Source organism: Paenibacillus solanacearum, from assembly GCF_910593845.1.
Taxonomy (GTDB): Bacteria; Bacillota; Bacilli; order Paenibacillales; family NBRC-103111; genus Paenibacillus_G; species Paenibacillus_G solanacearum.
On the sequence record NZ_CAJVAS010000022.1, the window covers coordinates 1 to 100,140 of the forward strand.

The 100,140-nt window shown below is 53.8% G+C and carries 94 protein-coding genes, 2 pseudogenes and 1 other annotated feature; of the genes and pseudogenes, 19 read left to right on the top strand and 77 right to left on the bottom strand.

Annotated features, from left to right (window positions below):
* Positions 1-95: 95 nt before the first annotated feature.
* Complete coding sequence (locus KXG62_RS20840) at positions 96-308, bottom strand: hypothetical protein (protein WP_218093945.1); 213 nt, start codon at positions 306-308, stop codon at positions 96-98.
* A 162-nt stretch (positions 309-470) separates the two neighbouring features.
* On the opposite strand from KXG62_RS20840, the gene KXG62_RS20845 reads away from it, so the two are divergent.
* On the top strand, positions 471-1,379 hold the full coding sequence (locus tag KXG62_RS20845) for a helix-turn-helix domain-containing protein (protein ID WP_218093946.1): 909 nt from the start codon (positions 471-473) through the stop codon (positions 1,377-1,379).
* A 229-nt stretch (positions 1,380-1,608) separates the two neighbouring features.
* On the opposite strand, the gene KXG62_RS20850 is transcribed toward KXG62_RS20845, so the two are convergent.
* Together KXG62_RS20850 and KXG62_RS20855 are read right to left on the bottom strand one after the other, a co-directional pair.
* Positions 1,609-3,321, bottom strand: coding sequence for an arylsulfatase (locus KXG62_RS20850; RefSeq protein WP_218093947.1), 1,713 nt, complete (start codon positions 3,319-3,321; stop codon positions 1,609-1,611).
* 184 nt (positions 3,322-3,505) lie between these two features.
* The gene (locus KXG62_RS20855) at positions 3,506-4,510 is read right to left on the bottom strand and encodes a ComEC/Rec2 family competence protein (protein WP_218093948.1); all 1,005 of its coding nucleotides are present in this window, start codon (positions 4,508-4,510) and stop codon (positions 3,506-3,508) included.
* Positions 4,511-4,755: 245 nt separating this feature from the next.
* Between KXG62_RS20855 and KXG62_RS20860 the strand changes: the two genes are divergently transcribed.
* A complete protein-coding gene (locus tag KXG62_RS20860; RefSeq protein WP_218093949.1) occupies positions 4,756-5,574 on the top strand; it encodes an alpha/beta hydrolase in 819 nt (272 codons plus the stop codon).
* Between the two features lie 139 nt (positions 5,575-5,713).
* Here KXG62_RS20860 and KXG62_RS20865 read toward each other — a convergent pair whose 3' ends face one another.
* The 11 genes from KXG62_RS20865 to KXG62_RS20915 form a co-directional block, all read right to left on the bottom strand.
* Entirely contained in the window at positions 5,714-6,463 is a 750-nt protein-coding gene (locus tag KXG62_RS20865) for an alpha/beta hydrolase (protein WP_218093950.1), read from the bottom strand.
* A gap of 15 nt (positions 6,464-6,478) precedes the next feature.
* A complete protein-coding gene (locus KXG62_RS20870) occupies positions 6,479-6,670 on the bottom strand; it encodes an iron chelate uptake ABC transporter family permease subunit (RefSeq protein WP_218094034.1) in 192 nt (63 codons plus the stop codon).
* 139 nt (positions 6,671-6,809) lie between these two features.
* Positions 6,810-7,055, bottom strand: a complete 246-nt coding sequence (locus KXG62_RS20875; RefSeq protein WP_218093951.1) for a hypothetical protein — start codon at positions 7,053-7,055, stop codon at positions 6,810-6,812.
* Between the two features lie 212 nt (positions 7,056-7,267).
* Positions 7,268-10,381, bottom strand: a complete 3,114-nt coding sequence (locus tag KXG62_RS20880) for an FIMAH domain-containing protein (protein ID WP_218093952.1) — start codon at positions 10,379-10,381, stop codon at positions 7,268-7,270.
* Positions 10,382-10,542: 161 nt separating this feature from the next.
* Positions 10,543-11,730 (bottom strand): Gfo/Idh/MocA family protein, encoded by a 1,188-nt coding sequence (locus KXG62_RS20885; protein ID WP_218093953.1) that lies wholly within the window; start codon positions 11,728-11,730, stop codon positions 10,543-10,545.
* A 16-nt stretch (positions 11,731-11,746) separates the two neighbouring features.
* Positions 11,747-12,565: a sugar phosphate isomerase/epimerase family protein gene (locus KXG62_RS20890; protein ID WP_218093954.1), complete on the bottom strand. Its 819-nt coding sequence runs from the start codon at positions 12,563-12,565 to the stop codon at positions 11,747-11,749.
* Positions 12,566-12,851: 286 nt separating this feature from the next.
* Positions 12,852-13,727 carry an AraC family transcriptional regulator gene (locus KXG62_RS20895; protein ID WP_246627557.1) on the bottom strand — a complete coding sequence of 292 codons (876 nt, stop codon included), beginning with the start codon at positions 13,725-13,727 and terminating at the stop codon, positions 12,852-12,854.
* Positions 13,728-13,808: 81 nt separating this feature from the next.
* Entirely contained in the window at positions 13,809-14,177 is a 369-nt protein-coding gene (locus KXG62_RS20900) for a YrdB family protein (RefSeq protein ID WP_218093955.1), read from the bottom strand.
* Positions 14,178-14,368: 191 nt separating this feature from the next.
* Complete coding sequence (locus KXG62_RS20905) at positions 14,369-16,108, bottom strand: hypothetical protein (protein ID WP_218093956.1); 1,740 nt, start codon at positions 16,106-16,108, stop codon at positions 14,369-14,371.
* 207 nt (positions 16,109-16,315) lie between these two features.
* Positions 16,316-17,149, bottom strand: coding sequence for a sugar phosphate isomerase/epimerase family protein (locus tag KXG62_RS20910; protein ID WP_218093957.1), 834 nt, complete (start codon positions 17,147-17,149; stop codon positions 16,316-16,318).
* A gap of 18 nt (positions 17,150-17,167) precedes the next feature.
* Positions 17,168-18,157, bottom strand: coding sequence for a Gfo/Idh/MocA family protein (locus KXG62_RS20915; protein WP_218093958.1), 990 nt, complete (start codon positions 18,155-18,157; stop codon positions 17,168-17,170).
* Between the two features lie 253 nt (positions 18,158-18,410).
* Between KXG62_RS20915 and KXG62_RS20920 the strand changes: the two genes are divergently transcribed.
* From KXG62_RS20920 to KXG62_RS20930, 3 genes are all read left to right on the top strand, one after another.
* Positions 18,411-19,316, top strand: a complete 906-nt coding sequence (locus KXG62_RS20920) for a helix-turn-helix transcriptional regulator (protein ID WP_218093959.1) — start codon at positions 18,411-18,413, stop codon at positions 19,314-19,316.
* Positions 19,317-19,404: 88 nt separating this feature from the next.
* Positions 19,405-20,286 carry a phytanoyl-CoA dioxygenase family protein gene (locus tag KXG62_RS20925; protein ID WP_218093960.1) on the top strand — a complete coding sequence of 294 codons (882 nt, stop codon included), beginning with the start codon at positions 19,405-19,407 and terminating at the stop codon, positions 20,284-20,286.
* Between the two features lie 62 nt (positions 20,287-20,348).
* Positions 20,349-21,668 (top strand): ABC transporter substrate-binding protein, encoded by a 1,320-nt coding sequence (locus tag KXG62_RS20930; RefSeq protein WP_218093961.1) that lies wholly within the window; start codon positions 20,349-20,351, stop codon positions 21,666-21,668.
* A 102-nt stretch (positions 21,669-21,770) separates the two neighbouring features.
* Here KXG62_RS20930 and KXG62_RS20935 read toward each other — a convergent pair whose 3' ends face one another.
* Positions 21,771-23,933 carry a putative bifunctional diguanylate cyclase/phosphodiesterase gene (locus KXG62_RS20935; RefSeq protein ID WP_218093962.1) on the bottom strand — a complete coding sequence of 721 codons (2,163 nt, stop codon included), beginning with the start codon at positions 23,931-23,933 and terminating at the stop codon, positions 21,771-21,773.
* 473 nt (positions 23,934-24,406) lie between these two features.
* Here KXG62_RS20935 and KXG62_RS20940 point away from each other — a divergent pair, with 473 nt between their 5' ends.
* The gene (locus KXG62_RS20940; RefSeq protein WP_218093963.1) at positions 24,407-26,098 is read left to right on the top strand and encodes a methyl-accepting chemotaxis protein; all 1,692 of its coding nucleotides are present in this window, start codon (positions 24,407-24,409) and stop codon (positions 26,096-26,098) included.
* 180 nt (positions 26,099-26,278) lie between these two features.
* On the opposite strand, the gene asd is transcribed toward KXG62_RS20940, so the two are convergent.
* From asd to KXG62_RS21045, 21 genes are all read right to left on the bottom strand, one after another.
* On the bottom strand, positions 26,279-27,364 hold the full coding sequence (asd, locus tag KXG62_RS20945; protein ID WP_218093964.1) for an aspartate-semialdehyde dehydrogenase: 1,086 nt from the start codon (positions 27,362-27,364) through the stop codon (positions 26,279-26,281).
* A gap of 108 nt (positions 27,365-27,472) precedes the next feature.
* Positions 27,473-27,738 (bottom strand) — a binding site (T-box leader).
* A 101-nt stretch (positions 27,739-27,839) separates the two neighbouring features.
* Positions 27,840-28,391 carry a hemerythrin domain-containing protein gene (locus tag KXG62_RS20950; RefSeq protein WP_218093965.1) on the bottom strand — a complete coding sequence of 184 codons (552 nt, stop codon included), beginning with the start codon at positions 28,389-28,391 and terminating at the stop codon, positions 27,840-27,842.
* A gap of 101 nt (positions 28,392-28,492) precedes the next feature.
* Positions 28,493-29,356 (bottom strand): FixH family protein, encoded by an 864-nt coding sequence (locus KXG62_RS20955; protein ID WP_218093966.1) that lies wholly within the window; start codon positions 29,354-29,356, stop codon positions 28,493-28,495.
* Positions 29,347-30,024, bottom strand: coding sequence for an ABC transporter ATP-binding protein (locus tag KXG62_RS20960; RefSeq protein WP_218093967.1), 678 nt, complete (start codon positions 30,022-30,024; stop codon positions 29,347-29,349). The genes KXG62_RS20955 and KXG62_RS20960 overlap by 10 nt, the downstream gene beginning before the upstream one ends.
* Entirely contained in the window at positions 30,017-30,823 is an 807-nt protein-coding gene (locus tag KXG62_RS20965; protein WP_218093968.1) for an ABC transporter permease, read from the bottom strand. Before KXG62_RS20965 ends, KXG62_RS20960 begins: the two co-directional genes overlap by 8 nt.
* Positions 30,820-32,163 carry a nitrous oxide reductase family maturation protein NosD gene (gene nosD, locus KXG62_RS20970; protein ID WP_218093969.1) on the bottom strand — a complete coding sequence of 448 codons (1,344 nt, stop codon included), beginning with the start codon at positions 32,161-32,163 and terminating at the stop codon, positions 30,820-30,822. Before nosD ends, KXG62_RS20965 begins: the two co-directional genes overlap by 4 nt.
* Complete coding sequence (locus KXG62_RS20975; protein ID WP_218093970.1) at positions 32,160-32,741, bottom strand: hypothetical protein; 582 nt, start codon at positions 32,739-32,741, stop codon at positions 32,160-32,162. Before KXG62_RS20975 ends, nosD begins: the two co-directional genes overlap by 4 nt.
* Positions 32,742-32,816: 75 nt before the next feature.
* The gene (gene nosZ, locus KXG62_RS20980; RefSeq protein ID WP_218093971.1) at positions 32,817-34,688 is read right to left on the bottom strand and encodes a Sec-dependent nitrous-oxide reductase; all 1,872 of its coding nucleotides are present in this window, start codon (positions 34,686-34,688) and stop codon (positions 32,817-32,819) included.
* A gap of 13 nt (positions 34,689-34,701) precedes the next feature.
* On the bottom strand, positions 34,702-35,154 hold the full coding sequence (locus tag KXG62_RS20985; RefSeq protein WP_218093972.1) for a c-type cytochrome: 453 nt from the start codon (positions 35,152-35,154) through the stop codon (positions 34,702-34,704).
* Positions 35,155-35,402: 248 nt separating this feature from the next.
* Positions 35,403-36,860, bottom strand: coding sequence for a protoporphyrinogen oxidase (gene hemY, locus KXG62_RS20990; RefSeq protein ID WP_218093973.1), 1,458 nt, complete (start codon positions 36,858-36,860; stop codon positions 35,403-35,405).
* 45 nt (positions 36,861-36,905) lie between these two features.
* Entirely contained in the window at positions 36,906-38,174 is a 1,269-nt protein-coding gene (locus tag KXG62_RS20995; RefSeq protein ID WP_218093974.1) for a hypothetical protein, read from the bottom strand.
* Between the two features lie 61 nt (positions 38,175-38,235).
* Complete coding sequence (locus KXG62_RS21000) at positions 38,236-39,351, bottom strand: TIGR04053 family radical SAM/SPASM domain-containing protein (RefSeq protein WP_218093975.1); 1,116 nt, start codon at positions 39,349-39,351, stop codon at positions 38,236-38,238.
* Between the two features lie 241 nt (positions 39,352-39,592).
* Positions 39,593-39,880 carry a hypothetical protein gene (locus KXG62_RS21005; protein WP_218093976.1) on the bottom strand — a complete coding sequence of 96 codons (288 nt, stop codon included), beginning with the start codon at positions 39,878-39,880 and terminating at the stop codon, positions 39,593-39,595.
* On the bottom strand, positions 39,849-40,205 hold the full coding sequence (locus KXG62_RS21010) for a hypothetical protein (RefSeq protein ID WP_218093977.1): 357 nt from the start codon (positions 40,203-40,205) through the stop codon (positions 39,849-39,851). Before KXG62_RS21010 ends, KXG62_RS21005 begins: the two co-directional genes overlap by 32 nt.
* Positions 40,198-41,721, bottom strand: a complete 1,524-nt coding sequence (locus KXG62_RS21015) for a nitrate/nitrite transporter (RefSeq protein WP_218093978.1) — start codon at positions 41,719-41,721, stop codon at positions 40,198-40,200. The genes KXG62_RS21010 and KXG62_RS21015 overlap by 8 nt, the downstream gene beginning before the upstream one ends.
* Positions 41,718-41,906 (bottom strand): hypothetical protein, encoded by a 189-nt coding sequence (locus KXG62_RS21020; RefSeq protein WP_218093979.1) that lies wholly within the window; start codon positions 41,904-41,906, stop codon positions 41,718-41,720. The genes KXG62_RS21015 and KXG62_RS21020 overlap by 4 nt, the downstream gene beginning before the upstream one ends.
* Positions 41,896-42,432, bottom strand: coding sequence for a Rieske (2Fe-2S) protein (locus KXG62_RS21025; RefSeq protein WP_218093980.1), 537 nt, complete (start codon positions 42,430-42,432; stop codon positions 41,896-41,898). Before KXG62_RS21025 ends, KXG62_RS21020 begins: the two co-directional genes overlap by 11 nt.
* 28 nt (positions 42,433-42,460) lie before the next feature.
* Positions 42,461-43,024 (bottom strand): 4Fe-4S dicluster domain-containing protein, encoded by a 564-nt coding sequence (locus KXG62_RS21030; RefSeq protein WP_218093981.1) that lies wholly within the window; start codon positions 43,022-43,024, stop codon positions 42,461-42,463.
* Between the two features lie 19 nt (positions 43,025-43,043).
* Positions 43,044-45,218 (bottom strand): molybdopterin oxidoreductase family protein, encoded by a 2,175-nt coding sequence (locus tag KXG62_RS21035; RefSeq protein ID WP_218093982.1) that lies wholly within the window; start codon positions 45,216-45,218, stop codon positions 43,044-43,046.
* Positions 45,205-46,245: a hypothetical protein gene (locus KXG62_RS21040; protein WP_218093983.1), complete on the bottom strand. Its 1,041-nt coding sequence runs from the start codon at positions 46,243-46,245 to the stop codon at positions 45,205-45,207. Before KXG62_RS21040 ends, KXG62_RS21035 begins: the two co-directional genes overlap by 14 nt.
* A 447-nt stretch (positions 46,246-46,692) precedes the next feature.
* Entirely contained in the window at positions 46,693-46,917 is a 225-nt protein-coding gene (locus KXG62_RS21045; RefSeq protein WP_218093984.1) for a hypothetical protein, read from the bottom strand.
* Between the two features lie 208 nt (positions 46,918-47,125).
* On the opposite strand from KXG62_RS21045, the gene KXG62_RS21050 reads away from it, so the two are divergent.
* Complete coding sequence (locus tag KXG62_RS21050) at positions 47,126-47,815, top strand: Crp/Fnr family transcriptional regulator (protein WP_218093985.1); 690 nt, start codon at positions 47,126-47,128, stop codon at positions 47,813-47,815.
* 53 nt (positions 47,816-47,868) lie between these two features.
* Here KXG62_RS21050 and KXG62_RS21055 read toward each other — a convergent pair whose 3' ends face one another.
* Complete coding sequence (locus KXG62_RS21055; RefSeq protein WP_246627558.1) at positions 47,869-48,423, bottom strand: hemerythrin domain-containing protein; 555 nt, start codon at positions 48,421-48,423, stop codon at positions 47,869-47,871.
* 13 nt (positions 48,424-48,436) lie between these two features.
* Positions 48,437-49,150: an iron-sulfur cluster repair di-iron protein gene (gene ric / locus KXG62_RS21060; RefSeq protein ID WP_218093986.1), complete on the bottom strand. Its 714-nt coding sequence runs from the start codon at positions 49,148-49,150 to the stop codon at positions 48,437-48,439.
* Between the two features lie 215 nt (positions 49,151-49,365).
* Between ric and KXG62_RS21065 the strand changes: the two genes are divergently transcribed.
* The 5 genes from KXG62_RS21065 to KXG62_RS21085 are packed head-to-tail and all read left to right on the top strand — an operon-like array spanning position 49,366 to position 52,107.
* The gene (locus KXG62_RS21065) at positions 49,366-49,599 is read left to right on the top strand and encodes a DUF2249 domain-containing protein (RefSeq protein WP_218093987.1); all 234 of its coding nucleotides are present in this window, start codon (positions 49,366-49,368) and stop codon (positions 49,597-49,599) included.
* Between the two features lie 18 nt (positions 49,600-49,617).
* Positions 49,618-49,953 carry a hypothetical protein gene (locus KXG62_RS21070; RefSeq protein WP_218093988.1) on the top strand — a complete coding sequence of 112 codons (336 nt, stop codon included), beginning with the start codon at positions 49,618-49,620 and terminating at the stop codon, positions 49,951-49,953.
* 28 nt (positions 49,954-49,981) lie between these two features.
* Positions 49,982-50,533 carry a DUF2249 domain-containing protein gene (locus tag KXG62_RS21075; protein WP_218093989.1) on the top strand — a complete coding sequence of 184 codons (552 nt, stop codon included), beginning with the start codon at positions 49,982-49,984 and terminating at the stop codon, positions 50,531-50,533.
* A gap of 13 nt (positions 50,534-50,546) precedes the next feature.
* Positions 50,547-51,779: a heme-copper oxidase family protein gene (locus KXG62_RS21080; protein WP_218093990.1), complete on the top strand. Its 1,233-nt coding sequence runs from the start codon at positions 50,547-50,549 to the stop codon at positions 51,777-51,779.
* A 31-nt stretch (positions 51,780-51,810) separates the two neighbouring features.
* On the top strand, positions 51,811-52,107 hold the full coding sequence (locus KXG62_RS21085; RefSeq protein WP_218093991.1) for a metal-sulfur cluster assembly factor: 297 nt from the start codon (positions 51,811-51,813) through the stop codon (positions 52,105-52,107).
* 93 nt (positions 52,108-52,200) lie between these two features.
* Here KXG62_RS21085 and KXG62_RS21090 read toward each other — a convergent pair whose 3' ends face one another.
* Positions 52,201-52,905 carry a Crp/Fnr family transcriptional regulator gene (locus KXG62_RS21090; RefSeq protein WP_218093992.1) on the bottom strand — a complete coding sequence of 235 codons (705 nt, stop codon included), beginning with the start codon at positions 52,903-52,905 and terminating at the stop codon, positions 52,201-52,203.
* 292 nt (positions 52,906-53,197) lie between these two features.
* Between KXG62_RS21090 and KXG62_RS34700 the strand changes: the two genes are divergently transcribed.
* Together KXG62_RS34700 and KXG62_RS34705 are read left to right on the top strand one after the other, a co-directional pair.
* Positions 53,198-53,635, top strand: a complete 438-nt coding sequence (locus tag KXG62_RS34700) for a GAF domain-containing protein (protein WP_218093993.1) — start codon at positions 53,198-53,200, stop codon at positions 53,633-53,635.
* Between the two features lie 30 nt (positions 53,636-53,665).
* Positions 53,666-53,974, top strand: a pseudogene (locus KXG62_RS34705) (response regulator transcription factor); the annotation flags it as partial.
* A gap of 183 nt (positions 53,975-54,157) precedes the next feature.
* On the opposite strand, the gene pflA reads toward KXG62_RS34705, so the two are convergent.
* The 6 genes from pflA to KXG62_RS21130 all read right to left on the bottom strand — a co-directional run bounded on the left by pflA (position 54,158) and on the right by KXG62_RS21130 (position 61,052).
* A complete protein-coding gene (pflA, locus tag KXG62_RS21105; RefSeq protein WP_218093995.1) occupies positions 54,158-54,910 on the bottom strand; it encodes a pyruvate formate-lyase-activating protein in 753 nt (250 codons plus the stop codon).
* 34 nt (positions 54,911-54,944) lie between these two features.
* Positions 54,945-57,215, bottom strand: a complete 2,271-nt coding sequence (pflB, locus tag KXG62_RS21110; RefSeq protein ID WP_218093996.1) for a formate C-acetyltransferase — start codon at positions 57,213-57,215, stop codon at positions 54,945-54,947.
* Between the two features lie 222 nt (positions 57,216-57,437).
* Positions 57,438-58,106: an alpha/beta hydrolase gene (locus tag KXG62_RS21115; protein ID WP_281426931.1), complete on the bottom strand. Its 669-nt coding sequence runs from the start codon at positions 58,104-58,106 to the stop codon at positions 57,438-57,440.
* The gene (locus KXG62_RS21120) at positions 58,103-58,351 is read right to left on the bottom strand and encodes a hypothetical protein (protein WP_218093998.1); all 249 of its coding nucleotides are present in this window, start codon (positions 58,349-58,351) and stop codon (positions 58,103-58,105) included. The genes KXG62_RS21115 and KXG62_RS21120 overlap by 4 nt, the downstream gene beginning before the upstream one ends.
* 184 nt (positions 58,352-58,535) lie before the next feature.
* Positions 58,536-59,369: a nicotianamine synthase family protein gene (locus KXG62_RS21125; protein WP_218093999.1), complete on the bottom strand. Its 834-nt coding sequence runs from the start codon at positions 59,367-59,369 to the stop codon at positions 58,536-58,538.
* 213 nt (positions 59,370-59,582) lie between these two features.
* Positions 59,583-61,052, bottom strand: a complete 1,470-nt coding sequence (locus KXG62_RS21130; protein ID WP_218094000.1) for an arylsulfatase — start codon at positions 61,050-61,052, stop codon at positions 59,583-59,585.
* A 428-nt stretch (positions 61,053-61,480) separates the two neighbouring features.
* On the opposite strand from KXG62_RS21130, the gene KXG62_RS21135 reads away from it, so the two are divergent.
* The 4 genes from KXG62_RS21135 to KXG62_RS21150 all read left to right on the top strand — a co-directional run bounded on the left by KXG62_RS21135 (position 61,481) and on the right by KXG62_RS21150 (position 64,266).
* Positions 61,481-62,062 (top strand): sigma-70 family RNA polymerase sigma factor, encoded by a 582-nt coding sequence (locus tag KXG62_RS21135; protein WP_218094001.1) that lies wholly within the window; start codon positions 61,481-61,483, stop codon positions 62,060-62,062.
* On the top strand, positions 62,055-62,921 hold the full coding sequence (locus KXG62_RS21140) for a hypothetical protein (protein ID WP_218094002.1): 867 nt from the start codon (positions 62,055-62,057) through the stop codon (positions 62,919-62,921). The genes KXG62_RS21135 and KXG62_RS21140 overlap by 8 nt, the downstream gene beginning before the upstream one ends.
* A gap of 176 nt (positions 62,922-63,097) precedes the next feature.
* Complete coding sequence (locus tag KXG62_RS21145) at positions 63,098-63,775, top strand: Crp/Fnr family transcriptional regulator (RefSeq protein ID WP_218094003.1); 678 nt, start codon at positions 63,098-63,100, stop codon at positions 63,773-63,775.
* Positions 63,776-63,852: 77 nt separating this feature from the next.
* The gene (locus tag KXG62_RS21150) at positions 63,853-64,266 is read left to right on the top strand and encodes a carboxymuconolactone decarboxylase family protein (protein ID WP_218094004.1); all 414 of its coding nucleotides are present in this window, start codon (positions 63,853-63,855) and stop codon (positions 64,264-64,266) included.
* Between the two features lie 131 nt (positions 64,267-64,397).
* Here the strand turns inward: KXG62_RS21150 and KXG62_RS21155 are convergent, their stop codons facing one another.
* From KXG62_RS21155 to KXG62_RS34140, 29 genes and pseudogenes are all read right to left on the bottom strand, one after another.
* Positions 64,398-66,134, bottom strand: a complete 1,737-nt coding sequence (locus KXG62_RS21155; RefSeq protein WP_218094005.1) for an amylo-alpha-1,6-glucosidase — start codon at positions 66,132-66,134, stop codon at positions 64,398-64,400.
* Between the two features lie 161 nt (positions 66,135-66,295).
* Positions 66,296-68,668 (bottom strand): stalk domain-containing protein, encoded by a 2,373-nt coding sequence (locus KXG62_RS21160; RefSeq protein WP_218094006.1) that lies wholly within the window; start codon positions 68,666-68,668, stop codon positions 66,296-66,298.
* 351 nt (positions 68,669-69,019) lie between these two features.
* The gene (locus tag KXG62_RS21165; RefSeq protein WP_218094007.1) at positions 69,020-69,526 is read right to left on the bottom strand and encodes a shikimate kinase; all 507 of its coding nucleotides are present in this window, start codon (positions 69,524-69,526) and stop codon (positions 69,020-69,022) included.
* Positions 69,527-69,713: 187 nt separating this feature from the next.
* On the bottom strand, positions 69,714-71,867 hold the full coding sequence (locus KXG62_RS21170; protein WP_218094008.1) for a peptidase domain-containing ABC transporter: 2,154 nt from the start codon (positions 71,865-71,867) through the stop codon (positions 69,714-69,716).
* Positions 71,860-72,081, bottom strand: a complete 222-nt coding sequence (locus KXG62_RS21175) for a hypothetical protein (RefSeq protein WP_218094009.1) — start codon at positions 72,079-72,081, stop codon at positions 71,860-71,862. Before KXG62_RS21175 ends, KXG62_RS21170 begins: the two co-directional genes overlap by 8 nt.
* Complete coding sequence (locus KXG62_RS21180; RefSeq protein ID WP_218094010.1) at positions 72,068-75,337, bottom strand: lantibiotic dehydratase; 3,270 nt, start codon at positions 75,335-75,337, stop codon at positions 72,068-72,070. Before KXG62_RS21180 ends, KXG62_RS21175 begins: the two co-directional genes overlap by 14 nt.
* Before the next feature lie 105 nt (positions 75,338-75,442).
* Positions 75,443-75,613 (bottom strand): class I lanthipeptide, encoded by a 171-nt coding sequence (locus KXG62_RS21185; protein ID WP_218094011.1) that lies wholly within the window; start codon positions 75,611-75,613, stop codon positions 75,443-75,445.
* A gap of 17 nt (positions 75,614-75,630) precedes the next feature.
* Positions 75,631-76,842, bottom strand: a complete 1,212-nt coding sequence (locus KXG62_RS21190) for a lanthionine synthetase C family protein (protein ID WP_218094012.1) — start codon at positions 76,840-76,842, stop codon at positions 75,631-75,633.
* A 126-nt stretch (positions 76,843-76,968) separates the two neighbouring features.
* Positions 76,969-77,673, bottom strand: coding sequence for an ester cyclase (locus tag KXG62_RS21195; protein WP_218094013.1), 705 nt, complete (start codon positions 77,671-77,673; stop codon positions 76,969-76,971).
* Positions 77,674-78,064: 391 nt separating this feature from the next.
* Positions 78,065-78,910 carry an SDR family oxidoreductase gene (locus KXG62_RS21200; RefSeq protein WP_218094014.1) on the bottom strand — a complete coding sequence of 282 codons (846 nt, stop codon included), beginning with the start codon at positions 78,908-78,910 and terminating at the stop codon, positions 78,065-78,067.
* Positions 78,911-79,016: 106 nt separating this feature from the next.
* Positions 79,017-80,183, bottom strand: coding sequence for a GNAT family N-acetyltransferase (locus tag KXG62_RS21205; RefSeq protein WP_218094015.1), 1,167 nt, complete (start codon positions 80,181-80,183; stop codon positions 79,017-79,019).
* The gene (locus KXG62_RS21210; protein ID WP_246627559.1) at positions 80,152-81,516 is read right to left on the bottom strand and encodes a F390 synthetase-related protein; all 1,365 of its coding nucleotides are present in this window, start codon (positions 81,514-81,516) and stop codon (positions 80,152-80,154) included. Before KXG62_RS21210 ends, KXG62_RS21205 begins: the two co-directional genes overlap by 32 nt.
* Complete coding sequence (locus KXG62_RS21215) at positions 81,513-82,376, bottom strand: MBL fold metallo-hydrolase (RefSeq protein ID WP_218094016.1); 864 nt, start codon at positions 82,374-82,376, stop codon at positions 81,513-81,515. The genes KXG62_RS21210 and KXG62_RS21215 overlap by 4 nt, the downstream gene beginning before the upstream one ends.
* On the bottom strand, positions 82,366-83,364 hold the full coding sequence (locus tag KXG62_RS21220; protein WP_218094017.1) for an NAD-dependent epimerase/dehydratase family protein: 999 nt from the start codon (positions 83,362-83,364) through the stop codon (positions 82,366-82,368). Before KXG62_RS21220 ends, KXG62_RS21215 begins: the two co-directional genes overlap by 11 nt.
* Positions 83,361-84,587, bottom strand: coding sequence for an ATP-grasp domain-containing protein (locus KXG62_RS21225; protein WP_218094018.1), 1,227 nt, complete (start codon positions 84,585-84,587; stop codon positions 83,361-83,363). The genes KXG62_RS21220 and KXG62_RS21225 overlap by 4 nt, the downstream gene beginning before the upstream one ends.
* Positions 84,577-85,569, bottom strand: coding sequence for a beta-ketoacyl-ACP synthase III (locus KXG62_RS21230; RefSeq protein ID WP_218094019.1), 993 nt, complete (start codon positions 85,567-85,569; stop codon positions 84,577-84,579). The genes KXG62_RS21225 and KXG62_RS21230 overlap by 11 nt, the downstream gene beginning before the upstream one ends.
* A gap of 194 nt (positions 85,570-85,763) precedes the next feature.
* Complete coding sequence (locus KXG62_RS21235) at positions 85,764-86,165, bottom strand: Rrf2 family transcriptional regulator (protein WP_218094020.1); 402 nt, start codon at positions 86,163-86,165, stop codon at positions 85,764-85,766.
* A 274-nt stretch (positions 86,166-86,439) separates the two neighbouring features.
* Positions 86,440-86,874, bottom strand: coding sequence for a VOC family protein (locus KXG62_RS21240; protein ID WP_218094021.1), 435 nt, complete (start codon positions 86,872-86,874; stop codon positions 86,440-86,442).
* 197 nt (positions 86,875-87,071) lie between these two features.
* Complete coding sequence (locus KXG62_RS21245; RefSeq protein WP_218094022.1) at positions 87,072-87,989, bottom strand: iron-hydroxamate ABC transporter substrate-binding protein; 918 nt, start codon at positions 87,987-87,989, stop codon at positions 87,072-87,074.
* A gap of 180 nt (positions 87,990-88,169) precedes the next feature.
* Complete coding sequence (locus KXG62_RS21250; protein WP_218094023.1) at positions 88,170-88,352, bottom strand: hypothetical protein; 183 nt, start codon at positions 88,350-88,352, stop codon at positions 88,170-88,172.
* A gap of 222 nt (positions 88,353-88,574) precedes the next feature.
* The gene (locus KXG62_RS21255) at positions 88,575-89,891 is read right to left on the bottom strand and encodes an ABC transporter substrate-binding protein (RefSeq protein ID WP_218094024.1); all 1,317 of its coding nucleotides are present in this window, start codon (positions 89,889-89,891) and stop codon (positions 88,575-88,577) included.
* A gap of 587 nt (positions 89,892-90,478) precedes the next feature.
* Complete coding sequence (locus KXG62_RS21260) at positions 90,479-91,435, bottom strand: D-2-hydroxyacid dehydrogenase family protein (RefSeq protein WP_218094025.1); 957 nt, start codon at positions 91,433-91,435, stop codon at positions 90,479-90,481.
* Positions 91,436-91,703: 268 nt separating this feature from the next.
* On the bottom strand, positions 91,704-92,249 hold the full coding sequence (gene hpf, locus KXG62_RS21265) for a ribosome hibernation-promoting factor, HPF/YfiA family (RefSeq protein ID WP_218094026.1): 546 nt from the start codon (positions 92,247-92,249) through the stop codon (positions 91,704-91,706).
* Between the two features lie 12 nt (positions 92,250-92,261).
* On the bottom strand, positions 92,262-92,804 hold the full coding sequence (locus KXG62_RS21270) for a hemerythrin domain-containing protein (protein WP_218094027.1): 543 nt from the start codon (positions 92,802-92,804) through the stop codon (positions 92,262-92,264).
* A gap of 311 nt (positions 92,805-93,115) precedes the next feature.
* Positions 93,116-93,643 (bottom strand): DoxX family protein, encoded by a 528-nt coding sequence (locus tag KXG62_RS21275; RefSeq protein ID WP_218094028.1) that lies wholly within the window; start codon positions 93,641-93,643, stop codon positions 93,116-93,118.
* A gap of 155 nt (positions 93,644-93,798) precedes the next feature.
* Positions 93,799-94,503: a Crp/Fnr family transcriptional regulator gene (locus KXG62_RS21280; protein ID WP_246627560.1), complete on the bottom strand. Its 705-nt coding sequence runs from the start codon at positions 94,501-94,503 to the stop codon at positions 93,799-93,801.
* Positions 94,504-94,890: 387 nt separating this feature from the next.
* Positions 94,891-95,517 (bottom strand): molybdenum cofactor guanylyltransferase, encoded by a 627-nt coding sequence (mobA, locus tag KXG62_RS21285; protein ID WP_218094029.1) that lies wholly within the window; start codon positions 95,515-95,517, stop codon positions 94,891-94,893.
* A gap of 238 nt (positions 95,518-95,755) precedes the next feature.
* Positions 95,756-96,478 (bottom strand): YebC/PmpR family DNA-binding transcriptional regulator, encoded by a 723-nt coding sequence (locus tag KXG62_RS21290; protein ID WP_218094030.1) that lies wholly within the window; start codon positions 96,476-96,478, stop codon positions 95,756-95,758.
* A gap of 176 nt (positions 96,479-96,654) precedes the next feature.
* A pseudogene (locus tag KXG62_RS34140) lies at positions 96,655-96,815 on the bottom strand (ATP-binding protein); the annotation flags it as partial.
* A 217-nt stretch (positions 96,816-97,032) separates the two neighbouring features.
* Here KXG62_RS34140 and KXG62_RS21295 point away from each other — a divergent pair.
* Positions 97,033-97,371 carry a hypothetical protein gene (locus KXG62_RS21295; protein WP_218094031.1) on the top strand — a complete coding sequence of 113 codons (339 nt, stop codon included), beginning with the start codon at positions 97,033-97,035 and terminating at the stop codon, positions 97,369-97,371.
* A gap of 233 nt (positions 97,372-97,604) precedes the next feature.
* On the opposite strand, the gene KXG62_RS21300 is transcribed toward KXG62_RS21295, so the two are convergent.
* The 3 genes from KXG62_RS21300 to KXG62_RS21310 all read right to left on the bottom strand — a co-directional run bounded on the left by KXG62_RS21300 (position 97,605) and on the right by KXG62_RS21310 (position 99,965).
* On the bottom strand, positions 97,605-98,459 hold the full coding sequence (locus KXG62_RS21300) for an aminoglycoside phosphotransferase family protein (RefSeq protein WP_218094032.1): 855 nt from the start codon (positions 98,457-98,459) through the stop codon (positions 97,605-97,607).
* 30 nt (positions 98,460-98,489) lie between these two features.
* The gene (locus tag KXG62_RS21305) at positions 98,490-99,062 is read right to left on the bottom strand and encodes a TetR/AcrR family transcriptional regulator (protein WP_218094033.1); all 573 of its coding nucleotides are present in this window, start codon (positions 99,060-99,062) and stop codon (positions 98,490-98,492) included.
* Between the two features lie 435 nt (positions 99,063-99,497).
* On the bottom strand, positions 99,498-99,965 hold the full coding sequence (locus tag KXG62_RS21310) for a GyrI-like domain-containing protein (protein ID WP_246627561.1): 468 nt from the start codon (positions 99,963-99,965) through the stop codon (positions 99,498-99,500).
* Positions 99,966-100,140: the final 175 nt, after the last annotated feature.

A 100,140-nucleotide genomic window follows, 5' to 3' on the forward strand; every position in this document is an offset into this window, starting at 1 on the left:
TCTGCATCTGTTTATTCCTTTTTTGTTGTTCGGTAGGACTTACAACAATACAGGATTAGCAGATGTTTTTCCATTTTCAACCTATGAATTTTCTGTCAAGCGCTGATCTCGGCATTGAGCCAAAATTCTTTGGGGAAATACATCTTTAGCGTCACAGGCTTATCGATGACATCCATCTTCCCGGCCGGCTGAACATTCTCGCCCTGCTTACTTTCTGCGCCGTCTTTTTTTCCACCGAAGCTGCATCCCGCCAGTGCCGTTGCAAGAACCACCGCCATCAGCGCAGTCAAATGTTTTCTCTTTTTCAAACTGCTTACCTCCCATTTTTCGATTAAGTGTAAACGCTGCCACACCATTCAAAGAGCGAATGTGCTACAATAAAATAGTAGCATATCGGGATGATGAACAATCGATTAACAATTACGCATTTTCGATTATGTTGAACCCGGGTAAGAAGGAGGATGGCTCGGATGGCCATACTGAGCAGAATCAAATTTGTCGAAGATCTATTTATGCGGATGGCCTGGGTGATCAAAAATGTGGTAAACGCCGAAACGGAGTTCCCTCGGGCGAGTTACGCAAAAACGATCATATGGGTCGTCGTGGAAGGGAAAAGAACGATCGAAGTGAACGGCTTTTTTCATGAAGTGCAGGCCGGGGATCTCGTCGTGATTCCGCCTCAAACGCCCAGAACCGTTCTGCCAAGCAGCGATCCGGCCTCGGGTCCGTTTCATTTCTTTACGATAGGCTGCGATATCAAGATCGGTTCCTTGAACTTTGTGGAGCTGTACAAGGTCCCTTTGCTTACACGGGTCGCGGACGAACCCGGCTTTCAGGAGCTTACGAAGCTGACAGCGGATCTTCTGGCACAGTCCCTGAAAGTGATCAAGGCGCTTCATGCGCTGGATCAGCCCCAGCTGATCATTGCCAGAGTCAATACCGACGAAACGGCTGCGCTGTTCGCTTTAAAAGCCGCGTTTCAAGTCTGGTTCTCCCGCTTCCTCGACATGATGCGAAGTTATTTGCCCGACGAGCCTCAGGAGATCGACCCCCGCATCAGCAAGCTGTGCGCTTATATGCAGATGAACCTGGACCGAAGGCTTGCGCTGCCCGACCTGGCCAAATATTTGTATATCAGCGAAAGCCATCTGCGCCTGCTGTTCCGCAAAACGATGGGGATTTCGCCTTCGGAGTATTTGCGGCAGCTTCGCCTTCAGCGCGCGAAGGATCTGCTCGTCAATACGTCCTACTCGCTGAAGGAAATTGCGGAGCTTTCCGGCTTCGAGACGCTGAATCACTTCAGCCGGGTGTTCAGCACGTACGAGTCCGTTCCGGCCGTCCAATACCGGAAGCGCTATTACGGCAATGCTCAGGGGTAGCCGGGGCCATCGCCGGCCAGTGCCGCACAGCGGAAAGCCCGTTACGCACATGGCATGCGAACGGGCTTGGCATAGCGGAGGAAGCTGAAGCGGGCTTACTGCCGCGTAGTTCTTTATTTCGCATCGGAGGGCGAAATTTGCCCATTTCATAATTGTGATGATCCGGCGCCATATGCCTGCCGTGCCCGGAAAATCGATATCCTGGCATCAGCAGACAGTACGCCCCTCATTAGGCCTTTGGAGCCCCTTTGATTTTCCGCAAATCGATAGGCCCGGTTGGTCCTTCGCCATCGTTTTTGCCCTTCCAATATTTCATGTACTCCTCTTTCTTGAGGACATTCGCCCTCTTCGTCCATTTCTCGTACTCGTCGCTAAGCCGCTTCACGACCTCGGGCTGACTTCCGGCCAAATCATGCATTTCCGTCCCGTCTTTCTCGAGATCGTACAGTTCCCACGGATATTTCTCGAATTTTACCAGCTTCCAGTTGTTGTTCCTGACGCCGCAGTTACCCTCATGCTCCCAAAATAAATATTGCTTGCTCGTCGTGTCGTTCTTGAGAATGGACAGCATACTGGTTCCTTCAGCCGGTATAATCTTATGTCCTTTATATTGCTCCGGATATTTGGAACCGCTTACCTCGAGAACCGTCGCCATCACATCGGTGAGCTGCGCAGGCTTTTTCCTCAGCGCGCCTTTCTCCTTCAAGCCGGCAGGCCAGTGCACGATAAATGGAGACGCGATGCCGCCCTGATGGATGTAATGCTTATGCATGCGGAAGGGAGTATTGGATAAAGTGGCCCATCCGGCACCGTAATGACCGTTGCCCTCGGCGTAACCCGGCCCGCCGGGCAGCTTCGTCGTATCTCGAATATTGAGGAATTCGGAATTGCCCCCATTGTCCGACAGAAATACCAGGAACGTATTGTCGAGCTCACCGGACTTCTCCAGCGTTTGAATAAGCCGCCCGATATTTTGGTCCATGCTGTCGACCATCGCGGCATATACCTCCATCGCCCGGAGCCTCCAGGACTTGGAGTTTTCTTTCTCCCAATCGCCGGCTCCCGAATCGTTCATGGAAGGCAGCTCCCACTTCGGATCGATGATGCCCCTCTCCTTCATGCGGGCAAATTTCTCCTGGCGCAGCGCATCCCAGCCCCGGTCGAACCGGCCTTTATACTTGGCGATATCTTTGTCTCTCGCCTGAAGCGGGAAATGCGGAGCCGTATACGACATGTACAGGAAAAAAGGCTTTTCCGGCGTCGCGCTCATATGATTCTCCAGCAGACCGATCGCTTTATCCGTCATATCGTCCGTTGCATAATAATTTTTGCTGATGGACTTGGGATCGACCTTCACCCCGTTCAGCGAAATGCTCTCTGTGGCGTAATAGTCGACGCCGAGATAATGGTAAGCTTTGTCAAAGCCTCTCTGATGCGGAAAAGCGGGGCCCAAATGCCATTTGCCCGACATATACGTGCTGTAACCGTTCTCCTTCAGCACCTCCGCGATCGTCACGCAGCTATCATTCAGCTTCTGCGTATAAGGACCGAAGTAGCCTTGCAGATGCGCCATTCCTGCCTGGTGAGGGTGCAGCCCGGTCAGGAGCGAAGCTCTTGACGGCGAGCAACGGGCCGTATTCGTAAATTGGGTTAGTCGAATTCCGCCTGCGGCCAGCTTATCCAAATTCGGCGTTTCGATCTGGCCGCCATAGCAGCCGATATCCGAATACCCGAGATCGTCTGCCAAAATAATGACGAAATTCGGCTTCTTGTTCATCGCTGCAGGACGCTGCGGAACGCTCCCTTCTCCCGCAGGCAACGCTCCGCCTCCGGGATTCGACGGACTGCGCAGCAGCCAGCTCGCTGCCGAAGCGGCAAGCACGGTTCCTCCTATCGCTCCGAGACCGATCATAAACTGTCGACGCGATAATTTTTTATTCATTCCCATATTCCTCCACCTACACTCTGTTAGAATCATTACGGCCGTCTTGTGCAACCGGACAGCCTGCCATCGTAGATAGAGTTATTATATCAACAGGCGTTACGCGAGCCTACGTCAGGATCGATTAAGCATTTTGCCGATTCGATTAAACTGGGCGATCTCGGTTGGCTGCCGGATCGCCGGATCATTTGGTAGGAGTTCTGTCCTTCTCGGTGACCACATTCAACTGCTTGCCGTCCGATATGATCAAGATGTTGCCATTCAGCCCCGTAGAATAGACGTCCGAGCCTGTCTTTTCGTATCGCTTAAGAACGTCGAGGCTGGCGAATTTATTGTTGCTCAGCACCGTTACTTTCGGCGTTGCCTTGTTTACGAAATCCGGCGAGGAGGAGGAGGCGCCCCCATGATGCGGCGCATGTACGAAATCAACGTCCAGCTTATCGCCGTACTGTGCAATCAACTCCGCTTCCCTGTCCTTGTAGATGTCGCCGGGGAACAGGAATGTATTGTCCTTATAAGTCATCTTGACCACAAGTGAATAGTAATTCAGCGTACTTGCATCGTAATCTTTAATCGCGGCAGGCAGCACGCCCTTCTTCGGACTGAGCACCTCGAATTTCACGTCGTTCCCGAGCTCGAAGGTATCGCCTTCCTCCAACATTTTCTTAGGTATTTTCTTGCGGTCTAATTGAGCAATCACTTTGTTGTAATTATTGGAGGCGGTGTATTCGAAATGTTCCATATAATATGCTTTGGCGTCCTTCACTCGGAGGATTTCGGCGAATCCTCCGAGATGGTCGCCGTGAGGATGCGTGTTATATACGATATCGAGCGTTTTGACGCCCAGTTGATCCAAATACTTGACGACTTGTCTGCCGACATCGGGAATGCCGCCATCGATCAGCATCGTTTTCCCGTCCGGGCTCGTGATAAGATAGCTGTCCCCCGTTCCTACCTTTGGATCTTTCAGGTGAAAATAACGGATAGTCAGCATCCCCTTATACTTCTCCACATCGAATACTTCCTTCGTCCGCAGCTCCGGCTCGTTCTTCGTCTGCTCCTGCGGCAGCGGCACGGCCGCTTGCTTTGGCTCTGGACTGACTTGTGCACAGGCCGCCGCAATGAGTAAAACGCTTACAGAAAATACCCCTGCAGCTTTCAGTCCGAGCCTCCTGATTGAATCTTTCATATAATCATCCTACCTCTCCGCCGTATAAAATAAAATCGAATAGAAATGACACCGGTGTCATAACTGCTTATAAAGTAGTACGAATCTCTTCGCTTGCGATTAATTAAATCTTATATTACATAAATTGTCAATGGCTATCTATGGATCATGCCCACCTAGGTTTGTGCCAACAGTGGTTGTACACATCCCGGCTCTCTAAGTATAATAGGAACCGGAACATATGGAATAGGTGGGGAGTTCACTTTATGGAAAAGATCACGTTCGAATCCGTCGTTATTCCTCGCTCGCAGAGGAGAGTCATGATGTACCGGGGTCGGGAATATCACATATTCATTAGTACGCCTGTCGAACCCCCGCCTCCATCCGGTTTTCCGGTTATTTATTTGTTAGACGCCAATTCGGTGTTCGGCACGATGACTGAGGCGATCCGTGCGCAGTCGCGGTTTCCCGAACGAACGGGAGTATATCCGGCCATTGTGGTGGGGATCGGCTACGATACCGAGATGCCTTTTCACCCTTCCCGCCATTATGACTTTACCCTCCCTGTCCCAAGGAGCCAGCTGCCACCCAGCCCGGATGGTAAAGAGTGGCCCGAACAAGGCGGTGCGAAAGCATTCTTAACGTTTATCGAGGAAGTGCTCAAACCGACAATTGCCCGCGATTTTCCCGTCGACGCCAGCAAGCAGACGTTGTTCGGACATTCGCTCGGAGGCTTGTTCGTCTTGTTCGCGCTGTTCACGCAGCCGTACGGCTTTCACAATTACATTGCCGGCAGCCCTTCAATCATCTGGAATGAGCAAAAGCTGCTTGAGAAGGAGCGCCTGCTGGCCGGGCTGCTGCAGGACAACAGGCAGATCCGACTTTTGCTCGCAGCCGGGGAGCTGGAACATACGCATGCAAGCTTAGTCAATGCGAAAGCCCAAGCGCTTGCAGAACGTATGTCCGCCATTGGGAACGACGGTCTCGCTGTCGAATACAGGGAGTTTGCGAATGAAAGCCATATTTCCGTACTGCCCGTCTTAATCAGCCATGCGATCCGTTTCGCCTCGAGCACAAACGCCTGATAACGTCCTTCGCGTCATGCATTTGCCGGAGCTATCGAACAATCACCGGAGAGATTCTGAGATGCTGAAAAATCCCCTAAGAGCGTCGCTCCTAGGGGATTTCACTTTCACTCTTCATCCCGTGCTGAATTGTGCCGGATCAGGCTTTCGGACCGGGATAGATGAATCGCATGGCGTTCGGAAAATATTGATTGAAGTAGCTGTGATCGTGCACCCCTTGCAGGTCGGTCTCGAACTTGAGTTTGCCGCTCCCTCCGGGAATTTTCCCCTTCAATATTTCGTACGTCTTCTTGTTGTTCGGGACCATATATTGCTGCAGCGTGGCCCGGCCTACGCCCTCTTGCTCTCCAACGTACATATACATGCGAATTTCGTCTTGAGCGAACGAACGGCTTTCCACAAACTCCACGAACTTCTCGTACCACAGCGAAGCGGACATTAACGCGAAGCGGCCGAAAAATGCAGGCTTCTGAAAGGCAGCATACAAGGAAATCAACGCGCCCAATGATCCGCCTGTGATTCCGGTTTGCGCGGGATCCGAAATGATCCGGTACTTCTCCCTCACAAAAGGAAGGACCTTTTCCGTTACAAAGGCCAAATAAGTATCGCCTTCGCCGTTAAAGAATCCGTCGCTCCGGAGCTCCGGTGCTTTCCACGGCGTGTACTCATGGTTGCGCTCGATCGGCTCAATGCCGACGAATATCACTTCCTGCGTCACGCCGCTTGCAAAGTCTTCCTCCAAGGCAGTCATTGAATCAGCGAACAAATAAGTACCATCCTGCACAATGACCGACGGATACTGTGCGGACGTATTTTCGCTATAGGAAGGCGGCGTATACACGTGAACCGTCCGATTTTCAAAGGAAAGCGTATCAATTGTTCCCTTCATTTGCATCATCTCCTCTTATGCTTTGCCTTTGTACAATAAATAGATGAAATACGGAATGCCGATCACCGCAGCGACCAGGCCGACAGGAATTTCGGCAGGCGCGACATTCTTGGCGATATAATCGGCGGTGAGCACCAGGAACATGCCGATCAATCCGCTGACCGGAAGCACATACCGGTGCTGGATTCGAACCAGCTGCCTTGCAATATATTCATTTTATTGATAATGATTATCAACGTCAACAACTTCATATGCAAAAGAGCGCCTCCTTGATGGCGTTGGGGCTCGGACCCTTGGACACTCCATCCCATCGAGACGCTCTCCTTTGGACAAAGCCGTCTAATCGTTACCGCCGCTCGGATCTTCGCTTGCCCGCAATCGTGAGAATTCCGGCTATCGTCAGCAAACACCCTAATATAAACGGAGGAATAAAGTACGCGAGCGCTTCCGTGTCCTCCCAGTGCAATGTAAAACCGCTGCATCCGTTTGGACTCATGCCGCAAGCAAACGCATTGAGCCAAATCCACAAGAGAGCGGTGGCGATGCAAATCAGAACTCCAATGATTGTGAGGACCATACCGAATCGTCTCAATCCATTCTCTCCTCCGTTCCGATTTTGCGTAAATTGAAAGTCATGATAAGTAACTTATTCATCGATATGCCATATTATCCCTTCTCCGGGCTGAGCTTTCTCTTGCAAAACATTCGATAGTCGGGGACATGGAGCATCGCATGACGGATTGACGAAGCCATACATAAAGAGAGGGCATCCGACTTGGGAGCCCCCTCTTCCTTGCACGCTATTTACGAAAGATACAATGCTTTCAAGGCGGACGCATCGCTGAATAGAACGGACGCTGCCTTGCTCGTTGCTTTGGCTGATGCCGCTTTACCGCCGAGGTGCTTGATGAAATCGTCGAGATGCTTGGCGGCCTTGCCCCGATCTCCCTTGTCGATAAAATGCTGCGCCTGCTTGAGCGAATTCGTCAACTGGGCCGCCAGCGAATGTTCAATCTCGCCGGATCCGATGTAGAACTCAAGCTCGCCTTGCAAGGAAGGAAGCGTGACGCCGACGGTCAAGGTGACGCGATTGGTCGTATACGTCGTTCCGTTTATCGTTACTTCCGCCCATATGTCCGAAGTGCCGGGGCTTAGGGCAGTCGGCTTGCCGTATACGAAATCAATGACCGACGCATTGCTGCTGTGGAATACCGGATTGCGCTGCTCCAGCCCTTCGATCACGCGTCTTTTCTCCAGCAGCCCCTGAATCGTGACGTCGGCCGTCTGACCTCGCAGCAATTCGGTTAGCGAAACGTTCAGCTGTGCACCGACAGGCTTAAGTACGAGTCCCGGGATCGAAAGCTTAAGCAGGTTGGTTTCCTCCGTCAAGTAAAATTGGCCGAAATCGTCCTGCGTCATCCAGTTGCGAAGACCGGCATCGCGAATGACGGTAAGCTGCTTCGTCGCCGCATGAATCGTAAAAAATCGGCTGCCCTGCACTCCGTATACGTTCCCGTCGGTCCCAATGGTGAACTGGGCGTCCCTCCATATGGCGCTCGAATACGATTTCGTGCTGATTTGCTGCGTATGGACGATCTGTCTTGTCACCGGATCGAAAATAAACAGCGTATCTTCATCCGATCCCCATATATTGCCGTCCGGTCCGACGATCAGCTCGGTGATCGCCTTCTTCCCTGCAACCGGCGTGATCTCCAGCACTTTTTGCTTCTGCTCTATATCCCAAACGAACAGCTTCGCTTCCGTCGCGACAGGGTCTTGGCCGAGCCCGCCCCAGATGCCTGAGCCGCCGTAGATGAATCCGTCCTTATACGTTACCGCGGTCACGCTCTGTCCGTCGACGACGTTCGGGTACGCTTCCCGCACCCGGGTGTTCAGGTCGTAAATCACGAGCGCACCGCCAAGCAGGCCGTAATCCGGAACCGTACCGACGACGATTTTATCCCGGTCCCCGATGATCGTCCCCGCGAGCGCGCGGTCCTGCTGCCCGACATCATAGGCCGAGAACAGCAGCTTCGGATTCGGTTGAACCGGATCTTTCACATTCCACGGCTTAGCCGGATCGAATTCGAACACCTTCGCATTCGGATAAGCGGCGAAATACAGCTTGCCCTTATGGCTGTAGATCCGGTCTGTCTGGGTTGCCGGCAGTTTTTGCCCGAGACCGAGCGTTTCGTTGGTGTATTCCGTTTTGACGCCTGTCAACGGATCGTATATCGCATTGCCGCCCGACAAATAACCGCTTGTGCTAATCTTTCCGTAGGTTGTTTTCTCTACGGTTTGAAGCGCTGTAGGCTCACCCTCGACAGGAATGATCGTGTACTTGATATGGCCTGTGCTCAAATTGTATTTGAATATGCGGCCCTCTCTCGTAAAACCGACCAACGAATAGCCCGGAAAATCCGTTTCGCCCAGCTGCGCGAACGTAAATCCGTACGCATCGCCGTCCGTGTACACATTCAGCGACTGGTATGTTCCCGTATCCAGATCATAGTATCCAAGCCGCGAGTTTGCGGTATAGTACACTTTATTGTCGACTGGAGACTTCGGCGAAACGAGGCGCGATGTGACCGTGCCGGACGTTACGTCGAACTGCTGCGTCTCCAGATCCATCGCCACCGTGCCTCCCGGCGAGAACCGCATAAACAGCTTGCCGCCGGATACCGTCATGTCGAAAATAAATTCCGCCGAAGCAAACTTGGCGGGAAGCGGGATCTCGATCTTCTCTCCCGTATCGACGTTATACTTGATCAGATGCGCGTGGGAGCCGATGCCAAAATAGTACGAGCGCCGCTCTTCGTCATAAGCGACCGAGTACGTATACGCCTCATCCGGCATGACGGAGCCGAGATTCGTCAGTTGATTGCTCGCGATGCTGTACTCGAAAGCTTCGCTCTTATTGTAGGTGCCTCCGATCAAGGTGCCGGCCGGACCGTTCTTCATATCGAAGGTTTGCGAGCCGACCGCTTTGCGGATGAATTGTACTTTGTCCGCTCCCGGCACATACTTGAACAAGTAGCTTGGCGTACCCGCCAAATAGACGGTCCCGTCCGGCTGTACGGCCAGTCCGCGGACGTATGTGGAGGCGTATGTCGTATTGCCGACCTTCTCCGATATCGCAATTTGCGCGATCAGCGTTTCCGTTCGGACATCGACGACGAGCAGACTGGCCGGGTTGCCGACCAAGGTGGAGTATGCGAGCAGGTTGCCCGCCGCATCGCGGCCGAATGCGGCCCTGTGCGTATTGATCGTATGGATTTGGGGCCCGACCGTTGTAATTTCATACGGGATCGTCCCTCCGTCCTGCGGTTTCACCGCAAAGGAGAGGTCATCGACGTACGTTTGCCCCACACTTGCCGAAGCGGTATAAACCAAGATTCTGGCTACCGTGGCGGCAGCCGGCGCCTGGGATTCCGTGCTCACATCGGTCCAGGCGGCAGCCGGCTTTAACGTAGCAAGGGATGCCGGCGCAATATAGCCGGTTACGGCATTATCGCTCGCGCTTCTGTAATACCGGACAGCTGCATAGATCGTGCCGCTCGTATCGTTCGTTTGGACGTGGAAGACATACTTGTTCCCCGCCGTCACGTCGATAGGATCGCTGTACACGACGATGGATGCGTTCGTTGCGGTATCGGCAACAAATAGGCTGCTGCTGCCGGAATGACTGCTGCGGTCATTCACTTCCACTGTAATGCCCGGCTTGATCGCGCCCGCACCGCCGTATAGCGACCATCCCGGAATGGAGCCGTCCTCATTCAAGGGAAGCTCAAAGCCGGGATTCGCGATCAGATTCGGCATCGCGGCGTCGGCACGGACTGGCTGAAGCGGAAGCATCCCCGATACGACGGTCAATAGGATGGCAAGCAGTGCAAATATCAATGGTTTCGTACGCCACATGATTCGGTTACACCCTCCACTGAATCGATTCGAATTCGAAACAGCTTGTTCTCCTTCGTGTAACCATCGTAATCGTACGATGAAACGCCTGCTTTGCTGAAAGTAATGCATTGGGGTCCGTATTTGACTGTACGTGCGCGAATTATAGCCCTTATGGTTTATTATGATGTTGAGAAAGATCCGGACATATCCCAATCCGTTTCATTTCTGCCCGCCTTCTTGTACTTCGAGCTTCGGATCAGCTCTTTCAATATGCGCTCATATTCATCCGCATCAAACGGCACATCGACCATCGCTTTTTTAAAGGAAGAAAGCATAATGCCATTGCCGATGGTAAGTCCCTTGATCCCTTCCGTGCCATGCGCGATCAATTCGCCTCCGCCTCTCAGGATCGCTTGAACGAATGCTTCCGTGACAACCTTATGACCGTTCGGCTCGGATTTTCTCACCGGAATTTCCGTATACCAGCTCTCGACGTTATCAAAGCCGCTCTTCGATTCCCGCAGATGCTGCAGCATCGAGATGCGGTTTTTGTAAAGAATGATCTTCCCGTTCTCATAGACCAGCTTCCCGTTCTCTCCGATAATTTCCATCCGGTTCGTTCCCGGTGACTCGGCCGTAGTCACGATAAAATGCCCGATCATGCCATTCTCATGTTCAAAATAGGCGGTGACCTCGTCCTCTACTTCAATATTGTGGTATTTGCCGATATGAGCGTGACCGCTGATCCGTGCCGGAAGACCGAACAGCCATTGATACGTATCCAGATTGTGAGGACATTGATTCGTCAGGATGCCGCCGCCTTCCCCGGCCCAGGTGGCGCGCCAATCGCCGCTGTCGTAATAAGCCTGGGAACGGAACCATGCCGTATTGATCCAGGTGACGCGGGTCAGTCTTCCGAGCTCGCCGCTATCGACGATGTCTTTCAGCTTTTTATAGAACGGCAGCGTACGCTCCTGGAACATGATGCCGAACATCAGATTCGGATGTTCCCGATTCGCTTTCTCGTAAGCAGCTAGCGACTTTTTCGCATCGTTCACGTGGACGGCCAGCGGTTTCTCGCACATGACATGCAGCCCTCGCTCGAAGGCATCAACGGAGATTGTCGTATGATCGTAGTGCGGGACTGCGATGATGACCGCCTCCAGTCCCGAACGATCGAACAGATCGGTATGGCTATAATAGGCGTCCGTGCCGCATTCCACGGCATACTGATCTGCCCGCTCCTTCACGGTATCGCATACGCCAACCAGTTCGACATGATCCATCGCGCTTAAATACCGAATATGCGTACGTCCGATATTGCCCAAACCGACCAACCCGATTTTCACTTTATGCTGAACGCTCATCTCAATCCCTCCCGACTTAATTCCAAGTCATCGACGCTTCTTGCAGCAGCTTCTTCAACGCTTTCACGGCATAGACGAAACGCTCCGCTCCATCCTGCTCCGGCAAATATTTTTGCAAATGCGGCTCAAGGGAAAGATAGCCGGAGAATTGATTCCGTTTCAGATGCTCAATGAAAGCCGCGAATTCGCCGTCCCCTTCGCCGGCCGGAACGAAAATGCGCTTCTCCGAAAGGGCGTCCTTCACATGAACATACGCCAAGTAAGACTCAAGCTTCGGCAGCGCTTCGGAGACGGGCTTGACCCCGTTCATGACGAAATTGCCTGGATCCAGTGCAAGCCGTAGGCGCGGGGAATCGCATGCGGCTAATACATCGAGGCAGCGATCGGCCGTATTGCCGTACACGCCGCTCTCGTTCTCCAGGACCAGCGTCACCTGATATGACTCCGCCAAGCTAACCAGCTGCTTCAAGCGGGAGATGACTTCTTCCCGGTATGTCGCATGCTCCCCCTCGGCGACGAAGTAAGAGAATACGCGAATATAAGGCGCGTTCAAGAAGCCCGCAATTTCGCCCGCCCGCTTCATATGGCTAAGTTCCTGTTGAAAGTCGTCCTGCATCTTGAATTTGCCGATCGGCGAGCCGATGGAGGAAATCCGGAAGCCCCGGGCGTCCAGCAGCTTTTTTACGCGCTCCAATTCGTCATCCGTCAGCTTGAGCACGTTTTTGCCCCAGACGCCGCGAAATTCAATATGGGAGATGCCTTCAGATTCCAATACTTCCATCTGCTGCTCTAGGTCGGCACCTATTTCGTCTGCAAAACCGGTAATCGTGACCATGAAATTACACCTTCCTCTTATCGTATTCGCCCTGCTTCCGTTCGATTGCCCGTACGGTCAACGTCAGTTGAAGCTGTTCTGATCTTAAATCGTTCACATTGCAACTATGGTTCACCGTATATTAAGCGCTTACATAATGGATTTATGCCGATTTCCGTCCTGCTCCCGATATCGATATGCCCGCCAATCCGGTATTCGAATCCGAATGATCCCGATCCCCCTTCGCGCGTTTGGTAGGTTTGACACTTTTTATTGTAGCAAAACGGACGATGTACAACGATGATTGTCATTGACCGGATTCGAAGCCGGAATGAACTGAAATTGACTTTTTAATCCGCTCGCGGAACTGTTCCGGCGTATCCCCTACATACTTCCGGAACACCCGGCTGAAGTGCGTCACATGCTTAAACCCGAGCTCGTAACCGATCTCGGTAACGGTTCTTCGCTTCTCCTCCATCAGGAAAATCATTTTCGCCTGGTTGATTCTGCGCTGGTACAAATAGTTGAAGATCGTCACCCCGGTCACTTCGCGGAAAATTCGCGACAAATAATACTTATTGACGTGCATCGATTTCTCCAGCTGCTCGAGATTAAGATCTTCCGCATAATGCTCTTCAATGAATCGGATCAGCTCCTGCACATGATATTCTTTTTGCGAGGCGAGTTCTTCCTTGTGTCCGATCGGCTTCTTGAAGAAGTGGAACACCATAAACATCAAATCCATGAACGCCACGCGAAACCGGTTCATCGATACCTCGTCGGTCCGGGAATGAAATTGCTGCATCGTTTGCAAGGCGGCTTCAAATTGCTGGCGGTCCTCCCCCTGCAAGTTTATTTTATAATTTTTCAATTCCTCGAACGGCTCCAGCACGTTGACGGTAAATAAATGCTGAACAGCCTTCCGGACATAATCCGGTTCAAAGTTAATAAGGGAACGGACGTACTTGAAGTGCTCATCGACTTTCGCATTCGGGCAGTGCAGCGTCATCCCATGCATAATGAGAAGGTCCCCCGGAGCAAGGACATGGATTTGATCTCCAATCAAGTAGTTGCCTTTTCCCTCATGAAAATAAAAGATTTCAAAATTGGGATGCGATTGAAAAACCGAACGGAATGGCGTCGATTTTCGATATACGAATTCAACCATTTTCAAAGGCTCCATAAGCTGCACCCTTTCCTGCGTTATCGATAAGCAGATCGCTGGAGAAAGAAACATGTGTCGGCTAAACGTAAAAGCTTACTGTCATTTCCTAATAAAAGGCTTAACCATATCCTCAGGTGTCCCGCCGATGAGGAGCAGCAGCAGCCGATTTCCAATATGAAGTGCCGCATAGATCACGGCGGCCACCAGATAGCCCGACCTTATTAAGCCGTAAGCCGCTGCTCCGACGAGCACAAACTCGATGATGACGACTGCAGCTATAGGTAAAGCGATCCTGGCTTTGGGAGAGATGAAAAGTCCCCATACTATGGCAGCTATTAGCGGAAGCCCTGCAGTGAGGACGATACTCGAAACAGTCCCGTCCGCAAGATGATAACCCCCAATGCCCAAGGAGGCGAGGAGGATCAGCTCGAGTACGAACCGGATCACAAGATTGAAGGCGATGAACATGATTGCGCTCCTTTTGCTGCGAAATTTCAGTCATACAACGAATTGGATATTCTACGCACGCATCCGATCTCCTCTATTTCCATAGGATTGCGCATCCGATTGTATCCCGCAAGTAAAAAAGCACACCGGCGTATGTGTGCGTCTCCCCGCCACAAACCGATGTGCTTCGAATGAAATTTTCGATCGAGCCTCTACAATGCAATGCGGTAAAGCACTTCATTCACGGCAAAATAAATTCCGTCTGGGTGCTCCGTGGCGGCCCTGACGATTCCAGGTAGCGCGACCTGCTCCACCTGTCCGTTCTCCGTGTCGATGAGCAGCAGTTTTTTTCCGCAAAAGGCGCCGACCGTCCTGCCTTGACGAGCATACACGAGCCAGCTGCACGGCGCTTCCGTAGCGATCGCCAGCTCTTCCCGGAATTCCAGGCGAGCGGGATCGAATACCCGAATCTCATGGCTAACGCCTACGTATACGTTCCCTGCCGCGGCAAGGATGGCATTGCCCATCTTTTCATGGGACGCCAGCTGTACCGAATGGATCAAGCCCCGATCCGGATGCCAGACACCAAAGTAACCCTGCACTTCGCGGAAAGGGAGGCCGCTGGCGCCGCCATTGGTAGTGAAGTATACGTAACGATCGTCGGCGGCTACCCCCGCGACCTGCTGCTCCGGCACACCATTGTTCCATACTTGGACTTCCCGTGTCTCGGGATCCACTCGGGACAAGGCTCCGCCGTACGTCCCGTACTTCGCCGACCATCCGGTCCACAGTCCGCCGTCCGGTCCGATCACCGTGCGCCCCTCCGGCCTCACGAAATCCGGCTTCACCGGCTTAAGCGATATGGGATTCGCATTGCTCAGTTGATCCCAAGGCTGCTCGGGATCGTAGACAATATGATCGCCACCGACGTAAGCGGACATAAATAGCTTGCCCCCGACAAAACGCATGCCGTATACTTCGCCGCCCGCGTTGCAGACGGAAGACGAATTCCAGTACGTGCCGTCCGCCGGGTTGAACCGAAATATCGTCTGTCCGAATCCGCATGCCCCCCAGATTTGCCCTCCGTCATCGACGGTCAAGGTGTGGATGCGCGTGGCCGGAGCGTCGACGGGAATCCGCTTCAGTACCGGTACCTCATCCAAGGAGTCGATAATGTAGTAATCCTGCCCCCGGACACCGCCCCATCGTCCATTCGCCAACGGGAACGCACGGACCTTGTTTCCGTTCGACAGCACCGCTTCTCTTCGAGGCAGCCTCTCTTCCCATCCGGTGCCTTCCAGCCGTTCAAACGTCGCAGCATCATAAAACTGCCATTCCTGATCTTTCGCCGTAGCAATAAAGTCGGAGTTCGCTTCCCGGGCGATGAAGCCCGGTGTGCCGAAATTTCGGAATGTGCCGGATTCGATATGATACGCTTTCAGGAACGGTTCATCGTATCCGCCTGAGACGAGGATGTATCCGGGTACAGCATGAAAATGACGGCTGTACAGATTTTTGGGATTGTCCGAGACGCGTCCCAGGTTCTCCAGCTTATGCTCCTTCGGATCGTAGCGCAGTAAGGAGCAGCCCGGCCAAGTACCGCCATAGATCAGGTCATCCGATCCGAGGACTATGTCCCACACATATTTCTCGGATGGGTCTCGCAGCGGTTCGGCCCATTCCCGGGTCCGCAAGTCCAGGCTGTGCAAATAAGCATGGTTCGGACATGTGCCCACAATCAGCTTCTCATTATGCCAGTTCACAAGCCCCCAAGCCCCTTCGTCGCCCGGAAGCGCCAGGCTCTCCCCTTGGCCGGTCTCGGTGTCGATGAAGATCAGATTGCCGGTTTGTCCGGCGGCAAAGTTGGACAGTACGATCTTCTCGCGACCGTCGAACGGATCCGTCATTACCGTACTCGCTAAAATATTGAAGTTGCGACAAGGTCTGCTCATTTCCGTTAGACGCATCCCTTCGCGGTCAACAACGTTCATCGTCCTCACCTTTTCCCCGATAAAATAATTACATGTATTATACCTATACCTAAATTATAGAGCCGACCTTGTGTCGTGGCAACAAAAAAAAGAAAAAGGGTTGTTCCGAAGGTCGGTATGACCTGTCATGACAACCCTTGGCCGCAGCTTCGCGCGCGGTATGTGCGGTTATGCCGCCGGTCCGCCCTTAATGATCGCTTCCAGCTGGCGTGCCGTATCGTAGACTTGCTGCAGCGGGTTCGCGGAGTACAGGCCGATCTCGGCGGTAAGCGTGTCTGCGTAGCCGATTTCCTTCAGCGCCGCAACGACCTCCGGCCAGTTGACGTCGCCGGCAAGCAGCGGAACGAACCCGCTTCCGTTGCCGACGGCGGTCTTAAAGTCCTTGACATGGACTTTGACGATCCGGCTGCCGAGAATGCGAATCCATTGCTGCGGAAAGCCGTACAGCAAAATGTTCCCGACGTCGAAATAAACGCCGGCATAAGGCGAATTCAACGTATCGATATACGTCCGCATCTCCAGCGGGGAAAGCAGAAATTTATTCCATACGTTCTCGATCCCCATGCGGACCGCGCGCTGCTCCGCTTCCGGCAAGAGCCTTTGCAGCTCGCTCAAGCTTCGTTCGTAGCAGTCGTCGTAAGAGGTGGCGGCATTGACGACACCGGGCACGACCAGCACGGTGTCCGCTCCCATCCGCTCCGCCAGATCGAGCTGCTTCATCACGACATTGCGGCCTTGCGCCCTTACGTCCGGATCCGCCGACGACAACGGATTTTTCCCCATCAACGAAGTAGAGATGCTGCGCAGCTGTATGCCGTGATCCCGGGCGAGCTTCGCGATCGCATCCGCCTCGCTCGGCGTCGTATCCATCGTCAGTCCTACCCCGCCGGCCGGGTTCACGTTCAACTCGACGGCGTCGAATCCCGCATCGCGGCTCATGGCAAATACGTTATGTAACGGCGTCCCTACGGGAAAGCACCATTGATTCACGCTTTTCAGCATAACGGTTTCCTCCATTCTCTATTGCCGGTCCGCACCGGTCCCGAACGTAAGGGTACGGCCGGTGCTCGCCGATTCATTGGCGGCCAGCGTCACCTCGAGCGTCGCTACGGCTTCGTCGTAGCCGCACAGCACCCGCTCCTGTCGGCCCGTCCGCACCGCTTCGATGAACGCCTTGTCTTGCTCAAGGGTGTAGGCGGCGCCAAGCTTCTCTTCCAGCTCTTGGCTGTTATCGACGATGCGGAGCGTCGCTCCCTTGATCGCTACATAGAAGTCGGAGCCGATCAATTCAACGTCGCCGCGTCCGAACTTCTTGGACATGCATGCGGTGCTGAACGAACCGACCGCTCCGGACTGCAGCGAGAACGAGATGATGCCGACATCCGGAATCGTCGCATCCGGATATTCCTTCCGTATCGCGCGCTGCTCATACCGCGCATGCACCTCCCGGAATTCGCCGGCCAGGTAACGGATCAGATCGACCTGATGCGTAGACTGCTCGACGAGCTGCCCGCCCGATTTGTCCATTTGCCGGAACCAGGGAGTCGGCGGCAAGCTTCCGATTCGGTAAGCGAGAACCATGTCGACCGTTTTGTCTGCGAGGTACGCTTTGGCTTTCTGCACCGATTCCAGATAACGCAGACAATACCCGGACGAATGGATGATGCCCGATTCCTTGATGATTCGGCTTTTGGAGCGGGCGGCCTCCAGATCAAGACCGACCGGCTTCTCCGAGAGCAGGTGAATGCCTCTACGTGCGACGGACTCTTCGATCCCGTCTCTGGCAAATGGCGGCGTGCATATAAACACGGCGTCGACCATCCCTGACTGCAGCAGCTGCTCACTGCTGTCATATACTTGCATCTGGTACTGCTTCCCGATCTGCCGTGCCCGCTCGGAGCTCACGTCATGCACCGCCGCCAGCTTCGCGTGCTCCAGCTTTTGCAGCGTTTTCATATGATGCTCGGCCATGCCGCCTGCTCCGATAAAACCAATTCTCACCTTGTTCATGTGCGAATCCTCCTTGAATCGGATCGTTATATTCGGATCGTTATATAATGAAGCATAGTGGATGTGCCGGGGAAAGTATTTATGCATATCCAACTGGAATTTACGCAAAAAATCAAAAATTTAATAATCTCTTTTATCATCTCATAGGAATGAAACACGATTACACATATACTAATTAGTGAGAAATGGTCTTCGTGCAGCAGCGAAGCCCGCAGTGGCCCGTGAACATACCGTTGGGAGGTCGTGTTTGGTTATGGATGTTCATCTTACTCTATTCAATCAGCCTTATAAAATTGACCATGTCACAACAAATCTCATGAGCGGGAGAAAAGGACGAATTACACGAACGCACCGTCATCCCGTGTTTCACTTCATTTACATTACCGAAGGACGGGGCGAGTTTGAAATCAACGGCAGCGTATCCCAAGCGGAGCCCGGTTACTTATATATTATTCATCCGAACGAATGGCATGCGTTCAGCGGCAGCGAAGAAGAGCCGTTATGCGATCTGGAGAGCACGTTTCTGCTGCTTGACGCTTGCGGTCAACCGGCCGTTCTCAATTATTTTGACGTTATCGAGCAAGGACGGCACGTGGTGCTGCCGCCTGCTTTAAGAGGGGCGCCGCTGGTTGTTCCGCCGGAGTACAGGCCGCTGCTCGTTGAAGGGTTCGAGCGCATCATCGATGCGAAAACATCGTTTTTTTCGAAAGAGTATCTTAGCGTGCTCCTTCTGGAGCTGCTCGCGCGATCGGAAGAAATCATTATGCGCATGAACGGGCCGGAATTGGCCCAGCCTTCCCATTCGCTTGATTCGGTCCACACGACGGCATCCCGGCTCAAGAGCTGTTTGCATAATTGCCTGGACAAGCCGGTCACCTTGCGGGAGCTGGCGGATACGGTGCATTTGACCCCCAATTATTTATGCCGCCTGTTCAAGGAATATCTCGGGGAAACGCCGATGAGCTATTTGCAGCGCATCCGCTTGCAAGAAGCACGAAGGCTTCTAACGCACACGGATCTGCCTATTGCTGCAATCTCCGAGAAGCTTTGCTATGAAGAGCCCTCCTACTTCGCCAGATTGTTCCGCAAACGGTATGGCATCTCGCCTACCGAATACAGGCGAGCCCGATGGTCCTCTAGCGATAACAGGTTAATATAGTATTCAAACGCTGTAATTTTGTACTCCTGAGCAGACGCTATTTTCGACTATACTTGAGTGTATCCGAACCAATAAGGAGTTGAACCGAATGAAGCTTTCCATCGAACAGATCATTGAATTTCAGACCAAAGGGTTTCTGATCGCAGAGGACGTGCTGACAGATCACGATTTGCAGCCGGTGATCGACGAGATCAACCAGATCATTGAAGAACGGGCGAATGCGCTGTACACTCAAGGGAAAATCCGCGATTTGCACACGGAGGCGCCATTCGAAAGACGCTTCTGGCTGCTGCTGCAGCAATGCCCGGACATCGGCAAAGCGTTCGACATCATGCATCTCCGCGGCAAAGCGATGTTCAACTTTTTGAAAAACGACCGGTTGCTCGATGTCGTCGAATGCATCTTGGGCAGCGAAATCATGTGCAACCCGATCCAGCATTTACGTGCCAAGATTCCAATGGCCCCCGGATCGAATCGCATCAGCTCGTTCGAGAACGTGCCTTGGCATCAGGATGCCGCCGTCACACTGGAGGAAGCGGACCCTTCCGAGATCGTTACGTTCTGGATTCCCCTCGTCGATGCGACGGCGGAAACCGGCTGTATGGAGCTGATGCCGGACGTATTCAAAAACGGGCTGATCCAACATCAAGCAGCAGGCGGAACGATGATCGTACCGGAGCTGATGCCGGACGTGCAGCCTACGACTGGCGAATGCCGTAAAGGCGGTATCGTGATCATGAATAAATATACGCCTCATCGCGGTACGACGAATTGTTCCAACATCATCCGCTGGTCTATCGATTTGAGATACCATAAAACAGGCGCAGCATCCGGCAGACCCTTCCATCCGTCCTTCGTCGCACGCAGCCGAACCCATCCGGATCTTGTCCTGAACGATCATGAAGAATGGTGCCGGCTCTGGGAAGATGCGCTGGTCCGTGCGAAGGGGCAAAAAGCGCATCGGGTCTAATCGTATTCACCACAAATTGAAAGCGCATTCTTGAGAGGGGACACTCGAAAGGAGAACTGCGTATGACATGGTTGAAGAGGACGCTGCTTGTTGCGACGGCTTGTGTACCGGCTGTTCTATCTTCGTGCGGCGGCATGAGTACCAACGGGGTTTCTACCAAAGACACGGCTCAAGAAAACCGCGAACCGGCGGAGCTGACGATCTTCTATCCTTACCCTGCCGATTGGCCGCCGGATTTGTTCGAGAAAGTGTTCACGCAGCCGATCCAACAAAAGTTCCCCCACTTGACGATTAAATATATTCCCGCTGTGAAGGGCTCCTCTATTAAGGAGCTCATCACGGCAGGGCAAAAGGTCGATATCATCTATACGTCCAGCGGCGCAACGTTCGGCCAGCTGATCGATAACGGCCTCCAGTACGATATTAGCCCGCTCATCAAAAAGTATAATTACGATTTAAGCAAGCTCGATCCCACCGTCGTGGATATGGCGCGAAAGCTTGCAGGAGATAAAGGGATTTACGGCCTGCCCGTAATTGTACTGCCCAGCACGATGTATTATAACAAAGATATATTCGATAAATTCGGCGTTCCTTATCCGAAAGACGGAATGACGTGGGATCAGCTGTACGAATTGAGCAAGCAGCTTTCCCGGTCCGACGGACAAGTTCAATACGTTGGGCTGGGCGCTTCCTTCGGGCATATGGCGACGTTGAATCAATACTCCCTCCCGCTGGTTGACCCGGCGACCCTGACCACAACCATAAATAAAGATGATCGATGGAAGTCGTTCGTCCAAAATATTATCCGATTTTATCAAATTCCAGGCGTGGCCGGCGTTAGCAAATCGTGGTCGGAGCCGCATGAGCGGAACCGGTTCGTCAAAGACCGGACGGTAGCTATGTTCCTGGCGCAGACCGCGTTATACACGGAAGAGGAGCTGTCCAATATGAACTGGGACTTCGCCTCCTACCCCGTCATGGCGGAAAAGCCGGAAATCGGAGCGCAAGCCTATCCGATCAACTTCTATATCACTTCGCAAAGCGAGCATAAGGAACAGGCGTTCGAAGTGATTTCCTATCTCACTTCCGAGGAATTCCAGTCCATGAATGTGAAGCAGGGCCGATTTCTTACCGCACTGAACGACAAGACGATCCGGGCCTCATTCGGTAAAGAAAATTCCTTATATCAAGGCAAAAATGTAAAAGCGCTTCAACCGCAGCGTTATGCCCCTCCTGCCGTTCCGACGAAGTATAACGGAATGGTTGGCATCAATGCCGGCATTATCGATATGATCAACACGAACAAGGATATCAATACGATGCTCAGAGAAGTGGCGGAGAAGGCCAACAAAAGCATCGCCGACGCCGAAGCGGCCAAGTGATGCATCTAGCGATTCGGCAGCATGAATGGGCAAGCAGCCAGCAGGACATACGACAAAAAAGGTCAAGTTCTTGTCATTCATGCGCGACAAGAACTTGACCGATTACGGGCTTATTGCGCCGGCGACCGGCAGCCCCTTCAAATATTGTTCAAAAGTTGGCCCCGACAACGGCTTGCTGAATAGAAAGCCTTGTCCTTGGCTGCAGCCTTCCTCATTCAAGACGGCCAGTTGCTCCTCGTTCTCGACGCCTTCGGCAATCACATTGAGATGTAACGTTTCGGCTATCGTCAAGATCGCTTTTACAATCGCCTGGCTTTCTTTATTGTGATGAATATCCCGAATGAACGAGGCATCGATCTTCAAGGTGTCTACGGGAAGATGCTTAATATAGCTGAAGGAGCTGTATCCCGTGCCAAAGTCGTCTATGGACGTATGAACGCCCAGCTTGTTAATCTCTTCTATGATCGCGGCCGCAAGATCAATATCGGCGAAGATGCTTTCCGTGACCTCCAGCTCCAGCCATCGCGAATCAAGTCCGGTTTCCTCCAAAATCTGCTTCACCCTATCAACCAGGCCGGCTTGGAAAAATTGGCGGGCGGATAAATTTACGGACAATTTTAATGGCGGATATCCTTGATCTTGCCATTTTTTATTTTGCTCGCAGCCATGACGCAGAACCCATTCCCCCAAAGGCAGGATCAGCCCCGTATCCTCGGCGATAGGAATGAACTTATTGGGCGCTATTCTTCCGAGCTCCGGGTGATCCCAGCGGACGAGCGCTTCCATGCCGATCAGTTGACCGGTCGATAGATGGAGCTTGGGCTGATAATCGATTCGAAACTGCTCGCGCTCAATCGCCTTCTTGAGTTCGTTCTCCAGCAGAATCCGTTCCAAGGAGCGCTCTTCCATCTCGGCATGAAAAAATGAGAACCCATTTCTGCCGTGATTCTTCACATCATACAGTGCCATATCGGCGCGCTTGAGCAGCTCGTTCGGATCTCTTCCGTCCGATGGAAAAAGAGCGATGCCCATGCTGCAAGAAATGGCGCATTGTTGTCTGCCCAGCTCGAAAGGCTCCTGCAGGCTTGCTTGGATGGATCGCGATATGCCTTCTGCCTCCGCGGCATCCGACACGCTCGTTAATAATAAGATGAACTCGTCGCCGCCCAACCGGGCGACCATATCGTTCGAACGAATACAGCCGCGAATCCGGTGGGCAGCTTCTATTAGAATAAGATCGCCGGCCTCATGACCGAGCGAATCGTTGATGTTCTTAAATCGATCCAAATCAAGAAATATAACGGCCAGCTGGGACTGCGAGCGTTTGGCTTGATGGACTTCTTTGCGTAGACGCTCCATAAATAATCTGCGATTCGGCAAATCGGTTAACGTATCGTGATAAGCCAGATGGTGTATACGCTGCTCCGCTCTTTTCCGTTCCGTAATATCCCGCATCACCAGGGACAAGCTGCTGAATTCGCCGGATTGATTAACAATCGGGTTTATTTTCGCTTCCATCCAGTAGTAGGTTCCGTTCATCGCGCGGAGGCGAAACTCCAGGAGCGTCGACGATTTCGTCGCGGCCAGCTGATCGTGAATCGCGCAAGAAACTGCGGCCCGATCTTCCTCGTGCAGCCATTGGGACATCGGTCTGGATTCAAATTCGGACAACGCATATCCGAGTAAGCTTGCATGGGAAGGCGACACATACCTAAATCTTCCCTCCAGATCGATGATGGAGATCAAGTCCGATGAATTTTCAGTGATGACGCGATACTTTTCTTCGCTTTTCCTTAAGTCTTCCTCCATTCGCTTCCTTGCGCTAATATCGTTTCGAATCGATACATACTGATACGGCTTGCCCTGTTCGTTCACAAACGGGACGATGGTCGTATCTACCCAATAAAATGAACCGTCCTTGGCCCGATTCCGTATTTCTCCCCGCCACACGTCCCCGGATGCAATCGTGACCCACATGTGCTTGAAAAACTCGCGGGAATGATACCCGGAATTAAGAATGCGATGGTCTTGTCCAAGCAGTTCATTCCGAGAATATTGGGACATTCGGCAGAACTGTTCGTTCACATAAACCATAATGCCGCGCGGATCCGTGATGGCCACAATGGAGGCTTGGTCCAATGCGTACCTGATATCGGCCAATTCCTTCAGCGCGTGCGTCAATGGGTTGCCCTTATCAAACAAGGCATTTTTCAAAACTGGATAGGTTGAAGAAATAGCTGCTCTATCTGTACTCCGATTTCCCATTTCTCATCACCCGCTTCATAAATTCCCTGCCATTCAAGTGCTTGGTAGAGAACGGTCTATCCTCGCGTCCGATAAAACCCCCGCATCCCCGCCACTTGTACATAGTCTTAAAGACCTAGTTACATAGTATACATGATCTATTGGTGATTTCAATAGCTCTCCAGTTAAAGTTTTCTTGATAAAACCGTTAATGCTGTGAATTTGTCAGCATCGCTTCGCGGATCATATGGAATCATCGAAATCATTTGAATTGCCTATTTGATGATTATAGGTAATTAGTCCTATATTCGTATCGTAGCATAAGTAAAAATATTTTACTGTGATACGTGTCACTGATTCTTTCGGCCTAATCCTATAATTTATTCAGTACAGCCTTGCTTTACAAAACCAGCCGTACCGGAGTGGAGAAGTCCTATGGTCATCCGGCATACCCGATGTACGGTATAAAACGCAACTTGAGAGGGGAACTTCCAATGAATTTATCGATCAGCAAAAAATTGTTCGCGGGCTTCTTGGCTGTTTTAATCATTTTGACTGCAACGGTCGCGATCAGTTATTACCAAATTACGAAGGTGGATCAGCTGTATACCCGCCTAATCGAGGACAAGGCGAAGAAGTTAATTATGATCCAGGAGTTGAACGTAGTGATAAAACGGGAGCAAGTCGCCCTTCGCGGATATTTGCTTGTTGGAGACGACGTGGCCATGCAAAGCTTCACATCAAGCCATACCACCTACCTTCAGCTCAGTAAAGCGTTACAGGAGATCGTCGTTCTTCCGGAAGCGAAGACATTGCTGAGCGAGCTGGACCAAATTGAAAACGAATATTATCAATTTTCAGGCAAGGAATTTCAATTAAAGCAGCAAAATAAAACCGATCAATATGTCGACTTGATCGTCACGCAAGGCCGCGGCATCATCCAAAGGTTCGACGCCAAAATCGATGAATTTACCGCACTTCAACAACAAGTGCTTGACCAGGGAAATAATGATGCGTCCGTTACCGTTCAGCATGTGAAGCTGTGGGTGACACTGCTGGGTGCAATCGCCATATTGCTTGGCATCATCATTGCCCTGTACATCGGCCGGTCCATATCCAAACCGGTAGTGGCGATCGCGGAAGCCGCGGGAAGAATCGCTTCGGGCGATCTGACGGCTGAGGAAATTCGAATCCATAATCGCGACGAAATCGGCGATCTGGCCTCTTCTTTTAACCAAATGACCCGAAATCTCCGCGACCTGATCTATCAAGTCGGCTCCAATGCCGAGCAAGTCGCCGCTTCGGCGGAAGAGCTGACGGCCAGCGCCGAGCAAACGACGAAAGCAACGGAGCAGATTACAGCTACGATGCAGCAGGTGACGACCGATATCGAGAAGCAGTTTCAAAGCATGGAGGAAAATTCCCAGACGGTCAATGAAATGTCCATCGGCATACAGCAAATTGCAAACCGCGCCCAAAGCGTTACAATCCAAGCGATAGAAGCCCATGAGAAAGCTGCGGAAGGCGAGCACGCCATCCAGACGGTTTCCAGGCAAATCCACTCGATCAACGAAACCGTGACCGGCTTGGGAGGCGTCATCCAGAGACTAGGATCACGCTCGCAAGAAATCGGAGCCATTATCGATGTGATTACGGGAATCGCATCTCAGACCAACCTGTTGTCCCTGAACGCTGCCATCGAAGCGGCAAGAGCCGGCGAGCACGGCCGCGGGTTCGCCGTCGTGGCGAGCGAGGTTCGCAAGCTGGCGGAGCAGTCGGCAGGGTCGGCGCATCAAATCTCGGCGCTCATCAATGTTATTCAGGAGGAGACAGACACCGCCGTACGATCCATGGAGACCGCTGCAAAAGAAGTGACCGCAGGGATTGGAATCGTTGCAGCGGCAGGAGCGTCTTTCGCACAGATTCAACATTCTGTAACCGAGGTCAACAATCAAATTCAAGATGTCTCTTCGGCCTCGCAGCAAATGGCAGCAGGTACGGAACAGATGATCCACGCAGCGAAGCTGATTACGGGAATTGCCGAAGCCAATGCTTCCGGCACGCAGGAAGTATCCGCCGCCGCCGAGGAGCAGCTGGCTGCGATGGAGGAGATTTCAGCTTCGGCAGGCTCGCTATCCAAGATGGCGGAAGATTTGCAGCAGCTGATCGAGAGATTTAAAGTATAGCCGTTTGCGAACAACGTATACACTGCTGCGGCTATCAAGCGGTTCACCACAATAGTTAACGTAATATTTATTATGTAAACATATATACTCGACTTGGATAAAAAAACCAGCAAGCGCCCGAACCGATCGGAACGCTTGCTGGTTTGTCTATTGTATTCCTGAAATGGAGCTCCCTGCTTCTTACTTCGCGTTAATATACCCTTCCGCTTTCAGCAGTTCGGCAATCAGCACGGCGCCGCCCGCCGCTCCGCGCAGTGTATTATGCGACAGTCCTACAAATTTGAAATCATAGATCGAATCCTCGCGCAGTCTGCCGACGGAAACTCCCATGCCGCGTTCCAGATCGCGATCCAGCTTCGTCTGCGGCCGGTTCTCTTCTTCGAAATAAGTGATGAATTGCTTCGGCGCGCTCGGCAGCGCAAGCTCTTGCGGACGGCCCTTGTAATTCAGCCAACGATCGAGAATTTCTTCTTTTGAAGGTTTATTCTCGAACGATGCAAACACGGTAGCCAGATGCCCATCCGTTACCGGAACGCGAATACACTGCGTTGTGATCAACGGTGCGCTGGCTTTAACGATTTGGCCGTTCTCTACGCTGCCCCAGATGCGAAGCGGCTCCTGCTCGCTCTTCTCTTCCTCTCCGCCAATGTACGGGATAACATTGTCCAGCATCTCGGGCCAGTCGGTGAAGTTTTTGCCGGCTCCGGAGATCGCCTGATACGTCGATGCAACGACGCGGCTCGGCTTGTAATCCAGCAGCGCATGAAGCGCCGGCACGTAGCTCTGAATCGAGCAGTTGGGCTTGACGGCAACAAAGCCGGTTGCGGTACCAAGCCGTTTTCTTTGGGCAGCAATGACCTCAAGATGCCCCGGGTTAATTTCCGGAATGACCATCGGGATGTCAGGCGTCCAGCGGTGAGCCGAATTGTTGGAGATGACGGGCGTTCCTGTCTTCGCGTAGGCTTCTTCCAGCGCCTGAATTTCTTCTTTCTTCATCTCGACCGCGCAAAAAATAAAGTCGACGCCGCTGGCTACCTCTTCCACTTTCGAAGCATCCTGAACGATAATATGTTTCACTTCGTCCGGAATCGGCGTTTGCAGCTTCCACCGGCCTTGTACAGACTCCTCATACGTTTTACCTGCCGAGCTGCTGCTTGCCGCAATGGCCGTTACCTCAAACCAAGGATGCTGATCGAGCAATTCAATGAATCGCTGTCCAACCATGCCCGTTCCACCGACAATACCTACTTTTAATTTTTGCGCCATAATTTATTTCAATCCTTTCGATGTAGTGTGTTCTTTGAGAACCTGTTCCTGCAACAGGTTCGCGGTGAATGAAAATAAAAAAATCCCACCCCCAAGACTTTAGTCAGTCTTAGGGACGAGATTTGTATACTCGTGGTACCACCCTAAATTCGCCAATATGTCGCCATATTCGCCTCTTCAAGTACGGCATGGCCGAAACAATGCTTATACTCTAGCTCTGTAACAGGAGCTCCTGGCGCACCATCCCCTAGAAGCAAGGTTCCGATACGCTGCTCTGAGCCTTTTTTCAATAATGAATTCTTTACTCCTTTTCAGCGAACCTGGAGCTCTCTGTGAAAGATTTCATTACTTACTCTTCTCTTCATCGCATTTGATATTGCGATTATATTAACAGATAACGCGGATCAGGTAAATATTATTTTGAAAATTTTCATCCGGTTTCGTGTTCGGATTTGCAAAATATTCACCACTCTGACTAAAATCGCCGCCGAATCCCGCGATGGATCGATTCCGGAAGCTCCGCCAGCAGAGGGAAGATCGTTTCCTCCTCCATCTGCAAATGCCCCTTCACCAAGCGGCAAGCTTGAAGCAGCTGCTCCAGACAGTCCCCTTCGCCGTATTTCTCCGGATGGATGCAGCACTGCTCCGCCTCGTTCAGGAAAAGCCGGAAGTACGCGGCCGCCAGCTCATAATCCTTCTCCAGCATCCATAACGATGTCGCCGTATCCGGCCGGTTCGGCTGCTGAAAGTGCGCCGTCAAGAGCGGGAACAACTCGGTATCCTCCCACTCGGAATGATCATTCAGCTCCGCAAGCAGCAAGAGCGTATCCTCCTTCAACTGCTTGAGCACATCCGGACGCGTAATGAGCTCATGCGTTTTTTGGAGCCGGCAGGCCGCCGACTGCAGGTCGTCTATTTTCTCATACAGCGCGCGATGCTCGCTGCCCAGCCGGTCGAACGCAAGTACAAGCTCGGCGGCATGTTGCTCCGCTCCTGAATCTAATGGATAAGAAAGCAGTTCCGTCATGTTCAGTCACTCCTTTGCTCAGTTCCTATTACTATGTTACCTTTTTCACAAATATCTCGCTATGACATTGCTCACACGCAATGAAAGTTAAGGATGACTATTTATTTGTACACGGCTACGCTCAGCGTGCTCATCTGCGAAACGAGCAGCTCCTCGTACGCCTTCGCGGTTTGAAAGCGGATTTCCCCCGCGGCAGCCTGCGGGTGTTCCGCTTGAATTGCGGCCTCGACCTCCGCCTGCACCTGCCGGGCGAGAGAAAGCAGCTCGAGCCGCTCCTGCTGCTTTTGCCGGTACCGGTCGGCTCCGAATGCGGCGATTCGTTCCTGCGTGGCCGCATCGGACGCTTCGGCCTTCCGCGCCCGCTCCGAAAGCGCCTCGACCTCACGGGTGTCGGGCCGGTGGCCCTTCTCCTTGGCGAGCAGCCCTATGGCTTGCAGCCGGATGATTTGCGTCAGCAGCACGCTCCTGCTGCCTGCCTCCGCTGCGCCGGAACCGTTCGCCGCAGCTTCTGCGCTGCCGGCAATCGCATAGAAGTCGAGGTCCTCCTGCGTTATAACGGACCCGTTGACGGTGGCTGCTATCGGGCTTGCAGACTTCCTGGTTTGAAATTCGATCGTCTGCTGCTGCTTCACGCCCTTGCCTTCCATGGTGATCGATGCGACCCAAGATCCATCCATCGGCAAGTTGATCATCGCCTCGTAGACGCCGTTTCCTTTCTCGCGAAAGTCGGCCTTCATGCGGTCATGCGCCATTCTTGCCATTTCCAGCTCGGCCGCTACGGTTAACCCGCTCACCGGCGCGCCTTTCTCGCTGACGGTCAGCCGGATCGGCATGACGGCTCCTTCCGTCATTTCGGGCGGCGCCTCCAGCTTCGCTTCCCAGTGCGGCGAGCCCGAGCAGCCGTTCAGCAGCAGCAGTACGGTGAGAGCCAGCAGCTGCGCAGTAAGCCATCGTTTCAATCGCATGGCGTCGTCCCCCCTTCCGCTTGCCGCAGAAATGGTTCGATCGGCAGCCGGATCGCCTTGCCATCCTTGAGCACCGCCGCATGCGTGCATACGGCGCGGATCTCGTCCAGATGGTGTGAGGCGAACAGGATCGTTTTATCGGTCAGCTCCCGCAGAATCGAGATGATCACCGCCCGGCCTTCGGGGTCCAGACCGCTTGTCGGCTCGTCAAGAATCAGAATGTCAGTGTCGAAGTAAAGCATCAGCCCGAGTCCGAGCCGCTGCAGCATCCCTTTCGAATAACTCCCCGCCTGCTTCTCGCGGTTGTCCCACAGGTTTACCTTGCGCAGGCATTGCTCCATTCGCTCGGCATCTTCTGCTTCGTGCGAAGCGGCGGCTGCGAAGAAGCGCATATTTTCAAGCCCGGTCAAATGCGGATACAGCTGGAATTTTTCCGGCAAGTAGGCAACATGCTTCTTCCAGCCTTCCTGCCGATGGGACAGTCCTCGGAACGTGACCGTTCCCCGCATCACCGGATGCAGCCCCAGCATGGAATGCAGGAGCGTCGATTTGCCCGCCCCGTTATGTCCGACCAGCGCACAACGCTCCCGTTCGCCGATGAACAGATTCACATCGTCAAGCACCGTCTTGCCGTTATAGCCTGCCGTCAAGCCGTTGATGTCAATCATGCCGAATCCTCCTTCTTCCGGCCAGCGCCGCGATACCGTACGCCCCACCGGCCCATATGACCGTATCAAGCAGCAGGAACATGCGCGGCGGCAGCCATACCATTTGCTCCATCAGCCGGGACAAGTGGCCGTGGGGGAGAAAGCCAAGCGATGTTTCCAAATAAAAGTGAAATGTGTGCAGCGGATCAACAAAATAAAACAGCGAGAACGCGAAAATATTGGCATGTGTTACGCCGGGCAGCACGTACAGAAAGGCCAGATCTGATAAAAAAATAAGCGTAAACCATACGAGCAGATTCGCACCGATCAGCTGCATCCGCGTGCCGCAAAGACAGCCGAGCCCGATGCCGATTTGGTTAAACACAAAGAGCAGCGCTGCGATCGCGAGCAAAAAATGAAAGTAGGCCGGAAAATCGAATGCGAAATTCAGCCTTAGCGGCAGCACAAGCATCAAGTACCAGATCATGTATACCGCAGCGGTGACGCATTGCACGGCGGCGCTTTTCCGAAGCAAAAACCGGCCGTACGACTCCTTCTTGGTCAGCAGCATGTGCAGCGTCTTTTGTTCCTTTTCCTGCAAAATCGAGAACGACGCGGTGAACAGGCCGAGCAGCGGGATCAAATACACATTCATTTCGTAGAGCGACAACAAAAATACCCGAAATCCCTGGTCGGAGGGAAGCGTCCGCGATTGCAGCAGCATCAGCACCGACAGCACCGCGACGACGATGAGCGCCATCCAAAGCCCCTTGCTCCGCGACATCTCTTTCCATTCCTTCCACACATAAAAGACCGTCATCTGCGTCGTCTCCTTCCGTAAACACGCCATCCGAGCCACCCGAGCGCGATAGCGGCCGGCAGCAGCCAAGCCATCGGCGGAAGCGGCAGCGTCCCTCTCGCTTCCATGACCGGATTCGGGTCATTCATCATCACATCGTCTTGATTGAGCAGCGTATGAATTTTCTCATACAGGCCGATCGCCGGACTGGACAAGAACAAATACGACAGCTCACTGCTCTGAATCAGCTTGTACAGCGAAGATTTATATACAACAGGATCGTCGCCGATACCGTCCCCGTTCAAATCGAGTAGCGGTTCGCCATCCCATACGTTTCCTTGACCCTGATCGCTCCAACGGTTGGAGCCTTGACCGCCCACCACAATAACGGGCGCCACATTGCGCAAAAACTTGTTTCGCGTAAACACTTGCTGCGAAGCGCTGGACCAGATTTCCACGCCGACCTTGTTGTGGAGGAAGAGATTCTCCGCAATCCGGCTTCTGCTGGCATTATCGATATAGAGCGCCCTCTGGTTTTGGTAAAACCGGTTGCCGCTCATCTGAACCTGCTCCGTCTCCTGCATCAGAATGCCGAAAGCCTGGGTTCCTTGGTGAAACGAAAAATCATTCTCGGTCAGCTCGATCCGCTTGGACAGCATGATCGCCGCGCCGCCGGTATTGCGGCTAAAGCGATTGCCGGTAAACGTATTGTCGTTCGAATTCATGTAATGCAACCCGTAGCGGGTTTCGCTAATCGCGTTGCGTTCCACGCGGTTGCGATCCGCATAATAAAAGTAAATGCCGTCCCGCATCCCGCTGATCACGTTGTCCTTGAGCGTATTGCCGGCGGAATGGATCAACTGAATGCCATTGCCCTGCGAGGCGATTTCCTGCTGTCCCCGCCCCTGGACCGTCACCTGTGAAATTTCGTTGTCGTCTGCGTTCTTGATATAAATTCCATGATACGCATCCTCGATGCGCAGCCTGTTCAGCACATGGTGCGCGCCGCCGGAAACTTTCACCGCGGCGTATTCCTCGCCCGAGCTCATGCTCATGCCGCTGTGCCGGATCGCGATATGCTCCAGCCGGACATGGGAGGACAAGATGGTTACCACATTGCCGCTGCCGTCGCCCTGGATCACCGTGCCGTCCTCGCCGGTAATCGTCATCGGCTTGCCGATCGTCGCGTTGCCGGTATACACAGCACCCTTTAACTGCAGCGTGCCGTATTCGGGTGTGGCGTCGATCAGCTCCTGAAGATTGTATTCCGAATGAGGCGCGGCGTTCCCGCCCGAGACCGGGCTTGCTGTGAAGAGAAGCAGCAGCATGGCTGCGGCTTGGCACAGCGCCGCCCGTCTCATGACGGCCTCCGTCTTGCATGCCGCTCCATCAGGACAAGGGACAGCGCCATCAGCAGGAAAGCGACTCCGATCATGATCGATCCGTAGCTGAAGTAGCTATGCGTTACAAAGTTGGCGATTTGATTGCGGCCGAGAATCGGCGGCACGAACGGCTTGATTTTGATCGGAGCGGTCGGGCTGAGCTCCGTGCCGAAGTTGTACAGCCAGCGGTGAATATCGTACAAGCCCGCAATCCCGCCCGCCGCGAACAACGCGATGATGCCGTACAGCCAGCCTTTTCCGCGAATGATCGCGGCCAGCAGCACCAGTGCGGCCATGCCGCCGATCAAATACGGCAAGTACCGCAATTCCGGGAATGATGCTTCGCTGAACGGCTTCATGCCGATGTAATGATTAAGGCCGTTAATGATATCGATGCGGCCGTCCATTTTATACGGATAAACGATGATCTCGAGCCCCTCCGGGTACTGTGGAGCGACGAAGGTCATGCCCCACCAAGGAAAGAAGATGGATGCGGCCAGCAGGAAAGCGGCCAAGTACAGAGGAATCGTGAACGAAACGGGAACCTTGCGCGTCATCTGGGTTCATCTCCCGCCATGAAATGTACAACATTCGGAAGAGAGCATCCGCATGCCCTCTTCCCGTGCAGATGTTTAATTTGGGGAAACGAGCAGGTAACCGGTCATTTCCTGGTGCAGCGCCGAGCAGAAGTTGGTGCAGTAGATCGGGAACGTCCCCGCTTTGTCGGCGATGAATTCCAGCGTCTTCGTTTCGCCCGGCTGAACCTCCATATTCAGGTTATAATTGTTGATCCCGAAGCCGTGCGTGATGTCTTCATCCAGGTCAATGTTGGTCAGGTGGATGACAACCTTGTCCCCCTGCTTCACTTCGATGACGTCCTTGCGGCTCGCCTTCGCGTCAAAGGTGAATTTCGAACGCATCGCGATTCCGTATACGTCGACGACGTTGCCATGACGCTCGATGCGCGCCTCTTCCTGCTTCCACACCGAATTCGGACGCTTCTCGTCTTTGGGCAGGACGTTAATCGTCTGAATCTTGTCCGCCTTGATCATCTGCGCATAGTGCGGCTCCGGATCGACCGGCGCAGATTGCACGACCTTCATCTTGTCGCCGGATAAGTCGATCAGCTGCATCGACTCGGGATGGGACGGGCCGACGGACAAGTAGCTGTCCTTGGCCAGTTTATTCAAGGCTACGAGCCATTGGCCGTCCGGGCTGGCGCTGTCGCCTTCCGCGGAAACCGAATGCCCCGGCGAATATTGCACCGGAACGCGGTCGATGGTTTCCCCGGTCTCGATGTTCCACTTTACGACCTCCGATGAAATGAACATGGTCGTATAGGCGAAGCCTTTGTCGTCAAACTGCGTATGCAGCGGCCCCAGCGCGTTCTCCGGGTTGACCTCGCGCTCCATGACGGCGTTATAGTCCAGCACCGGAATGCCCTGCTCCTGTCCGGCGAACTTCTTGTTCTTGACGGCGTCGAACGCCTTCTCGAACGAGAACACCGTCATCGCCGGCGCCAGCTTGCCGGAGGCGATGAACCGTTTGCCGTCCGGCGTCACGTCGACGCCATGCGGCGATTTGGCGACCGGCACCAAATAAATGCCGGCATTGACCTTGGCGGGATCGATCATCTTGACCCCGTTGACATGATCCGCCTTACCGTCCGCGACCATCTTCTCAAGCTCTTTCCAGTTGAACAGGACGATGTAGTCGCGGTCTTTCTGCGAGGCGTTGATCTCGAGATTCGTCGTCGCTTCCTCCGTATTGTAGGTGGTCATGACGGCCCAATCGGAAGATCCCTTCTTGCCTGCGTCCGACAAGTCGAAGGACCACGGCGGCAGCGCGACCTGATACGCAAGCTCCTGCTTCTTCGACTGTTCGTTGAACTTGACTGCGGACATGACGCCTTTGTATTTCGTTTTGAATTCGTCAAGCGGCGCATATTCGTTGCCGAGCGGTACGGAGAATCGGGTCGGCAGGAATAAATATTCCGTATTCTCCGTGACGAATGCGGCGCAGTGCGGGCCGGACGTATTCGGCGTCTGCAGCATGTCCATGACGGTGAACGTCTTCAGATCCATCACCGCGGCCCGGTTGTTCGCTACGTCGGTAGCAAACAAGTACTTGCCGTCATATTCCCCTTTCGTTTCGGAGAAAGCGGGATGGTGCAAGTCCCCCCAGCTGTAGCCCCCGAGCATCGCCTTGCTTTCTTTGTCGAAGCCGTAGCCCGTTGCCGGGTCCGGCGAGAAGACCGGCACCGTCCGGATGCGCCGCATCGACGGGACGCCGTAAATGAACATTTGCCCCGAATGGCCGCCGGAGGCGAACAAATAATAATCGTCTTTTTTTCCGAAGGGAACGTATACTTTCTCCGCATCTCCGTTGGCGCTGGCGATGGAGGCGGTGCCTCCGCCTCCCGGGAAATCGGCAAACATGACGGTCGAGGCGAGCAGGCCCGCCATAATGCCCATAACGCCAGGCATAATCATCTTCTTGTACATTCGCGCTGCCTCCTTACTGAGATTGTTCGGATGCTTTCTTTAATACGGCGACGACCGATTTCAGCTCATCGTCCGTCAGCGGCTTGCTGCCGATCACGCCCGACATGACGGCGGAGGTTGGTTTCTGCAGGAAATCCTCCACTTTCACGCCATGCTTGCTTTCCACGTTGACATAGGCTTTCGACAAGTCCGGTCCCACTTGGCCGCCCTTCACCCCAAGCGCCGATACGGAGTGACAAGAGACGCAGTTGAGCTTCATGAGCACTTCGCTGTCCTTCGCAGCCACCGTCGTCGCTTCACCGCTCTTCTCCGCGGTCTTGGCGTCGTCCGGCTTGGCCGACTTGGCCGCCGGCGCGGAGCTGCTGCCGGGGTCGCCGGATTTCGCTGCTTTCGAAGAAAATGCCGCGTACCCCCCGCCGAATGCCAGAATAAAGCAAATAACGAATACGAGCATATTTTTGTACATGGTGTTGTTCCCCCGAATTTCGATCTATCTGTTCGGAGTACTGCCCTCCTTTCTTTGTCGTTGGTAGTTATCTTACAGCAGCGCATCGCCGCTATTCGTGACGGTCATCACGAAATAATCGACGAAACGATGGCCGAATCTGCAAAAATCGCTCTGCACTTGTGATATATTTCACATTGTAGGGCATACAAAAAGCTTCAAGAGCGATGTGCCCGGCGGCGCCAAATTAAACCGATGCGCGATCATGATCATGATCCGTGGAGATGCTGTGATTGCCCTGCCTGAACGAACCCAAGAAGCTGCTCGGCCGCTCGCTTGCCTTGCTGTATGCAGTCGGGGATCCCGACGCCTTCATAGCCTGCGCCGCACAAGTACAAACCGGGTGTATGGCTTCTCAGCTGCGCCTGCAGCCGACCCCATCGTTCTACGTGGCCGACCGGATACTGCGGCATCGACTGATGGCAGCGGGTAATCTCTGCAAACTCCGGCTCTGCCGTAATTCCCATCAGCGCCCGCAAATCCGAAACGACGCCGTGGATCAGCTCCTCATCGGATAGTCGCGTCCATTCCTGAGCACCGGAACGGCCCACATAGGTTCGCAGCAGCAGGCGTCCTGACGGAGCCGTATGAGGCCATTTGGATGAAGACCAGGTGCAAGCCGTAATGAACCTCCCTTCTTTGCGCGGAACGACAAACCCGGAACCGTTCAATGGGAAAGGGATATCGTGTTGACGGTAAGCCAGCGCGACATTGGCAACGGACGCATAAGAAATGTGCTCCAGCCACCTTGCATCCGGAAGCTCGGGCAGCAGCCTGGCCGCCTCGAAAGCCGGCAGTGCCATAATGACCGCATCCGCTTCCAGCTCGGTCCCTTGGTCCAGCGTTAACTTGTAGCGCCCTTCCTCCCTTACGAACCGCATGACCCCTTGTCCGGTCATCGTCCGGATGGATCTGGACTGAAGGGCCGCCGCCAGACGGTCCACCAGCGTAGCAAGCCCCTGCTTGTAAGTGAGAAACAGGCTCTTGCGCGCGATATCCGGCAGCCCGCTGCCTGACTGCGGCTTCTTTTTCCCGGCGAGCATGCCAAGGATGATGCTGCGGTGCTCCTCCTCCAATTGTTTGAATTGCGGGAATGTCGCCTGCAGACTAAGATACTGCGTATCCCCGGCATAAATGCCGGCCAGCAAAGGCTCGGTGATATGATCCAGAACTTCTCTGCCCAGCCGCCTCCTGATAAAATCGCCCAACGATTCATCGCTCGTATGCTGCCGCTTCGGCAAAACCAGATCCAAGGCAGCGCGAATTTTCCCGGCCGGGGAAATTAATCCCGTTCGGATAAACGGGGATACTTGCGTCGGGATCCCGAGCACGAGTCCGAGCGGCATGGGGTGAAGCTTGTTTTTGTGCAAAATGAAATTCGCTTTCGCTTGCGGATTCGTGGCCGTCAGTTCATCCTCAAGTCCCAGCTCCTTCGTTAGCGCGATGATCGGCAGTTTTCGCGCCAGAAACGAATCGGGACCTTGCTCGATAATAAAGCCGTCGCGGCGAAGGGTTTGTATTTTCCCGCCGAATCGGTCATTTTTTTCAACCAGCGTGATGTCCATCGGAACTTGCAGTTCTTCCATCCGCTTGCTCAAATAGAAGGCAGCGCTCAGCCCGGTAATCCCGCCGCCTACAATAACGACGTTCTTCCGTTTGCATTCCATACGTACACTCATCCCCTCTGCGGCAAAATCAACACCGATGACAATTCATAACGTCTTTGTTCGGCTGCAATTCTCATGGCTTGCGCCGGCGCCGGCGGTCCCTTTCACTGAAATCATGATTACCCCTGCAGCCATGCCGATGCTTGCTGCGCATAGCCCTATCCCCTGGGACGCAAGCCCGCTCGTATGCATCCACTCGAACAAGCCTTGCATAAAGAGCAGCAGCTCGTTGAGCATGAAGCCGCCCAAGAAAAGCGCATAGCCTGCACGCTGTACTTTTCCTCTGTCGTCCAGCCACCCGAGCTGAAGAAAGAAGGATAAGCATAACATGCTGACAAACCCCAGCAGAACCAGATGCAAATACCCGATGACGATGCTGCGTGATTCAAAGATCCATGCGGTTAATCCCGGTACGACCGCTCCGACCTCCATCGAAGCCTTCAGCAACAGCGCGGCGAAAGCGAGGTGAAAGTTGATGCTGCCCCATCCTCTGAACAGGCTGGCAAAGGAGGCACGAAGCCGATTGAGGATTGCCAGCAGCAGGACGATCGCAGCCCATTGAAGCACGGCGCCGATTCCGGCCGCTGCGTACCATACAGGGTCGGTCTTGATCCATAACACCGATACGAGAAAGGATGGCGGCAAAGACCAAACGTACATTCGGTAGAACAGCTTCACCACTCTTTCCGGGTAGCGGACGTTACGGGTTTCCAGAATCCGCAATAATACGGCAAGCAGCCCGAGCGTAAACCATCCGTTGTATTGAAAATGCAGATAAAAGTAAATAGCGGCGTCCGCCCCGTCCGTTCCGCTCAGATGATTCGCGCTCAGCACGGCGAGCATCCACGGTCCGATGGAGGATACGGCCAAACAAACGAGACTTCCTTTTACGAACATGTAAGAAAGTGGACTGCGCGCGTTCCCGCCGGCTTGCCTCCGCAGTGACTTCCAGACGAATATAGCAAACCCATACGAGAGCACAATGTGAAGCGTCGAGAATCCGATCGAAAAGATCGCATACCCTTGCAGCGAGAAGGAAACGAACATGCCTGCAATCGCCAGTTGGGTCAAAGCAAAAAGAACTTTCAGCTGTACGCTGTTTCTTGCCGTATCGTGCAGAAAATGAACCATGAACAATACAAACAAAGCCATATACACCCACCCCAGAAAAGCCAAATGGGAGTGGGCGTGCACCAGATGGCCGTAAACGATCCCCTCCGGAAGCGGCACATACGCCGCGCTTCTCATCACAACGCCGGTGACAGCGGTAACGGCAAAATAAAACATGGTGAGTCGGACCCAGCTATTGTGCATGACCTGTCATCCTCCTGTAATGGCATCGTCTCACCTGCCGTTCACCGCCATCGAAGCGCGGTCACGCTTGCGACGGTAGAGACGGATAAGGCGCCCCGCCTGTCGGTATATAGGCGCAGCAAGGATCGCTTGCCAAATAATCGCCGGTCATCGCATAGGCTCTGGCTCTCGATCCGCCGCACAGCTCCTTGAATTCGCAAATCCCGCATTTTCCTTGCAGCAGCGACTTGTCGCGCAGCTGTCTCATGACCGGCGCGTTGCGGTAAATATCCGCAAGCGGCTGCTGCCTGACATTGCCGCAGGCGACGGGTAGGAAGCCGCTCGGATACACCTCGCCGATATGGCTAATGAACACGAAGCCGTCGCCGTCATTAACGCCCTTGTGCGCGCGGCCGAGCAAATCGGCTCTTTTCCCCTCCGCAATGGCCTGATCCCCTCCCAAGCGCCGTTTCTCCTGCAAGAATACTCTCCGGTAGTGCGGCGCCTCCGTCGCTTTCACGCCGTATGGCATCGTTTGCTGCACAAGGCACAGCCATTTCATGACGTCTTCATGCTGCTGCGGGGTAATCATGTCCTTCTCGTTAGCCCTCCCCGTCGGTACAAGGAAAAACACGCTCCAGAGCACCGCTCCCATCTCCTTGACCTTATCCGCAATCGCCTGGAGGTCGTGAAGATTGTAGTTCGATACGGTCGTATTCACCTGGATGGGGATTTGCAGCTCCTTCAAATATTCGATTCCTCTCATCGTGAGATCGTACGATCCCTTCGTTCCCCGAAAGTGATCGTGAATCTCCGCGCAAGACCCGTCCAGACTGAACGCCCAGCGTGACAGTCCAACCTCCTTCGCCTTTCGAATCGCCTCCCGGGTTACCTTCGGCGTAGCGCTGGGCGTCATGGCGACGGACAGCTTCTTCTCCTCGACAGCATACTTGGCAAGCTCGAACAAATTCGGCCGCAGCAGCGGGTCTCCGCCTGTAAATACGAAGAGCGGATGCTCCATCTCGGCAATCTCATCGATGAGTCGCTTCCCTTCCTCGAACGTCAACTGCCGGGGGTCCGCCTTATACTGAGCCTCCGCCCGGCAGTGCAGACATTTCAAGGCGCAAGCCCGGGTGACTTCCCAGATCACAATGAATGGATTCTCGTTATAATCTCTTTCCTTCTTCAACGGCAGCATAGGCTCCATCCCTTCCGTTATACCAGCTAAGCTTATCCTACCTCGGAATGAGCCGGCCTACTGTGAGGGGGCTCACATGGACCATATTCTTTCGCTCGTTGTTCACCGGAATTTCAAATGGATGGCGGCACACCGGGAAACGGTCAGGTACTTAGCCCATGCCGTTGGGTTCGGAAAAAAACAACCCCAACGGCATCTTGGCTCAGCCGTCAGGGTTATCGGGGGTAGGCGTGATTCCGTTTCAAAGAAAGCGCAGCCTGTAGTTCAGCTTGGCCATGTCATCTTGGGACACGAAGACTGTCTCGCCGCCCGATGACTCCAGCCGCGTTCTTTCGTCGTCAAACACGGGAATCGCAAAAAATTGAATGTCGTTAAAGTAAAATTGCACATGCGTCTTTTCTTCGTTCATCCGGACATGATGCAGCGAACGGGTCGTCGGGGGAGCTTGGGGATCGCTCCCGGCTCGGTCTTCGATAACAATTTCTACCGTCTTGCCGTTATACATTTGCAGCCGCGATTCCCAGCTCATGCTTCTCCCCTCTTCTCTTCAACCGGCACGGGCCGGCGTCTTCCTTCAGGATGACCTGAATGCGGTAGCCGTTCAGCCAGTCAAGGCTGTCCAGCGGCATATGCTTCTCCAGATGGGAGATCACATCCTGCTCTGTCGTCCACGCAGACAACCCGCTCACCTGGGCAACGGCGATCTCCAGTCCATCGTCTTGTTTCCGCTCTACCGTAATAGCAGCTTGCGAGGAGAATAGCGCGCCCAGCTGGGCTTCCAGTTCGGGAAACGGCGCCCCGGCATCCGTATGCGGCTTGATGAAGCACAGATCGACGAAATATTCGCTAGCCATTCGTCCCGTCCCCCTTGTGCTGCTGCTGATGCGTCATGTCGCTGAACATCCCGGAATAATACACGACATCGCCGGCATCGTTTTTCACCGCGCTGATTGTGAGCCATTCCAAATAAATTTCCCCGTTTTTTTTGCGGTTCCAGATATAGCCCTGCCAAAATCCGCGGCTACGCAGGTTTTCCCACATTTGATCGTAAAACGATTTATTTTGCTTGCCTGATTTCAATAGATTCGCCGTTTTGCCGACCGCTTCTTCCGAAGTATAGCCGGTCAAACGGGTGAAAGAAGCGTTCACGGACTGAATGATCCCTTTCACATCCGTAATCATGATGCCCTCAACGGTATTCTCGACAATGTTTGTCGCCAGCGCCAACCGGTCCTGATAAAGCATCCAGACGACGAGAATCAAGCAGGCGAGCGCAATTTGCGACAGCGCCATAAACCCGATCGCATAATGCCCGGTCAAATTGAAGAGCAGCGTCAAAATCAGCGGCGGGAAAAAACCGCCTAATCCGCCCATCGCCGAAATCATGCCGTTGGCAATCCCGGCTTGCTTGGAGAAGTACAGCGGAACCAGCTTGAATATCGTTCCGTTGCCTGTCCCAGCGCAGAAGGCGACGGTCAAACAACCGATCGTATACAACTGCATTGATGGAGCGAACGAGAGTAATATGGCCGCTACCGTCAGTCCGGCGAATACGAACATCAAAATCTTGAACGGATTAAAGCGGTCGCCGAGCCATCCCCCTACCGGTCTCATCGCCGTAGCGAGCACGATAAATCCGGCGGTACGCATCCCCGCATCGACCTTGTCCAGATGAAAATGGCTGACCAGAAAGTTCGGCAAATAGACGGTAAATGCGACAAACGAGCCGAACGTCAGGAAATAAAACAGGCAAAGGAACCACAGCTTCTCACTGCGCGAGACGATTTTGATCTGTTCCAGAAGCGGCGTTCTGACCGAAACTTCTTTACGGTCGCCCAGCATGAAGTTCAATCCCGCCAGCACTATCAAAATCACGCTGTACAGCATCACGGTTCGGGACCATCCAAGGTAGCTGGCCGCTACAGGCGCTCCAAAGGCGGAGATGGCCGTACCCAAGTTCCCGATCCCGTAGATCCCGTTGACGAAGCCGTGACGCTCCTTCGGATAATACTTGGGCAGCGAAGTGACGCCGACCGAGAAGATGGCGCCGCCGATCCCGAGGAAGAAGCCGCCGATGATCAGATCCGCGAACGAGTCCGCCCGGCTGATCCAGAAGACGGGCGCCAGCAGCAGCACGAAGCTGATCATGAACAGCTTGCGGGCGCCGTAGCGGTTCGTCCAATAGCCTATGGGAACACGCATTACCGACCCGAACAATACCGGTATCGCGGTAACCCATGCGAGCTGCGATGGCGTTAGCTGAATATCTTCTTTAATGAACGGCATAAGCGAAGACAAAATCACCCATACCATAAAGCCCAGTACAAGGCTTACGGTTTGAAGAGGAAGCTGCATTTTTTTCACATTCATTTCACATCACGCTCCCGGCGATAAATCCATAGGGCAATAGGAAACAGCAGCAGGTTCAGCGCGGCAAACAGGATCACATTCCCGTACTTGTCATAGAAGAACGCATTCACCGTCTGCTGCGTACAAACGATATTGAGGAACAGAACGACACAGAGCAGTATGATGCCGCGCGAACTACGTGTCATAGCGCTTCACTCCCGTTGCAAATATCGCGCCCTGTTCCTGCTTCAGCACAATCTCGGGCAGCGGCCGTCTCGGCGGGCCGGCTGTCGGGGCACCTGTCTTGACATCAAAGACGCCATGATGACAAGGACACAGCATCTCGCCCTGTTCTTTGCTCCAGTACACGGGACATTTCAAGTGGGTACAAGCGTTCTGATACGCTTTATACTCGTTCTCCCCAAGCCGGATCAGCAAGGCCGAATCATGCTCGCCCGGATAGGCGAACTCGATCGCATCGCCCACTTTCACCGCGCTTATGTCGGCAACTTTCGCAGCCTCGTATTGTTTGCTGCGGAGTCCGGTCAGTTCTCGGGCCGCGATCGTTCCCCAGGGCAAGGTCGAGACGGCGAATACGCCGGCGGCGCCTACCATGAGCTTCATAAAGCTGCGGCGGTCAAGACTGCGCTCATTTTGTTTGTGTATATTATGCGTATAGTTGTCTTCGTCAAAAGGAACCCGGTTATTGTTTTTCTTTTGTTGTTCATCCATCGGGAGTCACCCCTGTTCGTTTAGTGGCTTAAAACAATTTTTGCTTCCCTTGTAGAATACCCGGCAAACTGATTTTTACATTCGTCTCGCCTTCAAGCGGATCGAACGGTTCGCGGCTGGACATCCATTTCCCCAGCCGATGCTGCTCCTTCTTCGCCTTCAATTCATCCTCGGTTACCCATTGCAGCGTGTTCGTCGGGCATACCGATGCGCACATCGGCGGAATGCCTTCTTTGGTGCGGTCGTAGCACAAATCGCATTTATACATTAAATTTTGTTCCTCGTCGAATTTCGGTATGCCGTAAGGACAGGCGATTGTACAGTTCTGGCAGCCGATGCATTTCTCCACCAATGCCGAGAGCACGGCGCCTTCCGGCGTAATCTGGATCGCCTGCGCCGGGCAGCTGCGCGCGCAAGCGGGGTTGACGCAGTGCAGACACATCAGCGGGATCGTTTGACGGCTGACGAGCGGATTCACATCGTATACGTAGTTCCGGTTCCGTTGATCGTGGCCGCCGCATTGCGTGCAAGCGGCCAGGCAGCTGCGGCAACCAATGCAGTTGTCCATTTCGATGTATAAATATTGTTTCATTGGTCCCTCCTGCATGTATTTAGAATGGGGCGCTGCGCGCATTCGCAATTTTCTCGATTTGCGCGGCGCACACTTTAAATTCCGGCATCCGCGACATCGGGTCCAGTGCGGGAATGGTCAGCAGGTTGATCGATTGATCGTGGCCGAAATGATACGGTACGAACACCGTGTCTTCGCGGATCGCTTCGATCACCTTCACTTTGTAGAACGCTTCTCCGCGCCGCGAATACAGCCTGACGACCTCGTCATGTTCGATGCCGTATTGCTTGGCCGTCTTCGGATGCACTTCCAAGAACGGCTCAGGGCACATATCCCGGAGGAACGGAATTCTACGGGTCTGATTGCCGGATAAGTAATGATACACCACGCGTCCCGTCGTCAACCGGAGCGGGTATTCCGCGCACGGCTCCTCTGCCGGCGGCCGGTAAGGCAGCGCGCATAATTTGGCTTTCTTGTCGGCATGATAAAACTGTTTGTCGAGGAACATATAAGGGGTTCCCGGATCGGCCTCGTCCTTGCACGGCCAGAAGACGCCGTTCTGCTTATCGATCTTCTCCCAGGTGGCGCCGTAGTAGTCGGCATAACCGCCCTTGGTCGCCAGTCTGAATTCGTCGGCGACGTCTTTGGCCGTCTTCAGATGGCGGAAGTACGCTCCGCGCCCCAAGCGCTCGGCCAGCTCCACTGCGATGAGCCAGTCCGGCTTCGATTCGCCAATCGGCTCCTGCGCTTTATTGATTTTAATAATGCGGCCTTCCAAATTCGTTACCGTTCCTTCATCCTCTGACCAGGTCACGGATGGGAGCACCACATCGGCAAATTCGGCCGATTCGGACAGGAAGATGTCGGAGCAAACCATAAAGTCCAGACTTTTCAGCGCATCGCGCACAAAGTTTTGGTTCGGCGCGGAGACCGCCGGATTCGAACAGAGCAGATATAATCCGCGAATCGTCTTGTTCGCCATCAGCTCGAACATCTCATAAGCCGATACGCCGGGCTGCGGCATTTCTTCCGGGGTGATTCCCCATACTTTACATACCTCTTCAACATGCTTCGGATTCGTAATCTTGCGGTAGCCCGGCAGCAAATCCGACTTCTGCCCGTGCTCGCGGCCGCCCTGTCCGTTGCCTTGGCCTGTAAATGTCGCGACGCCGGATTTCGGACGTCCGATCTTGCCTGTGACAAGACACAAATTCGTATAGGCCGATACGTTGTCCGCGCCTTTATGCTGCTGCTCGATGCCGCGGGCGAACATGACGATCGCATTCGGCGCTTTGCCGTATATTTCCGCCGCCCGGATCAGCTTCTCCGGCGAGACGCCTGTAATTTCACTCGTATATTCCGGCGTGAATGCTTTCACAACCTCGACCATCTCGTCATAACCGCCTGTATGCTCACGCACAAACGCTTCATCCGCGTAACCATTCTGCACGAGCAGATTCACCATACAGTTGGCCAACGCCAGATCGGTACCGGGACGCAAGTCCAGGTGAACGTCGGCGCGCCTAGCCAGCGGCGTTTCCCGCGGATCAACAACGATCAAGTAGCCGCCGCGATTTTGCACTTCCCATACGCGAAACATCGAGGTCGGATGACATTCCGCAGTATTGCTGCCTGCAATAAACAAGCAGTCCGTTTCATGCACATCCGTCCACGGCAAGGTCGAGCCGCGATCGACGCCGAAGGAGCGAAGGAAGCCGGCTGCGGCGCTCGACATACAGAAGCGGCCGTTATAGTCGATGTATCGGGTTTGCAGCGCAACGCGGGCGAATTTTCCGGTCAAATAGCACTTTTCGTTCGTCATCGAAACGCCGCTGAACACGGACAGGCTGTCCTTGCCATAATCCGTCTGCAGCTTCTGGAAGTTCCGTACGATCAAGTCGTACGCCTCCTCCCAGCTCGCCTCGCGGAAGCCGTCTTTCGTGCCCTTGAGCGCTGGATTATCGCGAATGAGCGGGCGAAGAAGCCGGTCGTCGTGATTCGTCTGCTGGTAAGCCGTTACGCCCTTCGGACACATTTTGCCGAGTGTAACCGGCCAGTCGTAGCGAGGCTCGACGCCGATAATATGATTGGTTGACTTATCTACTCTCAAATTCATTCCGCACTGCATGCCGCAATAGGAGCAATGCGTCGGAACAAGCGATTCGTTCGGATGATGTTTATTCGCAACGACCTTGAAGAACTTATCCTCTGGCATTCTGGTTCGCCTCCTTGATTCGAATTTCATGCGTCGGTACGCCCGCAAAACGGGACATACGGTATTTGCGCCGGCAAGGCAGGCACAGCTCGGCCAAGTGGAAGCCTTCATTCATGTTGAACTCGATGTCGTTTTGTTTCAGCACCGCGATAACGTCCTGGGATTGCTCGACGGAAACAAATGCGCTCCCGCATACTTTGCATGCTTTCATCTGCTGTTCGCCGTAATGCTCGCGATAGTTGCGCGCCAGCACGCTCATCGGCCGGAACGGGATATGAGCCAGCTTACCGAACGGCAGGTAGATCAGCGTAACGATCACCGACCATTGGTGAATGACCGTGATGACCGGATGACCGAAGCCGTGCAGAAATATATTGCTGAAGGTCAACATCAAACCGGTGACGCTGATCAACAGCAGCAAGTACAGCGGCAGGAAGTCGTAAGCGAACGACTGCTCCGCACGCGCCTGCATATTTTTGAGACGCCGGTACAACGCCATGCAGACGCCGCCAATGACCATAAAAGCCGTAATGTTAAGCGCGTTATAGAACAGGAATGCGATCAAACCGTCCGCTCTCACCCGCATAAGATCGATCCCGAAGCCGACTACCGTGTAAAAGCCGTTGTCTTCCATCGTAAAATACATCCATCCGAAGACGAGCGGGAACGTGACAAAGGCCGATAAAATACAGCCCCATCCGAGCAAAATATGCTGCGTCCAGCGGTACCATCCGCGTTTCCAAATAAAGCGGTACGTCACCATATGCTCCACGGATGTTTTCGGCGTTGATTTGCGGAACAGCAGATTCAGCCCTTTTTTCATAATCAGCTTCGTGGGCGGGCGTTCGGCCCAAGCGATAAACCGGTAATAAAAACCGCCGATAAACACGACAGTGCCAACCATATAACCGTATAATGCCAGATCAATATGGGTGAACATGCGGGACCCGAGATACATCAGGATCAGAAGCCCGGTAACGGTATAAAATACCATTTGGGCAAATTTAGAGGCAAATGCGCGATCCATAGCCATTCTCCTTCATCGTTTATTTCTTATGTGAGTCATTAGACCATACGAACCTTATTCATTGCAGTGATGCGCGTCACATGGCGCGATTCTTTCTTTACACCGGACCGGGAATGCGGGAACCATTCGGCCGCCCGGATGGAGCCGCTCCGTTTCGCTTGATCTAATACTAAACGATTCGCGCGTTCATGTTTATCGGGAGATCCACCGATTTTTTCGAGGGAATAAACCCTGAACCGGATCGGGGTTAAACAAGCCGAATTCGATAAAATGCTTAGTTGACGATGGGGAATTCCCTGATGCCCCGGTAGGGGTTTGCACCCAAGAGCGTACGGCAAAAAGGCCCGGGAGCCGGGTTCACCGGCTTTCCGAGCCTCGCAACGCAGTCAGGCTGCTTCTCGCATTCGGTATGAAATTCTATACGGGCACCCGCCTGCCGCGGAGCAGCTACTGTAACTCCGCCAATTCATCGATTAGCTGACGCGTCCGCTTGGCATTGCCTTCGGCAAAGTTTTGCAGCCGGTCCTTGAGCGAATCATTATCGTGGATCCGCTCCGACGTGATGGTATACACCCGAAGAAGCTCCGTCTCCTGCTCCAGCGTTTGCTCCAGGACCCCTCTCAAGTGGTCCCGGTCGATCCCGCAGCGGCTTTCGTCTTTATCGCAATCCATATCGAATTGAACACCTCCCTGCATTACAGTTTGGCTATTGGGGAATAAAATCATCCAAGCGGACCACTGCGTTCATGCAAAAATCGTTCTCCCGAATGGAGCGAACTGTGATTCATGTCACCGGTTTATTTCGCATTTTTTGTTACGATGGTTAGGATACGATCCTTTATTTATGACCTACGCGTGTGCAGGAAAGGTGGAATATGGAATGATAAGCAAACCTAATACATTCGCATTTCTTCAACAAGTGCCCCTGTTTCATGATCTGAACCATCAGGAGCTGGAGCGGGTGGAAGAAATTACGATCTCCCGCACCGTTTCCAAGCGGTCGACGATCTTTGCGGAAGGAAGCGAGAAAGAAGCCGTGTTCTTCATTGAGACGGGTCTGGTGAAAACATTTAAAACCGACGAAAACGGCCATGAGCAAATCGTCTCGTTCTTGAAACCGGGCGACATGTTCCCGCATACCGGACTGTTCAACCCCAATCCGTACCCGGCTACGGCGGAAGCGATCGTCGAAACGCATCTGCTGGCGATTCCGGTCCGGCAATTCGAACGTTTAGTGACGAATACGCCTTCGATCGCCATTAAGATGATGCGTGTCATGGGGGATAAAATCCGTGAGCTGCAGGAAAAGCTTCAAGTGCTGTCGGGGCAGGACGTCAAACACAGGGTGCTGTCGTTTCTGCTGCTGCTCGCCGAACAGCATGGGGATTCGAAGACGAACAAGATTACGATCAATTTGCCGGTCACACACCAAGAGTTCGCCAATTCCGTCGGCACGACCAGGGAGACGATTAACCGCCTGCTGAACCAGTTCAGCAAAGAAGCGCTGCTCGAGGTGGACCGGAACCGGATCGTCATCAACGATCTGGAAGCGCTGAAACAACAGAGATAGCTAACGACAAAGATAACGCCCCGAACGGATCGTCCGCCCGGGGCCGTCCACGTTTAATTCAACAATTCCTGCATCATGCCGTGCAGCTGGTCTTTTTCTTCGGGGGAGAGCATTCTCTCCGCCATGGGGAACAGGACGTTTTCTTCCTTGTCGAAATGCTGGGTCAAGACGAGGTACGCCTGCACGGCATATCCGGCAAGCTCTTGGGCTGTCTCCTGATCGATCCGGTCGCCTGCCGCTCCGGCCGAATCCAGAAATGTACCCAACAACTGCTCCGCTTGGCGATGTTCATGTTCCATGACGGCGATCGGACCGAACGCTCTGCCGATATAACGGGCCATCATCGGGAACAAGCCGTCATCCTCCTTCCAGGCATGCGCCTCCAGCTCGATCGCAAACGCGGCGACCTGATCGCGAAGCGCCGCAAATGCATCGCGATAGTCCTTATCCGCAGCCGCCACAATCTCCGCCGCGGCCGCGTGGAAGCGGTCCATCGCTTTCCTCAGCGGAATATGCTCCTGCTTCAATTGCTGCAGCGGCGCGCAAAGCGGGATGTCCCGCATGCCCGTTTCGCCCATCGCTCCGCAGCCATGATGTGTATGTTCCATCGTTCTTCCTCCTCTATTCGTGAGATGGCTTGATGCGTGGAAACAAAATATTGTTCTCCAAATGAATATGCTGGAACAGATCCGACTCCAGCTCAGCCAGCTTTTGGTACGTGAGCGTATACGTTTTGCAAGCGTCCGGCGGCAGCGCATAATCGTCCGTGACCGCGCGCATTTCCTTCAGGCAGTCGCCCACGAGGCTGTGGTCGGACTCCAGATCGTGCAATCCCTTCATCGCTCGTTCGTACAGCTCCGGCGTCGGCCGCTCCGCATACTGCACAAGAAGCGGGAAGAGCACCTCCTCTTCGGCGATCAAATGCTGGTCCAGCTCCATTTTCATTTGATGGAATTGTTTGTACAGAACCGGAATCTCGGGATGAGCGCTGCCGTGCACCCGCAATATTTTGGTAACGAATTCGCTCAGCAAGGGCAGCTCCTTCCGCAGGTAGGCGTGATGCACGTTGACAATATGGTCGATTAATTCCGGGGTCGGCGCGGCGCGCCAATCGGCTCCTTCCTGCACGTTTCTGTTCATTGCCGCCGCGTAGCTTTCATTCAAACGGCGTACCATCTCTTCCTCGTTCAGATGTTTATGACGAACGGCTTCCGCTAGCGTGCGGTCGCCTCCGCAGCAGAAATCGATGTGAACTTCCTTGAACAAATGACTGGCTCCCGGGAACTCGGAAACAATATCGCCGATCTTCTCGCTTCCTCCAAAACGCTGTTGCATATGAATCCCTTCCTTCCGCAATTGATTTTGCCACTTCAGTATAATCCCGTCGCCTCCTGCTCACTGTGATGCGCATCACCTTTGCCGCTCGATATCGCGCCGAACGTCTGCCTCCCCCAAAAATGACCCATTCTGTGATAAGGCTCACAAAGTCGTCAGACTTTCCTTTCTATAATGAAATCGTAAGCCAGCCTATTACCCGGGAGGAATGAAAGATGAATCAATATGCCGCAACCGTCATTGCCACGGAGTATCCGCCGCATCTGAAGCACAAGATCATTTTCGAAACGTTCGCAAACCTGAAGCCGGCCGAAGCGATGCTGCTCGTCAACGACCACGACCCGGTACCGCTCCGATTCCAATTCGAGGCGATGCACGCAGGACGATTCACATGGGATTACATGGAGCAAGGACCGACGCGGTTCCAGGTCAAAATCGGGAAATTATAACGGGGAGTTGAGTCATCGGTGGCAACGATCGACATTATTGACGAAAAGACAATCCGGATCAAAGTAACATTGGAGGATGCCGTTGCGATGGTTCGCGAAGCAAGCCGGGACATCGACGGCTACGCCTCCGAGATTGTAACCATCTACGAGAAAATGCCGGAATTTCAATACACCTTCTTTTGCTTCTACGCCTACGACAGCGCGCGGCTGTTCGAAAACATGCTGCGCATGGACCCGAAGGAATATTTGTCCTTCTCCCTTGATGCTCCGGACGCTTTCTTCTATTCGCTGTACGGCGGAATGGCCGGCTTGTACGATCAGGCCAAACAACGGGCTACATCAAGCCGAATGTAAACTTCGACCCGCTTGGAGGTGACTGGGTATGGATCGAAAAGCCGCAAAGATCGTCGAACTCGATGTCAGGCCGTATTTGCGTAAAAAGCTGGAACCGTTCCAACTCATTATGGATGTGGTCAACCGTTTGGAAAAAAACGATATCTTCGTCCTTCACGCGACCTTCAAGCCGACACCCTTGTTCGGCGTCCTGAAAATGAAAGGGCTCGCGGGTAAAGCCGAGCAACAGGACAAGGAGCATTGGATCTCCACCTTCGTGAACAAGCAAAACAAGCACTGGCTTGACGAGGAAGGCTTGGCGGCGGAACAATCGGCCGATCCGGAGACGCTCCCCGGCCGCATGCCGGCCGCAGGAAACGATTCTCGCACCATCGTGCTGGATAACCGCGGCTTGGAGCCCCCGCAGCCGATGATGCGTACGCTGGCCGCCTTGGAGCGCAGCCTTCCCGGCGATGAGATCGTGATTCATAACGACCGGGTTCCTGTATTTCTCATCGAGGAGCTGAACCGTCTCGGCTGCCTTTATTCGACAGAAGAGCAGCCCGACGGAACCGCCAAAGTAAAAATTCAAAAACGATAAGGAGGCGAGAGCCGTGTCCCGTCTCCCCTTTCTATTCATCGTAACGGGAATCGCCGGCTTTGCGCTGTTTCACGGGGCGTCCCTGATGTCGCTCTCCGCCTGGATCGGCGAAGGCTTGCGCGGCCCGACCGGATGGTTCCATATTCATTTATTTGTTCTCGGTTGGGCTACCATGCTTGCGATGGGCGCCGTCTATCAGCTCATCAACGTCATTCTGCAATCGAACCTTTACAGCGAGCGGCTCGGCTTCGTTCACTATGTATGCTTCACCGCCGGTCTTGCCGGTCTGCTGTACGGCTTCCTGCAAGGCAACGTGTATATGATCGCAGCCTTCGCAACGGCTGCTCTGATGGGCATAGTTTTGTTTGCCTGGAACGTTGGGGCCACGCTATGGCGCGCTTCGCAATGGAATGCGGTCACCATCAGCGTCGCATGCGCTATGGGGTATTTGGTGCTTACCGGGCTGTCGGGATTGTCCATGGGGGTTCATTTCGTCTGGGGCGATTGGCCGGAGCTGCACGAGCGCTTGTTCGGGGCCCATATTTGGCTTGGCACACTGGGATGGTTCGGGCTGCTGATTACCGGGTTCAGCTACAAAATGCTGCCGATGTTTTATTTGTCGCACCAGTACCCCACCCGGCTGCAGAACGCAGTCCTGCTGTTATGGAATGCTGCGGTGTTAGGCGGGGCCGCTTCGTTTCTAGGGGACTTAGGCGTATGGACGAAGCTTCTGGCGCTTCTTCTCCTTGTGCTCGCGATCGTGATCTACAACATCCATCTTCTGCAAATTCGGCGAAGCCGTCACAAACGCAATCCCGGATCAGGTATTCGCTGGTCCATGCTCGGCAATCAAGTCTTTGCCGCGGCGGCCTGCCTGATGCTGCTCTATTCGCTGTGGTTTCCGCAGCATCTGCTTGACGCCAAGTTCGTGCTGCTGTCCGGGTGGATCTATTTGGGCGGATGGGTCTCGTTTACGATTCTCGGTTATGCGTCGAAGATCGTCCCCTTTTTATGGTGGACGCATCGATACGGCAAAACCGCAGGGAAACCCGGTACGCCGGTTATGTCCGATCTGTTGGATGATACGAAAGTAAACGTCGGGCTCGCGGCTGTCTTCTGCGCCGGATTATTGCTGACGGCAGGGCTGCTCTTGGATTCGCAGTCGCTCATCGCTATAGGCGGCGTGGCATTCTCGGTTAGCTCCCTCGCTTATATTGGTTTAATCGGTTACGTCTTCGCCCGTTAACATTCAAATGGCAGAATGGAGTGTATATATCATGGAACAAACAGAACGCTTGCGTGAATTGCTGAAGGAAGTGTACGATCCGGAGCTCGGGGTCAACATCGTCGATCTCGGCCTCATTTACGATATTCGCGAAGAACCGGAGCGCATCTATGTGAAGATGACCTTGACGACACCGGGATGCCCGATGCACGATACGATTATCGGCGCGGTTCGATGGGTGCTGACGGAACATACGGATAAGAGCGAGGTGGCCATTGATGTCGTATGGGAGCCGGCGTGGTCGCCGGACAAGATGTCGGATGAAGCCAAGGAGGCGCTCGGTCCGTAGAGGCGTTCAGCTATGCTTAACCGGAATGAACAAACACCCTGAGCTGATTGCGGCCTCATCAGTTCAGGGCGTCTGTCGTATCATGCCAACCGGCTACATTCTGCAAATTTCTTTCGGGCAATGCTCGCACTGGCATACAGTGCGAAGATAATCGAGCTTGTTTATAACGAAGCGGCCGTCTTGGTACTGTATCACTTCTTCCTTCCTCAAGTCGCTCAGCATCCGGTTAACGCTTTCCCTTGTAGCCCCGATCATATCCGCCATTTCACTGTTGTTTATTTTCAAATCAATGTAGATGCCATGGTCGGTTTCTACGCCATACGTGTTGCTAAGCCGGATCAGAAGGGAACAGATCGCGCCCGGTTTGCCGAACATGAGCAAGTCCCGGAACTTGGTCTGCGTCAAACGATGCATCAAACCCATCCACTTCATAAACTCGATCGCCAAATCGCCGTGCTGCCACAACAGTACCTCCAAATCCTTGCGCTGGATCACCCCAATGTCGCCGCGCTCCGTCACTTCCGCGCTGAAGCTGTGGACCGAGTCCTGAAACGGGTCCATCTGCCCGAACATGTCGCCTTCCTCATGAAGATACATCGTAAAGCTTCTACCGGTGTCGGATGTTTTCGTCGTCCGCACGCGGCCGCTAATCACAAAATATAATTTATCGGCCGTGTCCCCTTCCCAAAAAAGATAGGACCCCTTCTCTACTTTTTTTGTATACATAATGCTTTTCAATTTATCCAGGCTTTCAGCCGACAGCACCTGATGAATTCCTCTTTGCTGGATGGCAGTCATCGAACACGACCCCTTTCAAATTCTCATTGCTTTTATCATAAACGGAATGGAATGTTTTTTTTATCGGGAGTTCCACTGATCTTTCGAGGAAAAAGCCCCTATCTTGCTGTGACGTTCGTCACAAGTTTCCCCTGATTTTTCGTCGATTCGATCGGGTACATCGTTCCGATGCAAGGCAGTTTTCCTGATGCACTTTTAAGGGAATTCCCCGACTTACAAACGCGCTAAGAAGCCTTACAATAAGAAAGAAGAAGAGGAACTGCATCGCAGTGAAACGGAGGTGACCTGCGAGATGCCTTTGATCACGCAACAACTAACGAACGAACTGGAGCGCTTCTGTCAAACGACTTCAAGCCACTTCGCCGCGTTATCGCTAGCGGTACCGGACGAGCAGCGATTACGCTGGCTGTATGCCTACGGCAACCGGAACGAACGCTACAAAAGAATGGGTGTGAAGCCTGGCGCCGGGCCGGACGGCATGGCTCTTCGAACTGGTAAACCCGCGTTGTGGGACGAGCAAACGGGTCTGAACGGCAAGGCGGCAGGCGAATGCCCACTCCTGACGGCCGAGAAGCTGCAAGCTGCCGCGGCGATCCCCCTGATTGATGGCCATGAAATCGCCGGCCTGCTGCTCATCGCGCGACGTACGCCGGAGGCATACACGAATCAAGATTTGATCCGCCTGCAAGAACAGCTGCCTTATTTATCCGATATTTTACGACTTCACTGAATTCTGGCAATGATTTTCACTGCCGGGATTATTGTATCGGTCGCGGCCGGCAATGCCTACTTGTATCCGACGGCGACCAAACGGCTGATGGGACAATATTTGGACCAGCTGAAACGCGGCGACAACGGCGGGTCCTACGAAACCTTATCGGACCGGGAAAAAGAAATCGTAGCGCTGATCGCCAAAGGCTACAGCAACAAAGAGATCGCCGAGCAGCTGGTGATCAGCGTAAAAACAGTAGAAACGCATAAAAGCAACGTTACGGAGAAGCTCGGTCTGAAGACAAGACCGGAGCTCGTTAAATATGCGCTAAAGAAAGGACTGCTCCAATACGAATAACGATAGGAGCACGGGATATCCTAACGTTATAGCGCAAGACGCAACCTATTAACGGAACAGCTGGTTATGCAACGACCGATGGCCGTGCGTGCTTTCGAAGAAAATCATCCGCTGCCGGGCCCAATGAATTCATACAAAAACCTACTAGCCGATGACGGGATAGTAGGTTTTATGCTTTCAAATTTATGATTCTTGTCCCTTATCGACAACGCAGCCATTGCGTCCGGCCGCAATGATTTCCTGGGCTCGCGCCACATCCTGGTCCGACGGAGTCTGTACGCCTTCCAGCGGATACACTTTGTTCAACTGCTGCCATTTGTATACGCCCATGCGATGATACGGAAGCAGTTCGAACTTTTCAACATGCTGCAGCTTGCCGATAAAAGCGCCTAACGCGTACAAGTCTTCATACCCGTCCGTCACGCCGGGGATAAGCACGTGGCGAATCCAGACCGGCTTCCCCATGCCGGAAAGCCATTCGGCGAAGCGAATAATCCGTTCGTTGGGCTGACTGGTCAATCGCTTATGCTTGTCCGGGTTCATCTGCTTCAAGTCGAGCAGTACAAGATCGGTGACTTCCATCAATTCGGCAGCGGCATGTCCCGGCTCGCAAAAGCCGGAGGAATCGAGTGCCGTGTGCAGTCCGTACCGTCTCTTGCACTCTGCGAATAATCGGGCGACGAAGGAAGATTGAAGCGTCGGTTCGCCGCCGGTCACGGTAATGCCGCCGCCGGATCTGCGGTAATATTCCAGGTACGGCTCGATTTCCGCCAGTATTTCCTCTACGGTCGCAAGTACGCCTCCGCCGGTATCCCATGTATCCGGGTTATGACAATACTGGCATTGCAGTGCGCAGCCCTGCATGAACAGGACGAAGCGAATGCCGGGCCCGTCCACGGTTCCGAAAGTTTCAATAGAATGATATCGGCCTTTCATGCGGGCCACGCTCCTTTCACCAATCAAACACGAATTAGATGGTACCGTGGAACGTACGGTTGATGACATCCAACTGCTGTTCCCTGGTCAGCTTAATGAAATTTACGGCATATCCCGAGACGCGGATGGTCAGCTGAGGATAATTTTCCGGGTGCTCCATCGCATCCAGCAGCTGCTCGCGATCGAACACGTTCACGTTCAAATGATGTCCGCCTGTTGCGGCATAGCCGTCGAGCAGCGCCGTCAAGTTCCCGATGCGGGCTTCCGGCTCCTTGCCCAGCGCCTTCGGTACGATCGAGAACGTATTCGATATGCCGTCCAGGCAGTTCGCGTACGGGATTTTCGCTACGGATGCCAGCGAAGCGAGCGCCCCTTTCCGGTCGCGGCCATGCATCGGATTCGCACCCGGCGCGAACGGCTCCCCTGCCAGACGTCCGTCCGGCGTGCTGCCTGTCTTTTTGCCGTACACGACATTCGAAGTAATGGTCAGCACCGACATCGTCGGAATGGCGCCGCGGTAAGCGTGATGCTTGCGAAGCCGATTCATGAACGCCTCCGTCAGCTGGACGGCTATGCTGTCGACCCGCTCGTCGTTATTGCCGTATTGCGGATAATCGCCTTCGATTTCAAAATCGACGGCAATGCCCTTCTCGTTGCGGATAGGCCGCACCTTCGCATACCGGATCGCGCTCAAGCTGTCCGCGGCGACGGACAATCCTGCGATGCCGCAGGCCATCGTGCGTACGATTTCCCGGTCATGCAGCGCCATCTCGATGCGTTCATAGCAATATTTATCATGCATGTAGTGAATTACATTGAGCGTATTCATATACAGCTTGGCGAGCCAGTCCTGCATCACGTCAAACTTGGCTTTCACTTCTTCATAATCCAATACGTCCGACGTGATCGGAGCGATAGGCGGTCCCACTTGAATGCCGAGCTTCTCGTCCACGCCGCCGTTAATCGCGTACAGCAGCGCTTTCGCCAGGTTGGCGCGGGCGCCGAAAAACTGCATTTGCTTCCCGATTCGCATTGCGGAGACGCAGCAGGCAATCCCGTAATCGTCACCGAAATAAGGGCGCATCAAATCGTCGTTCTCATATTGAATCGAGCTGGTCTCGATCGACACCTTGGCGCAGTATTTCTTGAAATTGTCGGGCAGTGCGGTGGACCAAAGCACCGTCAGGTTAGGTTCCGGCGCAGGTCCGAGGTTGTACAGCGTATGCAGAAACCGCAGCGAGTTGCGCGTCACCCACGTCTGTCCGTTCAAGCCCATTCCGCCCACCGCCTCGGTCACCCAGGTCGGATCTCCGCTGAACAGCTCGTTGTAATCCGGCGTGCGCAGAAATTTGACGATCCGCAGCTTCATGACGAAATGGTCGATCAGCTCCTGCGCGCCCACCTCGGACAGCGCGCCCTCCGTCAAGTCCCGCTCGATATAAATATCCAGGAAGCTGGAGACGCGGCCCAAGCTCATCGCGGCGCCGTTCTGTTCCTTGATCGCGGCAAGATAGGCGAAATAGAGCCATTGCACCGCTTCTTTCGCATTGCGGGCGGGTTCGGAAATATCGCAGCCGTATGTCAACGCCATCGACTTCAGTTCATGCAGGCTGCGGATCTGCTCCGACAGCTCCTCGCGGGCGCGAATGACATCTTCGGTCAGCGCATCGACTTCAAGCTGGAGCAGATCCTGCTTCTTGTCCGCAACCAGACGATTCACGCCATAGAGAGCGACACGCCGATAATCTCCAATAATCCGGCCCCGGCCGTAAGCATCCGGCAGGCCCGTGATGATTCCCGCTTTCCTCGCGGTACGCATCTCCGTCGTATAGGCGTCGAATACGCCTTGGTTATGGGTTTTTCGGATGTCGGTGAACAGCCGCTCGATCTCGGCGGGCAGCTTGTACCCGTAAGCCTCGCAAGCATCGGCAACCATGCGAATCCCGCCATAAGGCTGGATGGACCGTTTCAGCGGCGCATCCGTCTGCAGGCCGACAATTTGTTCCTTCGACTGATCGATGTACCCCGGCGCGTGCGAAGTAATGCCGGAAACCGTATGAACATCGATATCAAGGACGCCGCCGTTCATTCTTTCCTGACGCAGCAGCTCGCGAATTTGCAGCCACAGCGCCGTCGTCTCCTCCGTTGGACCGGCAAGGAAATCTTCGTTCCCTTCATAAGGCGTAATGTTCCGGTGAATGAAGTCGTTCACATCGATCCGCTTTTGCCAAGCGCCCGCTTGAAAACCGCGCCAAGCCGGCGACCCCGCGGCTTTCCCTGCTATATCCGTTTCTTTTATCAACATAGGACTGCACCCCCACTGCTTTGATAAGACTATGTTACACTTTTCACAATCTTTGCGCTGTGACAAGCCTCACACGATCAAAAAAAGCCGATCAACTCAGCATCTGTTAGCGTTGCGGCGCGGCACAGCGCAGCGGTCGGTCTAACAGCCGCTTCGCGGTCAGCGAGCGACGAGCGGCGAAAATAAAAAAGAGCGCTCACGGCGCTCTGTCCTGCTTTATTTTCAATACCATGTCATGGACCGGAATCCGGAACGGCCGCTTTGCCAAACGGTCCGCGCTTTAGACGTGTCCCTGCAGTATCGCTCTCCAGCTGGAGGATTGATGGACAAAGACAGCGCGTCCTCTACGGCGTAAGGAACCATGGAGCCGTGCGTTTCGGAGGTGTGCTTTCGAAACGCGACGCAGAGCCCGGGCAAGCCCGTTAACGCGGCAGCGACGTCCTCCCCTGTCGGACCGGAACGAAGACGCGCCAGCTGAGCTGCTTCCGACTCGCTAAGTCCTTGCCGCACCGTCTTCTTCCCCGAGGTTTCGATCAGCAGATCGATCGAACCGCTGCTTCGTCCATCCTGCCGGGCCGCAATAAAGCGGGCTTGTTCCGTCAATATCGAGCCGGCGTTCCACCAGATCGACGGGTCCGCGGCCACGTACGTTTGAAATGCCTCTGCGTCTGTATACATGATGTGCAGTGCGAACAAATCGCCAAGGGAATGACCGAACAAGGTCTGACATTGACGGTCAATGGGGGCAAGGCGCGCGATCGCCGGTTTCAATTCTTGTTCGATGAAAGCGAAGAAAGCGTCCCGTCCGCCTGTAGCCGGAACCGGCCGATCCCGTAAAGCGGGGATATATTCCGGCACGCCTCCTCCATCTTGGATGATAATAATTCTCATTTATTGCTGCGAAGAAGCAGCCTTTCCTGTTCGCAAGCTTGCGCGGAACCGCTATCGTTCGTTCCGTTTGCCGCCGATCGTTTATAGGCTTCCGCCGCTGAAATCAGCGGGTTATTCAACAGCTCGATCAACGAAATCGGTCTCAGCCGCTCCTCCTCGCCTTCCACTTCGAACTCTGTTATCGATGCTTGGGAACGTCCGTCCCGTTCCTGCATCGCCCGGTAAATTCTATACATAAGCCCCATCGTTTTTCCTCCTTGAGTGCCATGAAATGCGTATGGATTGACGTAATAGCTGCATGATATGAATCATCATTTCGTGTTGTACGATTTCATTTTATTGATAATGATTCTCATTGTCAATTATTTCGTGGCAGGAGGAGATATTGAACGAGGGATGATCGTTCTTTTCGTCAAATGTATCGGTTGGCTATATCGCCGATCGGGCCGCACTTTTTTGAAGCTCGAGGATCAAAGTTTCATAAATGCAATTATGCCTGCTGACCGGTGTCACCCGCCATTCCTTTAACGAACGGATGTCCAGCGGGTAATTGAATAAAGACCTCAGACCGTTCCCATACCGTACAATAATTTTGCAATCGGGGTGAACCTCGGATGTTAATTCGTCCAATATCTCCAGCTTTTCCGGCACAAGAGAAGCAATAAACACATGGGTGGCTTCCCTCAGAAATTCGCGATCCCGCATGTGACTGTCCGTGTAATGGAAGGAACCTTGCAAACCCAAAAAGTTCGCCAGCTTCCTTCCGTGCCGGACAGCTTCTTCGTCAATGTCCGTGCATAACACCTCGGCTGACGTTTCCATGGCAATGGTCAATGCCGACACAGGGAACGCGCCGGCACCAATGAATATGACCTTGGACTCCCGTTTAATGCGGGTGTACTCCCACTCTTCTTGTACCGCTGCCGATAAGAGCGACAAGTACAGGTTCGCATCCCATGCTTCCGTATATGTACGAAGCGCTCTCATCTTCTCGATCATGCATAACGCATGGGCGGATCTGTCTCTGATCCTTGCCGAGCACTGCTTCACTTCCTCGCAGTTTGACCCTTGCCGCCATCGTTTTTCATTTTCCTCGCAAACGATAAATTCGCATAAACGGTCCAGCTGTTCGCTAAGAAGCTCCCAGCTGTCCGGACTGTGATGGATGGCGACCGCCAACCGGGTCAGCTCTTCCTCCATCGAGTGCAAGCAACTAAGAAAATCGCCCTGGGTTTCGATGTGTCTTCCCTCCGTCTCCTCCATATTCATGCCCGCATTGAACATTAGAAGTATATGTAGGAAGGTAAGCCATCCATGTCTGAGCAAATTCGCCTAATCTTACCCTTTCGGGCGCTGGCCGTGTCCGTTTGTTGCAGCCCTTGAATTAACCAATGTTTTATAAGCCTCTGGACGAAAAAAAAGGCGTTCCGCCAAAGTAGTCTTTGACGAACGCCTTTATATCCAGTTTACGACAGCTTACTGCGCTGCATCCATGCGTTCCAGCCGCTCCTTATACTTTGGCGACACGATCGGCGGTTTGCCGGCCTGGCATACAAGATCGCCGTTACTCGTCAAGTCGACGTTCCGTTCGGCTAACACCGCGACCAGTTTCTCCCGCCAACGGTTAGTTTCGGCGGCATAGGCTTCGCTTGCGGCCAGATCGACGCATTCGCCAGGATCTGAGGCCAGATCGAACAACTGCTCCGTGCCCAGTCTGGGAAACCAAATATATTTCCATCGGCCGTCCGTTACATACTGCATTTCCTGCTCCTCGGAATAGCATGTACTGTGCTCTCCGTGCACAAACTCCCGCCATCCGCTCGCTTCCCCCCGAATGAGCGGCAGCATGCTTCGCCCGTCCACCGAATCGGGAATCGTCACGCCGGCTGCGTCGAGAAGCGTCGGCATAATATCCTGCAAGCATACCGGGGCAGCGCTTCGTTCGACCGGACTGCCGTTCGCCGCTTTCGGCAGCTTCACGATGAGCGGAATATGGGCCGATCCTTCGTAAGCATATGTTTTACGCCACAAGTGGTGATCCCCCATCATATCGCCGTGGTCCGAGGTGAACATAATGAGCGTATTGTCGAACTGCCCGATTTTTTTCAAGTACATCAGTAAACGTCCGATTTGCAAATCGATATGATGGATGTTGCCGTAATATCCGATCCGCGCTCTGCGAATCTCCTCGTCGCTCCGCTTGCCTCTCCAGGCATCGGGCTTCGCGGCGTCCTTCCGCACATTATGCATCGCGGACCAGTCCCCGAGATGCGGCGCGGGCATGTCTTTTTTCTCATAGATGTCATAGTAAAAGGCCGGTGCGTCATACGGCGAATGCGGCCGCGCGAACGACATTTTCAAGAAGAAGGGCTTGCCGGGGTCCCGGTTCTGCACGAACCGGATCGATTCGTTGACTGTCCAGTTGGTCGGATGCAGAAACTCCGGCGCGTGGTAAGGACGGGCCATCCACGAATTCCAATCGATGCCGTGGTCGGTAAAACCGTAATCTCCCGTTTTGTTCTGCTCGAACCATCTTCTGTAATCGGATATGAAGCCGGGATCGCCCTGTCTGCCCGATTCGTCCAGCACGGTATGATGGAAGCCGAACAAAGACCTTTGCGGGTGAAAATGCATTTTTCCCACACCTTGCGTGTGGTAGCCGGCCTTCGCCAACTGCTCGGGCAGCGTATGCTCCAGGCAGCGCATCGGCCCTTGGCCGCGGCCCATGCCGAGGATGCCCGTATTCCACGGGTCCATGCCGGTCATCAGGCTGGCTCTCGCCGGGATACAAGACGGCGTGCTGGAGTATGCGCAGTCAAAGACCGTCCCTTCCGCTGCGATCCAGTCCAGATTCGCTGTTTCGATCACCTCATTCCCATAGCAGCCCAGCGTATCCCATCGCTGCTGATCGGTCATGATGAGCAGTATATTCGGTCGCTTGGTCATTCCAACCTCTCCTTCCATTCCGTTAGCGCTTATTCCGCACAAGCTTATTATAGTTGAAAGCGCTGGCATATTTCACCTCTAATAGTAGCATTCTCCACGCATTGACCTCCGTCCCCATTCTGCTATATGATTCGTAGACAAAGTACCAAGCGAATAAGGAGCAAAAAGGAACGTCTCGCAAGGAAATTTGGGAATATGGGCGAGCGGAGATGAAGCGACCAGGAATGCAGCAATACAATGCGGCATTCTTTTTTCGTTTGATAAGGAATTTTTTTCCATACCGAAAGTTGCGCCCCCTCTTCCCCCGCTTCATTCCGTCATAAAAAAACTTGAAAGCATTTTGTTAATGCTTTTCCTGCGCCGGCGTATTAACATACGTAAATTTCCTTGATCAGTCATCATAACCAAGGAGCAAAGGAGGAGAGACATTGGAGAGCGTTCAGGCAGCCAAGGAGATTTACCGGCATCCACAAGACAAGCTTCACGCAGACGTGCTATCTGCAGCGCAATTTTCCGAAATCTACGAGCTGTACTTCGATCGCGTGTACAAGTATATCTGTTACCGGATTCAAAATCAGCATGAGGCCGAAGATCTTTGCAGCCAGGTTTTTGAAAGAGTCATCCTGCATTACCACAAGTTCTCCGCGGAAAAAGCCAAATTCGATGTATGGTTATTCGCGATTGTCCGGAACGCTGTGACCGATTATTACCGTGCACGCCCCAAACGATTTCACTTTTCCCTCGATGCGATTGCGGAATTTATATTTCCCAAGCCGTCGCCCGAGGAATTGGCAATTCAGGATGATACGAACCAGGCGCTGCTGCAAGCAGTGGCCAAGCTGCGCGACAAAGAACGCCATATCATCGCATTGAAATTCGGCGCCCGGCTGAAAAACGCGGAAATTGCCGAGCTTATGGGGATTAGCGAATCCCATCTCGGTGTCGTAGTTCACAGAAGTCTCAAAAAGCTGCAAAACCTATTGTTGAAAGCGAGGTTCATGGATGAATAAGAATCGCAGTCGGAAACCGCATGGAGACGTTGCAGAGCTGCTGGAAACGATGGAATTCGATAACAGCGCAGCCAAAGAGCGTATTTTCAACCGTTTGGTGCGCAGCATCGAGACAGGGAGCATTCAATCGACAAATTCGAAAAAGGACGGGGTTCAAATGATGACAAGAAAATGGAAAACAGCTGCCGCCACCGCCGCGGCTATCGTACTCATTGGCGGCGTGTTCTCGACGACCTCCTACGCGCAAGGGATGATTCAATCGATTCTGGCGCGCTTTCACGTAGGCAATATGGAGATCGTTCAAGTAGACAAAGAACGGCCAGTCCCCGCAAACGCGAACAATAGCGCTTCCGGCCAGGAAAGCGGCGCCGAATCCAGAGTGGCACTGTCGCCACAGCCGAAACGGTCGCTGCAGGAAGCACGCGTCGCTATCGGGCTCAATTTCCCTGCCCCTTCGTGGATGGCCGATTTCAAATACGTTAACACCGTTCTTCAAGGAAAAACCATGGTGGAAGTGCAGTACGCACAAGGCGACAAAACCGTCAATTTCCTCATCTCGCAAGGCGGCAGCAACGGCATTGAAACGACCGGCGAAGTGAAGACGGCCGTAATGAACGGCGTCACCGTTTATTTCGCTAACGGAATCGTGATCTGGGAAACTCAGGGCTTCACCGTCGAGATGTACGCAAGGGATGATTTCGATGCCGCCACGCTGGAGAAAATCGTCAAAGGCTTTGACGTTGGAACGCCGTTATCGCAAGCACAGATCGACCAGGCCAAATCGAATCGTGACAACCTGCTCCGAACGGAAAGAGCGACGCAAGCGGCTCCCGCCGCTGCTTCGGAGGAGCGTAAATAATACAAATTTTGACGAAACGGACGTTTATGGAAAAGATGCTCCTCAGCGATTGCAGCTAGGGGCATCTTGTTTGTGATTTGCATATTTGCCCCGTGCCTAAATGCAAGTCAAACCATCCATTCGTACGGCAATCGTGATAAAATACGAGTACAAATCGAACCTATAGGATGGTTGCCGTGAACTCTGATCAAATCCATGCCGTCATTCGCCTGTTTCCATGCTTCGCGGAGCTGTCCGCAACCGACTGGGCTTCGGCCGAAACGATGAAGCTTACCTCTTCGTCCCTCCATCCGATCGCCGAAGGCCATCGCTTGAATCACGCGCCCTTTATCCTGTCGGGCTGCGTTCGCATCTTCAAACTGAACGCTTCCGGCAGAGAAGTGACCTTGTACCGCGTGCGCGGAGGCGAATGCTGCGTGCTCATGATGGCCAGCATTCTGGGAGAAACGGAATATGAAGCCTCCGTGCACATTGAATCGGAGGCCGAGGTGCTGCTTTTTCCAGTGGACGCTTTTCGGCGATGGATGCATTCCTATCAGCCGGTCAGCCGGTATATTTACAAGCAATTCACGAGCCGGTTTATTAGCGTGACCAGCCTGCTGGAGCAAATTGCGTTCGGTTCCATGCAGGAGCGCGTCGCCGCTTATCTCATTCAGCGTCATCAGGAGACGGCCTCTTCTTCTGCAGGGATCGAGATGACGCATGAGCAAATAGCGGTGGAACTCGGTACCGCTCGCGAAGTGGTGAGCCGGATGCTGAAGAATCTCGCCGGGGAAGGTGCGATTCGCCTGCAGAGGGGGAAAATTATCGTGACGGATTACGCTAAACTGCTGTCCTTTACTTCGCTTTCGTGACTTTATCACCGACTATTCTTTTCCGCGACGTTACAATGAGGATGTTACATCCTATAACGACGTGGGAGGAATTGACGATGAGTCATTATTACAATCAAGCGGACCTGGAATGGATCCCCGAGCTGGTGAAGCTCGCCCCCCAAGCCTCGGCGTCCTTTTTCGCCTTTGAGAAGGAAGTCTACCATTCGGATGGAGCCCTGCCGTTGAAAACGAAAGAGCTTCTCGCCGTCGCCGCCGCACATTTGACCGGCTGCCCCTATTGCATTGACGTTCACGTACAAAAGTACAGGAAGCTCGGGGGAACGCGGGAGGAAATCGTCGAAGCCGTCCTTGTCGCAGCCTCGACCCAGGCCGGGGCCGTCTTGAGTCATGCCACGCAAGCGTTAGCGGCTTTTCACCGCGCCGCATCCGCTGAGGGAAGTACAAGCGGGGATGAACATCGAAATCGAAACGGGGATGGCGACCGTAGCGGGCCTGCATGCTTTTGTTAATCGCGCCCATAGGCCATATATCACATGGCATGTCATGGATGTTCATAGCCCCGCTTCGCCTGAAGAAGCCGCCGCGTTCCCGCAGCGGCTTCCCAAGCTGGGACAGGCCAGCTCCGCCGAGCCCCTTCCTGCTAGTGCTGCTCCGCCGGCCATAATAGGTCGGCGACCAGTGCGGCCGTCCAGTGATAATCCCGGATGGAGTCGTACTTGGCTCGAATGTTATAAGGTTGCTTTCTCGGCCCTTTGCGATCGCAGGCGACAGGCGGGCGTTCGTCCTTCGAATCGTAATACTCGAAGGTCACCCCATAGGCTTCGTAATACCGGTTGACGAGCTCGATGGTTCGCTCCTGAAGCCATCTCGCCTCTTCCGGGCGGTTGTGCGCACGCAAGCCGAGAATGACAAGATAGTTCATATTGATCCATACCGGGCCTCTCCACATATCGGTAGACCAGCTGGGCTCTGAGACAGCGATGCTCGGCAGCGGATAGCGGGTCATGAAATGACGCTCATCCTTCATCATTCGGATCAAGCCATCCACCTGTTCCTCGGACAGCCCGTCGAGCAGAAGCGGGAGAAAGCCGCTGACCGACTTGACCTTGGAGAACCGGCCGTCCATACGCACGTCATAAAAAAATTCATCCTCCGCATCCCACATCGTTTGCACAATGAGCTCCGTTGTCCGCTTGGCAAGCTGCTCCCAGTTTACTGCCCGCTCGTCATCACCCAGTTCCCGGCAGATCCGCGCGACATACCCCAGGTCACGGGCCATGAACACATTGAAATCGACCGCATCCTGCTTGTCGGCCTCATCGAAACGGGAGGAATTGTCCATGCCCGATTCACCGGATCGGCACAGCACGTCGCCTTTAATATCCCATTCCAGCAGCTCGTTCCCGTTCGTATCCCGATGACGCCGGTTCCACAGAAGATAAGCTTCCAGACGGGGCAGCGTCTCCGCCAGCCACGCCCGGTCGCCATGATGCCGGTAGTTTTCCCACACGCCCCAAGCCATGATAGGGGGCTGCGTAATCCCCGAGGCTTTGCCGGTTACCGACACTTGATGAGGCAGCATACCGTCTTCAGTCTGCGCCTCGAGCATCGTCATCAGGCAGTCTGCGGAAATTTGCGGAGACAGCCGGTTCATCGCAATCGAATGAAATACCGTATCCCAGAGCCACATATGCTTGTGAGGAACGCGGTCGGGCGTGGACCAGTAGCGTTTCCTTTCCGCCTCGGGCGCAAGCGTGTTGACCTTCATCACGCTGACGCATTTGCGGAGCAGACGAGATTCCCGCTCGGAAGCCAGCACCGGTATGCTGCGGTAGATGCCGAGCCGCTCCTCGATCACGGCTTCCGCCTGCAGCGACAGCCCCTGCTCCGCCTTGCCCAACGCTTCCTCCGGTGTGACCCCGTAGGCCAGCGCGAAGCGAGGCCCCCGGGTGACCAGAACGATCGCATCGTTGGCTACGGGATCGACAGTGATGCTGCAGCGGCCGGTTTGCTCCGTAAGCAAGCCTTGCCTAGGCTGCTCGAAGGACAGAAGACATGCTTCGGCATGGGGAGTCTCGCCAATCAGCGTATGCCATGCCGCATAGGCCAGCTTCGTGCCCGGTCCTTCGCCGGGGGCCTCCAGAACGCAGGCATCCCCCGTTACGAACCGTACCTTGTGCTCCTGCGCCGGAATGTACAGCCACCTTCGCTGCGGCGTGTGAAAGAGGAGCGAGAGCCTCGGCTCTCCCCAGGTTGCGACAAATTCCGATCGGGCGTTCGTTTCTCCATCCCATCCGGAGAAGGCGAACAACCCTCCTTCCCCGAGAATATGGGGCAGCAGCTCGCTGTTCACGGTTAATGATTGGACAGGTTTCATTCGCTCGGTTCCTCCCGCGGTTCGGCCCAGTAAAGCAGGATACTGCGCTGCATGGATGCGTGCGCCCAGCGTCCTGCGATGATGCCGATTTCTATTTTTTTAGATGAGACAATAGGAAGACATCCGCTTCATGCCGATACTCGGCGTCTTGGTACACCTGTTTATTCGACGAAGGTCGTTACGCTATTCGCAGGCAATGTATGCTCGAAGCTGCCGGAGCCGTTAGCGGAATGACCAATCATCTGAATATTCTCCGTGTCGCTCGTCCGATAAATCGATACATTCGTACTGTTCAAGCCGCTGATCGTCACCGTCACCGGCTGTGTCGAATGATTGGCTGCAACGAGCACCGCTTTGTTCGTTGCCGTATGGATCGCCGCCGTGACGGTAATATCGCTATTCCCGCTTGTAACTTTTACATTGCGGTCTCCCGGACGAATGAAACGGCTGAATTGGCCCATCGTATACAGTCTTTTGTTGATGGTGTAGCTGCCGTCCTCCTTCAGATCGACGAGCGATTGGCGCGATACGGCGGAAGACACGGAGGCCGGCTTGTTCACGAACCACCAGTACAGATAAGAGCTGTAGCCCTGCTCCATCGCTGCGGCAATTTGACCTGCGACTTCAAGACCTCCGCCCATACCGGCATCGTTCGGGTCCGGCATGCTGTATTCCATCATAAATAACGGTTTGTTGTATTGGCGCAAATCATACGCATACGCATCGAATTTGTCCCAGGCATAAAAGTGGGCACCGATAAAATCAAGCTTTTGCACGGCAACGGGGTCCATCTCGCTTAATAGCTTGCTCGTCGAGCCCATATGGCCGCCTTCGGGCGCGCCGAATTTCACTTCGGTCCCTTCTGATTTGAACACATCGTATACGGCATCGATCAACTGACCCAGCTCCCGGCCATTATAGTAAGACGATGCGTATTCCACGACGGCTTCCGGTTCGTTCTGCAAACTGATCCAACGGATGTTGTACCCATAATCTTCCTTGTAGGTTTTGGCCCACCCGACCAAATATTTGGCGAAATCCTCATAGTGCTCCGGCACGAGATGGCCGCCCCGCACGACAGACCGGTTATCCTTCATCCAGGCCGGAGGGCTCCATACGGATGCGGCGAACTGCATACCGGGATTGCGCCGGATTGCCTGATCGGCAAACCATCGCTGGTGCGTATCGGTAGCCGTGTCCCATACGCCCTTCTCCGGTTCCATTGTAGCCTGCATTGCGTTTCTCGGCTCCGGGTCGTCTTTGGTGAACGGGTTGATTTCCAGCCGGATGACGGAAAGACCCACCCCATCGTCTTCCATACCGAAGAATACATCCAGCAGCCTTTGCTGCGTCGCGGTTTCGAGCTTCATGAAGTCGTGAACCGGATCGTTGGCAGACGCGCCAAACCCCCATATTTCCTGTTGAACCGTGTTTTTGTCCACTTGAATGACATTGACCTTCTTGCTTGCGATCGAAACGGTCTGATTCTCTGCATTCCATGACACGGATGCTTCCAGCGCATCGGCGACATACGATGCCGGAACCATCAGCATCTTGTCCTTGACGTAAGCCGGAGCAGCCAGCTGAACGTCCTGACCGTTGATTCGGGCTGAATCTTGTCCTGCGGTGACGACGCTCGTTCTGCCGTTCTTCGCAGCCGTTGCGGTCTGCGTGGACGCATCCCACGCGACGTCGGCTCTGAGCGTCGCGAACGTTCGGGGCAGCGGGACGAAGGGGACCCCATTTTTCGCTTCCGGCTTGCCGCTGAGATACACGATCGTCTTGCCGTCGACAATGGTCTGAACCGCTTTGGGAGCGATTTTCGAAGGGGGAATCTGTGTCGTCGTCCCGGTTTTTACGACCTTCACCTCATCGATGTAAAGCTTCTGCACCACATCCATGTGACCGTTGACGGGCATCTGCTCGAAGGCAATGCCATAAACGGGATCATACCCGACGGTAAAAGGAAGCGACACGTTTACCCAGTCTTGATCCGTCACCAGCACCTTGTAACGGTTTCTGTCGTTATAATAGGTTGTGGTCGACAAGGCGGTATCCGTGTCGATGACGGAAAGATAAAAGTATCCCGACTTCACGACGCTTGCGCTGTCGACTTTGGCGTACAGGGACAAATCGTATTGCGTACCCGGTGTAAGATCGAGCCCCCGGAACGCCTCGTTGATTTTGATCCGATTGTAATGCTGGATCCGGTCGGTAACGTGAAGGCTTTGACCGCCTTTGTCCCCATAGACGACCGTACGGTCCAGCGATAATCCCCAGGTGGGCTGGGCGCCGCCGACCGTGATGTTCGCGCGGGCCATGTCGGGAACGTCATCGAATGTGATGTGTTTGGATTCGGCAGGCAGCGGTTTCGCGATAAGCTCGGCTTGTTGTAAAGCCGGCTTGGACGGTTCATTATGCGAGTTCGCCTGGGCTCCTGGTTCCGTTTCGCAGCCCAACAGCTGCACTACGAGGCTCAGCAAGAGGCACAGGCGCAGCCAGCCCGCGCGGGACCTGCTCCGGGGTTCAAGCATGACATCACCTGCTTTCCGTAAGGGACATGCCGTCCATCGACGGCCATGAATTCCATGGGTTCCTGTCAATCCTTTGGCTGCGGTCTCCCTCCTTCGCCTGCTGGATTCGCTTTCTTTTACACTATAGCGGGTGACCGGTCTGCAGTTCTACGTAGATTTACGGGGAATAGTTATACTTTTTTGCGGTTCTTTGTCATCAAGCAAGGGCAGTGCCACCTGGGGCATATGCGCCATCATATAGCCATAACCACCCCTCGAACGTTCCGTTGTGACGCGTAAACGACAAAAAAACCGCGATTCACGCGGTTTCTGTTCCTGCTCTATTCCTTACAGCGACTCCCTCTTGCGGAATTACCGCAAGCGGCTTTGCTGCACATGCTCTACCATTTCGCGAACGCATTGTTCGATATCCTTGCTTGAACAATCGATCGTTGTATCGCTATATTTCATGTACAAAGGAAGCCGTTCCTCGTACACATCCTGAAGAGAGTTTCCTTGCTTGAATACGATGCCCCTCGTGGTTATGTTGACTAATCTCTTCGCAATTTCTTCGTAAGGAACATGCAAATAAAAGATGTGGCCGTTTTGTCCGAGGGCATGCATCGCCTTTTCCGAATAGACCACGCTTCCTCCCGTTGCGATGACGCAGTTTGTCAGCTGCAGCTCAGACACGGCTTTTTCTTCGATATCCATGAATGCGTCGGTCCCGTGCTCATCGATGATATGTTGCAGCAGCCTGCCTTCCCGTTGTTGCATAACCACATCGGTATCCACGTAATTCATGCCTAATGCCTTGGCCAGCAGCACGCCCAAAGTGCTTTTCCCCGCTCCGGACATGCCGATCAGAACGATATTCATACTGCTCCTCCCCTATGGTAACGCGCCATGGTCCCATATTGTGCACCAGATGCTCCGTTAACTCCTCCCCCTATGCTACTTGAACTTGATCCCGGCGTCTATTGCACAATCGATCGGATGCGAACCGGCTGTTGGGGAGAAAGCCTCCACCGGACGTACGGCCCAGCCCTACGTATTCGTTCCTTCTCTATAAACGCTGCGCCCGGACCAGTTCCGCGTATACCCCGCCGGTTCGGACCAAGTCTTGATGCTTCCCATGCTCGACAATGCGGCCTCCGTTCATCACGAAGATCCGATCCGCCTCCATAATGGTGCTTAATCGCTGGGCGATCATAATTTTCGTGCATTCGAGCTTGGACAGTGCCTCCTGTACGCGACGCTCGGTCACCGTATCCAATGCGCTTGTCGCTTCGTCCAGCATCAGGATGACAGGGTCGTTCACCAACGCCCGCGCCAGCGCGAGCCTTTGCCGCTGTCCTCCGGACAAGGAAGCGCCATCCTCCCCCAGCATCGTTCCGTATTTCATGGGCATGGCCATAATATCTTCGTGGATATGGGCCAGCTCGGCGGCAAGCTTGATCCGCTCCGGCGCAGCTTCCAGATCGGCAAGCGCCAGATTGTCGCGAATGGAAATACCGAACAGGTATGGATGCTGGGGAACGACGCCGATCTGCGAGCGTACCCAATGCAAGTCGAGCTTCTGCAGGTCATGACCGTCATACCGAATGTTCCCGGAGCTGGGCTCGTATAATCCGGCCAGCAGTGCAGCCAGCGTCGATTTGCCCGAACCGGAGGGGCCGACGATCGCAATGAATTCCCCCGGCTCAATCGTAATGGAAATATCCGTGACGGCAGGCGAAGATACCGGAGAGTATTGAAAGGATACATGATCCAGAACGACCTGCCCTTGCAGAGGACGAACGGGTGTGTATCTCTCCCCTTCTTGTTCGTGCGGCTTATCCAATATATCGTTGATACGGTCGAGAAAACCGTAAATTTGCTGCACCTGTACGACGGTCGAGAGAAGTCCGGCCAGCGAAGCGAGGTAGCTGCCGGCCAAAGCGCATTGTCCCAGCATCGCGCCAAGGCTTGCGCTTCCATTCAGCACCTGCATTCCCCCGGCAAACAGGATGAATAAGGGAGATCCCACCCGAAGCGCCGTCAACAAAGCATCCATCGTCGCGCCGAGCTGATCTTTTCGCAGCGCCGCATGAATCTCTTGCACAAACAACTGCGTCCATTGCGCTACGGCACGCTGTTCGGCCCCCGTCGCCTTTAGCGTCTCCAAGCCGGCCAGCACCTGTACCAAGAACCCTTGCGATTTGGCTTGCGCTTCCAGCCCTTGCGTGTTAAGGACCAAGTACCGATGGCGAAACAAGAGAAAAAGGCAGCCTTGCAGCAGCCCCAAGCTTACGGCTAATCCGCTGATCAGCGGATTGGTCATAAGCAGCAGGACGAGAAAGAGGCCCGCCGCTGCTCCGTCAAGCAAGCCGGAGAGCACGCCGGTTGTAAGCATATCGCGAATTTTCGTGTTGCTGTTCACTCGGGCCAGCAGATCTCCGGAGGAACGCGCCTGAATCGCCGCATAGGGAAGCTGGACAAGATGGGTAAGGAATTGCACGGTCATGCGGTGGTCTGCATGCGTTCTTAAATATAACAATAGATGAGACCGTACCATCGATCCGAGGAAATGAAATAACGTCATCACGAGGAGGCCGAATCCAAAATAATATAAAAGCTGAACGTCACCCCGGGGCAAAATCCGATCCACCAATGTTCCCGTGAGCAGCGGAAGGCCCATGGAAAACAGTTGAATCAACAAGGAAGCGACGAGAATTTTCCAGAGCAAGCCGGGAAAGCGCACCATCTGCTTGACGTGCCGCCAGGGAGAAAGACGGCTTGCCGAAGCAGTCGGCTGGAAATTTGCTCCCGGCGTGAGAATCAGGCCGATGCCCGTGAAATTTTGGCTAAATTCGTTGTAAGGAATGAGCCTCCGCCCCCATTCGGGATCGATGACCCATACGCCCTTGCGGGAGCAGCGCTCGAAGACGATAAAATGCGTGAATTTCCAATGCAGGATCGTTCCGGTTTGCAGATGAGGCAGATGATCCAAATCAAAAGCGGCTCCCTGCCCCTCCAGTCCGAACCATCGGGCTGCTTGCAGCAGAACATGCGCGTCCAGGCCGCTCCGCCCTCCCCCGGTGACCTGACGCACCTCATCCAGCGGGACGCACTTGCCGTAATAGGCCAGGACCATCGCCAGACAGGCGGCGCCGCAATCGGCTACCTCCATCTGACGAATCACCTCGATGCCTCGCCGCCGGCGGAATAGCTCAGCCATTCGCTCTGCCCCCTGTCGTACCGAAGAGCCCTTCGAGGAGCAAGCTGACGAACTGCCAGCCTGCCAGCCCCGCAATCGTACAGCCGACGAGAAGAAGCCAGAAGGCCAGCGTAAGCCGCGCAGGAACGGGACGCAGCCCGGCGTATCGGGCCGTTGAAGGCTTCAGGCTGTCCAGCGCTTCTCTGCGAAACAGGTCGGGATCATGATTCGTCATGAATGTCACCTCTTCGTGTCCGGCCGGTCTCGGCATCATAGAGACGCGCCAGAAAGTCATATAACACAAGCTCATGGGCTCTGTGCGACGACCGGAGCATCCGGTTCACATGCATATGGATATAGCTCGCTGCGAGCTGTTCCAGGGATACGGTGAGATCTCCTCCGATCGCCGCCTTCCTTAAGTCCTTCACAACCGGCGCAAGTCGCCGGGATCTTTCCGTGAAGACGGAAAAAGCCGGGACGAGCCGATCATCGACGGACGGAGTTGATTGAAGACAGGCTTCCAGACGATTCCGCTCTCTCCGGAACCGGTCGCCCAAGCTGCGGCGGAATGCCCCGTCGATCGCGAATTCCGCTGCGAACCCGTCCCGTGCCTGTGCGACAATAGAGGACTTGGCTTCGGCAGAAAACCTGAGATCGGACAACAGCCTATCGATCCCGGTGATCGAGAGCCGCCATCGATCCTCCCATCCGGCATCGCCGTCCAGCATCTGCATGATACGGATAACCGCTTCGCTATCTATTTGAAAGAGCCTCTCGGCAAGACGCAACCCTGTCATTCCGCCGTAACGCTCCCATTCCGGCATATACGTGTCGACCTGGAATCGCCAAACCGTGCCGTCCCGCAGTTTGGGCTGAATGGCGTCATTCAGTTCCGGGAGCACTTCATTCAGCAGCCGTGCAGGAGCTCCCCTCAGACGAAGCCGAACATGCCAGTCGGGATCTCCGTAACGAATGAAAAACCATTGATCCGCCGCTCCCGAACGCATCGCGTGGGACATGACACGGCTCACTTCTGTTCGGAGAAGCGCATCGACCTCAGCCGGCCCCGCATAAAGCTTGGCATATAGCCATTCCGATCCGGGCGGAAAAGCTCTCTGCACAGACGGACTCATGGTTCTTATTCCATTGGGCTGTATATTGGGCATGGACATCCGGGAGTCAGCGTTTTCATTGGAAGGGATGCGTTCGAAGGGAACGATGAGCTCGTGCACGAATCGTCCCTCCGGTCCCCGGACCACCTGTTCGTCCAGCGAAGGGAATAATTCGGTAAGCCGCACATCCGTACGGTTTTTAACCAGTTCCACGAACGTATCGACAAGTAACACGTTGTTCAAATCCACGAGCAGCTCCCGATCCATTTCCGCGAACAAAAAGATAGGCGGAAGCCGTCTTTCTATACGCCACTCATGCACGGCTCGGAACCGGTCGGCGCCCTTCAATCGGCCAAGCCGGCGCAGCTCATCCTGCGGAATGCGCCATAGAGCTCTGGATAGCACGGTGCGCCCGAACACGACCCGGGGCAGAAACGGCTCAGAGGTGAACGGTCCCCAATCCCAGGCAACGTAATCGGCTCGTCCGTCCCCCTGCAGGTCGCACAAAAACCGGTAAGGCCCGATGCCATGGGCAACGTAATTATGCGCAGCCGATAAGCGCGGAATGACGCGCTTCCCCAGCGCGGCCGACCATAGCATGACCTCCTGTCCGACAACGGAGACGAGCAAGTCCTCGATTGGGATCTGCCGCTCAAGCGGAGCGCCGGATTGTCCCAGAAACGGAATTTCGTAGTCGCGAAGCAGCGGACGGGCAATCAGATTGCCGACCCGTCCTTCCGGAAGATGGACAATCTCCGCGAAGACGGCATCCGGATGAAGCGCCTCCTCCGCGCGCAAATGCTTGGCGACGCGATGGTACAGTTCATGGTCGGCATGGCAAAATCGGCCTAACAGAAGGGCGCCGGACGGACCAGACACATCATGCATCAGCACCTGGAAATCCCCCCGGTGCAGCGCCTCCTCCGTGCGAGCGGCGACCCGAACCATCGCTGCAAAACTGTCCGGCAGCGGGCGTACCCGCTCAGACGATAGCGCCTCAACGTCATGTTCCGTCAGGCGAATCTCCATTTCGCCGCTCGACACGGCGTCATTCAGCTTGCGCAGCAGCATACGCTCGCGCTTTCCCCAAGCAATCTCCGGTTCGCCCGATTCAGGGAAATGCAGCCCGGCCAACAAAGACGATGCATCGCTGGAGCGATCCGCTCCGCCATAACCGATCCCCGCCTCATCGTCGAGCGCCTCGGTGAACGGGACCTGTCTGCCCTCGTACCGCTCCAGAAACGCACTGCGAAACCGATCCATGCGGGACTGCGCTTGGTGTCGAGCCGCTGCATGCAAAGCCTGCACGCCTCGCAAAATTTCTTGGACCACCTCGCGCCCCAATGCAGCCTCACGCAGCGGCTTGACAAGGTCTACTTGATAAAGCTTGGACAGGTCAATCTGCGCCGCCAGAGGCTCAAGCTTATGACTGATGGCCCGATAGCGTTCGATGTCGACGCCGATCCCTCCCCGGTCCAGCTGCGCCAAATCGAGCTTCACCTCGTGCAGTTGCCTGCTTAAGCTGTCGGCCTGCTTCGTGCCGTTCAAATGCTCCAGCAAGCAAGCGGTGGCCTCGCTTCCGGTGACGCAAGCGGACAACGCAGGAACCAGCAGCTGATTGTCAATTAATTCATGCAGAAACGCTTCCGCCTCCGCAATGGATACCTCCGGGTCTTCTTGGGTCAGCGCTTGAGCGAGGTCCGTCAGGCGAGCGCCGGATGCGGCATGGGACATGATCCGATCTAAGTACTCCGTTCGCGCGACAGACACCAGGTGATGGCTGCGCACCTGATCTTGCTGCCTTGCTTCGACATAGCGGAGCTGCGCTCCCATCCGGTACAGACTGGAATTCGGCCGGTATAGCCATTCCTTGCGCAGCGACAGGTCCCTTGCGATCGCTTCCGTCAATGCGCATATATAGTCCATATCGAGCCGGGTATGGCGCTGGTACAAGCTTGAATCCACGAGGCGAATCGCCGTATGATTGGCAACGGCTCCGACAGACGCGCCGGCAAATAGACCAAAAGGCGTCGGCCGTACGGCCATCCGTACGAAATAACGGACCAAGGCGCGCTCGATTTTCTCCCCCTGCCCGCTTTCCGGGTTATTCATCCATAGGGGCAGCTTGCTTGCCAGATCGGGAGACGCCAGGAATAGCGCCTCGCGCACTGCGGGCTGGGCGAACAGGGCAGCGAGCCGGCTTCGCAATCGGGTACGATCCGCCTGAATGGCCGATTCCAGCTCGCCGGGATCGAGCGCTGCGGATGCTTCGGCCCCTTGCGCCCATTGGCTCAGCGCCTCCACAGGCAGCAAGGGAGTGCGAATGGCGAAAAATTCTGCGCTTCGATACATAGACGTCATGCTGCGGTTCCCTTTCATAATTCCCTCCTCTCGGCAGTCGCTGCTCGGACGGTTTGTTGGAACCTAAATCAAGCAACCCCCGAAAAAAACTTTCCGGGGGCCAACCTCTACCGCGCAGTCCGATTAAATCCAGCAGGTTCCGCCGCAGCCGCTCCACCATTTGGTCACGTAAGGCTTACCGCCGGCAGCCTGCTTCAGCTCTTCATCGCTCAGCACCCGCACCGTTTCTTTGTTCAGAACCAATTTTTTTACCTCTTTCGTTTCCGGTGCTTGCTCTTTTTTGAAATCTTCCATGCTCATCTCTCCCATCTTCAATTGGATAATAAATAAATGCGGTCCCACAACGGTTCGATCGATGTAGACGCAGCGAGCAGCGACAGGCCGATTCCGGCTGCGCCGGCCAACATGCCGGGCTCTGGCGTCCAGACGGTCTTTCCGTGCGAACCTGTCAGCGCCAAGTAGCCGCCGATTCCTTGATCCGTTCTCATGTCAAGCGTTCTTCGCACCCACGTAACAGCGGCAGCCTTGAATTGCGTATCACCTGTCGCCCGGTACAACCGATGAAACAGATGCGCCAGACCGGCGGCGCCGTGACAGAAGCCGGCTTCCGCCACTTGCGGCTCTTCGCGCAGCTGCAGGGCGGACCGTCGGCCGATCGCTGCCGCGGTCTGTTCCCAGTGAGGTTGACCGATACGTTGGGCAGCCAGCATAAGCGCCGACGCAACACCCGGATCGCCGTGGCACCATGCGGCCTTGGCCGGTTCCGGCACGATTCCGGGTCCGATGCACCGGGGAAACTGCCCGGCTCCGGAAGAATCGATTCGCCTTGCGAGCAGCCAGCGGATCGCATCGTCCAACAGCCGCCGCACCTTGCTCCTCTCCACACCAAGCGCATAGGCATGGCTTAGGAAGGCGATGACACCCGGAACCCCATGGGCCATCCCCAGATTATAGTAGCCTCCCGGCGCATCGTTCATCCGGGCATCCGCCGGAAGCAGCTCCGGCCCCGTGAACCAAGTGATGCCGTCAGGGTCCTTCACTGCAAGCGAATCAAGCTGGGCGACGACCAAAGCAAGCATTTCCTCGGCAGCGCTGGAGGGCAGCCGTTCACGAGCGTACACGCCGATGCCGACGAGACCGTTGGTAAGGTCAAAATCGCCATGCCAAGGCCTTCGCAGCAGATCCAGAAGCAGCGAATCCACGTCGTTCAGCGTATCCCCGCCTCCGGGTGGTTCGCTCAGGTGAGCAACCGCCCAGGCGATGCCTAACAGACCTTCATACAATGAAGCCGACATTGGCGTCGTGGCGACGGCATCCATCGCATGCTCGAGAAAACGGCAGGACGAATGTCCATCCCCCATACCGGCCCTGTCAAGGTAGTGATAAAAAACCGCCAGACCGGCCGAGCCTCCGCTGAGGGTGGCATCCTCCGCATCGTAATGACGGAGATGAACGGCGATAGACTGTACAACCTCCAAGGCGGTGCCGCGGAGTGCCTCATCCAATATCGGTTCCCAGGACATCGGGCGCTGAACCCCCTTATGAGAGACGGTCGCATTCGAATCTACGGTACTGCGGCTGACAGCTTTCATTATATTTAGTGCGTCAGGAACGCACTACGGCAAAACCACGTAGTAAACTTACGTAAATTACGCATCCATGACGCCGCTGCGGATCGCCCAGGCGATAACGCCGGCCCGGTTGGGGACACGAAGCTTCAGGCGAATATGCTCCTCATATTTCTCGACGGTACGCGGGCTAAGGTGCAGGTGTACGCCGATTTTCTTCGAAGTGCAGCCATGCGCTACGAGCCGAATAATATCCAGCTCGCGTTCCGACAAGAGGATGCAATTCCAATCCGCTTGTGACGCTTCCGAAGCATGTGCCGCTGACGGCTGCTCCATTCCCTTCCAGCCGCGTTCATGAGATTCCGCTGCGGTTTCTTCGGAAACTTTCCACAATCCAAGCTGTCTCATCCATTTCTGTTGATCGACCATGATCCACAGCCCTGATATTTGGTTGTCCACAAAATCAAAGAAGCCCTGCCCCGGCATGGAGAACGATTTGGCGGTTGCGGGAAGACGGTAAAAGCATTCTTCATGCACGCCGGATACCGTTCCCCGCACGGCAACCTTCGCTCCGTCGGAGATGCTGTCTTCCGTCCGGAATTGCAGATGGGAGAAGCTTTTCCAGACTTGGCCGATGAACTGGAGGAACTCCGTACGTTTCATCGTATGTCCCGTATGGAAGCGGGCGGTAAACGTGAAATGGAGCAGCTCGTGTAACCGGGATTCCGTTGTTTTGCTGAATACTTCATCGCAAAAGCGATGGACGATTGCCTGTTTGCTTGCCAAGGATAACCCACCTATCTGCGCGCTTTTACATGATACGTTACGTAAATATGCTCCTTGCCACAACCTTCCATTGTCACAATTTTGGTCATGGTTCGGTCATACGTTCGCAGTCTGAATTAGGGCGCCCGATAGCACGGTTCCCCTCCCTTGGAACCACGAAAAAAAGACTGCCCGCAAGCAGTCTTGTTATTATGTAGTATGACGTATCCGTCTCTTCCCCCATGGTTTAAGATACGAGATCGCCGTTAAAAAGATCAATATTGCCAAAACGAATACGCTTCCGGTCAAAATCATTTTTTGACTATGGAGGTATTCAGGATTATTCGGGCTGAGCAGCTAATGTTAGGGAGTCTTCTTCCGATTCAATCCTTGATTCGGGGCGCCGCCTTGTTTATTTCAGAAACCGCATGATGATCGCTTCGTACCAGCTCCAGGGCAGCAGCGTCCTCCCCCAGACCGCGAGCCTGACGCCTTGGCCCGACATCGTTCTGAATCGAGACTTGGGCGAGCGGACGATCTTGACAATACGACGCGCGATTTCGGACGGGTCCGGAGCGGTCTCGCTCGTCTTCCTGGAGTAGGCGAGCACCTTGTCCAACAGACCTCGATAGGGGGACGCTTCGGAGACATGGATCGCATCGAATCCTTTTCGCCAAATATCGGTGCGGTACGCTCCTGGTTCGATCAGAACGACGCGGATACCGAAAGGCTTCATCTCCAGCCGCAGCGCCTCGCTGAAGCCTTCGACCGCAAATTTGGATGCGCTGTACGGCGCGTACCCCGGAAAAGCCATGAGGCCGCTTACGCTGCTTACGTTGACAATGGTTCCGAAGCCCTGCTTGCGCATATGTGGAAGCACCGCTCGGGTCACCGCAATAAGCCCGAACACATTCGTCTCCATCTGCGCTCGCCACGCCTCCATCGGCACATCCTCGACAAACCCGCCGGCCGCATAGCCTGCATTGTTGATCAAGGCGTCGATGCGCCCGTGCTTCCGTATCGCATCCGCCACGACCGCATGAACGGTTCCGTGGTCCGTCACATCCATGCGGGCTACCTCCAGACGGTCCGCTACCCCCGCCTGGCCCGCCTGTTCAAGCAAAGGTCCGCGGTTATCCGGATTGCGCATCGCGGCAATGACACGGTACCCTTGCTGCGCCAGCGCGACGGACGTCAGAAGTCCGAATCCGCTTGACGCGCCGGTCACCAAAGCGATCTTGGTTTCATGTTCCAGCATCGGCTGTCTCCCTTCTTCCCATAGCTTCTTCCTATAGCTTCGTCCCTTCGGAAATCCGGTCCGTCGGACGACAGCCCTATTTATTACCTGCGCGGTTCAAGCGAGTCTATAACTTGTATTTCTTCAATAGCGGAACGCCAATCCGGTTCAGCACGCTTTGCAAAAAAGCCCAGCTTGCTCTTCGGTGCCAAGGCAGATGAGCATCGTAGACCGCGCTGTACTCGATGTCCGCGATAGCGCCCCGGTTGCGTTTGAACTGAGCCGCACCGGAGCTTTCATGAAGCAGATGGCCGTTCCTTCGTGCCGTATCCATCAGAACCGCAGACAGCATCCGGTACAGTCCGGTTTCCTGCGGAAGCGACGTATCGTAGCCGAATACCGGCGTCGTCATGATCCCGTTCCGGCAAAAATACCCTAAGACCGCATCGATACGGCCCGTCGCTTTGCTGCGCAAAGCCCGAAAATGCAGGAGACGTTCCTTCAGGGCGAGCTCGAAGAACGCTTCCGTGAACTGCGGATTATCGTAAGAGTATTTCTCCAGATAGAGCAAACGGTACAGCTCCGTCAGACGCGGAACATCTCCGGGATGCAGCTCCTCGTGGTCCAGCACTTCATATTGCTTCGACGCGAGCAGCGCATAATCCCGCTTCATCAGCCAACGCGCTTTGGCGTTCATGGCGGCGGGATTCGATGGATGGAGAAAATATACCTGCCGACTTGGCACCAGCCGGTAGCCTTCCTGCCGCAGCGCATCCATCAGTCCGCGATGGGTCGATTCAGTTAAAGAACGGAGCACGATCGCATGCCCGGGGAACCGTTCCCGCGCTAGCTTCGCCACCCGCTTCATCTGAGCGGGAGTGCATGGCGGATATAGATTGGTGGACACCATCCAATTGTTCACGTGGACCGTCCGGTTGAACCGGGATGCCTTGAACAGCCCGCCCATGATCGTAAGCAGCGCCGACAAGACGCATCGGGCTGCGCGGGATTGAATCAAGTACAGCTCCTGCTTCGCATAGCTGACATAGTGTGTGTACGGCGAACATACATAGGAGTTGTCATATTCCTCATCGTTGACCGTGACCGGTATCACATGCTCTCCGGCCTGTACAACGTATAGCTTCGTTCGGATATTTGCAATGAACGTATTGATGGGATGCCCGAGCATGGGCAGTAAGTACCGCCTGGCGTACAAGCCGTCCGCCGTATCGGGCCATGGAAGACCTTCCACGGTGTCCCTTTCATACCAATGAATGTCCGTTCCCGCCGTCAAGCGAAAACCTCCTCTCCACACGCCGCAGCTTCCGTTCTCCCGGTACGTGACGATATGCCGTGAAGTTCACGGCCGGAGGCCTGCTCTTCGTCCGTTCGGCTAACGACCGCAGCGACTCAACAATCGCAAGCTGGGCATCCCTACGGTGCTCGCCTTCACCGGGAACCTCCAGCGCCAGCTCCAATGCATCGGGAGCATGAAGAACGGCATGGTAAGCCGTCACTTCGGCTGAAGACGATACGATGAGCCGGGCGATGAAGTCGGGAAATATAGGAACGAGCCCCTCCCCGCTCGCAGACGGGAAGTAAAATATATCGTCGCAGCGGCCGTCGATGCGGTCAAGCTCCATGTACGGGCTTCCGCAAGGGCAAGGCTCTTTGCGCTCCGTCAGCAAATCATTCAGCCGGTAACGGATAATCGGCTGGGTGATGCGGGAGAAGTCCGTAATGATCGGGACGAACTTGCCTGATGCGCGATCGACGTATTCCTTTTGCACGTACACCACGTCTTCGTTGATATGCAGCGTTCCGTGAGCGCAGGTTGCCGCAAGGAATCCTTCCGTGCACTGATAAACCTGATGCACCGGCAGGCCGAATGCGGCCTCTATCTTGCTGCGATCCAGCGGATCGAGCACCTCGGCTACCGATACGATTTTCCGTGGATGAATAGGCAACCGTCCGTCGCGCCGGAGGTCTGCGAGCAGACGCAGCATCGAAGCCGGGGCAACCAGCAGATCGGGCTGCTGCCGATGGAGCCTGGCCACATGCGACGACAGCGGGTCGAGCAAATCGTAAAATTGAAAATCGATGCGCCGGCTCCCTACGGAACCGTACAAATTGCTGTTCGCCCGCAAGAAAAAGGCGATGCATTGACGGCCATACAGCGGACCCGGCAATAGTTTGGCCAGCGCCGTTCCCGCCCATGCCAGCCGCTCTTCACGGCTGACCAGAAACAATCCCCTGCTGCCCGATGTGCCGGAGGATAAGCCTACCGTCACATCCCCGATCATGGGCGTAAACTCGCGGGTGCGTTCCGCCTCGAGCGCCAGATCCATTGCCGATTGTTTCCGTATGCCTGCGGTATTCAGCCGGTCCAGCTCCTCCATCATCCGGCTTTTCTCGATAACAGGGTAAGACCGCCATTCCTCGATCGGCCGGTCTCCCCATAATTCCCGGTAAAAGTCGGATTGCTTGCGCACCTTCTGTATATGTCGCCGCACCTGCTGCTCCTGCCAGCGTTCCAGACGCGAACGGTCGTGCCCATGCTGGCGCTGCCGGTGTAAAGTCGCCATATAATGCCATACGATATGCCATGGATCGGGCAGCTTCATCATTCCGATCCCCCGTTCACCCTGTTCTCCCACACCTCGGGGCAATGCGAAGGAATAATCCGCAGCGCCGGGAACTCCCGGTGCAGCCGGACCAATCGTTCCAAACTCTGATCGTACTGCCGCTTGCTCTCCATCATCAGCCCGGCGAGCGGATGCGGCGGACGATGCTCCCGGTAGGCCGCGCTCGACCATACCGCGTCTGCGCAGAGCAAGTAATCCTGCTGCTGCGTGGAGAGCAGCAGCCCGATTTGGCCGGCGGCATGCCCCGGCAGCCCGACGGCCAGCAGACTGCCGTCGCCGAGAACGTCCATGGCATCAGGGAACGGATCGTTCACGGGAGGGTCGATCCTCCTCGCGGGGGGAATGATCCGCGAACGCTGCACGAAATCCGCAGGCAGCAGCCCCGGCAGGAACGCTTTCCGCACGGCGGCTATGCCCCGAAGGAGGCGTACGCCTTCATAAGCTTCCTGCGTATAGTAGAACGACGCTGCGGGGAAGTCCTTCAGTCCGGCGATATGGTCGGCATGGAAATGCGAGATGATGATCCCTTTCACCTGCTCAGGCGCAATGCCCACACTTGCCAGCTGCCGGACGGCGTTGTCTTCACTGCGAATCCATACCGGCGTTACGGCCCGGTACAGCCGGTTCGGCAGCTTCTCCGTTTCCGTCAGGAAGCGATCTGCATAGCCGGTGTCCCAGAGAAGTATGCCTGCCTCCGGATGCTCGATGCATGCGAATAATGCCGGAATCCGGATGGCGGCCACCCCGCCGCCGCGAATGGTGATCCATTCCGGGTGCTTGCAGTAACCGGCCGCGAACAGGCGAAGCTTTACTTTTCGTGTTACCGCAAGTCTAGGCGTCATGGCTGCATTCCCTCCACCAGGCTGCAAAAGCATCCAGCCCTTCGTCGATGCTGATGTGCGGGGTGTACCCCAGTTCACTGCGCGCTGCGCCAATATCGAGCGTTTGGCTGCGGCCGATCATCCCCGCGACGGCTCTCGTCAGCATCGGCTCACGGCTGCCCGGCAGCAAGGCAGCCGTGAGCTCCATGAGCGAGGCTGCCGTATAGGCGGCGGCGAAGGACAGCCGCTTCGCATGGAGCGGCTGTCCCAGCTTGCGGAATAACCGCTGCGCCGCTTCGGCGAAAGGCAGCGGTTCTCCATTCGAGATATGATACGTGCGTCCGATCCGATCCGCCGGCGCCTTCTGGCACAGCACCATGGCATCCACGACGTTGTCCACATACGTTAAATCAATCAAGGCGCGGCCTTGATCGATCATCGGCAGCCTTCGCTGTGCATTGGCCGCGATCAGCCGAGGCAGGATCGACGTATCCCCCGGCCCGATCACCGCCCTGGGCCTGATGATGATTGCAGGCAGTCCGGCCGCAACAGCCCGATTCACCGCGTCTTCCGCGAGCTGTTTCGTGGCCGCGTACGAGCTGGCCGGCCGGGCAGGCAGCGGGTCGGTCTCACGCACGTTCATCCTGTGCCCGGAGCCGAAACACACGCTCGGCGTCGACACATGGATCATCCGCGCCGCGCCATGCCGGATGCAGCCTTCGATCACATGCGCCGTTCCCGTTACATTCGTATCGTAAAACTTCTGATACGCTCCCCAGGATGAGGACAGAGCGCCGCAGTGAAATACGGCGTCTTGTCCGGCGCACGCTTCGAGTACCGCTTCCTTATTGCGCAAATCCGCTTGAAGGAAACGAATCCCCCTCGCATGCAGCGCTTGCCTGGCATCCCCGCGTCTGGCCATCGCCGTCACCTCCCAGCCCGCATCGCGAAGCCGGATGGCCAGCCTGCGCCCTAGAAATCCGGTGCCTCCTGTAACTAACGCCTTCATAATTCACCGCCGTTCCACTCGATATCGCAGGTCGATGCCTCGATCAAGGTCAAATGTTGTGCCGCAGCCGTGCGGTACATGTCCAGCAGCATGAACAGCTGCTCCAGGCAGGGAAGCGGGTCGGACCACCGGAACGTCACATCGGCGGCCCGCAGCCATTTGGCAAGCCATGCCGGACAGGCGTCCCAAGGCAGCCGGCCTGTAAGTCCGACGGCAAGCATGGGCAGCGACAGCATCGCGCGGTTGCCCGGCATGGGCTGAACCACCTTATCGTGCAGCGCTTCGGGGCGCAGCAGCGCGGAGAGCAGCTCCGGTTGCCCGGCCAGCAAATGAATGCCGCTGGTCGTTCTTGGGTTGCACTCGATCGGAAACAGCTTGCCTTCCTCCGTTTCGATAAAATCAAACGCGATTTGGCCGTGAAACCTGTCCATCGCGGTGTAACGGGACACCCATGCCAGCACCGCCGGGTGGGTCAGCGTCTCGAAATATACGTTAGCGCCGCCGTTGACTTGATACTGCGCCGCATAAGCCGCATGGGCGGTCAATCTCCCCCTGTGCGCGATGCTGTATGTACATATACCGCGACCGGCAATATACTGCTGGGCGACCCACGGGAAGCTTCGCGGGTCCAGCTTCGCTGCCTCCGCTTCTTCCCTGCTCCTTGCGATGCGCACCTTTGCTGCGGAGCGAGAGTATTCCGGCTTCAATACACAGCCTCCCGCTGCGAGCATTTCCTCCAGATCGCCAGAGCGCGCGAACTCGTGCCAGTCCGCAGCAGAGGGGATCAGCACCGTCTTCGGAACGGCGAAGCCCAGCGCTTCCGCGTGGCGAATAAACTGCCACTTGCTGTGCAGCCTCCGCAGCTGGCCGAGCGGTGCCGTGAACACGCGACACCACGAGCTGAGCCTGTCACGGGCGCTTGCTATGACGAACAGCTCCTCGCACGTCGGGATCAGCCAATCGATCTTTTCCTCCCGGATGATCGCTTCGAGCGCTGCGACGAAGGAAGCCGGCTCATCGGCCGGCGGCGGCACGCGGAAGCTTCGCTTCACGAATCGCGAAGTCCGGCATAGATGATGCGCCGCGCTTTCCGCCGCGATCACCACGCAGCCGGCCGCCGCCAGCAGGCGCGCCAGCTCCAGCGCCGCCGGGGCGCGGCCGCCTGTAATCAGCACCTTGCAGCCGCGCGCCTTCGGCAGGGAAGCTTCGCGATCAGTATACAAAATCGATGCCTCCTAACGAAAATCCGGCCGATGTCCCGAGCAGCAGCACACGATCCCCGCGTTCGATTCGTCCCTGACGGACAGCCTCGTGGAGCCCCATCGGAATGGAGGCTGCGATCGTATTGCCGCGGTCCGGCGTAATGTACATGAGTTGTTCCTCCGATATTCCAAGCCTTCTACTGAGTAGCCTCATCGCCATCGCGCTGCCCTGATGGGGAATCACCAGCCGATAGTCGCCGATCCTGCTTCCGGTGGCCTCCAGTATCCCTCGCAAAAAATCCGGCAGCAGCCGGGAAGCCATCCGAAAGATCGCTTCGCCGTTCATATCGAACAAATAGTCGGCTTCTGCCGCTTCGCGATATTCGCTGGCATGCAAGGCGCTTCCTCCGCCGCGAATTTCGGAATAGCGCGCCCCGCTGCTGTACGTTTGCATCGCGGCATGCAGCAGCCGGGATGGCTCGCCGGCGGATTGTTCGATCACTACAGCGGCCGCTCCGTCTCCGAACAAGGCCGCGCTTTCTTTTTGCTGCCAGTTCAAGCCTTTGGACGCGACCTCCGTCGAGACCAGCAGTACCCTCTTGTACCGCCCGGCATGAACCATATAGGACATTACATCCAGTCCCGTCACAAAGCTCAGGCAAGTGGAATTGACGTCGAATGCAGGAACGCCGGAGTGCTCCTGCCCCATTGCCGTTTGAATCAAGGCTGCAGTGCATGGAATCGGCTGCTCCATCGTCGCACTTGCACAGACCAGGCAATCGATTTGGCCGAACGTAAGCCCTGCCGCTTCAAGCGCCTTCTGCGCAGCTCTCGCTCCCATCTGGGAAGCCGTCTCCTGATGTATAAAATGTCTCGTATGCACATTTGTTTTTTTATTGACCCAGCCCGGCCTCACTTGCAGCCTGGCATCCATTTCCGTATCGGTAACGACGCGACCGGGCAAATTGATGCCCGTGCCTGCGATTTTCACGTTGAGCGCCATGGTTATCCTCCGGTATGCAAAAATTGTGTCATATTCATTGTATAGCAATGCACGATAATTCCTAGTACTAAGTTGCTCTAGTACCGAGTACCTAACGAGCCGTTCCTTTCCGCCCACACGAAGCAAGGAGCAGCTGCCTCGCGGCAATCTGCTCCTTCTCCACCCCGAAAACCTTATATGATCAACGCCGCCGTTTACAATGAAAGCTTGACATTTTTGGCCAGATCGGACAGCTTTTGTCGTTGCAAGTAGGCCTCCATCTCCGACTCTGCGGCCATCATGACCTCTTGAATCTTGCAATCGGGGCCGTGATCGAAGTCGCAGTCGAACAAGGAAGCCGTCCCTTCAATGGCGTGAATGATGTCAAGAAACGATATGTCCTCCCATTTCCGCTTCAACCGGTAACCGCCGTTGGCGCCGGAAGCGGATTCGATCATTCCCGCTTTGACCAGCTTGGTCAATATTTTGGACAAATACGTGGGTGAAACCGACTGCTGCTCCGCGAGCTGCTGAACCCCAATATGTTTGTCCGGCGTCGCCGCGACAAGAAACAGCATCGTGTGCAGGGCATAATTTGTCGCTTTGGAAAACTTCATTGCGCTTCCTCCGTTCAATCCGAGACTTTGTATATCTACAATAGCTTGAAGGTGAGAAGCTTGTCAAACAGGGAACAATGCGTAATAAGATCATACGTTCGCCACGTCAAGTGCTGTCAAGTACCATCAAGAGCGGTTCGCCGTCTACAAGCTTCCTCCTGTGAATGGCGCGATGTGCCGTCCGCCAGCTTGTTCTTCTTTAACACGTGAAAAAGCCCCCTGTTCAACCGTGAACAGGAGGCTTGATCAGCCGGCCATATGGAATGGCGATGCGTTATGGCTTCGGGTGCTCCGCAGCCACATTGACTTGGAAAATAACGCCGAACTTGTCTTTTAACATACCGTACAAGGGGCTCCACTCTGTCTTCTGAAGCGGCATGACGACGTGTCCGCCGTCTTCCAGTGCGGCAAAAATTCCTCTTGCTTCGGACTCCTCGCTGGGATGAAGCGCAATCGTTACCGTATCGCCCGGCTGATGAGGCATGCCCGGGAACGTATCGGAGAACATCAATTCCCCTTCCCCTACCTTCAAAAGCGCATGCATGACGCGGTCCTTGGCCCCTTCCGGCAGCGGATAATTCGGGTCCGCCGGCATATCTCCGAAGGTCGTCAAGCTTAGCAATTGCCCTCGCAGCGCTTTCTCGTAGAAGAGGACGGCTTCTCTCGTATTGCCGTCAAAATTCAAATACGGATTCAATCGGATCGTCATAAGGTTCACAGCTCCTTTGGAATGGGTGGCTCATCTGCAATTATAGTAGCATAATCATGGCAGCTGTATTTCTTCTCGATTGCTATGATTCATCATTTATTATGTGCAGGAAAAACCTTCCGCATCCCTTTCCTTTTGAAGCTGACAGCCTGATGCTAATCGCAATGGCGAAGCGCAGCTGTCGTACCGGTCGCAGCCTATTCTTTTCCCAGAAAGCCTTTTTTGAAAATGCCCAGCAAATATTCCAGCGTAATCGGATCGCTATATGTTGAAGCTTTCTGATCGATTTCAATCAAGCGGTTATTTTGAACCGCAGGAATCTTGTTCCATATGGCCGATTTCTTGAATGAAGCATCCCCGGCCAAGTCTCGGCTAAGTATCAGATAATCGCCTGCGTATTCCGGCAAAACCTCTTGGGACAGCAAGTAGTAGCCGGGTCCGAGCGCGTCGGACTTGACCTTCTCCGGCATCTTCAGTCCCATCGCTTGATACAAAATCTCGGTACCTCGAGCCCATTTGTCGCCGAATACATAGAAGTTTTTTGCATCCGTTTCGAACACCGACACGGTGACATTCTCGCCGAGCTTGGATTTGATCTCCTTGCCTGCCGCTCCCGCGCGCTGCTTGAAATCGTTGATCCATGCCTGCGCTTCCTTTTCCCTGTTCAGCAGCTTTCCAATCTCCAACTGCTGCTGCAAATAATCCAGCTTGCCCCAAGTATACATGACGGTAGGCGCGATTTTGCTGAGCTCGGCCATATTTTTCATTTGCGCGCCTGCAATGATCAGATCGGGATTTTGCGCCGCAATTTTTTCCAGATCCGCATCCGATACAATTTGAACACCCTCCAGCTTCTTCGTGAACAGCGGATTCTCCTTCGTCCACTGATCTACGCCGACCAGCGTTCCGCCGAGTGCGAGCACGTTCGGCGCATTCGTCAAGGCAACGATCCGCTTTGGTTGAGCCGGGACCTCTACAGGTCCGCTTTCGGATGGGTACGTTATGGTAGCGGAACCTTGGGTAGATCCGCTCTCCTGGTGGCTTGCCCGGCTGCCGCATGCGGTGGATACAATCATCAACAGCAGCAGTAAGGCGATGAACAGCTTGTTTTTCATTTTCATGCCCCCAAACGAACAAATTATTGATAATGATTATCAATGTCAATGACATGGTATAGTATAGCGTTATGACCATTATGTTGTCAAAGGACAATTCCGGTCATGACTTGCACGCAAAGAAGCCGGCCGCTCTCGTACACAGAGCAACCGGCTTATGAACCGTTTATTATAGTACGGCTATTTCCCCGAGGCTTGCTTACTTTTCTTCCATTCCATTCGAATGCGGATCATTCCGGTAATCGCCAGTAGAAAGACGATATTCCGGTCAAGCATCGAAAACGTTCCGTCATTGATCCATAAAAGAATCGTAATTAAGCCAATCCATATGTTGATGGCGATATATTCCATTATTGTGTTCATGAACAACATCCTTATTGAGCGAATTTGTGCCGTTCATGAAAGTATACCAGACCTGATCGTCATGCGACAAGAAATGATGCAAGGTATGTGTTGCATCCCAGCGCGTGCCTCTGGTTCCGCGAACCGATGCGTAGCGGCATGCTGGCCGCTCCCGATACGAAAAAACGAACACTGCATGATGACGCCAGTGTTCGTCTCTAACCTTTTTCGCTGCGTATTTCTTTATTGCTTCATTAATTCGGCAATCTTCTTGTCGGCCGCATCCTGCGTCTCGCGGAGAACGGTGTTGATATCCTTCTTATTCAGAGCCAATTCCGCCCGCATGTTGCGGATGAGCGCCTGAACTTCTTTATCGTATTTGTTAGGCGTCGGCGTTGGCGTAGCCGGGTATTTGAAGATCGCCGCCGTATTTTTGCTTTTCAGCATCGGGTTCTCGGTTCCGAATACTTTCTCAAGTTCCGGGTCGTTCAATACGGGAATCCGGGAGAACTTACTCATCTGCATTTGCAGCTCTTTGGAGGTGAGCAGCTGAATGACCTGCATCGCTTGTTCCTTATGTTTGCTGCCCTTGCTAATGATCAGCATATTCGTCAGCGCATGACGATTTTTGCCTTTCCGATCCTCATAGGTCGGGTTCGTTGCCATATCCCAGTTCGGTGCGCCGCCCTTCTCTTCGGCCTCGATCAACTGACTGAGGATTTTGGAAACCCAGTCGGCCTCCATAGCCAGCCGCTTATCCTTCATGAACGTGCCCTCGGCATAAGCGTACGATTTCCCCGTGACGACGCCAGGAATATCATAGTTCGCTTGGAACAGCTCCAAAATTTTCCGGTACATCGGAATATCGACGAGCGCTTTATTCGTCTTCGGATCGACGAACGCCTGCGTATAAGGACTAATGATATGGTCGGGGAAGCGCGGGTCCCAACCGATATATTGAACGCCGTCCTGCAATCTCGTCACCTTGCGGGCCAAATCCAGCACTTCGCTCCAAAGCATGTCATCCTTCGGATACGGGACGCCAAACTTGTCGAAGATGTCTTTATTGTAGAATAATGCCCCGGTGTTGCGGCCTACGGGAACGCCTTGCATTTCTTTCCCGTTCGGATCGAGATTACGGATGGCTTGCACATTTTCCGGGATAAACTTGCTGAGGTCCAGCTTGGATCTGGTGATCAAATCCGTTATGTCTGCAGGCAGATCAAGAGCCACGAGCGGCATGTGCCAGTCGTTATCGGAAAAAATGAGATCTGGCATTTCTCCGGCAACGATCAGCTTGTCCAGGCTTCCTTCCATTTTTTCCAGCGTAATGTGCGGATATTTCGCTTTAAGCGGGTCCACAAAGAACATTTTATACTCGACATCCGTGAGGCTTACATTGGCAAAAAACTTTAAGGTAACGGGATCGGTAGATACCTTGAATTCAGTGTCTCCCGTTTTCGTATCGCCCGAAGCTGCCGGCTTGGCAGAAGAACAACCTGTTACTGCCAAGGCTGCGATCAGCAGCGGCAGCGTAATTTTTTTTAACGGATTAATCATTGTGACTCTCCTCTTTGACGTTAAGATTCGTTATGTTTTTTTTGTCTAGTTCACTTCTTCATTCACAGACCGCCTTCTCGCATCGCCATCGGCGCATCGGTACTTACGCCTGTGCGGCATGACGTTCAAAGACTCCAACCACCCCTTTCAACAAGCAAGCGCCGATCTTCCTGCTGTAGACGCCTATGGCTTGTGACGCCAGAATGCCCGCTACCCTCGCTCCCCCTTCGTTCTTGGACCGATCATTGTACAGCGGAACTGACATTGTAATGCAAGTGCTTTCAACCCATTGGTTGCGTTTACAACCTAATATCGCTTTAGACGCCGGAATCTGGATCCCCATCGAAACGTTTCATCCGGGCACAAAAAAACCTTACCCATGTAAACATACCCGACCGCAATAGTGCGGTAGGATATGGTTACGGGTAAGGTTTTCTCCAGGACTCAAGCCTCTGCCGTAAGCGATATGAATAATATTAATATAGAACCTGAGTAAAATAATGTCAATCTTTAAATTACGCGGTGTCGTTCGAAGCGTAAGATTACGACCCCGTGCGCCACCCTCGCACAAGCGGTTCAAGCGGCAATCATGTGAGCATCCGAACCGGCGATCCGGCTAAATACGCTTCAATATCTTGGACCGCATCCCCATAGAACGCCTCATAATTCGCTTTCGATACGTAACCGATATGCGGCGTCGTCAGCAGATTCGGAAGCGAGCGGAACGCGTGATCCTTCGGCAGCGGCTCCACCTCGAATACATCGACTGCGGCACCGGCGATCCAGCCGTTCCGCAATGCTTCGGCGAGCGCCGCTTGGTCTACGATCGGAGCGCGCGACGTATTGATCAAATACGCTGAGGGGCGCATACGCTTCAGCTCCGAAGCGCCGATCAACCCGCGGGTCCGATCGCTTAGTACAAGGTGAATGGACACAAAGTCGCTGCTCTCCAGAAGCTCCTCCTTGGACGCGGCCAATTTCACGCCGACCTCGTCGGCCCGCTCCTTCGTCAAATTTTGGCTCCACGCCAAAACGTCCATGCCGAACGCTTGTCCGAACGCGGCGATCTTGCTGCCCAGCTTCCCCAGTCCCAGCACGCCTAGCGTCTTGCCGTACAAATCCGTCCCGACCGTGCTCTGCCACCCGCCGCTGCGAACGGCATTGTGCTCCAGCACAATGTTGCGGGCGAGCCCGAGAATCAGCGCCCACGTGAGCTCGGCTGTCGCGTTGCCGGCGCCTCCCGTGCCGCATACGGTAATGCCTTGCGAAGCGGCTGCGGCCAGATCGATCGACGCATTGCGCATGCCGGTCGTAACGAGCAGCTTCAAGCGCGGAAGCCGGGCAAGCAGCGGCGCACGGAACGGTGTCCGTTCACGCATCATGACGACAATCTCGCAGTCGCCGATCTGTTCGACCAGCTCATCCGGATCGTCGATATGCTGATGGATGCATTTGACCTCCACCTTGTCCATAATCCGCGTCCAATCGGCTGCGGCCAGCGCCACTTGCTGGTAATCGTCCAATATCGCACAGCGAAGCTTCATCACAATATTCCTCCTTCGAAATCCGGCTCGGTACAGGATCGCCAACCGGCAGCCGCCGACCAGAGCGACGAATCCCCGAACGCTCGCATATTTCGCACTCAATGTAGTAACAGTATATTCCTGTCCCTCTAGGTTGTAAACTACGGAGCCTTCTCGCGATTGTGCAGTATAGATACAGCGCCTGGACATTTGTGGATCTCCATATGACAACCAGGAAAAGCCGAATATATACAAAATAACCGGCATAAGCAGCCGGTTATTCGTTAAATCAAGTCGTAATCAGTCCGTACGTGCCGTCGTTCCGCCGATACACGACCTCCAGCTCGTTCGAAGCTTTATTGCGAAACAGATGAAACTGATGGTCCAGCATATTCATATGCCAGATCGCTTCGTCCACATCGACCGGTTTCACCGGCACAGTCTTGATACGGACGACGGCAAACTCGTCCTCCTCGTCTACCGCCGTCGCTTCTTCATGAGATTCGGGGCGGGTCAGCAGCGCCGGGTTATGCGGATATCTGGCCTTACGTCGCGCCTTTTCCTTGAATTTGCGCAGCTTCCTCGCCAATTTGTCACTGACCAGGTCGACCGCAGCATACATATCCGGCTGGCGCTCTTCAACTCGGAAGACGACCCCGCGGTACGGAATCGTTACCTCGACTCTCTGCTCATGCTTATGTCCTTGTACGGCCATGGACACCTGGATGTCTACCGGGCTCTCAAACCACTGCTGCAAAGGGCCCAGCTTGTGCTGGGCATATTCCTGCAGCGCCTGCGTCAGTTGCATTTGTTTACCGTGAATGTGAATAGCCATGGGTAACGCCCCCTAGGAGAAGAAATAATCTACATCCGTCAATATTTGATCGGTCAAAGGGTACACCAGCTCTTCCTCCATCTGAAGATGGCCTTTCAAAATATGGCATGCTTGCGCCAGATGCTCCGCCGCGCCGATGATTTTGACGTTGTCATCGGAGACGGTCAAACGATCCGCCAAATCCGTGAAGGCGTCCAAATATACATTGGCCAGCTCATGATCCTTCTCAAGTACCCAGAAGGATGGGATAATGGAAGGCCCGTCACTCTTATGAAAGTATTCGTTCAAAAACGGAAACAGTACTTGCTCCTCCCAGGCGGAATGTTCTTCGAGCTTGGCGAGCAGTTGGGTGGTGTCTTGCTGCAAAGCACGGATCGTGCGCACCTGCAGTGCAGCGTCGCATCCTTCGAATACGTCCATTGCCTGCTGCTCCATCCGTTCGATCGTCTGCTTCAACGCTTCATGTTCTTCCTTCAGACGGACCAAAGCGTGGAACAATTCCGTCGGATGAGCGGGCTCGGCTACCGGCATATCGGTTCTCGTTCGCGCAGCCATCGGGTTCCCTCCCCTATTGCCAGTTTGATTTCTTTACATCTTTATTGTATCGCTCTTGAGCCGCATACTCTGTGAAACAAATCACATTATTAGCATTATTTTGTCAACAAGTTCATTCTGCCCCCAACCTTCCACACCACAGGAATGGCTGCATCGGACATTAAACGGAATGTGAAGCAGGTACAGGCCGCATTCCTTACGGAATAACGGCCTGTGAGATCATGTGCTTTTCAAATTTGTATCATGCACTTGGCTGGAACGTTCCGCCGCAACGGAGCTTGGTTCGAAGTTTGCTGCATGCATACCGGGAATTAAGCGCGAGTCGGTGTAGGCTTAGCGCCTGTTCCTTTGTTTTTCGGAGCAAACCATTTGTTCAAATAAGGCAGCACGTAGTAATCAACGCCGAATTTCCCTGCATTCGCACCGGCCATAAACACGATGCCACCAAGCAAAATCAACCAAGGGTTCGTGCTTACGGTACCTGCAAACATGAACATGAAGTTCATCAACAGGCCGAAGAAGGCAGCCGCCGTCGTCAGTGCACCGAGGATCAGGCCAAGCCCGACCAAAAACTCACCCAGCGGAATCATCACATTAATGAGCTTTACGTTCGGCAGCGCGAAGTGATTGACGAAGCCGGTAAACAGCGGATAGATGAGCTCTCCTGTTTCTTTATCCGCGATCGGTTTCGTCACTGCATTTTTGAGGAACCCTCCCGCGTCGAACCCGCCTGTCAGCTTGTGGAGCCCTGCGATGAACCACTCATATCCCAAATAAAGACGAACAAACAACAGAATCATTGCTGCGTACCGGTTTTCTCTAAGCCAATTGACTACCATGACGATCATCTCCCAAATATATAATGGTTGTTTAAATATTCCTTTTCACATCTTGAATGTACACGAATCGAGCACAATAGTATGTGAATAAAATCACAATATCGGATGGTTTTTTTACATATTTTTCATTACGCTGCGCCTTTTGGCGACGCCGCCTACATTCTGCAAATTTCTTTCGGGCAATGCTCGCACTGACATATATTGCGAAGGTATTCGAGATTTTTAATAATGAGATGGCCTCCTTGGTATTCGATCACCTCATCCTTCTTCAAATCGCTTAGCATCCGATTGACGCTTTCTCTGGTCGCTCCGATCATATCCGCCATTTCGCTATTGTTTATTTTCAATTCAATATAGATGCCTTGGTCGACGGTTATGCCGTACGTATTGCTGAGCCGGATGAGAAGGGAACAGATCGCTCCGGGTTTGCCGAACATCAGCAGATCGCGGAATTTGGTTTGCGTAATCCGGTGCATCAGGCCCATCCACTTCATGAATTCGACGGCCAGATCCCCATGCTGCCATAGCAGCACTTCCAAATCTTTGCGTTGAATGATGCCGATGCTGCCGCTCTCCGTAACTTCGGCGCTAAAGCTGTGAACGGAATCCTGGAACGGGTCCAGTTGACCGAACAAATCGCCTTGCTGGTGAAGATATATCGTAAAGTTTCTTCCGCTATCCGAATTTTTCGTGGTACGGACGCGCCCGCTGAGAACGAAGTACAATTTATCTGCGGCTTCCCCTTCCCAGAAAAGATAAGCGCCTTTCTCCACTTTTTTGGTGTACATGATGCTTTTCAATTTATCCAGGCTTTCCGCCGACAGCACCTGATCTATTCCTTTTCGCTGGATTTCAGTCACTCTGTTCAAACTCCTTTCAACTTCTTGTTGATCTCATCATACCTCGCTCAGCCAAATATTGTAATCGGGGGTTCTACTGATCTTTTCAGGGGGAAAATCCCTACCATGCCGTGGGGATGGATGCTGTCAAAAACCTTAGAAAACCGTCGCATTACGGGAACCATCCGGCTGGAAAGAAGTTTTTCCTGATGCCGGGTTCAGGGAATTCCCTGAACGGCATACAAAAACCTGCTATTCACAGGCAATCTGCCTGTGTAGCAGGTGAGGTTATACGTGTGCGGAAGGGGTTACCGTTACTCCGGCTGGCAGGCGATCAAGGGCTTTTGTAACGTCAGCCTGATTTCAGTGTACCGCTATCCCAACGACTGCGCAGTGACACGGCTCACATTACAGCCCCAGCCGATAATTCATTTGCAGCGATTCGGAGTAGGAAACCGCCTGCTCATAATCTTCCGGCGTCTTGATCGCGATCACAAACCGCGGATCGATCTGGTTCTTTAGAAACTCCCCTTCCGGCATCTCGCACCAGATTAATTGTTTAAGCAGCGGAGGGAACGTGACCTCTCCTTGCTCCAGCAGCGCTCGAATCGGTTGGGCGCAGCGGCGGTGGTATACGCCATGCAGCGGGTAAAGCTGGTGGTCGATCCAGGGCAGAACCGCATCGATGCCCTCGTCTAGTCTGGCCAGCATCAACTGTGCAGCCGCATCCGAAATATACGGCATGTCGCAGCCAGCAACCCATACCCGATCGCTGCTTGCCAATGTCAGCCCCGAATACATGCCGCCAAGCGGACCTTTTCCAGGATAATAGTCGGTGAGAATGCGGATTCCGCGTTCCAGCGTACGCAAGTACGGCGCAGGATCGCTTGATACGATAATGACTTCACTGCAGTGCTTTTTCATCTCGCGAATTTGCCGGTCGATGAACGTCATGTGATCGAGCATCAGAAACGCCTTGTTCTCCCCATTCATTCTGCTGTTTTGGCCTCCTGCCAAAATGACTCCGGTCAGCATGCTACATCTTCTCCTCTCTGATGATCTGTTCGCTTGTTATACAATCTATACTGTAATAACACCATATTTTTTTATCGTTGACAGTGATCTGTGTCATAGGTCGTACGGAGCCGCGGCGAAGCGGACTTGCGCGTGCTGCCCCGCGTAGAAGCGCGTCGGTCTTGAGAGAAAAGCATAAAAAAAGACTGCCGGTCATCGCGGCAGCCTGCATCCAACATATGGTGAACCTACGGTTCTATTATTCTTCCGGGAATTCTACATTGTGATAAACACGCTGAACATCTTCCAGATCCTCCAGCGTATCAACAAGCTTCTCGAACTTCGCAAGCTCGTCCTCCGGAAGCGTTACGTAATTTTGTGCGAGCATCGTAAGCTCGGCTACCGTGAATTCCGTAATGCCCGCCTGCTTCAGCGCGGATTGAATCGCATGAAACTGCTCCGGCTCGGCATAGATGATAATGGACTCTTCCTCTTCCGTAATGTCGCGGAAGTCCAGATCCGCTTCCATCAACAGCTCGAGGACTTCGTCGGATGTTTTTCCTTCGATCCCGATTACGGCCGTCGGACTGAACATATACGAGACCGAACCGTTGACGCCCATGCTGCCGCCGTTTTTGTTAAACACCGAGCGCACGTCCGCTACCGTACGGTTGACGTTATTGGTCAGCGTGTCCACGATGATCATGGAACCGCTCGGCCCGAAGCCCTCGTAACGCAGCTCCGAGTAGCTCTCTTCGGAATTTCCTTTTGCCTTTTCGAGCGCCCGGTCGATGATCGCTCTCGGTACGTTGTATGTTTTAGCTCGCTCAAGCACGAATTTTAAAGCTTGATTCGATTCGGGATCGGGCTCCCCTTTCTTCGCCGCTACGTAAATTTCGATGCCGAACTTGGCGTAGACCCGACTTGTGTTGGCATCCTTCGATGCTTTCTTCTCCTTAATATTATTCCATTTACGACCCATGATGTTACCTACTTTCTTATCATATCTTTAAATCCAGCTTGCTATGTACACTAAGCTATCATCATTCTCGTATTATTATAAACAATAAACAGATATCTGGACAAGTTTATCGCAAGTTTCAACGTGTCATACGATTCTCACCCGGTCTCAACAAGATCCGCAGCTTTCCAGCAATATTATGGATTCGGGATTGCAGGTATCCAGCCTTTCAGCAGCGCTCCCCCTCCGAATGATTGTTTGCAGCAAGCTCGCCTCCATGTTGTCTAATCATTCTTTGCGAAATCGTTAAGCCTAGTCCGCTGCCTCCGGTTGAGCGGCTCCGAGATACTTCCCCGCGATCATACCAATATGACGCTCGTACCAATCAAGAAGAAACGGATGATTCAGCACCGGAGCGGTCAATCCAGATCACAGTCACCGCATGAACGGACGAGTTTTATTTTCCATTTAACCATCGTGTCCCAGAGCCGAATAAAAACGAATCAAGCAGAGGAATATAGATCAGGTACCTCATTCCTCAATCCAAATAACAACTCAGGGAGGACTCAAAAAACATGTATACTCCAAACTTATTTAACCAAATTCAGCAGTGCCAACAAATCTTGAACCAGCTGATGAGCCAAACGGAGCAAGCTTCCCAGATGTATCGGCAACTGCTTCACCAAGAGCAGCAAAATGCGATGATTCTGAGTGAGCTGGCTCATAAGGAGCAAAGAGCAGCTCAAATCATTCAAAGCGCTCTTCAAGGCCATCACCTTGCTATGCAAAAAATGCAGCAGGTTTCTCAAATGTGCCATTCCTTAGAGCAAGCTGTTCAACAAAATGCCCCGATGTATCAACAAAATGAGTTTGTTAATTATCAAAGCAACGGCATGCCCGCGTATAGACAATAACCACGCGGCCGCTAGCGTCATGGATAGGCAGCAAAAAACAGAAGGCCGGTCATCCCGGTCTCCTGTCTTCTATATTATATCGCACGTCATCGAACAAAATCTCTTTCATCAACAAATACTCCCCTGTCTGAAGTTGAATCGAGTAGTTCACTACGATCGTTGTACTTCACCATACCAAATATTGGAACCCCATAAATGGTAGTAGTTGGTTAATAATGAAAAATATCGTTAGCCTAATTACAATGGAGTCTTCTTCTAATCTCCTTCACGAGCAAATGCTTTTCTTCTATAGACATTGCATCGGCTGATAGCTTGCGTGCAGCAATAGGAGCAATCCAGGGCTCGATGTCTGTATAACCGATACCGGAGAGCTTTTCGTATTCCTCCATAAATATACGAATTATGGTCTCCCGTGTTGCATTTAGAAAGACACTTACTTCATTTGGCCAATCAGAGGGCAAGATCGCATAGCGAATCATAACAATATATTCGGCCAAGTCCGCCTCCGGATTGCCGGATGTAGCGTTGCTCCAGTCAATAACAACCGCATCATGATCACGAAGCAATATATTGGCTGGATTCGGATCTCCATGACAAAGCTGATGCTTCATAGGCAATTGATCCAATAGGGTGATCACTGCTGCTTTTTCTACCTCAGTCAAATATGACGCAAGACGAATGTTATGCTTGATGTAATCTCGTTGGCTCGGCATATCTGGAACAGAATGTGTATGGATTTGATATAAAAGTCGTGCCGTCATTCGGACATCAGAGTAATTTTCGGACACATTAATTGGCAGGTTCAGTTGTGACTGCTTTACGGCTCCATCAATAAATCGCTTCAAGAAAGTTTCACCAAAAATACGTTCGAACACAATACCAAATCGACCTTCAATATTCACCTGATCAAATGGCTTTGGGACAGGTAGCCCGCACTCCCAGGCGATCCGACAATGATGCAATTCTTCTTGTAAAGCTCTAGTGCTCGTGTTAGGTTTGGCCATTTTGACGATCTTGCTCTGGTCCTCCCATTCAAATACTTCCGCACAGGCGCCTTCACCAATTTTGTTTCCAATTTTTTCGATCATGCCGCTCCCTCCAATTCGTATTTAGCTAGGTTATACTAACCCTTCTTTTACAGTTAGAATTTTGTACATTTCTTCAATCATCTCTGTAGCCTCATTAATATCAAGCTCCATTGTGTTGGTATTGATCAGCGTTCCAATTCCAAGCCAATAGGTGCTAATTTTCAGAAAGATTTTCTTGATTTTACTTTCTTCAATTGTAGTTAACCGGTTATCGATCTGAAAAAAAGCAGCATAAATTTCTTCGTTAAGTCTGTCTTTGTGCTTTTTAAAATATTCGCCTCGATAATCAGATAGATACAAAGCTCGAAATAGATGCCTTTCGTTTCGGGCAAATAGCAAGCAACCGAGCACCAAATTCATGGCAAGTGCGTTTTTATCATTGACATACTCTTTCATACTGGCAAGAGCAAAATCAACAGTGTTGTTAAACACATCATCTTTTACTTTATCCATGCTTCCATACACGCTGTAAATAGGCTGTGTGGAACATCCAAGCCTTTTGGCGATGCTTCTGGCAGTTAGAACATCAAGCCCCTGTTCCCGTACAACGTCAAACGCTGCATCTAATACTTTTTCCTTCGTTATCTCCGCTTTTGGAGGCATCTACTCAACATCTCCTCAATCAAAACTATACATTTTATTACATGCGTTATATAACATATGTTATATGGATAAATATGGAATGTCAATTCATTTTTTGTTGTCGTTAAAATCTGCCCTCAAACGAAGTTAGACCACCAATCTCCTGGTGGCCTAGAATGTAATACTTGAGGTTCTTCTGCTCTTACTTCAAAGGAAAAGGGGATCTTTTGGCTGCTACAGCAGTCGGAGAATCCCTATTTAAGAAACATGCTCCGTCCGCCCACAACGTTGCGGGCGCTCTCCTTTGATTCCGGCGTTTTGACAAAATATGTCCACCATACACACCTCGTTCGGCACCTTTCAAAACCTTGTGGTCGCGCTTATTCGAATCCGAATTTTTGGTAGTACGACGGGTGGCCGATGAAAAACACATGCATGTCGCATGGAGTGAAAAAATTATTTTTTCTTAACTGGTATCCAAATTTCACCCTGTCGATACCCTGCCATTCCATAATACATTTCGAAACTAGGCGCTTCAATCTGTTCGTATTCAGATGTCGGAAACCACTCGGAATATATTCGTACCCGCAGTTTTTGTAAATCACATTGCGGCTCCGGGAAAATAGCCCATGTTAATGCGGGGACAGAAAGTTTTGTAAATCTCTCCGGCATTTCAAGTCCCTTTGGTAAATGATAACATATCATGTATTTGAAAGATTCTCCCGTGTTATCATATAAGGCAGCGTGCAATACGGTGTTACTGAACCGTCCCAGTAATTCGTTCATAAGTTCAACGCTACCATCATCATCACATTTTTGACGGAATTGAGGTACTTCAGAAAATGCTGTTTTCATGTCCGAATTTATAAGACCATAAACTCCAAACATCTCAAAAGACCTTTTTTGTTCAATTCGGTAATTCATTTCGATATCTCCTTTTATTGAAATATGAAAGGACATTCGAGGATAGGCTTTTAGAAGTGTGGTGAAAAACACCACGAATACTCGATATGGTAGAATAATAGAAATACCTGATTAGAAATGAGGAACAGTTATGCGAGCAGCAAAACGGACCGGGGTCCAGCCACAACTATTTCAG

Bases quoted from the DNA above. Each gene is read 5' to 3' on its own strand.
- KXG62_RS20845 (WP_218093946.1), top strand. From the start codon at position 471: ATGGCCATACTGAGCAGAATCAAATTTGTCGAAGATCTATTTATGCGG.
- KXG62_RS20850 (WP_218093947.1), bottom strand. From the start codon at position 3,321: ATGAATAAAAAATTATCGCGTCGACAGTTTATGATCGGTCTCGGAGCG.
- KXG62_RS20855 (WP_218093948.1), bottom strand. From the start codon at position 4,510: ATGAAAGATTCAATCAGGAGGCTCGGACTGAAAGCTGCAGGGGTATTT.
- KXG62_RS20860 (WP_218093949.1), top strand. From the start codon at position 4,756: ATGGAAAAGATCACGTTCGAATCCGTCGTTATTCCTCGCTCGCAGAGG.
- KXG62_RS20865 (WP_218093950.1), bottom strand. From the start codon at position 6,463: ATGAAGGGAACAATTGATACGCTTTCCTTTGAAAATCGGACGGTTCAC.
- KXG62_RS20880 (WP_218093952.1), bottom strand. From the start codon at position 10,381: ATGTGGCGTACGAAACCATTGATATTTGCACTGCTTGCCATCCTATTG.
- KXG62_RS20885 (WP_218093953.1), bottom strand. From the start codon at position 11,730: ATGAGCGTTCAGCATAAAGTGAAAATCGGGTTGGTCGGTTTGGGCAAT.
- KXG62_RS20890 (WP_218093954.1), bottom strand. From the start codon at position 12,565: ATGGTCACGATTACCGGTTTTGCAGACGAAATAGGTGCCGACCTAGAG.
- KXG62_RS20895 (WP_246627557.1), bottom strand. From the start codon at position 13,727: ATGGAGCCTTTGAAAATGGTTGAATTCGTATATCGAAAATCGACGCCA.
- KXG62_RS20900 (WP_218093955.1), bottom strand. From the start codon at position 14,177: ATGTTCATCGCCTTCAATCTTGTGATCCGGTTCGTACTCGAGCTGATC.
- KXG62_RS20905 (WP_218093956.1), bottom strand. From the start codon at position 16,108: ATGAGCAGACCTTGTCGCAACTTCAATATTTTAGCGAGTACGGTAATG.
- KXG62_RS20910 (WP_218093957.1), bottom strand. From the start codon at position 17,149: ATGCTGAAAAGCGTGAATCAATGGTGCTTTCCCGTAGGGACGCCGTTA.
- KXG62_RS20915 (WP_218093958.1), bottom strand. From the start codon at position 18,157: ATGAACAAGGTGAGAATTGGTTTTATCGGAGCAGGCGGCATGGCCGAG.
- KXG62_RS20920 (WP_218093959.1), top strand. From the start codon at position 18,411: ATGGATGTTCATCTTACTCTATTCAATCAGCCTTATAAAATTGACCAT.
- KXG62_RS20925 (WP_218093960.1), top strand. From the start codon at position 19,405: ATGAAGCTTTCCATCGAACAGATCATTGAATTTCAGACCAAAGGGTTT.
- KXG62_RS20930 (WP_218093961.1), top strand. From the start codon at position 20,349: ATGACATGGTTGAAGAGGACGCTGCTTGTTGCGACGGCTTGTGTACCG.
- KXG62_RS20935 (WP_218093962.1), bottom strand. From the start codon at position 23,933: ATGGGAAATCGGAGTACAGATAGAGCAGCTATTTCTTCAACCTATCCA.
- KXG62_RS20940 (WP_218093963.1), top strand. From the start codon at position 24,407: ATGAATTTATCGATCAGCAAAAAATTGTTCGCGGGCTTCTTGGCTGTT.
- asd (WP_218093964.1), bottom strand. From the start codon at position 27,364: ATGGCGCAAAAATTAAAAGTAGGTATTGTCGGTGGAACGGGCATGGTT.
- KXG62_RS20950 (WP_218093965.1), bottom strand. From the start codon at position 28,391: ATGACGGAACTGCTTTCTTATCCATTAGATTCAGGAGCGGAGCAACAT.
- KXG62_RS20955 (WP_218093966.1), bottom strand. From the start codon at position 29,356: ATGCGATTGAAACGATGGCTTACTGCGCAGCTGCTGGCTCTCACCGTA.
- KXG62_RS20960 (WP_218093967.1), bottom strand. From the start codon at position 30,024: ATGATTGACATCAACGGCTTGACGGCAGGCTATAACGGCAAGACGGTG.
- KXG62_RS20965 (WP_218093968.1), bottom strand. From the start codon at position 30,823: ATGACGGTCTTTTATGTGTGGAAGGAATGGAAAGAGATGTCGCGGAGC.
- nosD (WP_218093969.1), bottom strand. From the start codon at position 32,163: ATGAGACGGGCGGCGCTGTGCCAAGCCGCAGCCATGCTGCTGCTTCTC.
- KXG62_RS20975 (WP_218093970.1), bottom strand. From the start codon at position 32,741: ATGACGCGCAAGGTTCCCGTTTCGTTCACGATTCCTCTGTACTTGGCC.
- nosZ (WP_218093971.1), bottom strand. From the start codon at position 34,688: ATGTACAAGAAGATGATTATGCCTGGCGTTATGGGCATTATGGCGGGC.
- KXG62_RS20985 (WP_218093972.1), bottom strand. From the start codon at position 35,154: ATGTACAAAAATATGCTCGTATTCGTTATTTGCTTTATTCTGGCATTC.
- hemY (WP_218093973.1), bottom strand. From the start codon at position 36,860: ATGGAATGCAAACGGAAGAACGTCGTTATTGTAGGCGGCGGGATTACC.
- KXG62_RS20995 (WP_218093974.1), bottom strand. From the start codon at position 38,174: ATGCACAATAGCTGGGTCCGACTCACCATGTTTTATTTTGCCGTTACC.
- KXG62_RS21000 (WP_218093975.1), bottom strand. From the start codon at position 39,351: ATGCTGCCGTTGAAGAAGGAAAGAGATTATAACGAGAATCCATTCATT.
- KXG62_RS21005 (WP_218093976.1), bottom strand. From the start codon at position 39,880: ATGAGCTGGGAATCGCGGCTGCAAATGTATAACGGCAAGACGGTAGAA.
- KXG62_RS21010 (WP_218093977.1), bottom strand. From the start codon at position 40,205: ATGGCTAGCGAATATTTCGTCGATCTGTGCTTCATCAAGCCGCATACG.
- KXG62_RS21015 (WP_218093978.1), bottom strand. From the start codon at position 41,721: ATGAATGTGAAAAAAATGCAGCTTCCTCTTCAAACCGTAAGCCTTGTA.
- KXG62_RS21020 (WP_218093979.1), bottom strand. From the start codon at position 41,906: ATGACACGTAGTTCGCGCGGCATCATACTGCTCTGTGTCGTTCTGTTC.
- KXG62_RS21025 (WP_218093980.1), bottom strand. From the start codon at position 42,432: ATGGATGAACAACAAAAGAAAAACAATAACCGGGTTCCTTTTGACGAA.
- KXG62_RS21030 (WP_218093981.1), bottom strand. From the start codon at position 43,024: ATGAAACAATATTTATACATCGAAATGGACAACTGCATTGGTTGCCGC.
- KXG62_RS21035 (WP_218093982.1), bottom strand. From the start codon at position 45,218: ATGCCAGAGGATAAGTTCTTCAAGGTCGTTGCGAATAAACATCATCCG.
- KXG62_RS21040 (WP_218093983.1), bottom strand. From the start codon at position 46,245: ATGGATCGCGCATTTGCCTCTAAATTTGCCCAAATGGTATTTTATACC.
- KXG62_RS21045 (WP_218093984.1), bottom strand. From the start codon at position 46,917: ATGGATTGCGATAAAGACGAAAGCCGCTGCGGGATCGACCGGGACCAC.
- KXG62_RS21050 (WP_218093985.1), top strand. From the start codon at position 47,126: ATGATAAGCAAACCTAATACATTCGCATTTCTTCAACAAGTGCCCCTG.
- KXG62_RS21055 (WP_246627558.1), bottom strand. From the start codon at position 48,423: ATGGAACATACACATCATGGCTGCGGAGCGATGGGCGAAACGGGCATG.
- ric (WP_218093986.1), bottom strand. From the start codon at position 49,150: ATGCAACAGCGTTTTGGAGGAAGCGAGAAGATCGGCGATATTGTTTCC.
- KXG62_RS21065 (WP_218093987.1), top strand. From the start codon at position 49,366: ATGAATCAATATGCCGCAACCGTCATTGCCACGGAGTATCCGCCGCAT.
- KXG62_RS21075 (WP_218093989.1), top strand. From the start codon at position 49,982: ATGGATCGAAAAGCCGCAAAGATCGTCGAACTCGATGTCAGGCCGTAT.
- KXG62_RS21085 (WP_218093991.1), top strand. From the start codon at position 51,811: ATGGAACAAACAGAACGCTTGCGTGAATTGCTGAAGGAAGTGTACGAT.
- KXG62_RS21090 (WP_218093992.1), bottom strand. From the start codon at position 52,905: ATGACTGCCATCCAGCAAAGAGGAATTCATCAGGTGCTGTCGGCTGAA.
- KXG62_RS34700 (WP_218093993.1), top strand. From the start codon at position 53,198: ATGCCTTTGATCACGCAACAACTAACGAACGAACTGGAGCGCTTCTGT.
- pflA (WP_218093995.1), bottom strand. From the start codon at position 54,910: ATGAAAGGCCGATATCATTCTATTGAAACTTTCGGAACCGTGGACGGG.
- pflB (WP_218093996.1), bottom strand. From the start codon at position 57,215: ATGTTGATAAAAGAAACGGATATAGCAGGGAAAGCCGCGGGGTCGCCG.
- KXG62_RS21115 (WP_281426931.1), bottom strand. From the start codon at position 58,106: ATGAGAATTATTATCATCCAAGATGGAGGAGGCGTGCCGGAATATATC.
- KXG62_RS21120 (WP_218093998.1), bottom strand. From the start codon at position 58,351: ATGGGGCTTATGTATAGAATTTACCGGGCGATGCAGGAACGGGACGGA.
- KXG62_RS21125 (WP_218093999.1), bottom strand. From the start codon at position 59,369: ATGGAGGAGACGGAGGGAAGACACATCGAAACCCAGGGCGATTTTCTT.
- KXG62_RS21130 (WP_218094000.1), bottom strand. From the start codon at position 61,052: ATGACCAAGCGACCGAATATACTGCTCATCATGACCGATCAGCAGCGA.
- KXG62_RS21140 (WP_218094002.1), top strand. From the start codon at position 62,055: ATGAATAAGAATCGCAGTCGGAAACCGCATGGAGACGTTGCAGAGCTG.
- KXG62_RS21150 (WP_218094004.1), top strand. From the start codon at position 63,853: ATGAGTCATTATTACAATCAAGCGGACCTGGAATGGATCCCCGAGCTG.
- KXG62_RS21155 (WP_218094005.1), bottom strand. From the start codon at position 66,134: ATGAAACCTGTCCAATCATTAACCGTGAACAGCGAGCTGCTGCCCCAT.
- KXG62_RS21160 (WP_218094006.1), bottom strand. From the start codon at position 68,668: ATGCTTGAACCCCGGAGCAGGTCCCGCGCGGGCTGGCTGCGCCTGTGC.
- KXG62_RS21165 (WP_218094007.1), bottom strand. From the start codon at position 69,526: ATGAATATCGTTCTGATCGGCATGTCCGGAGCGGGGAAAAGCACTTTG.
- KXG62_RS21170 (WP_218094008.1), bottom strand. From the start codon at position 71,867: ATGGCTGAGCTATTCCGCCGGCGGCGAGGCATCGAGGTGATTCGTCAG.
- KXG62_RS21175 (WP_218094009.1), bottom strand. From the start codon at position 72,081: ATGACGAATCATGATCCCGACCTGTTTCGCAGAGAAGCGCTGGACAGC.
- KXG62_RS21180 (WP_218094010.1), bottom strand. From the start codon at position 75,337: ATGAAAGGGAACCGCAGCATGACGTCTATGTATCGAAGCGCAGAATTT.
- KXG62_RS21185 (WP_218094011.1), bottom strand. From the start codon at position 75,613: ATGGAAGATTTCAAAAAAGAGCAAGCACCGGAAACGAAAGAGGTAAAA.
- KXG62_RS21190 (WP_218094012.1), bottom strand. From the start codon at position 76,842: ATGTCCTGGGAACCGATATTGGATGAGGCACTCCGCGGCACCGCCTTG.
- KXG62_RS21200 (WP_218094014.1), bottom strand. From the start codon at position 78,910: ATGCTGGAACATGAAACCAAGATCGCTTTGGTGACCGGCGCGTCAAGC.
- KXG62_RS21210 (WP_246627559.1), bottom strand. From the start codon at position 81,516: ATGATGAAGCTGCCCGATCCATGGCATATCGTATGGCATTATATGGCG.
- KXG62_RS21215 (WP_218094016.1), bottom strand. From the start codon at position 82,376: ATGACGCCTAGACTTGCGGTAACACGAAAAGTAAAGCTTCGCCTGTTC.
- KXG62_RS21220 (WP_218094017.1), bottom strand. From the start codon at position 83,364: ATGAAGGCGTTAGTTACAGGAGGCACCGGATTTCTAGGGCGCAGGCTG.
- KXG62_RS21230 (WP_218094019.1), bottom strand. From the start codon at position 85,569: ATGGCGCTCAACGTGAAAATCGCAGGCACGGGCATCAATTTGCCCGGT.
- KXG62_RS21235 (WP_218094020.1), bottom strand. From the start codon at position 86,165: ATGAAGTTTTCCAAAGCGACAAATTATGCCCTGCACACGATGCTGTTT.
- KXG62_RS21240 (WP_218094021.1), bottom strand. From the start codon at position 86,874: ATGACGATCCGATTGAATCCGTATTTGAATTTTGACGGCAATACGAGA.
- KXG62_RS21245 (WP_218094022.1), bottom strand. From the start codon at position 87,989: ATGAAAAACAAGCTGTTCATCGCCTTACTGCTGCTGTTGATGATTGTA.
- KXG62_RS21250 (WP_218094023.1), bottom strand. From the start codon at position 88,352: ATGAACACAATAATGGAATATATCGCCATCAACATATGGATTGGCTTA.
- KXG62_RS21255 (WP_218094024.1), bottom strand. From the start codon at position 89,891: ATGATTAATCCGTTAAAAAAAATTACGCTGCCGCTGCTGATCGCAGCC.
- KXG62_RS21260 (WP_218094025.1), bottom strand. From the start codon at position 91,435: ATGAAGCTTCGCTGTGCGATATTGGACGATTACCAGCAAGTGGCGCTG.
- hpf (WP_218094026.1), bottom strand. From the start codon at position 92,249: ATGGCTATTCACATTCACGGTAAACAAATGCAACTGACGCAGGCGCTG.
- KXG62_RS21270 (WP_218094027.1), bottom strand. From the start codon at position 92,804: ATGGCTGCGCGAACGAGAACCGATATGCCGGTAGCCGAGCCCGCTCAT.
- KXG62_RS21275 (WP_218094028.1), bottom strand. From the start codon at position 93,643: ATGGTAGTCAATTGGCTTAGAGAAAACCGGTACGCAGCAATGATTCTG.
- mobA (WP_218094029.1), bottom strand. From the start codon at position 95,517: ATGCTGACCGGAGTCATTTTGGCAGGAGGCCAAAACAGCAGAATGAAT.
- KXG62_RS21290 (WP_218094030.1), bottom strand. From the start codon at position 96,478: ATGGGTCGTAAATGGAATAATATTAAGGAGAAGAAAGCATCGAAGGAT.
- KXG62_RS21295 (WP_218094031.1), top strand. From the start codon at position 97,033: ATGTATACTCCAAACTTATTTAACCAAATTCAGCAGTGCCAACAAATC.
- KXG62_RS21300 (WP_218094032.1), bottom strand. From the start codon at position 98,459: ATGATCGAAAAAATTGGAAACAAAATTGGTGAAGGCGCCTGTGCGGAA.
- KXG62_RS21305 (WP_218094033.1), bottom strand. From the start codon at position 99,062: ATGCCTCCAAAAGCGGAGATAACGAAGGAAAAAGTATTAGATGCAGCG.
- KXG62_RS21310 (WP_246627561.1), bottom strand. From the start codon at position 99,965: ATGAATTACCGAATTGAACAAAAAAGGTCTTTTGAGATGTTTGGAGTT.